The organism is Acutalibacter sp. LFL-21, assembly GCF_025630755.1.
Lineage (GTDB): Bacteria > Bacillota > Clostridia > Oscillospirales > Acutalibacteraceae > Acutalibacter > Acutalibacter stercoravium.
Genome location: NZ_JAOTNT010000003.1, coordinates 113,295 through 228,637 on the forward strand (window position 1 = coordinate 113,295; position 115,343 = coordinate 228,637).

The window sequence follows — 115,343 nt, forward strand, 5'->3', positions numbered from 1 at the left end:
CTCTTCATATCCATGGCGCAGATGGCCATGATGAAGTCGCCGTCCACAAAGTTGCCCTGCTCATCCACCATCAGGCAGCGGTCGGCGTCCCCATCGAAGGCCACGCCCGCGTCCACCTGGTGGGTCTTTACATAGTCGATCAAAGACTCCATGTGGGTGGAGCCGCAGTCCCGGTTCACGTTGACGCCGTCCGGCTTGTGGTGCAGCATGGTCACCTGGGCCCCCAGCTCGGTGAACAGGGTCTCCGCTGTGGCGGAGGCGGAGCCGTTGGCCGCGTCGATGGCGATTTTCAGCCCATCCAGAGAGAAGTGCACCGTGTTCTTCACATGGTCGATATAATCCCGCACCGCGTTGTCCGCGTGGCTGACTGTGCCAATGCCGTCCTCCGCGGGGAACTCCTGAGAGATGTCCTCTTTGCCCAGGATGATGTCCTCGATCTTCTCCTCCAAATCGTCGGGCAGCTTGTAGCCGTCCCCGGAGAAGATCTTGATGCCGTTGTACTCAAAGGAGTTGTGAGACGCGGAGATCATCACCCCGGCGTCCGCCTTGTACTTCTCCACCAGATAGGCCACCGCCGGGGTGGGCACCACGCCCAGGGTCACCACGCTGGCGCCAATGCTGCACAGCCCGGCGGCCATAGCGGTCTCCAGCATGTCGGAGGAGAGGCGGGTGTCCTTGCCGATGAGCACCCGGGGGTGCCGGTTGGACTTGTTGGTAAGCACCTTGGCCGCCGCCCGGCCCAGCTGGGTGGCCAGCTCGCAGGTCAAATCCTTGTTGGCAATGCCGCGAATGCCGTCTGTTCCAAACAATCTTCCCATAGTCGAACCATCCTTCTCTGTTCAATATTGTTTTCTGCACATTTCTATAAGGATACAGCCCTTCCTCAGCCCTCATCCAGGGTGAGCTGGCCGTCCTCCCGCAGCCTGCCGGGCACGGGATAGCCCAAATGCAGGTAGGCGGCCGCCGTGGCGCACCGTCCCCGGGGGGTGCGGGTGAGAAAGCCGATCTGCATGAGATAGGGCTCGTTCACGTCCTCAATGGTGACGGATTCCTCCCCAATGACAGCGGCCAGGGTCTCCAGCCCCACGGGCCCGCCGTTGTAGTTCTCGATGATGGCCTTGAGCATGTTCCTGTCGCTGGAGTCCAGCCCCAGCTCGTCGATCTCCATGCGGTCCAGGGCGATCTTGGCGGTGTTCAGGGTGATGACCCCGCCGCTCATCACCTCGGCAAAGTCCCGCACCCGCTTTAAGAGGCGGTTGGCAATGCGGGGCGTGCCCCGGGACCGGGAGGCGATCTCCAGGGCGGCGTCCGCCTCGATCTGGGCGTTTAAGATCCCGGCGCTGCGCATGACTATTTTGCCCAGCTCTGGGGGGGAATACAGCTCCAGCCGCAGCACCACGCCAAACCGGTCCCGCAGGGGGGCAGAGAGCTGCCCGGCCCGGGTGGTGGCCCCCACCAAGGTGAACCGGGGCAGGGGCAGGTGGTAAGAGGCCGCCATCTGCCCTTTGCCGGTGATGATATCCAGGGCAAAGTCCTCCATCGCCGGGTAGAGGATCTCCTCCACCGTGCGGGGCAGGCGGTGCACCTCGTCGATGAAGAGCACGTCCCCGGGGCTCAGGTTGGTCAGCAGGGCCGCCAGGTCCCCGGGCTTTTCAATGGCCGGGCCGCTGGTGATGCGCAGGTTGACCCCCAGCTCGCCCGCCACGATGCCGGCCAGGGTGGTCTTGCCCAGGCCCGGCGGGCCGTAGAGCAGCACATGGTCCAGAGATTCCTTCCGGCTCTTGGCCGCCTCGATGTAGATTTTCAGGTTCTCTTTGACCTTGTCCTGGCCAATGTATTGATCGAAGGTGCGGGGCCGCAGAGGATTTTCCACCGCCTGGTCCTCCGGGGTGTAGCCGGGCTCTACCATGCGGTTTTCGTAATCCCAGCCGCCCTCCAGGTCCATCTCCCCGCCATAGGGTTCCACTGGCATATTGGCTCCTCCTTTCACTTAGCTGATGGTCATTTCCCGCTGCCAAAGCTCTTCAGCGCCAGGCGGATCAATTCCTCCGGGGGCAGGGCGCTGTCCAACCGGCCCACGGCGGCGGCGGCCTCGCTGGCCGAATACCCCAAGGCCACCAGGGCCCCCACCGCCTGAGAGGCGTTCCCCGAGGCGGAGGGCCCGCCGGGCTCTGGCATTCCGGCCACAGGGGCGGCGCCGGAGAGGTCCTTCACCTTGTCTTTCAGTTCCAGCACAATGCGCTGGGCCAGCTTTTGTCCCACGCCGTTGGCCTTGGTAAAGCGCTTGGCATCCCCGGCGGCAGCGGCCAGAGCCACCTCCTCCGGAGTCAGCTGGGAGAGGATGGCCAGCCCCACCTTGGGCCCCACGCCGCTGATCCCCGTCAGCAGCCGGAAGCAGGAGAGCTCCCCCTTGGTGGCAAAGCCGAACAGGTCCAGGGCGTCCTCCCGCACGTTGAGATAGGTGTACAGCGTCACCTTCTCCGAGAGCCGGGGCAGGCTGCGCAGAGTGTTCATAGAGGTCATGCACCGGAAGGCCACGCCCCCCACATCCACCACGGCCGCTCCCGGCTCGGTGTGGACCAAATTGCCTGTTACGCTGTAGATCATGGTGTATCCTTTCTCCACCCAAAGCACTGGGGGCTTGGCGTGTTTTTTATTTTTCTCAAACAAGCGGCGCTGTGCGGGGGTACTTGAGATAAGAATTTGTCATGTTCACCCGAAAACCCAGTGTTTATGCGGGTTTGCGAACTTTCCAGCCTGTCACTTTCACAGGTACTGGAAGTTCACTTTAGCAAGTTAATTCAATAAATCAGCCCTTCTGAACATGACAACGTGGCAACTTCGCAAAGCCGCATGTTTCCTAGCTTTTTCCGTGAAAGTGACAAATCCATTTCTCCGGCCCCTACTTGAAATAAGAAAATGAGCAAGTTTCCAATTTTCTCAGGTTTTATGCGGGTTTGCGGCCTCGCTCACATGAACGAGGCTGTTTTTTAACTCGCTCATTTCCCCATCAGCCTCGCTCATCTGAACAAGTCTGCCAGGCCGCATAAACACTGACTTTTTTGCAGACTCGCTCATTTCCCTCTCTCAAGCCCTGGGGCAACGGCTTTTGTGCTGTCCCAAGAGGGGGACATCCGTCCCCCCTTTTTTTGAAGTAGGGGAAGGCAGGGGCTACGCCCCTTGCAACCCCGAGACCGTAGGGCTCCGCCCTACAACCCGCAGCTTTTGAAAAAGCTGGCAAAACTTTTACTTGTCTCGCCTAAACCCGAGCGCGGGCTTTCCAATTAGCGGCCCTCAGAAAACCCCGCCGCCCTAAAGCGGCGTGCGCGACTTGAGAGCCCAGGCACTGGGCGCGGGCCGCTTGCCAGCCGCCCCCCGCAAACCCCGGCGCCTTAAAGCGCCGTGCGCGGCTTGTCCTGTGCGGTCACGCACCGGCGTTCGCGACTTGAGAGCGCAGGCACTGCGCCTAAATCACTTGGTCGGGTTTGCGGTCCCGTTCCAGCAGCACCCGCCGCAGGGGACTGCCCGCTGCCTGGCCGTGGCAAATGGCCAAAGCCAGGGCGTCGGCGGTGTCGTCTGGCTTGGGAACCTTGGGCAGGTGGAGCAGCCGCCGGGTCATCTCCTGCACCTGGGGCTTTAAAGCCTTGCCGTAGCCGGTCACAGCCTGCTTCACCTGCATGGGGGTGTACTCGTACAGGGGCACCCCGTGCTGGGCCAGAGAGAGCAAAATGACCCCCCGGGCCTCTGCCACGCCAATGCCCGTGGTCTTGTTGTTGGAAAAGTACAGCTTCTCCACGGCGGCGGCCTCTGGGCAAAGGCGCCTCAGCAGCTCTTCCATGCCCTGGTAGATTTCCAGAAGCCGCTGGCCAAAGTCCGCCCCCGCGGGAGTGGTGATGGCCCCGTATTCCACCGGGCGGTAGCTGCCGCCCGCCGCCTGGATGACGCCGTAGCCCACAATGGCGTAGCCGGGGTCAATGCCCAAAATGCGCACCTGTCTGCCTCCTCTCCCGCAGATTCGTTCTATTATACCATAAAGACCGGGCGGGTTCAACCGCTGCCCTCACCCTGGGAGAAGGGCGCCGGTCCGCCTTTCCCTGTCTTTAAGATAGCTTCAGCTGCTCCCCGGCGGTCTCACCGGCTTCCGGCAGGGCCCCCAGGGCGGGCAGGCTCTTCTTGTACCGGTTGGGGTTTTGCAGCATGCCCTCTTCGTAGAGGCGGGCGCTCATCAGCCGCTGGCCCTTTTTCAGGTTCATGGCCTGGACGCCCTGGGTGTTCTTGGTGGTCTTGGGGGCGATGAGCCCCGTGTGAAACAGCAGCATCCGGCCGGAGGAGGCGGTCAGAAGCACCTCACAGTCCTCCTTCACATACAGGGCCGCCGCCAGGGGCGACTTGTCGCTGTAGGCGTTTAGCAGCTTCTTCCGGTTCTGCTTGGTCTGATAGGCGCTCATCTCCACCTTGGCCACCTTGCCGTTCTCAAAGAAGAACAGCATGAAGCCCTCATACTGGTGGGTGACGGCCATGTACACCGCGCTCTCCCCCTCGTCCATCTGGGCCCGGGCGGGGATGTACTCGCCCAGGACGCTGGCCTTGGTGTCGGCAAAGTCCGCGGCCTTCAGCTTGTAGACCTGGCTCCTGTCGGAGAAGAACAGCAGTTCTGCCGTGTTCTGCTCCTCCAGCTGCTGGGTGATCTCGTCCCCCTCTTTCAGCTTCTGCTCCCCGCTCATCCGCAGGGACTGGGGGGTGATCTTCTTAAAGTACCCCTCCTTGGTGAAGAACAGGTGCACGGGATAGTCGGGCACCTCTTCCACGATTTCCGCTTCCTCCACCTCGTCGGCGTAGAGAATCATGGAGCGCCGGGGCTGGCCGTACTTCTGGGCCACGGCCTCCAGCTCTCCCACGATGATGGACTTGACCTTGGCCTTAGAGGCCAAAATGCCCTCCAGCCGGGCAATGTCCTCCTCCAGCTGGGCAATCTCCTGGGTTCGCTTGAGGATGTACTCCCGGTTCAGGTGGCGCAGCTTGATCTCCGCCACATACTCGGCCTGGGTCTCGTCGATGCCGAAGCCGATCATCAGGTTGGGCACCACCTCGGCCTCCTCCTCCGTCTCCCGGACGATGCGGATGGCCTTGTCGATGTCCAGCAAAATCAGCTCCAGGCCCTGCAAGAGGTGGAGCTTCTCCCGCTTCTTCTGCAAATCGTAATAGGTGCGGCGGCGGACGCACTCCACCCGGAAGGCGGTCCACTCCTCCAAAAGCTCCCGCACCCCCAGCACCCGGGGCACGCCCCCAATGAGCACGTTGAAGTTGCAGGCAAAGCTGTCCTCCAGGGTGGTGAGCTTAAACAGCTTCTGCATCAGCTTGTCCGGGTCGGTGCCCCGCTTCAGGTCGATGGTGATTTTCAGGCCGTCCAAACCGGTCTCGTCCCGGATGTCGGCAATCTCCTTCACCTTGCCCTGCTTCACCAGGTCGATGACCCGCTCCACAATCACCTCGATGGTGGTGGTGGGCGGGATCTGGGTCACGTCGATGCAGTTCTGGCCCTTGTCATAGGAATAGCGGCTGCGCACCCGAAAGCTGCCCCGGCCGGTCTCGTAGACCTTCCCCATCTGTTCCCGGTCGAAGAGGATCTGGCCGCCGCCGGGGAAGTCCGGGGCCTGCATGGTGGCGAACAGGTCCGCCTGGGGGTCCCGGATCAGGGCGATGGTGGTGCGGCACACCTCCTGCAGGTTGAAGGGGCAGATGTTGCTGGCCATGCCCACGGCGATGCCCGTGTTGGCGTTGACCAGCACGCTGGGGAAGGTGGCGGGCAGCAGGGTGGGCTCCTTCATGGTGCTGTCGTAGTTGTCCACAAAGTCCACCGTGTCCTTGTCGATATCCTGGAACAGCTCCCGGCAGATGGGGTCCAGGCGGGCCTCTGTGTACCGGGAGGCCGCCCAGGCCATATCCCGGGAGTAAAACTTGCCGAAGTTGCCCTTGGAGTCCACATAGGGGTGCAAAAGGGCCTCGTACCCCCGGGAGAGGCGCACCATCGTGTCATAGATGGCGGCGTCCCCGTGGGGGTTCAGCTTCATGGTCTGGCCCACAATGTTGGCGCTCTTGGTCCGGGCAGAGCCCAAAAGCCCCATTTTATACATGGTGTAAAGCAGCTTGCGGTGGGAGGGCTTAAAGCCGTCGATCTCCGGGATGGCCCGGGACATGATGACGCTCATGGCATAGGGCATGAAGTTCTGCCGCAGGGTGTCGCTGATGTCCTGCTGGACGATCTCCCCCGCCCCGGCGATAAACCCCTGCATCTTGGCGGGCTTCTCCCGCTGGGGCTGCTGTTTTTTTCTTGGCATAACCGGTTCCCCTCCTTTCCTCAGGACACGTCCAAGTCATCCAAATACTCGCTGCCGTGCTGGGCGATGTAGTCCTTCCGGCCGGTGAGGTTGTCCCCCAGCAGCACGTCGAACATCTGGGCCGCCTGCTGGATGTCCCCGGGCTTTACCTGGATGAGCCGCCGGGTCTTGGGGTTCATGGTGGTCAGGTTCATCATGTCCGGGTCGTTCTCGCCCAGGCCCTTGCTGCGCTGGATGGTGTACTTCTGCCCCGCCAGCTCCCCTAAGAACTGGTCCTTTTCCCGCTCGTTGTAGGCAAAGTAGGTCCTGTCCTTGCTGGTGATCTCATACAGGGGAGACTCGGCGATGAACACCTTGTTGTTCTCGATGAGGTCCGGGGTCAGGCGGTAGAGCATGGTCAGCAGCATGGTGCGGATGTGGAAGCCGTCCACGTCCGCATCTGTGCAGAGGATGATCTTGCTCCAGCGCAGGGCGTTCATGTCAAAGGCGCCAATGGACTTGTTGGCCTTGCTCTTCACCTGCACCCCGCAGCCCAGCACCTTGATCAGGTCGGTGATGATCTCGCTTTTGAAAATCTTGTCGTAATCGGCTTTCAGGCAGTTCAAAATCTTGCCCCGAATGGGCATCACCGCCTGGTAGTTGGGGTCCCGGGCCTGCTTGACCGAGCCCAGGGCGGAGTCGCCCTCCACGATAAAGAGCTCCCGCTCCCCCACATCCTTGCTGCGGCAGTCCACAAACTTTGCCACCCGGCCGGTGATGTCCATTTTGGCGGTGAGCTTGCCCTTTAAATTCAGGCGGGTCTTTTCCGCGTCCTCCCGGCTGCGCTTGTTCACCAGCACCTGGCCGGCGATCTTCTCCGCGTCCAGGGGGTTCTCGATAAAGTAGACCTCCAGGTTGTGGCGGAGCATCTCCACCATAGCCTCCTGGATGCCCTTGTTGGTGATGGCCTTTTTCGTCTGGTTCTCATAAGAGGTTTGGTTGGAAAAGGAGGAAATGACAATCACCAGGCAGTCCTCCACGTCCTGAAAGGTGATCTTGCTCTCATTCTTGTTGTACTTGTTGTTCTGCTTCAGATAGGCGTCGATCTGGTAGACAAAGGCGTTGCGCACCGCCTTGTCCGGGGCGCCTCCGTGCTCCAGCCAGGAGGAGTTGTGGTAGTACTCCGTGCAGTGCACCCGGTTGGAGAAGGCTGCCGCCACGTTGATCTTCACGTTGTACAGGGCCATGTCCGCCCGGTCGCGCACCTTTTTCTCGCTCTGCCAGAACTGCACGGGGGTGAGGGCGTCCTCTCCGCAGAGCTCTTTGGCGTGGTCCAAAATCCCGTTCTCATAGTAAAAGTCCGTGGTCTCAAATTTGCCCGGGGCCACCTCGTTTTTCAGGTGGAAGGTGATGCCCGCGTTGACCACCGCCTGGCGCTTCAAAATGTCCTGGTAATACTCCAGGCTCACGTCGATATCGGTGAACACCTGCAGGTCCGGCTTCCACTTGATGAGGGACCCGGTGCCCTTTTTGGCGTAGGGCTCCTTGTGCAGGCCTCCCACGTTTTCCCCGTGCTCAAAGTGCAGGGTGTAGCGGCAGCCGTCCCGGCGGATATCCACGTCCATATACTCGGAGGCGTACTGGGTGGAGCACAGGCCCAGGCCGTTTAAGCCCAGGGAGTACTCGTAGCTTTCCCCGGCGTCGTTGTTGTACTTGCCGCCGGCGTACAGCTCGCAGAACACCAGCTCCCAGTTGAAGCGCTGCTCCTTCTGGTTGTAGTCCACCGGGATGCCCCGGCCGTGGTCCTCCACCTGGACAGAGTGGTCCAGAAACCGTGTAATGGTGATCTCCTTGCCATAGCCCTGGCGGGCCTCGTCGATGGAGTTGGAGAGGATTTCAAAGATGGAGTGCTGGCAGCCGTCGATGCCGTCTGAGCCAAAGATCACCGCGGGCCGCAGCCGCACGCGGTCCGCTCCCTTCAAGCTGGTGATGCTCTCATTGCCATAGGTTTGCTTTTTTGCCATAGGTCCTCCTAGTTCCCTGTCAAGCTCGTTCGCTTTGCTCGCTTACAAACAGCAACCAAGGGAAGAAGGGCCTTCCCTTGGTTGCATGATGCTTTCTAAAAATCAATCCTGCTCCGGCGCGCCGGCGTCCTCTTGGGGCTGGTCCGCGTCCCCGCCGTCCTGGGGCAGGGCGGCCTGGGGCTCTTGGCCCAGGGCCTGGGCGGCCATCCCGCTGGGCAGCAGGTTGCCGTCCATCACTTGCTGGAACTCCACACCGTCGATCTTTTCCTTTTCATAGAGCACCCCGGCCAGCCGGTGGAGCTCGTCGATGTGGTCCCGCAGGATCTGCTCGGTCTTCTGATAGGCAGTGGAGATGATGCTCTGGATCTCCTCGTCGATCTCAGAGGCGGTCTGCTCCGAGTAGTTGCTGATGTGGCCCATCTCCTTGCCCAGGAAGGGATTGGAGTCGTCGCTGCCATAGGTGATGGGGCCCAGCTTCTCGCTCATGCCGTACTTGGTGACCATGGCCCGGGCGATCTTGGTGGCCCGCTCGATGTCGTTGCTGGCGCCGGTGGAGATGTCATCCAGCACCAGGGCCTCGGCCACACGGCCGCCCAGCAGCACCACCAGCTCTTCCCGCATTTCATCCCGGCTCTTGTAGCTGCGGTCCTCGGTGGGCAGGTGCATGGTGTAGCCCCCTGCCATGCCCCGGGGGATGATGGAAATTTGGTGCACAGGGTCCTGGGTCTTGCAGTAATAGGTGGCAAGGGCGTGGCCCGCCTCGTGATAAGCGGTGAGCTTCTTCTCCTTCTCGCTCATAACGCGGCTCTTCTTCTCCGTGCCCACCACCACCTTGATGGTGGCCTCTTCGATCTCCTCCATGGTGATGGCCCGGTGGTTTTTCCGGGCGGCCAGCAGGGCGGCCTCGTTGAGGAGGTTCTCCAAATCCGCGCCGGTAAAGCCCGCGGTGGACTTGGCAATGGTGGAGAGCACCACGTCCGGGGCCAAGGGCTTGCCCTTGGCGTGGACCCGCAGAATTTCCTCACGGCCCTTGATGTCGGGATAGCCCACCATCACCTGGCGGTCAAACCGGCCGGGACGCATCAAAGCAGGGTCCAGGATGTCGGGGCGGTTGGTGGCGGCAATCATAATGACGCCCTCGTTGGCGCCAAAGCCGTCCATCTCCACCAGCAGCTGGTTCAGGGTCTGCTCCCGCTCGTCGTGCCCGCCGCCCAGGCCGGCGCCTCTCTGGCGGCCCACGGCGTCGATTTCGTCAATGAAGATGATGCAGGGGTGGTTCTTCTTGGCCTTGTCGAACAGGTCCCGCACGCGGGAGGCGCCCACGCCCACAAACATCTCCACAAAGTCAGAGCCGGAGATGGAGAAGAAGGGCACCCCGGCCTCGCCGGCCACGGCCCGGGCCAGCAGGGTTTTACCGGTGCCGGGAGGGCCCACCAGCAGCACGCCCTTGGGAATCCGGGCGCCCAGGGAGTTGTACTTCGAGGGGTTCTTCAAAAACTCTACAATCTCCCGCAGCTCTTCCTTTTCCTCATCGGCGCCGGCCACATCGGCAAAGGTGGTCTTGCGCTTCTCGTCGCTCATCTGCTTGATCTTGGCCTTGCCAAAATTCATCTGCTTGTCGCCGCCCATGCTGCTTCCCAGCCTTCGCATCATAACCACCCAGAAGATGATGAGCACCGCGAACATAATCAGTGTGGGCAGCAGGCTGATCAGCCAGCTGGTTTCCTGGGGGCGGATGATATCCTGCACCATTTTGCTGTCGGGGTGTTCCTCGTTATACTGCTGGATGGAATCCCGCACATCCATGTAGAACAGGTCCACGCTGGGCAGCTGATAGCCGATGGTCTCGCCGCTTTCCAGCTGGATTGCCATGTCTCCCGTACCCAGGTTCAGCCGGTAGCCGGTGACCTCTTGGCTTTGAAAGTAATCCAGAATGTCCGAATACTTATAGGCGGCCGTTTGGGGCACCCTGTTGTTAAACAGAAGGATGATGATGAACAGCACCACCACCGGGATGCCGATATACAGCAGCAGGTTTCGTAGCTTTCTTTGATTTCCGTCCAAAGATGTGTCCTCCTATTAGCTCTAAAAACTCTGATCCGCTTCCCGCCTTATGCTCCCTTATAGAATGCACAGGACAGGGCGCTTTTAAGCGCCTGCCGCGGCGGGGCAGCGGTTCTTGTCCATGGAAGGGCCGCTGGTCATTCGTAAACGCAGGGCTTAAGCACACCCACAAAGGGCAGGTTGCGGTATTTTTCGTCAAAATCCAGCCCATACCCCACAATGAAGGCGTCGGGGATTTGAGAGCCCACATAGGCGGCCTCCACCTCTACCTCCCGGCGCTCGGGCTTGTCAAACAGGGTGCACACCCGAATGCTCTTCGGCCCGCGGGACTGGAGCAGCTCTGTCAGGTAGCTCAAGGTTTTGCCGCTGTCCAGGATATCCTCCACCATGAGGATGTCATAGCCGGAAAGCTCCAGGTCCAAGTCCTTCAGGATCTTGACCACCCCAGAGGTCTTTACACCCGATCCATAGCTGGAGGTGGCCATAAAGTCAATGCGCGCGGGGATGGTGATGGCCCGCATCAGGTCGGCCATAAACACCACAGAGCCCTTCAGCACGCTGACCAGCAGAAGGTTTTTGTCCTTGTAGTCCCGGGAGATCTCTGCCCCCACGCGTTCCACCATTTTGGCAATCTGCTCTTCTGTAAACAGTACCTCCTGGATGTCCTGCAGCATATTCTCACTCATAATTTTCCCATTCCTTTCCCCAAATCCATTCCCTCAAAGCGCTGTGGGGCCTTCTTCCGCCTCCCGCAAGCGCACCACCAGGGCGCGCCGGGTGCGCTCTGTCACCTGAAAGCCCTCTGCGGGGCCCACCCCTTCGCAAAAGGCGAGCCGGCCGCCGCATTCCAGCAGCACCGCCCGCCCCCGCTGGGGCACTGGGACCCTGTTTTCCTGAAACAGCTGTTTCAGGCCCTTGGACACCCCCCGCCCAGCCGGGGAAAAACGGTCCCCCGCCCGCCGGGAGCGGGCTACCAAAGTGGTTGTAATTATAGCACAGTCCAAAGCGTTTTTGAACAACAAATTGTGAATTTTTGGCTTTCCCTCCTGGTTTTCCAGGATTTTTTCCTCAAGCAGCAGCACTTTCCCGCAGGGGAGGGACGTCTCCCCCAGCCCCACCGCCAGAGAGAAGCCTCTGGCGCTGGGGTTCCCGCGCTGGAGCGAGAGCACTCCCTGGGAGCAGCAGGCCCGGAATCCTCCGGGCAAATCCGCCTCTCCCCCCGCCCCCAGGCAATGGAGCAGGGCCTCCACATGGACCTTTTCCAGGGAGGTACAGCCCTGCCCCTCACACCACAGCCGCAGAGCCCGGCTGGAAAGGGCTGGATGGGCCTGGGCCAGGGGAGCGGCCTCTAGGCCCCAGGGGCCCCGGCAGCGCTCCAGCAGGGCGCGGGCCTCCCTTTCCAGATACTCGCAGTCCTGGGACAGGGTCTCCGTCATCCGGGAGACCGCCGCCAGGAAGGCGGGGTTCAGCTGGCGCAGCGCCGGGACCACCTGCAAACGCATCCGGTTCCGGGCGTACTCCAGGGAGAAGTTGCTCTCGTCCGTCACATAGGAGAGCCCCTGCTCCTGGCAATAGGCCTCGATCTCCTCCCGGGGCACCCGCAGCAGGGGCCGGAGAACCTTCCCCCGGGCGTAAGGAATGCCCAGCAGCCCCGGCAGGGAGGTCCCCCTGCACAGGTGCAGCAGCACGGTCTCCGCGTTGTCGCCGGCGTTGTGGGCGGTGAGGATGCGGTCCTCCTCCCCCGGCGCCAGGGACTGAAAAAAACGGTACCGCACCTGGCGGCCGCACTCCTCCACCCCCTGGCCCCGCTCTCTGGCCAGGGCGGCCACGTCCTCCTGATGGACCTGGAAGGCCAGCCCGAACCGCCGGGCAAACTGCCGGGCGGCCTCTTCGTCCCGCTGGGAGGCCTCTCCCCGCAGGCAGTGGTTTACATGGGCCAGCACCAGCCGGGAGGGCTCCACCTTTCCCAGAAGCCAGTGGGCCAGGGCGGTGGAGTCCGCCCCGCCGGAAAAGCCCACCACCACCCGCCCCCGGGGGGGCAGGCCGGAAAGGTCCGCCGCGGCGAGAGGCTTACTCATGGCGGATGTGCTCCAGGGAGGTGAAGCGCATGTACTCGCCCTGCCAGTGGACGTCGATGTCCTTCACCTCTCCGTGGCGGTTCTTGGCCACCATGATGGTGGCGGCGTTCCGGTCCACGTCCTCTGTAATCTCCCCGCCCTCGCTGGTGATGTTGTAGTAGGGCCGGTGGAGGAAGATGACGATATCCGCGTCCTGCTCGATAGAGCCGGAATCCCGCAGCTCCGAGAGGCCGGGGCGGCGGTCCTTGGTGCGGTCCGTGGCGCGGCGCAGCTGGGACAGGGCGATCACCGGCACGTTCAGCTCCTTGGCCATCACCTTCAGATTCCGGGTGATCTCCGAGATCTCGTTGACCCGGTTGTCGGTCTTCCGAGTGCCGGTCATCAGCTGTAAGTAGTCCACCACCACCAGGTCCACATAGTCCAGGCGGCGGAGCTTGCCCTTCATCTCCGGCACCGTCAGGCCGGGGGTGTCGTCAAAGTAGAGGTTGGCCCGGCGCAGGATGTCCCCGGCCTCCACCAGGCGGGACCACTCCCCATCGGTCAGGTCGCCGGAGCGGAGCTTAGTGCCCTCCACCAGGGCCTCGCTGGCCAGCAGGCGGGAGGCCAGCTGTTCCCGGCCCATCTCCAGGGAGAAGAAAGCCACCCGCCGGCCGGCGGTGACCGACACATGCCGGGCGATGTTCAGGCCAAAGCTGGTCTTGCCCACGCCGGGCCGGGCCGCCAGGACGATCAAGTCCGAACGATTCAGGCCGGTGATGGTGTTGTCCAGCTCCTTGATGCCCGTGGGCAGGCCCCGGTACTTTTCCTTGTCCACGGAGTTGAGCTTGTCCAGCCGGTCGAAGGTCTCCAGCAGGATCTCCCGCACGGACTGCAGGCCCTGGGTGCTCTTGCCCCGGCGGATATCGTAAATGCGCTGCTCGGCGGAATCCAGCAGCAGAGAGGCGTCCTGCTCCCCCGCGCTGGCGTCGCTGAGGATGTTCCGGGCGGCCTGCATCAGGGTGCGCAGGTCGTACTTGTCCCGGACGATCTTGGCATAGCTCTCCACATGGGAAATGGAGGGCACCAGCTGGGCCAGCTGGGTCAAGTACACCTTGCCGGTGGCCTCGTCGAAGTTCCTGTTCTCCTTAAGCTGCTCCAGCACGGTGACAAAGTCCACCGGCAGCCCCAGGGTGAACATGTCCAGCATAGCCCCGTAGATCATGCGGTTGTTCACCGCATAGAAATACTGGGGGCCGGGCAGCAGGTCCACCACTGTGGAAAGGCAGGAGGGCTCCAGCAGAATGGCCCCCAGCACAGACTGCTCCGCCTCTAGGCTGAAAGGCATCTCAGCTCCCGGCTGGGCCTGGGTGTCCAGCATCCCGTCCATCCCGTTATCCATGTTTCATCCACCGCCTTTCCAAACTTCCAGCCCTCCCGGCACCCGCCGGAAAAGGCCAAAGCCCCTCCCTGGGCGGGAAGGGCGCTGTGTCTCAGTCTTTCTCGCAGACAGCCACGCTCATGGTGGCGGTGATGCCCGCGTAGAACTTCACGTCGAAATTGTAAGTGCCAAAGGCCTTGATGTCCATAGGGAGGACCACCTTCCGCTTGTCCACCTCGATGCCAAACTGGCGCTTGATCTCCTCGGCCAGCTCCTTGGCTGTCACCGACCCGAAGATTTTCCCGCCCTGGCCGGGCTTGGCGTAGATCTTCAGCGTCTTGCCGGAGAGGGCTGAGGCGTTCTTCTGGGCGTTCTCCGTCTCGGTCTTAATTTTGTATTCCCGGGCTGCCTCGGCGTTTTTCAGCTCGTTCATGGCCTGGGCGTTGGCCTCCTTGGCCAGCTTTCGGGGCAGAAGGAAGTTGCGGGCATATCCGTCGGAGACGTTTACCAGCTCTCCCTTTTTCCCAATGGACTTCACATCTTGCAACAGCACCACTTTCATGGCTGATCCCTTCCTTTCAGCAAGCGGCTTTCCACCGCATGGATTCTTTCAATTGCGGCGCAGGCGGCGTTTCGCTCATCCCTGCACCGTGGTCTGGTCCAGCTTGTCATCCAGCTCTCGGATGAGGGCCCGGCGGGCGTCTCCCACAGTGATGTTTTTAATCTGGGCGCCAGCCATGGTGAAGTGGCCGCCGCCGCCGAACTCCTCTAGGATGACCTGCACATTCACGTCTCCCAGGCTGCGGGCGGAGATATTCACGTCCCCGCCGGAACGGTACAGCACAAAGGAGGCGTTCACCCCCATGATGGACAACAGCTCATCCGCTGCCTGGGCCGCCGCAATACGCTGGTCCCCATGATCCCAGCTGGAGGTGGCAATGGCACAGCCCTTGTAGATCTCCGCCCCGGAAACCAGCTGCGCCTTTTGCTTGTAGGTATCCAAAGAGTCGGAGAAGAGCTTCTTTACTGCCACGGTGTCCGCCCCCCGCCGCCGCAGGTAGGCGGAGGCCTCAAAAGTGCGCACACCGGTCTTCAGGACAAAATTCTTGGTATCCAGCATGATGCCCGCCAGAAGGGCCTGGGCATCCGCCGCGTCGATGGAGGACGCTTTGATGTACTGGGCCAGCTCTGTCACCATTTCCGAGGCGGAGCTGGCATAGGGCTCGTGGTAAAAGATCAGGGCATTTTTAATCAGAGAGACCATCAGCCGGTGGTGGTCAATCACCACCACCCGGGACATCCGGTCCAAAAGCTCCCGGCTCTCCACAAAGTTCACAGAGTGGGTGTCCACCACAATAAGCAGGGAGCGCTCAGTGGCAGACTGCAGGGCCTCCAGGGGGCTGATAAAGAGCCCCTCTCCCGGATAAGCCTTCTCCGTCATCTCTACCAAGGGCCCGGCCAATGTTTGGTTGCGGTTGATGACAATGTGCACCGGCTTTTCCAGCCCCTTGTGAATGGCGGCCCACATGCCCACGGCCGCGCCCACGCTGTCCAGGTCCGAGTTCTTGTGGCCCATGACAAACACCTGGTCGCTGGCCTTTACATGGTCGGTGAGGGTGGCGGCAATCACCCGGGTGCGGACCTTATCCCGCTTCTCCACGCCCTTGGAAAGGCCGCCGAAGAACTCATAGGCGTCCCCCTCCTGCTTGACAGCCACCTGGTCGCCGCCCCGCCCCAGGGCCATGTCCAAAGCCTGGCGGGCCCAGCGTTCGCTTTCGGCCACGTCCTTGGCCCCGCGGCCCACGCCGATGGAGATGGTGGCGCTCATATTGTTGCGGGCGCTGCGGATCTCGCGCACCTCGTCCAGCACATGGAAGCGCTTCTGCTTGGCCATCTCGATGTGGGCGTCGTCCACCACAAACAGGTACCGCTGGTTGTCCAGGCGGCGGATAAAGCCGCCCATCTCCTGGATGACCCACTGGCGCATAACCTGGTCCACTTCACCGGTGATGCGGGAATCGTCCCCGCCATAGCTGTCCCGCACCAGTTCCTCCCGGTTGTCGAAGGCGGCCAGGCACACCACCGGCCGCTTCTCCCGGTACTCCTTGCTGACAGCCTTAAAATAGGTGTCGTCCACAAAGTAGAGGAGGTAGCCCTCTTGGGCCCGGGAACCGTACACCGTGTACTCCCGGCCGTTATGGGACACCGGCGCGCCCCGCTCCCCCATCACCTGGCGGAAGGTCTTGGGGTAGATATATTTGAGGATGTTGTCCCCCAGGCAGCTTTTCCCGCTGCAAAGAGAACCGGTGAAGGCCTCGTTTACCCACACAATATCCCCCGCGGGGGCCACCACGGCCACCGGCAGGGCAAAGGCCTGAAAAGCGGCCTCTTCCTCTCCGGAAAGGACCCGCTTGGCGCTTTTCACCGTTGTGGAGATATTGCGGCGGTAGAGCAGGTCAGAGACCAGCACCGCCACCCCAGAAAGACCGGCGGCGGTCAGCTCCACCACACAGAGGATCTTGTCGTACCGGTACATGGCAAGGGCCATGAGGGCCATGGCCCCCACCATCAAATAAAACAGGGGCGAAACAACCCAAACCTTTTTCCGCCTCACTTTCGGCTCACTTCCTCACCTGGCATACTTTTCCGAGAGCGGCCCCCTTACACCTCCATGATAATGGGCAGGATCATGGGGTTGCGGCGGGTCTTTTGGTACAGGAAACGGGAGAGCTCGTCCTTAATGCTCTGCTTCATGCCGCTCCAATCCCGCACGCGGTTTCTGGCGCACTCCTCCAGAGTATTATACACCAAATCCCGGGCTTCGTCCATAAGGGCTTCGGACTCGCGGACGTAAACAAACCCGCGGGAAACGATATCCGGCCCGGAGACCACCTTGCCGCTCTGGGCGTCGATGGAGCACACCGCCACAATCAGGCCGTCCTCCGAGAGGTGCTTCCGGTCCCGCAGCACAATGCTTCCCACATCGCCCACGCCCAGGCCGTCCACCAGCACATCGCCGGCGGGCACGTCTCCCAGCTGCTTCATGTGGTCTTCGTGGAGCTCCAGCACGTTGCCAATGTTTCCAATGAAGATATTCTCCCGGGGCATGCCCATGGCCATGGCAAGGCCCGCGTGCTTTCGCAGGTGCTTCTGTTCGCCGTGAACCGGGATGAAGTACTTGGGCTTGGTCAGGGCCTGCATCATCTTCAGCTCTTCCTGGCAGGCGTGGCCAGAGACGTGGACCTCGTACATGCTCTCGTAGATAACGGTGCAGTCCTGCTTGAGCAGCTCATCCACCACGGCGCCCACCGTCTTTTCATTTCCGGGGATGGGCCGGGCGGAGATGATGATGAAGTCGTTGGGGTTGATGGCCACCTGCCGGTGGTCGGAGAAGGCCATACGGGTCAAGGCGGACATGGGCTCGCCCTGGCTGCCGGTGGTGATGAGCACCAGCTGGCCGGGCTCATAGCGGTTGATCATGTTCAAATCCACCAACACTCCGTCGGGCACATGGAGGTACCCCAGCTCTGTAGCGATGCCCATGACATTGACCATGCTCCGGCCGGAGAGGGCCACCTTGCGGCCGTACTTGACGGCGCAGTTAATGATCATCTGCACCCGGCTGATGGAAGAGGCAAAGGTGGCCACAATAATCCGCTTGCCCTCGGCCCGCATAAACAAAGAATCCAAAGAGTTGTTCACAGTCTGCTCGGTCTGGGTAAAGCCGGGGCGCTCCGCGTTGGTAGAGTCCGCCAGCAGGGCCAGCACCCCCTCCTTACCCAGCTCGGCAAAGCGGGCCAGGTCGATCATACCGCCCTCGGCGGGAGTCATGTCAATTTTAAAGTCGCCGGTGTGGATGATGGTCCCCGCCGGGCTGTGAATGGCCAGCGCCACCGCGTCCGCGATGGAGTGGTTCACATGGATGAGCTCCACATCCATGCAGCCCAGCTGGATGTGGGAACCCGCCGGGGTTACATGGAGCTTGGCGGAGCTGTTCAGATTGTGCTCCTTCAGCTTGCCCTCAATCAGGCCAATGGTCAAAGCCGTGCCGTACACAGGCACGTTCAGCTTCTTCAAAAGGTAGGGCACCGCGCCGATGTGGTCCTCATGGCCGTGGGTGATCACCACGCCCCGGATGCGGTCCCAATTCTTCTCCACAAAGGTGAAATCGGGGATCACGCTGTCCACGCCGGGCATATCCTCATCGGGGAAGGAGAGGCCGCAGTCCACGATGACCATGTCCCCCTGGCATTCATACACAGTAAAGTTTTTTCCGATCTCATTGAGCCCCCCCAGGAAGTACACCTTGACAGCCGGCTTCTGGGACTTCCGGGGCCTGCCCCGGCCGCGCTTGGCGGCCTGCTTTTCCTGGGCCGCCTGCTGGGCCCGCAGGGCCTCCACCTGGGCGGCGGTCTGGCTCAGCACGGGCTTCTGGGACCTTCTGCCTCCCCGGCTGGAGGGCTTGCGGGCACTTTCTGCCTTTTTTCTGCCAGCAGCCTTTTCCGCCGGCTTGCTCTCCTGCTTTTTCGCCTCTGCCCGTTTGGGCTCGCCCTTCTTTTCCGCTGCCTTGCCGCGGGTGCGCTGGCTGCTGCGCTCTGCCTTCTTGGGGCCTGCAATCTTTCCAATCTTGGGCGCCTCCTGCGCCCCGCTCAGGACCTGGTCCTGCTGGCGCGCCCCTTTCTCTGCCGCCGTGCCGCGGCGTGTGCGGTTATTCTTTCTTTCCTTTTCTGCCACCTGCTGTTCCTCCTTAAACGTGGTCTTTCTTCTCTTTTTCTCCTACATCTTCTTTTGCTTTCGTGAAAGGGGGCCGGCAGTCCCATCAAGCAGCCTTTTTGCAGCCTGTGGGGCGGGAAAAGATAACAGCCGTATAAGCGCCGGACAAAGCTGTCCTCCGGCGCTGGCCTTCCCGCTTTGCTATTTTCCCGGGCCGGGGAAGCCTTCCCGCTTCCCCTTCTTGGGCAGCCGCCTGCCGCGGCGCGCCCCTGCTGCTTGGGCCCGGCCCTTGTTTCCGCTCTATCAAAATACATGCGGCTTCTGCCGCAGCGATGCCAAAAGAAACGATTTCCCGCCCTGCGGGACATTGCGCACTGGGGAGCCTTCCCCAGCCTATTGGTTATTATTGTAGCGTTTTGCCCTCTCCCTGTCAAGCGGGGCGGAAGGGCGCGCCTTTTCTCCCCCTAGTTTCAGCCCAGGGGCTGCGGCCTATTCTGCCGGTGCCCCTGGGCTTTTGAAATTTTTTTCGCGGCCACCCCCGCAGGGTATTGAAATGTATACTAAAATGGTGTATATTTATCTCGTTCCACACAAACGCTAGGGGAAAGTCCACTTTCCCGTGACAGATAGAAAGGATGAACACACATGAGCAGAAAGGTTTACGCGGACAATGCCGCCACCACCGCTGTCGCTCCCCAGGTGCTAGAGGCCATGCTGCCCTTTTATAAGGAAGTGTATGGCAACCCCTCCAGCCTGTACTCCCTGGGCCAAGAGGCCAAAAAGCCCCTGGAAGAGGCCCGCGAGGCCGTGGCCCGCTGCCTGGGCGCCCAGCCCCGGGAAATCTACTTCACCAGCTGCGGCACCGAAAGCGACAACTGGGCCATTAAGGGCGCGGCCCACGCCATGAAGAAAAAGGGCAAGACCCATATCATCACTTCCGCTTTCGAGCACCACGCGGTGCTGCACACCTGCCAGGCATTGGAGAAGGAGGGCTTCACTGTCACCTACCTGCCTGTCCACGAAAACGGCATTGTCCGGCCCCAGGAGCTGGAGGCCGCCATCACGGAGGAGACCGGCCTGGTGACCATTATGTACGCCAACAATGAGATCGGCACCCTTCAGCCCATCCCGGAGATCGGCGCCATCTGCAAGAAGCACGGGGTGCTGTTCCACACCGACGCCGTGCAGGCTGTGGGCAACGTGCCCATTGACGTGAAGGAGCAGAACATCGACATGCTCTCCCTTTCCGGCCACAAGCTCCACGCCCCCAAGGGAGTGGGCGCTCTGTATATCCGCAGCGGGGTCTCCATCCAGAACTACATGGATGGCGGCGCCCAGGAGCGGGGCAAGCGGGGCGGCACGGAAAACGTGGCCTCCATTGTGGGCCTGGCCGCTGCCATGGAGCGGGCCTGCGCCACCATGGAGGAGCGCCGGGTGAAGCTGACCGCCATGCGGGACAAGCTCATCGACGGGCTGCTGAAGATCCCGCGGTGCCGCTTAAACGGCGACTGGGAGCGCCGGCTGCCAGGCAACGTGAGCTTCTGCTTCCAGGGAGTGGAAGGTGAAAGCCTGCTGCTGATGCTGGACCTGAAGGGCATCAGCGCCTCCTCAGGCTCCGCCTGCACCAGCGGCTCTCTGGACCCCAGCCATGTGCTGCTGGCCCTGGGCCTGCCCCACGAGGTGGCCCACGGCTCCCTGCGGCTCTCCTTCGGCGATTACAACTCCATGGAGGACATTGACTACATTCTGGAAGTGCTGCCCCCCATCATCGAGCGGCTGCGCTCCATGTCCCCCCTGTGGGACGCCATCCAGCAGGGCAAGGTCAATTACGACCCCTATATGTGACACCGCTTTGCCCCGGGCCAAATGAATCCCGGCGGCGCGGATGAAATAAGCTGAAACGAAAGGACTGACTTTTTTATGGCATACAGCGCAAAAGTGATGGACCATTTCGCCAATCCCCGCAATGTGGGTGAGATGAAGGACTACAGCGGCGTGGGCGAAGTAGGCAACCCCAAGTGCGGCGACATCATGCGGATGTACATTAAAGTTGAAAACAATATCATCACCGATGTCTCTTTTATGACTTTCGGCTGCGGGGCGGCCATTGCCACCAGCAGCATGGCCACGGAGATGATCAAGGGCAAATCCATTGACGAGGCCCTGAAGCTGACCAACAAGGCCGTGATGGAGGCCCTGGATGGGCTGCCGCCGGTGAAGGTCCACTGCTCCGTGCTGGCCGAGCAGGCCATCAAGGCCGCCGTGGCGGACTATTACAGGAATCAGGGCATAGACCCCACCCCCATTGTGGGCGAGCTGACCGAGTGTGAAGAGTGCGCCTGTGACGCCCACTGAGTTTACGTCTGTAGAAGGGAGAGCTTTTTGAAAGCTCTCCCTTTCTTTTTGGAAAAACACCCCTTCCCCTCTGGTCATCGGCGGACGCTTGTGCTACAATGGCCCTAAGCCCCCAGGGGGCAGTTTCGGAGAGGAGACAGGCACCATGATCCCAAAGATCCTTTTGCAAAAGGCGCAGGAGCTGGAGGAAAGGGCCCGTGGAGCATTCCCGGACCTGGCGCCCCTGGCCAAGCAGTGCTTTTTGAACACCATCGAGACCACCGTAACCCAGCTGGAGGACGGCAGCTATTTTGTCATCACCGGGGACATCCCCGCCATGTGGCTGCGGGACAGCGCCGCCCAGCTGCGGCCCTATGTGAAGTACGCCAAGGAGGACAAGGACTTACAGGCCATCCTGAAGAGCGTCCTCCAAAAGTATGCGTTTTATGTGAACTTAGACCCCTATTCCAACGCCTTCAACCGGGCGCCCCAGCAGGGGTTCAGCGAACACGACTTCAGCAATTTCCAAAGCGGTTGGATCTGGGAGCGGAAATATGAGGTGGACTCCCTCTGCGCGCCCCTGTACCTGGCCCATCAATACTATGAAGCCACTGGGGACGCCTCCATCTTCACCGAGGAGTTCCGGCTGCTGGTGCAGGCCATTGTGGACACCTTCACCACCGAGCAGCGCCACGACCGTTCGCCCTACTGGTTCATCCGGGAGAACTGCCCTAAAAGCGACACCTTGCCCATGGGCGGCCACGGGCGGCCGGTCAACACCACGGGCATGACCTGGTCCGGCTTCCGCCCCTCGGACGACGCCTGCAAGTTCGGGTATCTGATCCCCTCCAACATGATGGCGGTGGTGGCCCTGGGTTACGCCGTAGAGCTGCTCCAGGCCGGGTATGCGGACAAGGTGCTGGAGGAGCGCTGCCGCAGCCTGGCGGAGGAGATCCGGGACGGCATTGAAACCTACGGCGTCTACGACCACCCCAGGTACGGCAGGATCTACGCCTACGAGACCGACGGCTTTGGCAACTACAACCTGATGGACGACGCCAACTCCCCCAGCCTGCTGGCCATCCCCTATCTGGGCTACAAGCCCGCGGAGGACCCTATCTACCAGAACACCCGGCGGTTCGTCCTCTCAGAGGACAACCCCTATTACTTTGTGGGCAGGGCCGCCAAGGGCGTCGGCAGCCCCCACACGCCCCACCGGTACATTTGGCACATCGGGCTCATCATGCAGATTCTCACCAGCACCGACCCCGCTGAAAAGCGGGAGTGCCTGGAGACCCTGGCCCGCACCCACGCCGGGACCAGCTTTATGCACGAGGGCTTCGACGCCGATGACCCCACAAAATTCACCCGGCCCTGGTTCGCCTGGGCCAACACGCTGTTTGCCCAAATGCTGGAACAGGAGGTTTCCCTATGATGACCCCGGAAGAGCGCATGGAGAGCGGCAAGCTCTACGACTGCACCGATGAACGGCTCCAGGCCCAGCAGCGGGCCCTCAACGAGCTGGTGTACGACTACAATATGACCCGCCCCTCCCAACAGGAGCAGCGCCAGGAGCTGCTGCGGAAGATTTTTGCCGACATGGGCGAGGGCTGCTATATCGAGCCGCCCCTGCGGGCCAACTGGGGCAGCCACACCCACCTGGGGAACTTTGTCTACGCCAACTTCAACCTGACCCTGGTGGACGACACCCATGTGTACATCGGCGACCATGTGATGTTCGGCCCCAATGTGACCATCTCCGCGGCGGGGCACCCCATCGAGCCGGAACTGCGGGAGAAGGGCTTTCAGTACAATTTCCCCATCCGCATTGAGGACAACGTGTGGGTGGGCGCGGGAGCGGTCATCCTGCCGGGGGTGACCATTGGGAAGAACTCCGTCATCGGCGCGGGCAGCGTGGTGACCAAGGACATCCCCGCGGGCGTGGTGGCCCTGGGCGTGCCCTGCCGGGTGCTGCGGGAGATCGGCGGCCACGACCGGGAGTACTACTTCCGGGAGTGCCGCATTGAGGACGGGCTGAAATAACAGGAGGTACCAGCATGAAAGACCAGATCCTTTTGCCAGAGGCCGGCTATTACAAGGCCAACCTGCACTGCCACACCACCCTCTCCGACGGGGAGTTCACCCCGGAGCAGATCAAGGCGGCCTACCAGGAGCAGGGCTATTCCATCGTGGCCTTCACGGACCACCGGCGCTATGAAAACCACACCCAGCTCAATGACGAGAGCTTTCTGGCCCTGGCGGCCCTGGAGGTGGACTTGACAGAGGAGCCTGCGCCCGGCCGGGACTGGCCGGTACGCAAGTGCTACCATTTGAACCTGCTTGACACGGACCCCAGCCTCCACGCCGCCGAGAAGCAGGCCTCTCCCCTGCCCGCCTGCGCCTACGGGGACTTGGAGGGCCTCAACCGCTACATCCAGGAGATGAACGACCTGGGCTTTCTGGTGTGCTACAACCACCCCTACTGGTCCCTGCAGGACTGGCGGGATTACAGCGGCCTGAAGGGCCTGTTCGCCATGGAGATCTACAACCACGGCTGCGAGCACGACGGTCTGTACGGCTTCAATCCCCAGGTTTATGACGAGATGCTCCGCTGCGGCCAGCGGCTGTTTGCCCTGGCCACCGACGACAACCACGACCGCCTGCCCCTGGGCCATCCCCTCAACGACTCCTTCGGCGGGTTTGTGCAGATCGCCGCCCGGGAGCTCAGCTACCCCGCTGTGATCGAGGCCCTGCGGGCCGGCCGGTTCTACTGGTCCCAGGGGCCCCAGCTGAAGGGCCTCTCCATTGAGAACGGGATGCTGCAGGTAAAGACCTCCCCTGTGGAGAAAATCTTCGTCACCGTGGAGGGGCGGGACTCCTACAAGGCGGTGGTCTCCCCCGGAGAGACCCTGACCCAGGCCCAGTTCCCCCTTTCGGGGACAGAGGGCTGGTTCCGCGTTCAGGTGCGGGACAGCCGGGGCCTGTTCGCCGGGACCAACGCCTACTTTATGGACAGCCTGTGACCCCTTGCGACCGGCAGAGCGAGAGCCGCCCAGACATCTCTGGACGGCTCTCTTTTTATGCCTCTTGGCCGCAGAAAAGACGGATGGCCTCCCGGACGAAGGCGGCCGTGCCCGCCCCGCCTGCCCGGTCAATGTTTCTGGAAAACTCTTGGCTCTTCACACCCGGAGGACCCGCCCCTCCTTTCGGGGCTTGAGGGCGGGATGGGGGTCCCCTTCCCGGGGGTAGCCCAACAGCAGCTGCATCACCGCGTAGTAGTCCGGGCGGATGGCCCACTTCTGCAAGACCCGCTGCCCGGCGTCCCCCGCAAAGGCGGTCCACCCCTGGCCGATGTAGCAGGAGCCCACCCCCAGCGCGTCCGCGGCCAGCATCATGTTCTCCGCCGCCACGGCACAGTCCTCCGGGGTGAAGAGAAAGCCCCTGGGCCCAAACAGGGTGATGACTGTGGGCGCGCCGTAAAAGGCGTCGGTGAGGCGGGGGTCGTCGGCAATGCTGGGCTGCTCTTTGGAGACACACTGGCCGCCCTTGGCCATGCGGGGCTGGGAGTGGGCCCGCTTATTTTTCCCCAGCAGCAGATTCAGCTCCCGGTTCTGGCAGACCACGAACAACGGCCGCTGGCCGCCGCCCGCGCTGGGCGCGTAGAGCCCGGCTTCCAGAATCTGCGCCAGGACCCCCTCTTCCACCTGACGGGTGTCAAACCGGCGGATGGCCCGGCGGTGCAGGATCGCTTCCATCACGGTCCTCATATCAGACCACCTCCTTCCAGCACTGGGGATCGGCGGCGTAGAAATCGCCATCCTTGCCGCTGGCCACCGCTGGACAGCCCCGGCAGAAGGCCAGCAGCTCACATTTGGAACATTTTTCAAACTTCGAGTACTCCCGGTAGGCCTCCATCTGGCAGACCCACACGTCCGCCAGCCGGTCCTCCAGCGCGTTGCCCACCCTGCTGTTCTGCACCCGGCGGCAGGCGTAAATGTCGCCGGTGGGGAGAATGGTCAAGTGGCAGTTGCCGCAGTTGCAGCCGCTGTAGATCATCCCCTCTTCCACCGTTTCCGGGAGTTTGAACGCGCCGGTCTCGTATTCGTACAGCGTCCAGAGGTGATCTTTCTTGTTAAAGTAAGTCTGGCAGCCCGCCGCCTCATACGCCTTGAACTTTTTGTCGCAGTCCGCCAACAGCTGGCGGTAGCGCTGGGGCGCGATACCCACATCCTTCTCCTCGCTGGTGGGGCAGTAGCGGGCAAAGGCAAAGACATCGGCCCCGGCCTGCACCACCGCGTCGATGATCTCCGGCACCTGGCCGATGTTGGCGCCGGAGACGGTGGTCATCACCACGCTGCGGATGCCCGCCTGGTTGATGCAGCCAATCTTCTCCAGGGTGATATCAAAGCTGCCCGGCTTGCGGAACCAGTCGTGGGTCTGACGCATCCCGTCCAGGGAAAGCTGGTATTTTTCGCAGCCGTATTCCTTCAGCCTGCGGCAGACCTCGTCGTTCAGGTGGAAAGGGTTGCCCAGGATGGTGAAGGGAACGCCATGCTCTTTCATAAGGGCCAGCAGCTTCCAGAAATCCGGGTGCAGGATGGGGTCGCCGCCGGTGATATAGAAGTAGGGCAGCCGGTCATACACCCGGCAGAAATCCAGGCAGTTGAAAAAGGTGTCGCTCATCTGCTCCCAGGTCATGGAATCCAGATGTTTGCAGGTGTCTTCGGAGAAGATGTAGCAGTGCTTGCAGCGCTGGTCACATGCATCGGTGATGTGCCACTGAAAAGAGAAATACTGTTTCATCGTCTTTGACCTCGCTTTTATAGTAAATCGGATGGACCGAGTAAGATTTCGTGTGTCCCCGGCAGGCAGCTTCCCGCCGGGAACGGGTGTGATGGGGATAGAACAGATTACTTATCGCCAGCGCCGCAGGCAGAGCCGCAAGCGGTGGGCTTTTCCTCCGGCTTGTCCCCGGCCCCGCAGGCAGTGCCGCAAGCGGCAGGTTTCTCTTCCGGCTTGTCCCCAGCGCCGCAGGCGGTGCCGTAAGCGGCAGCGGGAGCTGTATCGTCCTTCTTGTTCCATCCGAAGAGATTTGACAGTGCCATGATGTTGACCTCCAGTTTTGGATTCAGAGGGCTGTTTCGCTCTCTGCGCTTTCATTATGGCAGGGATTCTGCCCCATCACAAGTACGCACCTTTTTATTACCGGGTCACCTTTTTGTAACCTCTTGCAAAGGGAAAATCCCCCCCTTTATAATAGGGGCAGTAGAAGGGAGTGGAATTCATGCTGACAAAAGAGGAAATGCCCGCCTGTCCCGTGGCCACCACCGTGCAGCTGATTGGAAGCAAGTGGAAGCTGCTGATCCTGCGCAACCTGCTGGCGCGCCCCTGGCGATTCAACGAGCTGCGCAAAAGCCTGGAGGGCATCAGCCAAAAGGTGCTCACCGACAGCCTGCGCTCCATGGAAGAGGACGGCCTGGTCACCCGCACAGTGTATCCCGAAGTGCCGCCCCGGGTAGAATACTCCCTGAGCCCGCTGGGGGAATCCATGCGGCCCATCATCCAAGCCATGGAACAGTGGGGTGCCCAATATAAAGCTGCCAAGGCCCGGGAACAGCAGGGCCTTTCAGCAGAAAAGGAGCCGCCGGCTTAAAACTGCCGGCGGCTCCCGCTTTTTACATTCTATCCTGTTCACACTCTTCAAAGGCGCTGGGATTCTCAATCCACCGGGGAAATCTCCCGCACGGATTCCCTCTCCACCAGCACAGGGGTAAACGCCATGTTCTTCTGGAAATTCCGCTTGTTGACAATGCGGTCCATCACGAAATTGGCTGCCTCTTGGCCCACCTGGCCCTGCAGCATGTCCACTGAAGTCATAGAGGGGGTGGTGCACAGGCAGTACTCTGTGTTGTCCAGGGCCACAATCGAGATATCCTCTGGAACTTTCAGGCCAAAGTCCACGCAGGCCCTCATACAGCCCACACCCATCAAATCGTTGCAGGCCACCACCGCGGTGCATTCCTCCCCCCGCTGCAGAAACTCAGTAAACGCCCGGTAAGCCCCCTCCCGGGTAAAGTCCGCATGGATAATCAAAGGCTTGGAAATGGGCACCTGCTCTTCCTCCAGGGCCCGTTTATAGCCCTCAAAGCGCTCCCGGGTGTTCTGTTCTTTGGCATTCCCTCCCAAAAACGCAATCTTTCTGTGCCCCTTTTCCAGGCAGTGGCGGGCCGCCATCCAGGCCGCGCGGGGCTGGTCAATATACACGCAGTCATAGTCGTTGAAGCCGCCCGGGCTTTGATAGTAGCTGGTAATCACCGTGGGGAGGCCCATGTCCTCAATAGCCTGAATCAGCCCCGGCGTATAGTCGAAGGAGCCAAAAATCACCCCGTCCACAAAATGCCCTTTTAGGGAGTCCAGAACCTCCAGCTCCTTTTCCGGGCTGTGCATGGTGTACTCCAGCAAAATGCTGTAGCCAAACCGCTCCAGCGCCACTGCCGCGCCGTGAATCATGGCAAAATAATAGGGATTCATAATGTCGGGAATGCACATCATGATCTTGTTGGTGATGTTATTTTTCAGGGTCTTGGCCGCCTGGTGCGGAACATAGGCCATCTCCTCCGCCGCCCGCAGGATGACCGCCTTGGCCCGCGGGCTGCAATAGCCCTTCCCGCTCAAGGCCCGGGCCACTGTGGACGCGGAATACCCTGTCTTACTGGCAATGTCATAGATCGTTGCCATCCATACTCCCCCACTTTCACAAGGCGGGAAAACCTCTTGCCGCTTTGCTTTTTCTCCATAAAATTGTAGCATGAGCCCTTGCCGCGTGTCAAATGGAAAAACAGAGCGCCCTTTCCCGGGAAAAAGAAAGAGACAGGACACAGACCGCTCTGCACCCTATCTCTTTCACTGGAAGCGGGAGGGTCCGCCCGCCGTTCTCCGCAGGCCCTCTCAAAGGGAGATCACCCCTTGATTGCGCCGACCATCACACCCTTGATGAAATACCGCTGTAAAAAGGGGTAGATGCACAAGATCGGCAACGTGGCAATCACCACAACAGAGTACTTCACCAGCACCTGGTACATGTCATTGGAATAGGTCCCCACGGTGTTCATGTTGGTCATGGAGGACATGTCGTTGGCAATGAGGATCTCCCGCATAATCAGCTGCAAAGGGAATTTCTCCCGGTCCTGAAGGAAGATCATGGCATTGAACCAGCTGTTCCAGTTGCCCACCCCGTAAAACAGGGTCATTGTGGCCAGCATGGGCTTGGAAAGGGGCAGGTAGATGCTGGTAAAGATGCGCAGGGGCGTGGCGCCGTCAATTTTAGCGGACTCCTCCAGGGAATCGGGCACCCCCAGAAAAGAGGTGCGCATGACGATCAGATTCCAGGTGTTCACCAGGCCCACCAGAATAATCGCCATTCTGGTGTTGTACAGGCCCAAGCTGTTCACCAGCAGGTACAAGGGGATCAGCCCGCCGGAAAAATACATGGTAAAAACCACCGCCAGCATAATGGGCCGGGCCAGCAGGGCATCCTTGCGGGAGGTGACAAAGGCCCCGGCCGCGGTGACGATCAGGCTTAGAACCGTACCCACCACCACATAGAAAATGGTGTTGGCATACCCTGTCAGGATATTGGGGTTTTTAAAGGCCAGGCCGTAACCCTCCAGCGTAAAACCCAGGGGCGCCACCAGCAGGCCGGTGTGCTTCATAATGGCCGCGGGCTCGCTGAGAGAGGCGAACACAATGTAGAGCATTGGATACAGGCAGAGAATACCGATCAGGCACAGGAAAATGCCGTTTATCAACGGGAAAACAGATCTCTTTTTACGCGTTTTCATTGCAGAGCCTCCTTACCACATGCTGGTCTCAAACAGGCGTTTGGACACCTTGTTGGCCACCACCAGCAACACCAGATTGATTACAGAGTTGAACAGGCCCACAGCAGAGCTATAGCTGTAATTCATCTGCATCAAGCCCATGCGGTAGATGTAGGTGGAGATCACGTCCGCCGTCTCATAGGTCATGCCGTTGTAGAGCAGGATAATCTTCTCAAAGCCCAGGCTCATCATCTGGCCGATCTTCATAATGTAGACAATGGCAATGGTCTCCCGAATGCCGGGAAGGGTGATGTGCCACATCTTCCGCCACCGGCCCGCGCCGTCAATGGTGGCGGCTTCATACAGGCCCTGGTCAATGTTGGTAATGGCGGCAATGTAGATGATGCTGCCCCAGCCCAGGCCCTGCCAAATATCCGTGATGGTGTAAATCGGCCAGAACCAGTCGGGGTCCAGCATAAAGGAAACCCGTTTCCCGCCAAACAGGGCGATGAGGTCGTTGACCACGCCGTCTTGCCGTGTAAACTCCAAAATCATGCCGCAGGCCACCACCAGCGAGATGAAATAGGGCAGGTAGGAAACTGTCTGGATCGTGCGCTTAAAAGCGGAATTTTTGACCTCGTTGAGCAAAAGGGCAAAAATGATGGGGGCGGGCAGGCCGAAAACCAAACCGTACAGGTTGATCATCAGCGTGTTGCGGATCAGTTCCCAGCAGGTGCGGCTGTTGAAAAAGTCCACGAAATGCTGGAACCCCACCCAGGGGCTTCCCCAGATGCCCAACCCGGGGGAAAAGTCTTTAAAGGCGATAATCTGCCCGTAGATGGGCCCGTAGCAGAAAATCAGGTAGAACAGCACCATGGGCAGCGCCAGCAGGTAAAGGCCCCAGTTCCGGCCCATGTCCCGCCGCAGCCGCGGCAGCAGCCTTGACTTCATTCTTTCATCTCCTCCAACCAAATCATACATGGAGAAGGGGCCGCCGCAAGGCGGCGGCCCCTCTCTACCATACACTTCAGTCTCACACTACACGTTACGATTCTTAGTGGCTGTTGTAAGTATCCAAGCCCTGCTGCTGGTACTCGATCGCAGTCTCGATGCCCAGGTCCTTCATTTCCTGCACAAAGGCATCAAAGTTATCCAGGGGCTCCATGCCCATGATAAAGCTGAGCACCATCTGGTCCAGATAGGTATTCACCTCGGTCATAATGCTGCTGTACTCATCCGCCACATCCGAGGGGACAGAGCTGGGGGGCATCTCCTCTGCGCGGTCGTTGTTGGAGAGCCAGGTGCTGATGGAAGCCCAGCTGGCCTCTACCTGGGGCTCGGGCATGGCAAAGGCGTTGTAGATGTAGGGCCCGCAGAACAGCTTGTACTTCCAAGAGGCCACGGCGTAATCCAGGCCATCGGGGTTGTCGGCAATCAGGTCGGTAAAGACGGGCTTTCCATCGACCATGTTGTAGCTGCGGCCCTCAATGCCATAGTTGAACAGCATGGTGGACTCTTCGGTATACCAGTTGTCGCGCCAGCGGCACACGGCCTCCAGCCGGTCTTCCGAGACCGCGGTGGTCAGGTAGTCGCGGCGGCCGTCGCCAGACTCCACGATGGGGGAGTTGGAACCCAGATGGATTTCGTCACCCTCGTTGAGCACAGGGTAGGGCACCGCCACAATCTCCCCCTCCCCTTCTGTGAACAGGGAGTTATACAGGGGCACGATGTCCTGATAGGTCTCTACAATAGAGCCCGCCCGGCCAGTGGTCAGGTATTCCGAATAGAAATTGGTGTCAGAAGAAGTGGCGGCAAAGTCGGGATCCAGCAGCCCTTCATTGTACCACTGGTTCATCAGGGTCAAATACTCCTTAAAGCCGGGCTCGATGGGGCCATACTTCACGGTGCCATCCACCTGGTAGAAGCCCGCGCCCACGCCAAAAGCGCTGACAAACATGGAATTCCCAGAGCGGCCGGTCTTGGGCAGGATCAAGGGCACGTCGGCGCCCATCTCATCCCGGAAGGCCACCAGCATGGTGTGCCAGTCGTCGATGGTTTCCGGCACATCCATACCCAGCTGTTCCAGCCAATCGGCCCGCACAGCGGGGCCAGCCCAGGGAGAGACAGAGTACTGGCCTTCATCGCCCTGGTTCTCCGGCAGGTTAAACTGCCCCCAGCCCCAGATATGGCCGTTGTTGGTGGTCATCTGCTTACGGATCTCGTCGTTGCTGTCGATGATGGCCTGCATATTGGGGCAGTATTCCATCAGGTCATCCAAGGGGCGGTAGATGTTCTCATCAATGGCACTGTCAGCGCCGGCAGGATAGTTGTAGCTGATGATGTCCGGCAAATTCCGGGAGGCCACCATCAGGTTGTACTGCTCCAGTTCCTGCCCCACAGGGGGATGGATGAAATCCACATGGACGCCCGTCTGGCGCTCCATCTCCTGGAACACCTCGTTGTCGTTCCAGGTGGTCAGCACCTGGGCCGCGTTGGAGTGGAGAGGGGTCCAATAACTGATGGTCTCTGTAACCTCTGTGGAGGTCTGGCCGCTTTCCGCCGCGCTGCTCTCCGTTTCAGAAGCGGCAGAGCTGGTTTCCGAACTGGTTTCTGAACTGGCGCTGCCAGCGGAAGAAGAGGACTCACTGGTAGACCCGCCGCAGGCTGTCAAGCTGAGCGCCATGGCAAGGGTCAACAGGATGGCGGTAATTCGTTTACGCATACTTCATTCGACTCCTTTTCTATAAAAATAGATGCTTGGCACAGGGCCTTCTATTCCTAACTGGGAACAGAAAAAGAGGTACCTCTTTTGGATTTTCACGTCACCTCCCCGCTCTTTTTTCAAAAGCTAGGCGCTTATTTTCATTTTTCATTTTCCCGCAGCTGGCCCAAGGTCCCGCCCGGATGCCACTTGACATATTGAACGGGATCCAGGTTTCGGTAAACCTGCAGCAGCAAGCTCAACCGCTGCAGCACCATATCCTCCGCCAAAATGGAAATGCGCGGCGCACGGTTCAGCGGGTCGCCCTCCTGGGCCACACCAGCGTACAGAGTGACCTCTGCCTGAGAGGCCAGCCAGGAGTTCATCCCGCCGGTAACCGCAATCACGGCACAGCCGTTGTTGCGAATGGCTGTCACTGTGGCCTTCAGCTCCGCGGTTTCTCCGCTGTTGGAAATGGCGATGACCACATCCCCCGGCACCAGCTGCCCGCAGGAACCGTGAACCGCCTCTGTCCCGTGGAGGAAATAGGTGGGGGTTCCCGTAGAGGACAGCAGTGAAGCGCCGTATTCCGAAACATGCCCCGGCTTTCCAATGCCGGTGATGTGAACACGGTTGCCCCGCTTCTGGGCCGCCACAATCAGTTCGGCCGCCCGGGCATAGGCCTGGTTATCAACCTCGCCGAGGAATTTCCCCAGCTCCTCCAGCGCTGTCCGGTCAAAAGCCTCCAGCGCCTGAAAATCCCAATGCTCCATGGGTCACTCCCCCTTCTCCTCTACACACTGCTTTACCTCTTCCACCAGGCGGCAAAGATCTTCTTCCCCCCGCTGGGAAATCAGCTGCCCCACCTGCTCCAAGGTGGGCAGGGACGTCTGCGCCCCCATGACGGACACGGTGAGCGAACCCACATAGTTGGCCATGCGGATGGCCGATGTATTGTCAATCCCCATAGAAACAAAGGTACAGAAGGCGCCGATAAAAGCATCTCCCGCGCCGGTGGGGTCCACCGAATGAATGTCCGTCAGGGTGGGAACCAGACAGAAACTCTCTTTGTTGCCAAAGGCGGCGCCATCGGTGCCCAGGGTGACCAGCACATTCTGGACCCCTTTCTCCAAAATCCTCGCAATCACCTGCCGCACATCCTCTTCGCAGACTCCCTCGGGCGTCTTGCGGATGGCGATTCCCGTCAGATCCAAGGCTTCGTGCTCATTGCAAGAGAGGTAGGTCAGCCGCGAGAGCAGCTTCTCCCCCACCTGGTCCGAGGGGGCCGTGTTCAGCATGACGGGCACGCCTTTGCGGCTGGCATACTCCGCCACCAGCTCGTTGATCTCCATGGGGATCTCCAGCTGAAGCAGCACCATGTCAAACTGCCCGATCTCCGTCTCCAGAAAGGCGATCTCCTCCGGCGTGATGGTCATATTGGCGCCGGGCACCACAATGATGCGGTTTTCAGTGGAGCCGTCCTCCCCCACCTGCAGCTGGACATTCCCCACAGAAGAGGGGTTCTCCGGGTCCACCATCACCCCGCTGCAGTCGATGCCGCTCTCCTCGCAGGCGCCCACCAGGTCCCTGCCGAAAGCGTCGTCTCCCACCTTGCCGACCATTGTGACCCGGGCGCCCACCCGGGCGGCCTCCACAGCCTGGTTGGCGCCTTTGCCGCCAGTGGCCATGCGGAACCCTGTTCCCAGCACGGTCTCACCCCGCTCTGAAAAGCGGGAAGCCGAAACGATCAGGTCCTTTACAAAGCTTCCCACCACTAAAATCCTTGGCCTTACCATATCTTTCTCAATCCCCTCAAATCACTTCCAAATAATCCTTGTCTCCCAAAACCGGGAACGGCGCTGTGGGCAGGGTCTGATACCAGAACGCCACCGAGGCGATGTCATCCTGCATGGGCAGATAACGCCCGCCTTCCCGCCATCCCAAAGCCTGGATGGTCACCCGCAGGTCCGAGTTGAAGCGGATGGGGTCGGCAATGTGGAACCGGTACAGGCCAAACCTCTTCTGGCACTTGTAGAGCCGGTCCTGGCCCACCGTGTAGATACCGCCGTAGGGCGTGGTGAAGTTCACATAATCCTGGTGGGTGTGGGGGTCCTCAAAGTTGTAGGAGCCGCAGAAGTAATCTTCCGTGCCAGTGCCGCAAATGGTGGGGTACTCCGTGTCACCGTCCATGTAGAACTTGATCTCACCTTCGCCCCACCAGTTGTTGTTCACGCCCCATGCCATGTAGGTGCCCACATACTGGCCTTTGCCCTGCACACCGTCCAGGATGGTGTAAACGTCCTTATAGGGCAGGGGGTTAACCCGGCGGAACTGGGCGTGGAAGTAGGCGGCGTCTTCGGGAACCTCTCCCAGGGTGTAGTCGATCTGGTAGTAGTAGACCACTTCTTCCTCCGCCCGGTTCTCCAGGGTGATGCGGCAGTGCTTGCGGAAAAGCATGGTCCAATAGCAGTTAAACGCGCTGCCAGGGTTAACGCACACCGCCAGGGTGGAGACCTGGAAGTACTCCTGCCAGCCACTGAGGAAGAAATCGCCCACGGGGCACTCCACAGAGGGGTTCTCCTGGCCGTCCCAATAGATGCGGATGATGGTGTTGCGCCACTTGCCCGTGGGAGTCATCCAAATGTGCTGGATGGCGCCGGGGCCCTCAATGCCGGCAATCTCCAAGGTCTCTCCAGCGGCAATGCGCACGAAAGGATTCACCTTCCAGCCCTTGCCCAGGTCCCGGGCGGCATACTTGGCAGAGCCGTCCTCCAGCTCGCACATGGCGCCCGCGCCCTTGGCCCCATTGAGGTTTTCCGGGCTGATGGACCGGGAAACCGCGTTTGACAGCAGGAACAGGTTGCTCATATTGTTCATAATGCCATTGTACATATTTCAGAAATCCCATTTCATTTATGATATCGGTTTTATATTTCTTGATCGCATTATAGTGGAAGAAATCTGCTTTATCAATATATTTTTGTAAATATTTTCTGTATTATCCCAATATCCCCTAAGAATATTCCAAATGTGATATTTCTCCCAAAGATTACTAATAATACCGATATTAGTTTTTTATTAAAAAAGAGAGCCGTTTCAAAAGGCCTGTTCAAGAGGCCTGCGGCTCCTTTCTCTGTTGTATTCGCGGTGGTTTTGATCATTTATTAGAATAGATTGTGGTGAGATGCCTGGACGAGATGTCATAGCAGATACAGTTGATGTCCTACACCTCATTGACGATGCGAGGGGAGAGCTTGTCCAGCACGTCACAGGGGACGCGTGCTCAGTGCGTGGCCGTGATCCCAGCTAGTAGTGCTCCAAAGAGCCGCCAAGCCCCGCTCAAGATCCTGCATCTCTGCTTCCAATTTCTCAGAAACAGGGAACAGACGGATTGCTCTAAAGATACAGTACATCATCACCGTAAGCAGATGATATGTGGAATCATAAAACGTGAAGGGATGCATTTTGGAGCGGATATCCTGCCCATGGACAAATGCGCAGGCCCATTAATACGTCTGATAGAGCTCCTTTTCCTGTAGGTATTCGCAAACTTGATAGAAGCTGATTCGGCCTTTGCTCGGGAGCACAGAAGCCAGCCACTCGTTTTCATTGCCCTTTTTGAACCGGCGAATCGTTTCCTCTGGATCGCGGTTCCAGTCGCTGCAAAGCTCATACACGATCTTGACTCCCGCCTGCCACAGCGCCCCATTCTCACCGCGGAGGCCGCGGATCATCCCACAAAGGAACCAGTCCTCCAAAAGGCGGGCACTCTTCTCCTGCTTTATCACCTTTCCATAGACACAGCACTCCATCAGAGTTCGTGTCATCGCCGCCGCGGAAAACAAATTTCCCCCTACAAACATATTGAAGAGCTCGTTGATCAACTCCCGCATGTGAAGACGCCACTGAAGCAGATAGTTCTGCGGGTCGTAGGGCTCCGGGGGCAGAAGCGTTACGTCCAGCTCATGGTAGCGCTTCAAAAAATCTGAGACCCACTTGAGATAGGCATATACGGATTCCTCGAGCTAGTATTCGGTGTGGCTGAAATTCTCCACATACAGATCATCCAGGCTGTGATTCTTCTCGTTCCTGGCACGGAAAATTTCTAACTGTTCGGGTACATCATTCCGCTGCGCGTTATTGTTCCTCATGGAAATCATCGGAAAATGGATTTCCGTAAGAAACGGAAGCAAAAAGTTCAATCCAAATTCCTTTTGAAGCTCCAACATATCCACATCAAACCCATTCTGCGCATTGCGGTGTCCGTCGATATCAAGATAAAGGATCCTCGGCTTTCCCGGGTCCTTCTTTTCCGCGGCGTATACCAAAGACACAAGATCCTTGGCCGCCTTCTCGAAATTCTCCCGCCGCAAAACACGGTGGTATAGCGCGACATCTGCCTTTTCCATATGGCTTCTCCTCTTCCGATTTGTTGATAATAGCAAGATCCAGGGCTCAAGAACAAGCCCTGGATCTTTGAAGCGGTTATTCCCACTCGCCAAGTTGAATCCGTTTCTAAACTTTTTTGTATAGCGGATTTGATTTGACGTGGTTTGATTTGATGCAGATTATCCTTATCCTAAGGTCTATTCGGACTTTTGCTATCAAAAATCTATCTGGGCCATCCTATCAGGCGTTTTGCTTGAGATAGGCGATTAGCTGGCTTAAGAGTATCATAACATAATTTTATCGGATTTTCTATAGAAACTTTATTTTGTCTGATTACTCGCTCATATAATCTAGCATCTGTTGATTCAGCGTTTCCTTCACTACTCGCCACTCCGGGAAAAAGTCATCCATATACTTTTGGAATTGCTCGTTGTGATTTCGCTCCAGCAGGTGTACCAACTCATGTGTCACAACATAAGCGAGACACTCCGGAGTTTTTTTTGCAAGTTGAAGGTTAATCCAAATTCTTTTACGATCTGTGTTGCAGGTTCCCCACTTGGTACGCATGTTTTTGACCTTCCACTCATATGCATGGACACCTACAACCTGTTCACATTTTTGAACTACTTCCGGCAACTTGCTTTTTAGTTGCTCGCGATACCAATCATTCAAAACACGCTCGCGCTGTTCCGGCGTACTTTCTGGTCGGACTTGTAAATTCAAACGCCCTCCTGTAAGAGATACCTCATTTCTAGCATTTGAGTATTGCACATCCAGGCGATAACGCCGCCCCCAGACATAGTAACTCTCTCCGGTCACATACTGTCGCTTTGTTTGTCGTGCCTGTGCTGCGAAGTTCGCACGCTGCTTTTTGATCCAAGAAATTCTGGATACCGCAAACATTCGGATCGCGTCATCCCCAGCAGAGTGCGGTGCAGTAATTTGGACTTTCCCATCGGGTGGCAGAACGCGAATGTACATATTTTTGATGTTCTTTTTTGTAACAACAATACTCACGTTGCCAATTTGCAGTTCATCCACTAAAATTCACTCTGCTCCTTTACCAATGCAAGCAACTGATCGGCTTCCTGGTCATCTTTTACGACAGCACGAATAGCACGCCAGATTTTACGCTCTTTGATTTTGCTTCCCCGAAAATTGTCCTGTTTGCTGGACATGACAGCGTTATATATCTGATTGGCCACAACCGTATCCCCGTTGAGATGGTCATAAAAGGCTCGCTTGGCGGCACTCTCCCGGATTTCCGGAGGATATTCTGTGCCACTTTCCGGCTTATGTACCTTCCTTGCCAGTTCCACAATCTGACGCAGATACTCCTCGTAGTTGATTACGTCATTTTTACGTTTTTCAATCAACTCACGAAGGAGCGCAGACATCTTCTCGTAGTATTTGGGGTTACTTTGGGTTCTTTCAACAATTTCCTTGCCAATATTGTTTTCAATAGTCTCTGCAACTGCTTCCTGCTCTTTGGGTGTAGAGGCAGGCATATCCTTTAGCGCGGAAATCCCATTGTCTACTAGCAGCTCGACCAGTGTTGCTCCTCCAAAGGAGGTTAACACACGACTGGGATCAGCCGACAAATAGGTATCGATTAAATGGCGCATGTCTGGATCATATTTCTTCAAATCCACATAGTCACCGCTGGCCAGACGCACATCGTCACGCACCTTAATGTAGTAGGTAACTTCTCTCTCCAGCGCCTTAATCTGTTCCACAGTATAGTGGTACTTTTCCGGCAATTCACCCGATACTTCACCAAAAGCGCGAAGAGCTGTCGCTGACAGATTGTAAAGCTGTTCCCGCTTGGGCATATTCTCTTCCAATTCATCCAAGTCAAAGGCTTCGGTGTTGGCACCGCAGAAATAATGGTAGTAGTCCACCATATCTTTAGGCGGAGCCACAGGTTCGCACAGTGCACGCAGAGCTTCCAGCGAATCCTCCAGCTGTTCCTTAGCCTTGTCCAAACGATCTGTCAGCAGGCCGGAGACATCTTCCTTATCGTAACAGTCAAACGCTTCGGAGGTATAGTCCGCAACCGCATTTTCCAAGGAGCGAAACAGGTCTTTGTAGTCAATAATATACCCAAATTCCTTATCTTCGCCATCCAGACGATTGACGCGGCAGATTGCTTGGAACAAGCCATGATCTCGCATAGACTTATCAATATACAGATAAGTAGCAGGCGGAGCATCAAAGCCTGTCAGCAACTTGTCCACCACGATCAGCAGTTTCATCTGTTCCGGCTGCTTGATAAACTTTTCCTTGACCTCTTTTTCGAATGCCTTCGGGTCTTTTCCGCCCAGCATCTTCATGTAGATCTCATATTGCTCTACAGCCTCTGTCTCACCATCATCACCTACGGTTTCGGTGCGAATATCACCTGCCGCCGGTTCATAAGAAGTCACGATGGCACATTTACCTTTCAGCTCGGTCTCCTGGAACAATTCATAGAATTTGCACGCCTGATAAATACTGCCAGCCACCAACATGGCATTACCTCGTCCATCGTGCAGACGCGGCTTTGTTTCCATATCAAAAACAATATCCGCTACAATCTGCCCCAGGCGAGCCTTGGAACTGAACATTTTCTGGAGATTGCCCCAGCGTTGCTTTAACTTTGCCTTTGCCACATTAGTTAGGCCTCTGGTTTTTGCCTCAAACCAGGCATCAATCCGATCCTGCTGGACAACATTCTGCTCCACCTCGCGGGCCTCATAGCGCAGATCTAGAACCACCTTGTCCCGTACCGCTTCATCGAACTTGTAGCGATGGATATAAGGGCCAAATACCTCCAGGCTAGTCTCTTTATCCTTTTTCATCAACGGAGTGCCAGTAAAACCAATGAAGGTAGCCTTCGGCAAAATGGTCTCCATAGCTTTGTGGAGCTTGCCGGACTGGGTACGGTGGCACTCATCCACAAAGACATAGAAATCGCCTTTGGGAGAAAAGTTTTCTGGCAGCGAGCGTTTCAATTCCTCGATATAACCCGTATAGTCGGTTTCACCGCTCTTGTTTCGGCTTTTCTTGCCAAATTTATGAATCAGCGAACACATCATGACAGGCGAGGTATCGTTGATCTTCTGAATCAATTCGCTTCCCCGGCGAATACGGACAATGCTCTCATTGACCCCGGCAAACACCTGCTCGATCTGCACATCCAACTCGTCCCGGTCGGTGATAATCAGGATACGGCTGTCAGAAATATTTTCCTTAATCCACTTGCTGAGCCACACCATGGTCAAGGATTTTCCGGAGCCTTGGGTATGCCAGATGATGCCGCCCTCATGCTGCCTTATAAAATCCCGCGCTGCCATATTTCCGAAGAACTGATTAGGCCGACAGGTCTTTTTCACTCCGCTGTCAAATACGATAAAATTGTGCAGCAACTCTACAAGCCGCTCTTTCCGGCACAGGGAAATCAGGTTCTTGTCCAGACGCAGGGGATATTTTCCGATTTGAGCGCGTACCGCTACGGAAACCTCATCTTTGGCATTGGAATCTTCTTTCCAGGAAAGATAATACTTTTCCGGTGTGCCGGTGGTGCCGTAGCGGAGCCCCTCCGAATCATTACCGGCCAAAACGAGCCCTATGGTGGCAAAGAACTGCATGATCATATCCGGACGCTGGTTGGTCAAGTTCTGGCGGATACCCTCCGACATGGAAACGGTGCTGCGCTTCAGTTCTATGACAGCAAAAGCGATACCGTTGATGTACAGCACAAGATCCGGACGTTTATGCTTGATAGTTACTTCCTCGGCGATGTAAAAGTCATTTTCCAGCGGATTTTCCCAATCCACAAACTGGACTGTGATTTTATGTTGGCCGACAGACTCGCTGACCTTGACTCCGTAGCGCAGCTTTTTATAGGTCTGCTCATTCAGGTCGTAAAGGTTCACCGACTGATCTCCGGCAGCATCTTGCAGCTCCTTCAAGGCGCGGTTGATATGTACCGGCGAATAGCCTTTGCGGGTCAGAAATTTCGTCAACAGTTCGGTTTCAATATTGGCGTTTTTTCGCTCAGTGAAATCGCCCAGATAGGTGTACCCAAGTTCCTGGACAAATAGTTTTATGACACGCTTTTGCGTGGCTTTTTCCCGTTGGCCAATACTCATAGCTGTCCCCCTTCGTTTGAATACAATTCATCGAAGCAAGCTGCATGCCGCGAAAAATCCAACTCCGCAATATTTTGAATAATTGCTTGGTTCCAATACTGGTATCTTGGATTAAAGAATAGATTCTTGCGCATTTCCTTTGGGTATTTGGAATCAAACATATCCATCACACAGAAGGCTAATGCCCAACTTTGGATTGGAACCGTAAACTTTATGTTTTGCGTTCCTATTTTTTGCAAGAATCGTGCTGATTGTGTTAATATCCATTCATTTTCAGGTGACCACTCTGTTTTTGTATCCCAGCATCGTACGATAGCATTTATTATTTTACAAAAAATGCTCGCGACATTATCTGCCAGTTGAATTAGCTCTTCCGCTTTACTATCTGCAAACTTAACAGTCACATCGAAATGTTTAAGTTCTTGCTTTAGCATTTCATCGATACCTGAAATATTATCATGAACAATATCAATTTTTCTGGTATCACAGTTTCGCTCAATTTCAATTACTTCCAACAACTCTGAGAGAGCATTAAGATTGATAAGATTAGCAAATTTCCGATTTGAATAACTTCCAAACTTTAGAAAGTCCTTTACAAACGTTTTTTCAATTCCTCGTTTCTGGATCTCTGAAACAGCCCAAACCAATCCATTTCCAGCCGGGGGAATATGTTGATATGAATAGGTCTTTAAGTATTCAAACAGTTCATGCACACTTGTCTCTGTAGCTCGCTTTGTTAGTCTGCAGAATGTTGCAAATAACTCATCTTTTTCTTGCGAAAGGTCACTCACTAGCGAGTAGTATTCTACCGGGTTTTCTTCTCTTGCTTGTTCTCCCAAAATGGCAAATAGCAAAAGCGATGCCAGATAAAATTTTTTATCGTACAAACATATAGAAAAATGAATGTTGTCTAGAATATTGTCCAAAAAATATTCTAAAGCATCGTTGTTTTCTTTTGCGAACAGGGAGTTTCCTTTCAGTTCTTTCTCAGTTGCAAATCGACTCTTAAATGCTGCATATTTCTGACGAAGCAGCTGTTCGCCTTGGCTATCATCAATAACAACAGTTGCCAAACAGAAATGGCGTTGTGTTCCATAATTGAGTTTTTCATTTTTATCAAGGATACCACCAGTGTTTCCCGCTTCATCTAGAAATAAACGCATTCAATATGTCACCTCCTGTGAATATTAGCTTTCAAAAAGATCTTGGCACTTTTTTATTGCTCGCTGAATATCCGAATCGCGGAAATAGGTCTTTTTCAATTTATCTCTCCATTCCTTATTAGAACGAATCAAGTCTTTAATCGAGGCTACGGAAATTCCCTTACCTTCCCGCCGCAAGTCGCAGATTGCCATATCTACCGTTGCCAAAAGCTCCAGCTCATTGACACTTGTGTACTGGAACTGCGACACCAGCCAATCCACATCTCCCTGCTTTCCCCAGTCTTGCAAATAGGTCAACGCCTGTTGCATTTGCATACCTTTTTCAAAACGGCTGCCCTTTTCATTCCTTTTGACCTGGATATACTTGTTTTTCTGAGCAATCGGCTCGCCGCCTTTATAGCGGACTTCATCAGCGTAGGGACCGGCCGCTTTTTTATGGAAGGCAGAAATATCCGCCTGCTCCTTGCGGCGAACCAGATAGAGCAGCTTTTGAACTTTTTTACGTCCTAGAGGGTACTTCTCGGAATAGAAAGCGTTCACAATTCCTGCAATCATGACAGCATCATCAAAATACTGGTTGTGTGCTGGTTGCCTTTCCTGAAGAATCTGTGTTTTCGGCTGTTCTTTTCTATCTGCATCCACCAGCCGAATCTGTCCGGTGAGCAATTCCTGCATCATGCCCTGCTTGATTTGTTGGTACTTCGCCAGTTTCTTTTCCAACTGTTCAATCTCAAAGTCCATATCAGAAAGTACTTGAGCGATGGCTTGTTGTTCTATAGCAGTTGGAAATTTATAGGTCATATTTAGAATGTCATTTGGCCTCAGGTTGTTAATACTTGATCCAGACAAAAGAAGAGAAATATTTTCCCAGTATGTAGTTGAATTCATAATCTGAAAGATATACTTCATACAGGTACTTGGGGTACGCGCACGAATACACCCCATAAAAGCACCAAAAGTATATACTCCATTTCGGACATTTAAGAAACAATTCTTGCCAACCAACGGTTTACTCCCGTTTGCCATGCATACTAAGATATCGTTTGAATGCAAAACTTGCTCTTCAGACACACACGATTTTTTTACAAACTGTACATCGTTTGGAACAAAGTTCCCATTTTGAATATTATTAGCTCGAAGAAGCCTAAAGCTATAGCTATTCTCATCAGGAAATAAATCAGTACCGCCATTATAGCTAACGCCCCGTATACACCGACAATAATCACCTATACAGCCCTCATTCCACTCCCCAGAAAATCCCGGAAGGCGTTTTTTGCCGGTAAGCAGTTCCTGCATGGCCCCCTGCTTGATGGCTTTCTTTTTCTCAATCAGCTTTTGCAGGGAGGAAATCAGACGGTCTATATCCGAAAAGGTCTCTGCAATGGCAGATTGCTCATCTATATCAACAGGAAGAAACAGCGGAATTGATGACAGAATTTTTTCATTTAGTCCTGCCATTGTAGTACCATAAGCATTTTGAATTAAAAAGCTTCGCACCGTATTACTTTGAATCGCATAAAACAGATACTGAGGCAATAGATTTTTAGTGATAACCCGAAGGCAAATCCCATCAGATCCCAAAAAATATTTAGTTTTTGTCAGTGGAATAAGTGCTGACCGTTCTACATTTCCTTTCCTTGCAAAGACCAAATCATTTGTTGCAAGGTTATATTTAGACAATCGATTATATGTTTCCATTGACACGCATGGGGTTTCATCAAAAATCTGAATATATCCCTCTCGTATCTCACGAACAGCTACCACGGGAATTCCATACTTAACAAATTCCTTCGCGCTTAAAACTGATCCAAAGGGGCCTGTTTGAATAACAATTTTTCCTTCATTAATAAGCGTTCCTAAAGTTTTGGACTCCCAACCGGATATTTTTACCATGCAAACCCCATCCTTTCCAGATGAGATTTGACCTTGGCCTCGTACTGGTCTACTTCATCCTCGCATTCCTTCAGGGTATACTCATACCGCTCTACCAGCTGGGTCACACGGGCAGAAAGATGATGGGACACCGCCTCGTGAATGGCATCAATCCCGCTGTAAATGGTGGCAAACCACTTTTCCTCCACCAGCAAATGGCGAATTTCCTCCAGCGTAAGCTGGGGGTATTTTTTCTCCAGTTTGGTGTCCAGGTCTGCCTCTGCCTGCTTAATTGCCTTTTTGTAATTGCTTTCGGCATCCAACAGGGACATATACTCCTTTAATGCAGCCAATTCTTCCTTGGCGGCGGGGTCTTTCTTGATTGCCTTGATCCGGGCACTGATAGTGGCCTTTTTCAGATCATCCAGCTGAGCAAACAGTCCGTCCTCACCGCCATTTTCTTCGGCCAGTTCTTCCAGCTTGGCAGACACCTCATCCTGTTGACCCCGAAGAGTATCCAGCGCCTTAACATCCCCCTCAAAAAAGTGTGCGGCAATCAAAGCCTTGGGGAGCAGCTTGCCCTCAAAGCCCTTGATCTTATCGGTCTTGACCTCGATGGTCTGGCCGTTTTCTTTTTTCTTCTTGGTCACATACTCATAGGCAATTTCTCGCCCGGCCTCATAGCCGTCATAACACACCGCATACACATCGTCCTGCATGGTCTCCGCCCAGTACTCCATCAGCACTTCATAAACATCGTTTTTATCGAGAAGCGCCACCTGGGCAAAATCATCCAGAAGCTGCTCGGAAATTTTGGCAATCAACTTTTTCGGCTGAATATCTTTGCCTAGCCCCATCAAATTGTCGGTGACAGTTTCTTTCCAGCGAGAATAAGCATTGTCTACCTGATCAGCGTGGCGGATAAATTCCGAATTGGAAGTGATTGTAGAGACAACTTCGTCCTTGTCCACTACCGGGCGCAGATACCCCGGACGCAATGGCTGGAACAGGATTTCTTTCAAGGAGGGAAATACTGCCCAATATTCCGCCATACTGTCCACATCGGATTCCGGAATACCACCGTTTAGGTGAGCATTGATGTCCTGTAAATCTTCCGGCTCACTGCTGTCAATATAGCGCGGAATATTCAGGTTGTACTCGTTGGTGATTTTGATTTCCTCGTTGGGAACGAACCGGGCATACTTGGGGTCCGATTCATCCATTGTAAGGAAGGTGGTCACAATCTTGTGAATATCCTGTTCCCGCAGGCGGTTCTTGTTGCCGTCTTTTACAAAGCCTTTGCTGGCATCAATCATAAAAATGCCGGTACGTTCCGCAGCATCCTCTTTATCAAGCACCAGAATACAAGCAGGAATTCCTGTGCCGTAGAACAAGTTTGCAGGTAAGCCAATAATTCCCTTGATATAGCCTCGATCAATAATCCGTTTGCGGATATCTGCTTCAGCATTCCCACGGAACAATACACCGTGAGGCAGAATAATGGCCGCTTTACCAGTAGATTTTAGGGACTTCAGAACATGCAGCAACCAAGCATAGTCACCATTTTTCTCTGGCGGTACGCCCAACACAGCCTCACTGTACCGGCCATAGGAATCGGGAATAGTAATACCGTCCATCCAAGATTTATCCGAAAATGGCGGATTGACCACAATGTAGTTAAAGGTTTTCAGCAGTTCAGGGTTATTCTCATCTTTATACTGGGGGGCCGACAATGTGCTTTTGTTGCCCTTGATGATACCTGCACCTTTATTGTGGAGCACAAGATTCATACGCGCCAAACCGGCAGTGGAGTTGTCCTTTTCCTGACCATAGATTGTAATATCACATGGCGCTTCGTCGGCCGCACGAATCAGCAAAGAGCCGGAACCACAGGCTGGGTCATAGACCGTCATGCTGGGATCGGTAGCCTTATCGATACCGATCACCTTTGCCATGATACGGGAAACTTCACCCGGTGTGTAGAACTGGCCTTTGCTCTTGCCAGAATCCTGGGCAAATTTCCGCATCAAAAACTCATAGGCATCGCCCAGAATGTCGTCGCCACCAGCACGGTTATTGGTGAAATCCAGCTCCGGTTTCCGGAAAATTTCCACAAGACCAGAAAGTTTATCTACCGCTTCCTTATCTGTGCCTAGTTCCTCGCTGTTAAAGTCAGCAATGTCGATGATGCCCTTCAAGTCGTTAGCTTCTGCCAGCTTACCAATGATGACATTGATGCCTTCGCCAATATTTTTCTTATATTTTAGGGCAACAATATCGTCAAAGCTGCCTCCGTCTGGAACCTCAATATCCCAATTATCACTGCTCTTAAAGCGGTCGGACACATACTTTACAAATAGAAGTGTCAGGATGTAATCCTTATAACGAGCAGGTTCTACACCGCCTCGCAATTTATCGCACGCAGCCCAGATCTGACTATAAATTTCACTCTTTTTAATTGCCATTGATATCTTTCCATTTCATATTTATTATCTTCCTAAGTTCCCTCTTACTCTTCAGCCGGAACAGGAATGTACACCATTTTTAGGGGGATCATTTTTCGATACTTTACACTGAGCTGATCGTAATATTTCAAGACTAGGTCCACAAGTTCTGTGCCATTGATTCCCCGAATGATAGGGGTATTTTCCAGATATCTCTGCGCGTTTTTGGTATAGTTGGACAAGGTCACAAACAGACCATAATCACCCTCACGCATGGCACCTTTCAGGGACTGTATCATGTTTTCGCGGATGTCTCCGTCCTGGCTCTTTACCTGGACAACAATACGAGGTGGAAGTTCATCTTTATATGCAGTAATGTCAATTCCGCTGTCTCCGCCATGCGGTGACAGAATGGTACGGTAGCCCATAGCCTGCAACAGATTGGCAACAAACGGTTCCAGATCATATCCTTTCAAATTCTTACTCAGTTCCTTCAGGACAAAGTCACGCGTCGACTCAATAATTTCATCAGCCGTTTGTGCTACGGTCTCATCCGCATCTGCCTCGACTATACTTCCCTTAAAGTCTTCGTCTAACGCTTTCAAATACTCATCGGCATAATTCTTTATCTGGAAAAAAGTTAGAGCTGCCCCACTTCGTGCAAAGCCCCTTGCGAAAAGGCAGTACGAGGCAAAGATTTTAGCCATTTTACTCTGCGGCGATTGGGATACATTGCCGCAGTTGCATCATAAAAATAGGCGCTTACGATATATCCTATATTGATTTTGCGATCCACTTTTGAAGGAAACACAACATAGTCGCCTTCCCGCGCCTCATGCACAAAGCGATAGAGCATCCCTGAACATGTAGCGATAGAACCTTTCTTAGCGTTTGGATATACTTCCATATACTTTTCTTTGTAGACATCACGAGATGCTCCGATAACAGAAAGATCTCCCATTGCATCCCAACCAACCGCAATAAGATCTTGGCTCAGGAAGAGAGAATCGTTCATTGTATGAATTCCCCAAACAGTCGTGCTCGCCGCTTCCATTCCATTCACACTCCATTTCTAATCTAAAGCTATTTTGGTTAGTTTTCGTTTTCGAGAACTCAAATCCAACTTTCCTTTATAATCTCAAAAAGTAGCTCTTTTACTGTTCGTCCGGAACGAACTCAAGGATATCATCCACACCACAATTTAGCACACGGCAGATGCGTTCAATGCTCTCGATGGAGACATACTCATTTCGCTTTAAGCGTGTAATGATATTGGCGCTGAAGCCAGCTTTTTCCTTCAGTTGGGTATTGTTGATTTTTTTATCAATCATCAAATGAAAAAGGCGATCGTAACAAATTGCCATTTTTTCTTCCTCTCGACACAATAAGCCATAAATGATTAATCACATTTTATCACGTTTCCGTGAAATTCTCAACTCTGCATTTGGCAAGCACCCACACTCTAAAAAAGCGGTCAAAATCCAAGGCTATAAAAAAGTTGTATAGCTGTTTCGGAATCTGGCAAGCAATGCTTGTGGCTATCCATCGCCACAAACTGCTTGTTGAGGGCTATGCCCCCAAGCCCCCTTTGAACACAGAATGTATTCTGTGGCTGCGCGTTCTACGAACGCTTTTTTATAGTCTTTGTATGGTTTCCCGATAGAAATTGAAGAGGGTGGACTGATATGGCCCACCCTCTTTATTTATGCTATTTTGTGCTTCCGCGACGGTGGCAACGGTCGCAACGGTGATTTGAGGAGTCCTCACAGTATCGTTGCGACCGTCGCGACCGTTGCGCCTTACTCGATTACTGCCACTGCTGGCAGTTCTACCACCATGTAAGTCAGACGGATACGCCGTCCGGCATGCTTGGTTTTGTTCTCGTATCTTATATGATGTTCCTCCAGCAGACGGCCAGCATTGACATTCAGATGCTTGGTAAGTCGGTTGACCGCCATGTCTGTCTGCAGGAGTTGTGCCAGCTCGGTGGGGCTTCCCTCCCATTCCCGCTTCTCCGCCGAAACGATCTTTGCCACGGACTCCAGCACCGGGTCAGCGGGTTGTTTCCAAAGTTCATTCTCCATACGTTCCAAAGCCCAGACAAGATGTTCCTGATCTTTGCTCAGATACAGCCTCTGATCCGGCTGATCTCGGCCCACCACATCCAGTGTTGCCTTGCCATCGGTCCGCTTTTCTTTCTGCATAAGCAGTGCGCCATCCGCGCAACCCAGCAGGCCGGTCGTGCCAGAAATCATTTCAAAGGTATCCCCTGCCGGCTGCTTTCTGGTATGGTGAACGAGCAAAATGCAGACGCCGTGTTTGTCGGCAAATTGTTTCAGTTTACCGATCACTTCGTAGTCGCTGGAGTAGCTATAATTGTCGCCTGCCGTTTCCCGAACCTTTTGCAGCGTGTCCACTATGATAAGCCTGGTGTCGGGATGTTCCCGTACAAAGCCTTCCAACTGCCCATCCAGCCCGTTTCCGATCATCTTGGCGGTCGTTGCAAAATAGAGAGACTTGGTTCCTTCAACGCCAAACATACGATACATACGCTGCTGCAAACGGCTCTCGTCATCCTCCAGCGCCAGATAGAGGACACTTCCCTGCCGAACCCGGTATCCCCAAAGTTCTTTGCCGGTACTTACATGGTACGCCATCTGTGCCACCAGAAACGATTTGCCGATTTTAGGCGCCCCGGCAAGGATGTAAGCGCCCGGATAGAGCAGGTTTTCAATGATCGCCGCCTTCTTTTGGAAAACGCAATCCATCAGATCTTCCATCGTTACGGTGTGAAGATAGGACGGGTCCTGCATACGGTTCAGCTGGCGGAAAAATTCCTCATAGTCCTCTTCTTCGGGATTGTTTTTTGTTTGAGGTTCTGGTATAGTTGTATTGGTACTTTTATTGTGTGACTGCCCACCGTCTGCGCCAACAGATGATGTTTGGGCGGTCACTTTCTTTTGCTCATTTACCATAGGCAAAGTCCTCCTGCATTCCGTTCATGATGGTTGCGATCATCCGAATGGTGTCCAACAGTTCATCGTCCACATTCTTCCCTGCTTCAATCCTGCGCAGCTCGTTCAGTACGGCAGCCAGCTGGTCCCGCAGGGCTTTGTAGACCCTGGGGTTGCCCTGGACCACTACATCCCGGCAAAGCAGCCGACGGATGATATAGTCCTGCTTGGTCAGGCCGGTCAACTTGACAAGAGCTTCCAGGTGAAGATCTTCCTCTGCTGAAACCCGAAAGGCCACCGTCTTATTTCTCCAGCGGTTGTGGTTGTCATAGTTTTTCTTGGACATCTTCTTACTCTCCCTTCTCATTTTTCAGTGAATCCAGTTTATCGGCCATTTCCACCTGGCGAGTCGGAAACAGATGTGCATACCGATAGGTGATGTCGATACTTTCGTGCCCTACTCGTTCTGCGATGGCCAGGGCTGTAAATCCCATATCGATCAGCAGGCTGATATGGCTGTGCCCTTACGGTATAATAAAGACAAACGGAAAAACCCAGTGTTTTCAAGGGTTTCAGCGTTTGTCGTTGCCTATTCAATTCCTTTTCCAACCTTGATAGTCAACGAAAAATCTGTCGAATGATGGGAGGTGTTACCTAAAAGACAAAATTGAATATTACAGCAGCGGTGCGGTGTTTTACCGGACCGCTGTTTGTCAGGGCGTTTCATCTAATCTGATGGGCGCCCTTTTTTTGCGCCCATTTTCAGAAGGAGGAAATTCACATGGAACTTAACGAAGAAGAAAAAAGGCAGTTGTTTCAGGTTGACGGCGACTGCCAGGCCAAAGTGCTGGATGAACTGTATATGACAGCCCGTTTTACCCGTAACCCGGAGCAGCGTGATATGGTGCGGGGCCTCATGGCAAAGCTGCGGGTTCTGTCGGATGAACAGTGCATGGATCTGGTGAAGGACATCCAGAAGAACTACCACCTGCCTTACCCTCGCACTATGGGCGAGCGAATTGCATTGGCCCGGCAGCAATCCGGCGCTGAAAAACTGAAAGGCCATGACATTATGGCCCTGGAGCGGTTTGACCCGCAGGTACGCCACATGGTTGTCTTTGATGTGCTTTCTTTTGAATCCCCTGTCGGCTATAAAGGCGATAAGATGCGCCTGTTTCTTACGGATGAAGGGTATCAGAAAGCGTTGGAGAATCAGGAACGCGGCTTTATCAAGCTAAAGAATCATGCCAAGGTACACAATGGCTATTTGAATTACGACCATAAAGACAGAGATTTGTAGTTGCTGCTCAGTATAAAGACTTGCCAGGAAGGAGGATGTCAAATGGCAGTGTTCAGAGTTGAAAAGACAAAAGATTTTACGGTCATGTCCAATCACCATCTTCGGAATGTGTCGCTGTCTTTGAAGGCAAAGGGGCTGCTGTCGTTGATGTTGTCCTTGCCTGATAATTGGGACTATACGACTAAGGGGCTGGCCCATATCTGTAAAGATGGGGTGGATTCTATCAGCAGTGCGATCAAGGAGCTGGAAAAGCAAGGGTATCTTACCCGGCAGCGGCTCCGTGACGCGCATGGCAGACTGGGCGATATTGAGTATGTCATCCATGAGAAACCTGTGCTTCCTGATGAGCAGGACGCTATTCTGCCACCTAAACGGGAAAATCCAAGACAGGTAAATCCAAGACAGGTAAATCCTGTTTTGGGAAAACCTGAACAGGAAAAACCCGCCCAATTAAATATACAAGAATCAATTACTGAAAAATCAATTACGGATATATCAAATATCCATCCATCAATCTATCCGGCCTCTGGAGGAACGCCTGATGGTAACGCGGAGATGGATAGGGATAGGATTGATAGGATAGATACCTACCGGGAGATTATCAAAGAAAATATTGAATTTGAGGCTCTTGTCCAGCGGTATGGGTATGAGCGTGTGGACGAGCTGGTTGAGCTGATGCTGCAGACGGTCCTCTCGCAGCGGCCATATATCCGCATTGCCGGGGATGACTACCCCCGCGAGGTGGTAAAAAGCCGCTTCCTGAAAGTGAACTTCTCTCATGTGGAGTATGTGTTCGACTGCCTGGATAATAACACGACCAAGGTTCGGAATATCAAGTCCTATCTGCTGGCGGCTCTCTATAACGCCCCGGCTACCATGGACAGCTATTACCGGGCCGAAGTCAATCACGATCTTTACGGCTAAAGGGGGATGCATCTATGGGCAAAAGAAACGGACGCCCGGTATATGCTTCCAGGCGGGAGGAAAAGCGTCCTCAAACCGAAAAAATGTATTGCACGATGAAACCGGATTGTGCAGGCTGCCCTTTTCCTTCACATGGTTTTGTGTGCTGGAGTACGGACGGGAGCTGCCTGCGTACTCACATGAAAAAATTACAGAAAGGAGGCCGAGCGCCATGAAAATCCATGAAACGCTGAAATTATGCCGAAGTTAAGCCAGGAACAGATCGACCAGGCACGGGAAGTTGATCTGCTGGCTTATCTACTTTCTCACGAAAGCGGTGTGCTGAAACAGGAAGGCGCCAATTATCGTCATAATGAACATGACAGCCTGGTTTATGTGGCGAGTAAAAATTACTGGTACTGGAACAGCCGTGGACGAAAGATCAATGCCGTGGATTACCTCATGGAAATCCGCGGGTACAGCTTTGTGGAGGCTGTGGAACGGCTGATAGGCAGCGGAACCCCTGCTGTTTCTCATTATACAGCTTCCGGCAGCCGGGAACAGCGGAAACCGGTGGAGAAAAAGCCCTTCCGCCTCCCCAGGGGGAAACGCTGTGCCACCTTTGCTGTTTCTTATCTCCAACGCCGGGGAGTCCATTCGGACATCATCAGACGGTGTATGCAGTTGGGCCTATTCTATGAGTCCCGCTATAACAACGAGGCGGTTTGCGTTTTTGTTGGCCGGGATGATACCGGTACGGGCCGGTTTGCCTGCGTCCGCGGAATTGCAGGTGACTTGAAAAAGGACATCAGCGGCAGCAATAAGCAGTTTAGCTTCTGCTACCCGCCGGATCAGCCGGGCAGCCGCCATCTGGCGGTTTTTGAGGCTCCGATTGACGCCCTCTCCCATGCTACGCTTCAAAAGCTGGAGGGTTGGCAATGGAATGGCTACCGGCTTTCCCTGGGTGGGACCTCCCCTGTGGCCCTGGTCGCTTTCCTGGAGTGCCACCCGGAGATCACCCGTGTTGCCCTCTATTTGGATAATGACCTTGCGGGCCGGGTCAACGCCCGGAAAATCAAGACACTGCTGAAATCAGACCAGAGGTTTTCAAAAATCCGGGTGTCTGTCAATCCTCCCCGCAGCGGGAAAGACTACAATGAGAAATTACAGCGCACGCTTCAAGCGATCCGCGAAGAAAAACACGCCAGCCGCCAGAAACAGGCGGCTGTTTCAATTTAGGAGGAAACCCAATGAATAACGACAAATCCGCGATTCAGGTAATCGCCGGGGCTGCCCGCTGCCCGGAGTACAGCCCATCCATGGTTAAGGCTTTGATGAAAAAGCTGGAAACTAATGAAAAAGCTTTTGCTCTGCTGATGAATGTCACCCCTTCCACGGTGCGCCTCTGGACAACGGGCGCGGCCCGTCCCTGCAGCATGGCCCGGAGGCTGATGCAGATTTATGAATCCGGGCCGGAAATCGTAAGTAAGATTGCCGGGGAAAGCTGCCCGGAGAAAGGAGGACGCCAGACGAGTGAAGCGAAGGAACAAACAGCTTCTTGTGGAAAATGAGTATGTGAAGGAATTGCTGGCCGTCCTGAAAGAGAACCCTTCCCCAAGCGGCAAGGATTTTGCTGAAATGGTTGCCCATGTTGGCGAACTGGAAAGCCGGTTGGCCGAGGCCGTAGAGGAATTGAAAACTATGCGCCAGGAGCTCCAACAGGTGCAGAACCGCTCTCTGAAAGCAGTGCTTCAAAAGAGCTGTAAATCGCTGGAGGATAATATCTCCAATATGCGCCAAAAGCTGGCGGAGCTGAAAGATCACATTATCGAAGGCTGCCAGAAAGCTCTTTCGGCTTTCAAAGAGCGCGGCACTTCTGCCCTGGATGGCCTTTCCCGGTTTTTCCATGTCAAACCCATGCTGGAAGGGATCAGGAAAGCGATTGATAACAGTATTCGTATTGACGATAACGCTGTTTCCAAGATCCAGACCCTTTCCGCTGAATACCATCAGGCGGGCAGGCATTTGAAAAACATGGGCCGCGCCCTGGTGGGCAAAGAACCGGTGGCCGAGGTCAAAAGCCCCGGCAGGCTTTCTAAGGTGATTGCGGCTCCCTATAAAGCGGATCGTGCCTGCATGACCGCCGCCCAAAGGAGTATCGAAAAAGCCATTGACAGTGTAACCCGTTTGCAGGAATCCGCTGAACGCAGGCCCTCCGTTTTAAGGGCTATGCAGGAAAATGGCGAGAAGGTGCAGCCGCCAGCGAAAAAAGCTGTGCCTGCTGTAAGCAAAGCGGAACGGTAGGTATCATGGCAATGGGATTGCTTGACACCCTTGCTGACCGGCTGGATGTGTTCATTTCGGATCTGCGGCTTTGGTGTACGCTCCCCGCTTTCGGGATCGTGCTTGAAATGGATAACCATTTATATCCTATATCTGAATGGAACCGGGCGCTGGCCTATCTGTCTGGAAGGCCATGCGCTTTTTCTAATGTGCCGGAAGCAAAAAAATATATACTCTCGCTGATAAAGGAGGTGGAGTTAGATGGCGAAAGAAATCGTACATGAAGATTTCGGTGAAAAGATCGGCGGCGCCAAAAAGGACCTTTGGGCAGCCCGCGGCCTGTATGTGGATGACCTGTTGGGGATGAACGAGCGCGAGGCCGATAAGTATGTAAAAAAAGATAATGTCTGGAAAAAGCCGGATTATAATGCCTTAATCCAATCCGGCGTCCCGGTGGATATTCTGTACTTTCGGAAAGTTGTGCGTGACAGCCTGAACGCCTCCCCGCGTTATCTGCGTTCTGATGATACACCGGAGAAGCGCCTGGCGCGGCAGAAAGAGTACATTGCAACCGTCCGTCAGGTGCAGGAAGCTGTTGAAAAGGTTCAGACGGTCCAGGAGGCTATGGGCGTCTTTGAGTCTCTTATCATCGGCGGCGGGTACTGTGAGCGTATTTCTCACGGGATCGGCGGCGGGTATATCCGGGCCACCCCAAAGGGGCGGGATAATCCTGTAATCACCGATAAGCTGGTAAATGCCCTATATTTCCGTGGGACGCAGGACTTTGACCGGAAAATCGTTCGGGAGGCTGTAAAAAAGCAGTTTGGCGTTCCTGCCGAGCAAAAGATCCCCCGCGGGTACGATATTCGATTCAATGATGGCAAAAGGACCTACTCGAAAAATAATGACTGGCTTCCCGATACCTACTATGTCACGAAGGGCTATACGATCCTGAAAACGAATTTTGCCACCCGTGAGGAAGCTCTGAAATGGGTACAGGATCTTGCCAGGCAGCGCGGAGGCAGCGGAAAACAGCGATTTGTACCGCAGCAGCTTTCCCGCGTCCGGCGTACTGGCCCGGATTACCGCGGAAAGCGTGATGTGATCGGGCAGGATTATCTTGACGCCTTTGCTTTCCGGGGCGGCGAGTTTGGAAACTGGATGACGCAGAATGACCGGCGCGCTTCTCTGAATATGGGGTTTGACGCTCTTAAAGACCTGGCGGCTGTCCTGCAGATCAGTGAAAAGGATATTTCCTACCAGGGAACGCTCTCGATTGCCTTTGGTGCCCGCGGCAGCGGAAATGCCGCCGCCCACTATGAACCGCTGCGGAAGGTCATCAATCTTACCAAAATGCACGGAGCCGGTTCACTGGCCCATGAGTGGTGGCATGGTCTTGATGATTACCTGGGCGTGAAAATGGGAGCAAAGGGATTTCTTTCTGAACATTCTCACCTGTATGAGCCATTCAAAAAGCTGATTGAAACCATGAAATATAAGCCGGAAACACCGGAGCAGGCCGTGGCCCGGACAGAGGCGCAGGTGGAGCGTACCCGGAAAAATGCGGCAAGCTGGCTGGATTCGGCGGTACTCACCCCGCTTAAACGGGTGGCAAATGACGAGATGCACATGGAGGCTTATGCGGTCCTTCGGGAAGAATTTCTTTTAGGAGTCCCCGGCTCTGTGGAACAGTTAAACGGTTTCAAGAAATCTGTTACCGGGCGGGTGATCCCTAAGAGTGAGCGTGACAGACTGGAGATTTTCGAGCGTATGCTGTCCGGGATGCAGACACAGGAACCTCCGCAGATTGGCCGTGTAGAAACGGATTTCTATAAAAACTCTATCCGTATGGGTAAAGAGTGCGAAAAGGACGGCGGCTATTGGGAAAGCAATACGGAGATGACCGCCAGGGCTTTTGCCTGCTATATCAAAGATAAGCTGGCGCCTGAAATTTCGGATTACCTGGCGGGCCACGCCGACAGCGCCGCTACTTTTGCTACCGGCAAGGATGGAGAAATAGAAATTCTGAAAGCCTTCCCGGAGGGTGAGGAACGAAAAGCTATCAATGCGGTTTTTGATGAAGTTTTCGCGGACCTAAAGCGGGAGCATTTTCTCACCCATTCCGATCACCCGCAGACATTGGAGGAAACTCGGCCAGTGGCCGAACCTACGCCTTCTCGTATGGATTCCATGCCGGTTATCACGGATGTAGAACAGCTTTCCCTCTTTGGCGGGGAGAAGCCTTCTATTTTAGGACAGCTTGCCGCTACTAAAGAGCAGAGCAAAACGCCAGCAGCACCAAAACAAAATAAGACCCATGAGCCGGAACTTTGATGGAGGTGAAAGATTGGAAGAAAATAAGGATTACCGTGTTTATCGTTATGGGGATGACTTAAAACCCGGATATGAATTAAAAGTGGAACATAGTGTTTCTTGCGAAAATGTAGATATTTCTGCTTTGATCGCCATGGGCACGGAAAGTTTGGAAGCCATGCGCCAGGGAAGCATTGATGGTGAGCAAAAAGCCTATGAGATCGTTTTGGCCGCGGCAAAGCAATGGGAACAGCAGGCGGTGGCGACACAGACCATCAACCGGGCGCTGGAATATCTGCGGACCCCGGAGGTTGCTCATACCTCTAATCAGTGGCAATCAAAGGATAACTGGCGGGATAAAGAAGAAATCAGCAACCGTGTTTATAAGATGACTTGCAGCGTTTGGGAAGATACGAAATATGATCGGGAAACGAAACAGAGTGTGCCGGTTGCTTGGTATGTCACCTGGGATGTTTATGTAAATTCCCCTAAGAAGGGGTATGGAGAAAGAATTGCCGGGCAGAGTCAGAAACGCTATACAGATAAAAATGCTGCCATGAAGTATTTGGATGGCCGGAAGAAAGCCTATTCTCATTTGTTCACAGAGATTTCCCCTCCGATTCCAGATCAATACAAGCAGCATTTTACTGTACATGGCTCACTTTTGCCAGGATATACCGTGGAAGGACAGATGCCGGAAAAATCTGTAACTGCGCCCGGGCGTAATTCAGGTAAGCCAGAACGGGCTTCGGTTTTGGAAAAGCTCTCGGATGCAAAGAAACAGGAAAAAGCAGCGCCGCCAAAGGCGCAAGATAAGAAAAAGGAGGATATTCACAGATGAAGGTTTTAATGGTTGAACCGGGGGAGATCTTCCATGGAGTAGGCATTGGGCCAGGACTTCAGGAAGGAGGTCAAAGATGCTGACAGCGACACGCGGCCCGTATTTGCTGGTGGTCCAGCAGGACGATTCCCCATTCAATCCCCGTGAGGATGACAATTTTGGGAAAATGGTCTGCTTTCACCGGCAGTATAGTTTGGGCGACCATCATAATTACATAGATAAAGATGATTTTCTCCGGGATCTATATCTGAAAACCGTGGGTGATGATGAACGGGGCGCCCACCGCTATGAACGGGCGCTGGACCTGATGAATTACAAAATCAAAGCGCCTTTTGGTTCTCCCGACTATGAGCGTCAGGTGGATGAACGGCTAATGAAGGTGATCTCACAGAAGTATCTTATGCTGCCGCTGTATCTTTACGACCACAGCGGCATTACGATGAATACCACGGGCTTCTCCTGCCCCTGGGACAGCGGGCAGGTTGGATGGATCTATGCCTCCAAAGAAGATGCCCTCCGGGAGTTTGGCGGCAAATCCTTTACTGCTGCCACCCGGAAGAAAGCCGAGGATTGTATGCGCGGAGAGGTGGAATGTTACGATTCCTACCTTCGTGGTGAGGCTTACGGTTTTGAACTGTATAAAGACGGCGAGCTGGAGGATAGCTGCTGGGGTTTTATCGGCAGTAACGAGGAAGCCTTAAAAGGCATTGAGGATTACCTGCCTGACGAGTGCAGCGGCATGACCGGTGAGCTGGTGGAACGGGATTCTCCCCGTTCCATGTTAAAAATGTTTCTCGACCATGCCCGTGTGCAGGTAGCGCAGGCGGCCAAAGACTTTGAAAAAGCGCCCCGGCAGCAAGCCCTCCAAACGGAGGCCAGATGATTTTCTACCCATTATAAATGCGAAAGGAGGATGTGATTGCAGGAAGAACTTGAACGGAAATCCATATCCGTAACTGTCCAGGCCACAAAGCTGACGGGCCGTGTGATGAAGGCTGCTATTGCCGCTGCCTTGCGAAAAATTGAAAAAGAGCGCAATACCCCAAAAGTGGGCCGGAACAGTATGCGCCGCCTTACGGCACAGACGCCGGACGCCCATAAGATCGAGGTTGAGGAACGGATTCGCTCTTTTGAGCGGTATGCAAAGAAATATAAGGTCCGTTACCATGTGGAGAAGGATGTCAGTGTTTCCCCTCCTAAATGGACCGTGTACTTTAAGGCCAATCAAGCCGATGCTATCGAAGCCGCCTTCAAGAAATATACGCAAAAGACGGTAAAACGTGAAAACAGGCCGTCCCTTCTCTCCCAGTTATCGAAATTCAAAGAGATGGCAAGGAAGATGGCCCGCGATCCTGTAAAGAACAAGGAGCATGGAGGGCCGGAGCGATGAAGATGACGGATATTCTGAAAAAGTATGTGCTTCCGAACCTTCCTTATCTTATATTCCTTTGGTTCTTTGCCAAGGTTGGCGAAGCGGTGCGGCTGGCTCCCGGTGTTGACGCTTCCACAAAGCTGCTGGGGCTGGCGGATGGTTTTACTCTGGCCTTTCAGACTTCTATGCCCGGCGCGGCGGTTGACTGGCTGATCGGGCTGATTGGCGCCGCAGTGGTTCGCCTGGTGGTCTATGTGAAAGGTAAAAATGCCAAAAAGTACAGGAAGGATGTGGAATACGGGAGCGCCCGCTGGGGCACGAAAGCGGATATTGCTCCCTTTATGGACCCCAAGCCGGAAAATAACATCATTCTGACCCAGACGGAGGGGCTGATGATGTCCGGCAGGCCCAAAAATCCGGCTTATGCCCGGAATAAAAATGTCCTTGTCGTTGGAGGAAGCGGCAGTGGTGGACTGACAGGCAATGCTTGAAATGCGCGAATGGGCGTTGCTTTCGCCGCCTCGATCAATACCGGCTGCAGGTCGAGGGTATCAGTGCGGAAGAAACCTGGGAGGGTGTCGCGCCCTAATCAGAGTGGAAGGCTTGCCTGTAAAAAGGAAGTCACACGCAACGCATAGAGCCTGACCCTGTTTCGGCAGAATATAACGGCTCCACGAGTCCGCGCCGCCTGCCGGTCTTTGCTGGGCGAAAAGGTATGCTATGCCGGGCATGGACGCCATGCCGATGGAAATGGGCGAAAGCCCCGGAGGGATAGATAAAAAGCTATCCGGTAATCACGATCAGAAAACCCGCTTCTTCATCAAACCGAACTTGATGCAGCTCCATTCCTCCTATGTAGTGACAGACCCGAAGGGCACTGTCCTGGTGGAGTGCGGAAAGCTGCTGTCCCGCGGCGCTCCCAAGCTGGGCAAGGACGGCAAGCCCTTACGCAATAAGAAAGGCAAGATCGTTTATGAGCCGTATCAGATCAAGGTATTCAATACCATTAACTTTAAGAAAAGTATGCACTATAACCCTTTTGCGTATCTACATTCGGAGAAGGATATATTAAAATTGGTGACAGTTCTGATTGCCAATACGAAAGGGGAAGGAAAATCCGGGGATGATTTTTGGGTGAAGGCCGAGACGTTACTTTACACGGCTTTGATCGGCTACATCTATTATGAGGCTCCCAAGAATGAGCAGAACTTCTCCACTCTGATAGAAATGATAAATGCCATGGAGGTCCGGGAGGATGATGAATCGTTCAAAAATGCGGTTGACCTTCTCTTTGACGCTTTGGAGCAGAAAGACCCGGACCACTTCGCCCTCAGGCAATACAAGAAGTATAAACTGGCGGCAGGAAAAACCGCAAAATCTATTCTTATCTCCTGCGGTGCCAGGCTTGCGCCTTTTGATATTGCGGAAGTCCGGGAGATCACCATGTATGACGAACTGGAGCTGGATTTGGTCGGGGACCGGAAAACAGCCCTGTTTTTTATCATTTCCGATACGGATGCCACATTCAACTTCCTTGTCAGCATGGCTTATACCCAGCTTTTTAACTTGCTTTGTGAAAGGGCGGATGATAAATACGGAGGCCGGCTGCCGGTGCATGTGCGCTGTTTGATCGACGAGGCAGCGAACATTGGGCAGATCCCAAACCTCGAAAAACTCATGGCAACGATTCGGTCAAGAGAGATTTCAGCCTGCCTGGTGCTGCAGGCGCAGAGCCAGTTGAAAGCACTGTATAAGGATAACATGGACACCATCATCGGCAACTGTGATTCCAGCTTGTTCCTGGGCGGAAAGGAGGAAACTACCCTGAAAAGCTGGAGCGCCCTGCTGGGGAAAGAAACGATTGATATGTATAACACCAGCGTCACAAAGGGTACGCAGGAGTCCCACGGGCAGAATTTCCAAAAGCTGGGCAAAGATCTGATGTCCATGGATGAGCTTGCCGTGATGGACGGCGGGAAGTGTCTGCTGCAGGTGCGCGGCGTCCGGCCCTTCCTGTCCAGAAAGTACGATATTACAAAACATCCTAATTATAAGTACCTTTCGGATTTCAACCCGAAAAACACTTTCGATATAGAGAAATACCTGTCTACCCGCTTGCGGGTGAGGCCGGACGATCTGTTCCTCAACTATGAGATCAGCCCGTCCGAGCTTGCGGAAGAATCCGCAGACGATACCGAATAGGCCCGCCGATTTGCAAAATCCTTTTTCTTTTCGGCGGGCCTTGTTTTTTTATGCCCATTTCAAGGAGGTGCCTATTGGTAAGGAGCCGTGATTCTCCTAAATTTACTCACAATCCGCAGGATGTACGCCTGCGCTCGCCGCCCGCTGTTTGTTTTTTCTTCAAGCAGCGGGCGGCTTTTTTTGCGTTTCAGGCCAAAAACGGCCACAACACTATCATTTTTCATTTGATAAGGAGGTAATTACCCAATATGAGTTTTTTCACTTCTGCTATTGATACCCTGCAGATCTTGGTTGTTGCGCTGGGCGCCGGTTTGGGCGCGTGGGGCGTCATCAATCTTTTGGAAGGATATGGAAATGACAATCCCGGAGCTAAAAGCCAGGGTATGAAACAGCTCATGGCTGGCGGCGGTATCGCAGTGGTAGGGATGACACTGATTCCGCTTCTGTCGGGCTTGTTCTAATCGTCCATGGACTGGTTATTTGGCTGGATAACAGACTGGATAAAACAGGGCTTAATCGACGCCATCACAGGACAATTTACGGGAATCTTTGAATCGGTCAACAACCAAGTAACCGATGTGGCCGCACAGGTAGGCCAGACCCCCCAGGGCTGGAACAGCGGTGTTTTCAATATGATCCAGACGCTATCGGAAACGGTGGTGCTGCCCATTGCTGGCATAATCCTTACCTTTGTGCTGGTATATGAGTTGATCCAGATGATTCTTGAGAAAAACAACATGCACGAATTCGACACCTTCAACATTTTTAAGTGGGTGTTCAAGACCTTCGTTGCCACCTATCTGCTCACCAACTGCTTTACGATTGTGATGGCCGTATTCGATGTGGCGCAGACGGTGGTGGCGAACAGTGCGGGGATCATCAACGGAAATCTGGATGTGGCCGCGTCCATGGCCGACCTGGAAACACAGCTTCAAGCTATGGGGATCTGGGAGCTGGTCGGCCTTTGGCTGGAAACTAACATCATCAACCTGTGCATGTGGATTTTGTCTATCGTGATTTTCGTGATCGTTTACGGCAGGATGATAGAAATTTATTTGACCGTGAGCATTGCGCCGATTCCTTTTTCCACACTTGCCAACCGCGAATGGGGAGCGATGGGGACGAATTACCTGCGCTCCCTGTTCGCCCTTGGCTTCCAGGGATTCCTGATCCTGATCTGTGTTGCAATCTATGCGGTGCTGGTACAATCCATCCCATCTTCCAGCAGCGTACATGCCGCAATCTGGGGTACAGCAGGCTATACGGTGCTGCTGGCCTTTGCCCTGTTTAAGACAGGCTCATTATCAAAATCAATATTCAACGCACATTGATTGTGCTTATATCATTCAAATTTAAGGAGGATTTTCCATGAGCAATACGAATACTACTGCTTCCAATGCCGCACCGGAGAAAAACGATGCCATGCCTTTGAAGCTGGACGTCCGGGTGCGCCCGATCACCCCCAAAGAAAACCTGGTAGGCTTTGCGGCCATTACCATCAACGATTGCTTTGTGGTGGAAGGCTTGAAGGTCTGCGCCAGTGAGAAAGGGCTGTATGTCAACATGCCTTCCCAGCAGGACGGAAACGGGAACTGGAGGGACATCTGCAAGCCGATCACGGCAGATTTCCGAAAGCAGCTTAATGAGGCTGTTGCGGAGGGGTATGGCGCTGCCATTGAAAAAATGCAGGCCACTTTGGAAGCTGCCAGGGGGATGAATGACCGTCCTTCCCTCTCCGGGGCTTTGAAAGAGAACGCCGGTAAGGTGAAAAGCCAGCCGGTGAAGGCAGCCGCCTCTAAAGACGGCCCCTCCCGCTGATGCCGGAGGATAAAAAATACGGGATCATCTATGCGGACCCGCCGTGGCGGTACGATATGAAGCGGGGCCATGGAGTTGCGGAAAACCATTATCCCACGATGAGCATTGAGGAAATCTGTGCGCTTCCGGTTGCGGACCTTGCGGCCAAGGACAGCGCACTTTTTCTTTGGGGTACGTTTCCCCAGCTTAAAGAAGCGTTCCGCGTCATTGACGCCTGGGGATTTCAGTATAAAACGCTGGCCTTCCTGTGGCTGAAACAAAACCGCAAAGCTGATACCTGGTTTTATGGCATGGGGTTCTGGACACGCTCTAACGCGGAGGTGTGCCTTCTGGCTACCCGCGGCCATCCCAAACGGCAGAGCGCCGGAATCCACCAATTTGTCATTTCCCATATCGAGCAGCACAGCAAAAAGCCGGATATTGTGCGGGATAAGATCGTCAAGCTGATGGGCGACCAGCCCAGGATAGAGCTTTTTGCCCGCCAGAAAACGCCGGGTTGGGATGTATGGGGCAACGAAGTCGATTGCACGATCACCCTCCCGGCGGGAAAGGAGGAAATTTGAGTTTGGAACAGGAAGCGAAACGGATGCTGATGGAGCGTTTGGATGACTGCCTGAAAGTCCATGCGGATATGCTGGACAGCACGAATATCGGCAGTATCTATGAATTGCAGGATTTGGCGGCTCTGCACTACTATCTGAAAGTCGAGCATGAATTTACGCCTGCGGAGGTAGAGGCTCTGCTGTCGTTTCAGGACCCGTTGGAAGTTGCCCGCTGGTGCAAAGAGGAAAACACCCATGCCCACAGCTTTCCAATCTGCGAATTGCTGAATGAAATACGGGCTTATGAGCGGTTTGAACCGGCTCCAAAGCAGGATGAGTCCAGCCAGACCTTTGCCCGTTTCCGTGAGGCGTTGGCATCGGACTATTTCGGCTTTCGGGAACAGGCATTATCCTGGAGCCGGGAAAGGCTGTTCGATGCCGCGGGTGAGATTGCCGCACTGTCCGATACTTTCGGCGCCTTGCTTTCCAAGTACACGCCGGTCAAGGAAGAAATGGATTTCTTTTTGCAATTCACCCACCCGCTGCAAATCATCAGCCGGTATGGGCCATTTGAGGACATCGGGCAGGCTATGAAAACACTGTATGCGGAACGGGAAAATCTGATTGATGAAGCCTTTGAGCCTCCGGCTGAAAGATCTTCGCTGCGGGAGCGCCTACAGGCAGCTATCCGTGAGAGTTCCCGCATGGGTGTTCCTGATCCTGATAAAAAGCCGCCCCACGAGAAAGAGCGGTAAAGCAAAAAACAAGGATTGTTCCTGCCCTGTTTTTACGGCGGCAGGCGTTTGAAGGAAAGAAGGTGATTTTTTGCCCTATGTACCGGTTCCAAAAGATTTAACGAAGGTTAAGACCAAAGTTGCTTTTAATCTGACCAAAAGACAACTCATTTTTTTCAGCATTGCCGGGGCGGTTGGCCTGCCGGTGTATTTTCTCACCCGCACGGTGATCGGAAATACCGCTTCGGTGCTTTTGATGATCGGGCTGATGATGCCCTTTTTCTTTATGGCAATGTATGAGCGCGACGGCCAGCCAGCGGAGAAGATCTTGAAAAATATGATCCGGCACCGGCTGTGGCCGGAGACGCGCCCATATAAGACCCGGAACTTTTATAAAATCATGTCGAAGAAGGAGGAAATAAGTATTGCCAAAAACCAAACAGCAGGAAGCGCAGGAAAAGCGCCTGCAGGCAAACATCCAGCAGGCGCGAAAAAACCGGTCCGCAGTAAAAAAGGCCGGTAAGAAATCTGGGCCTCATGCGAAGCCGCCTGGCAAGGGCGGCTTTTTCAGTGGAGTAAAACGGGACGCGCCACAGACGGCCCAGCAGACGATCCCCTACCGGGAGATCTACAAGGACGGTATCTGCCGCGTCAATGATAAGCTATATACCAAGACCATTCAGTTTTTCGATATTAACTACCAGCTTGCCCAGGCGGATGACAAGGCGCAGATTTTCGAGAATTACTGTGATTTTCTCAATTACTTTGATTCCACCATCAGTGTTCAGCTCACCTTTATCAACCAGCGGGCCAATATGCAGGACTTTTCCAAGAGCATTGCCATCCCGCCTCAGGGGGACGAGTACGATGACATCCGGCGTGAGTATGCGGAAATGCTCAAAAATCAGCTTGAAAAAGGCAATAACGGCCTTGCCAAACGGAAGTATATCACTTTTGGCATTGAGGCGGACGACCTGCGTACCGCAAAAATGCGCCTGGAGCGTGTGGAAGCGGATGTGCTGAACAACTTTAAGACCCTGGGCGTCCAGGCGGCTTCTTTGAATGGGCTGGAACGGCTGGAGCTTCTGCACAGCCAGCTTCACCCCAGCGGGCAGGAGAAATTAAAGTTTTCCTGGAGCGACCTTGCCAAAACCGGCCTCTCTACAAAGGATTTTATCGCACCCACCAGCTTCACCTTCTCCAAAGACGGCAAGACTTTCCGCATTGGGGAGTATTCCGGCGCTGTCTCCTTCCTGCAGATTTTGGCGCCGGAGCTGACGGACCGGATGCTGGCAGAGTTTTTGGATCTGGACGATGCGGTGACGATCAACCTGCATATCCAGTCTATCGACCAGGCCCAGGCGATCCGCAATATCAAACGGAAAATGAGCGACTTGCAGAAAATGAAGATCGAGGAGCAGAAAAAGGCGGTGCGGGCCGGATATGATATGGACATCATTCCCACGGACCTTGCCACCTATGGGGAGGAAGCCCAAAATCTGCTTCAAGATCTGCAGTCCCGGAATGAGCGTATGTTTTTGGTAACGGTGCTGGTACAGAACATTGCCCCGAAAAGGCAAAAGCTGTTCAGCGACATTATGGCTGCCTCCGGCATTGCCCAGAAGTACAACTGCGCGCTGAAACGCCTGGACTACCAGCAGGAACAGGGCCTTATGTCCTCTCTGGCGCTGGGCCAGAACCAGATCGAGATCCAGCGGGGGCTCACCACCAGCAGCACCGCCATTTTCGTACCCTTTACCACCTGCGAATTGTTCCAGGATGGGCAGGCATTGTATTACGGTCTCAACGCCATTTCCTCAAACCTGATTATGGCGAACCGCAAGCTGCTGAAAAACCCCAACGGATTGTTTCTTGGTACGCCCGGATGCTTTGCCGGTGATACCCGGATTCTCCTGGCAGACGGCAGCGCCGCCTCCTTTGAGGAACTGCTGGCCCGCGGCGTGGAAGAAATCGAGGTCAAGACCTTTGATGACGAAACCGGCCAGGTTATCACTGCCATGGCGCGGGATATTCGTATTGAGAAATATGCGGATGTCTTAAAGCAGATCACATTGGAGGACGGCACCACTTTCCGCTGTACGGAAAGCCATCTCATTATGGATAACGCCGGGGAGTATATGCAGACGGTGGATGTGAAGGAAGGCCAGAAATTGAGCGGCGGCCATACCGCGGTGCGGGTATCGGTGCTGAAACTGCCGAAAAAAGTGCCGGTGTATGACCTTACCGTCCCCCGCTATATGAATTTCCTGCTGGAAAACGGGCTGGTCGTCCACAACAGCGGAAAATCATTCAGCGCGAAGCGTGAGATCGTCAACGTGTTCCTGTTGACGGATGATTCTATCATCATCGCAGACCCGGAAAATGAATATGGCCCGCTGGTAAAACGCTTTGGGAAACAGGGGCAGGTCATTGACCTTTCGCCCACTTCCTCCAACTATATCAATCCGCTGGACATCAACCTGGATTACAGCGATGACGAGAACCCCATTACATTAAAGAGCGATTTTGTCCTTTCTTTGTGTGATCTGATTATCGGCGGCAAGGATGGGCTTACCCCTATCGAGAAAACCATCATTGACCGCTGCACCCGCCTGGTCTACCGGGATTACCTGCAGGACCCCCGCCCGGAGAATATGCCAATCCTGGGCGACCTGTATGAATTGCTTCGCAAGCAGAGCGAGCCTGAGGCCCAGAATATCGCCACCGCCCTTGAAATCTATGTCAACGGCAGCTTAAATGTGTTTAATCATAGGAGCAACATCGACATGGACAGTCACCGTGTCTTGTGCTTCCAGCTTAAATCCTTGGGCAAAGCCCTGAAAGAGATCGGGCTTCTTATCATGCAGGACGCTGTGTGGAACCGCGTCACCGCCAACCGGGAGAAGCATAAAACGACCTGGTTCTATATTGATGAATTCCATCTCCTGCTCAAAGGCCAGACAGGTGCTTTTTCCGTTGAAATTTGGAAGCGTTTTAGAAAATGGGGCGGGATTCCGAGCGGCCTGACGCAAAATGTGAAGGACCTGCTGGCCTCTCGTGAAATCGAGAACATTTTTGAAAACTCGGATTTCATCTACATGCTGAACCAGGCCCAGGGCGACAGGCAGATTCTGGCGAAACAGCTTGGGATCAGCCCGACGCAGCTTTCCTATGTAACCCACAGCGGCCCCGGCGAGGGCCTTTTGTTTTTCGGAAACGTGATTATCCCCTTTGTCGATCACTTCCCGAAGGACACCAGCCTGTATCAGATCATGACAACCCGCCCGGAGGAAGTCGCGGAGGCTGGAACGTGATAATCTTCTTCACCGCCTGGCGTATGGGAGGTGATGCAGTTGCCAAGGGATGAAGAATTTAGAGCAAAGGAAAAGAAATTTCACAAGATGACCCGTGACGGGCTGGTGGAACGGGGCGCGGCCTCCGGCGAGGAAACCCGTATCAGTGGCCGGGAACAGGATTTTGATTTGCGGCAGGCAAGGGATTCTCCTGATTCTTTGGAGGACCTTTCGGCCAAAGCCCGCCATACCCGGCAGCAAAGGCCGAAAGACGGTGACGCCTCGCAGGCGGAGCCAGTGGAGGACGCGGATGCTTCCCCTCTGGAGGATTTGCAGCCGGAAACCCATGAGGACGCCCCACGAGAGGAACCGCGGGAGAAGTCCGGCAAACGGCATACCCGCTATCAGCAGAAGTTTTCCGAGTCCAGCAGCGCCAGTGAAGCGGCTACCGAGCAGCCCCGTACCTCGAAACTGCAATTTGCCGAGGATGAGCTGCCGCCGGATGCCCCCGGCAAAAAGCTGGTGAAGGCCCAGCAGAAGGCGGAACGGACTGCCCGGAAGCTGGAACAGGCCGAAGGCAATCTTCCGGCCAGGCGGAAGCTGCGGCTGGAGGTGGAGCCGGACGCTGCCACCGGCAACGCCAAACGGCGCTTAAAATTTGAAAAAGAGGTAATCTCCCAACAGGAACACATAAAAGGCGCCAAACCTCTGCGCCCGGTGAAAAAAGGCGCAAACGCGGCCATCGGATATGCCCACAAGAAGATCTATGAGAATGAGCATGAAAATGTGGGCATTGAGGCGGCCCACCGCACAGAGCTGGTGGCCGAGGGCGGGCTTCGCGCCCTGAACCACCGCCGGAAAACCGCGCCTTACCGCAAGGTGTCCCGGCTGCAGAAAAAGACGGTGAAAACCCGCGCAAGGGCGGCTTACCAGCAGGCCCTCCATGATAACCCGCAGTTACGGAGCAATGTGTTTTCCCGCATGTGGCAGAAATACCGCTTAAAAAGGGAATATGCCAAAGCTGCCCGGACCGCCCGGCGCACCGGGCAGGCTGCCGGGCAAACTGCCGCTGTCACGAAAAAAGCCGGTGGCGCTGTTGGTCGTTTTGCCAGCCGCCACCCGGCCCTCTGCCTGATGGCGGCGCTGTTGTTTCTGATCGTCGTTCTGATTTTTTCGCTCTTTTCTTCCTGTTCCAGTATGGGGACGGGCGGGATCGGCGCGATTGCGGCGTCCAGCTATACCGCGGAAGATCAGGACATCAACAATGCCGAGCTGGTTTATACGGAGTGGGAAACTGACCTGCAGATGCAGATTGACAATGCCGAAGCAGACCACCCCGGCTATGATGAATACCGCTACCATGTGGGCAATATCGGGCACAACCCCTTTGAGCTGATGGGATTCCTCACCGCGTCCTATCAAGCCTTTCAGTATGCGGATGTGGAGGCCGTGCTGCAGGAACTTTTTGCCGAGCAGTATTCCCTCGAATTTGTAGAGGAAGTGGAAACCCGCACCCGCACGGAAACCCGAACAGACCCCAGCACCGGCGAGACCTATGAGGTGGAAGTGACTTATGAATGGCGGATTCTCAATGTCAACCTGACGGCCAAGTCCTTTACCGATGTGATCGCCGCCCGCATGAACGCGGAACAGGCCCAGCTTTTTAACGTCCTGATGATGACGAAGGGCAACCGCCAGTATGTCTCCAACGTGTTTGGCGATACCAACTGGCTTCCGTATGTCACAAGCTACTATGGCTACCGCGTCCACCCCATCAGCGGAGAAAAGAACTATCATAAGGCGGTGGATATTGGGATGCCCCAGGGCACAGAGATTTTAGCCGGGCATGACGGCGTGGTAACGCAGGCCGGGGAAGCAGGCAGCTACGGGCTGATCGTGGTGCTGGAGGGCACCATGGAGGACGGCAAGACCCTAACCACAAAATACGCCCACTGCTCCGAACTGCTGGTATCTGCCGGGCAGGAAGTCAAACAGGGGGATGTCATTGCCAAAGTGGGCAGCACCGGTGATTCCACCGGCCCGCACCTTCACCTGGAGGTGTTGGTGGATGGGCAGTACCTTAATCCCCTGTATTTTGCCGATACCGGCGACCATACCGGGACAAACCTGATCCCCGGCAGCGCGGGCGGACCGGAGATCCCCGCATATCCCGGCGCTCCTATGGGCGATGGCGATTACGCGGCGCTGATTACGGAGGCGCAGAAACATCTCGGAAAGCCTTATGTGTTCGGCGCTTCGGGGCCAAACAGCTTTGATTGCAGCGGCTTTGTTTCCTATGTCCTCAATCAGAGCGGTGTTGCCAGTGTGGGACGCTCCACAGCCCAGGGGCTTTTTAACATGAGTACCCCTGTTTCCAGAGAAAACGCCCAGCCGGGAGATCTGATCTTCTTCACCGGCACCTACTCGGCGGGCACGCCTGTAACCCATGTAGGTATCTATATCGGCAACGGGCAGATGATCCATGCCGGGGACCCGGTACAGTATGCCAATATCAATACGTCCTACTGGACCGAACATTTTTACGCATTTGGGCGTATCTCAACCAATTAAAGATCGGAGGTAATAAATTGAATCCCAAAATTGACAAACTCGCAAGGGATATAGAAAAAACGGAAAAGAAAATCGCAGACCTGCAAAAAAAGCTGGAGCTTTTCAAAGAGGAAAAGACCCGGCTGGAGAACGAGGATTACGGCGATATTGGCCGTGATTTCCACCTCACCCCGAAGGAGCTGGCAGAATTTTTGAAAGCGCACAGGGCGGGCACCCTCACGATCCCGGAGGCTGCCCCGCCTGCGGGAGAACAGGAGGCCGGCCATGAAGAATAAAGTGAGGAATGTTTTGGCGGCGCTTGTGCTTTGCATGAGCGCCATTGCTTTGCCCGTCACCGCTTACGCTTCCACGGGCAGCGATACCACGCCGCCCACTCTTTCCGCTACATTAAATAACGACAAACTGGCGGTGGAGGCCAGCGATGATATGTCCGGCGTGGAGGCGGTGTATGTGGATGACACCCGTATCAACAGCCTTGTCAACGGCAAGGGGACCGTGGCCTTGAAGGATTACGCCGGGGACGGCAAGGAAGTGACGGTTTACGCGGTGGACTATTCCGGCAACCGCTCCAAAGAGGTAAAGCTGGATAACCCTTATTATGAGGAACCGGCGCAGACCCAGGCGGCTTCTTCTGCTACGCCCCAATCTTCCAGTGGGGCAACACAGGCTGCGCCGTCCCAAACGCCCGCGCTTTCTCCTTCATCAAACAATGCTTCTGGCAATTCGGAAAGCAGCCAGGCCGCCCAGACCCCTTCGGCCTCCCAGGAAGAAACAGAGGCTTCTTCTGAAAGCTCTGCTACGGAGGACGAAACGGAATCGGCTGTGCCGGAAGGGGCATTTACCCCGGAAGGCACCGGCACGGTCCTGGACTCAGCCACCGAGCAGGAAGATGATAAGCAGTTTTATACCATCACCACCGCGGACGGAAATGTGTTTTACCTTATCATTGACGGGAAGCGGGATTCGGAAAACGTCTACTTCCTGAATGGTGTTACGGAGGAAGATCTGCTGTCCCTGGCCCAGCAGGATAACGGCAGCGAAAGCGCCATTGAGGTTGTCACCTGTAACTGTACGGAAAAATGCGAGGCGGGCGCGGTGAATACCGATTGCCCGGTCTGCAAAAATGACCTGAACGGCTGCCTGGGGAAAGTGACGGAAGAACCGGCGCCGGAGGAAACCGAGCAGCCTCAAGCCGAGACGGAGAAATCCGGCAACAATACCGGCATGATTATCTTCCTGGTGATCGCTCTTGTAGCTGCTGGCGGGCTGGGTTATTACTTCAAGATCGTGCGTCCGAAACAGCAGGCGGCTATGGACGAGGACGAGTTCGAGGATGACGGTTACGGGGAAGATTATGAGCAGGATTTGGCGTACAGCGATGAGTCCTCTTATGACGAGGACGAAGAACCCACAAAGGACGGCAGATAACGCCGTCCTTTCCGTTTCCCAAACAAATTTTATGAAAGTGAGGATTATAGCTTGAATACAAAATCTATGCGCGGCCATGGCCTTTCCCGGCTTCTGGCCGGTTTTCTTTGTCTGCTGCTTTTGGTAGGGATCTTGCCTGTCAGCGCGTTTGCGGCTTCGGAAGGCCAGCAGGCCAGCTCCGCTTATGGCGATACGGTCATCAGCTCTGACGGCCAGCCCTATTATTCCCCTTCGGGTTATTACACGATGACCTACCATGATGACGGTTCCACTTCCTATTCGTATCACGGCGGGAATGTGGCCTACCGCCATTATGTGCTGAACACGGATGGCGGCGGCTTCCGCTGGGTGTACTGCATTGAGAGCGGCATCCGGTTCGGTGATTCGGACGATGGCTATTATTCCGAGCAGACGGATAACAGCCAGTATTTCAACCAGTTGCCGGAGGCTTCCCGGCGCGGGATCATGCTGGCCTCCCTGTATGGCTGGCAGCCTGGGGCTTCGCTCCCCATGGCCGGTATCAATGCCGACGACTGGTATATGGCGGCGCAGTGTATCATTTGGGAATACCAGCAGCAGCTCCGCAGCGACGCCACCAGCCGCCACGACAATGGAAGTGTCGCGGAAAACACCTTCTTCCGCATTGTGCAGGGACGGCCTGCCGAACAGGTCTATTACTGGATTCTGAACCAGATCGCTTCCCATTCCACCATTCCTTCTTTTGCCGGTGCTACTGCGGAAAGCGCCCCGGTGCATGAACTGAAATGGGATTCCAACGCAAAGGTTTATACCCTGACGCTGACCGATGCCAACAACTTAAATATCGACCTGGAGGCCCTTACTGCAAGCGGGATCTCCGTGACCCGCAGCGGCAACAGCTACACCTTTACCAGCAAGGAAATGCTGGAATCCCCGGTGGCGCTCCAATTCCGCAAAAATGTGCCTATCGGTGAGGCCATGCTGATCTGGGGGCGCGAGGGCTGGCAGACCATGATGACGGGCGCCAAAGACCCTGTTTCCTTCTATATGCAGATCAAGACGGAAACCTATGGCAAGGCAAAGATCGTAAAGACCAGCGAGGACGGCATTGTTGAGGGGATTCCCTTTACCATCAGCGGCAACGGTGTGGAGGAATCGGTTGTCACCGGCGCGGACGGCATGGTGTCCCTGGACCTTCTGCCCGGCACCTATCTTGTGACCGAGCAGCCCATTGACCGCTATGTAACGCCTGCTTCGCAGTATATCACCATTGAGAGCGGCCAGACCGCCAGCGTCCAGTTTTCCAACATTTTGAAGAAGTTCCGTGTGGAAGGCCACAAAGTGGATGCGGAAACCGGCGAGGCCCAGGGGGACGCTTCCCTTGCGGGGGCCGTCTATGGCCTGTATAAAGGCGGGGAGCTGGTAGATACCTTCACCACCGGGCCGGACGGCAGCTTTGTCACCGGTTACTATCCTTGCGGGGATGACTGGACCTTGCAGGAGATTTCCCCAAGCCCCGGCTACCTGCTGGATGAAACGGTGCATGAGGTGGGCGCTTCTCCTTCCCTTTATGAAATCGAGCTGAATACCACAGAAAATACGCTACCGGAAACGGTGATCCGCGGCAATATCCAGCTTGTGAAGCATACCGATGACCCGGACCCGGATGTATCGGACGAGGAACACAATGACGACGCCAATGCCGGTATGGTGGAAAAGCCGGAGGAAGGCGCTGTTTTTGAAGTTTATCTGACAAGCGCGGGCAGCTATGAAAATGCCACAGAAAGCGAGCGGGACATCCTGACAACGGATGCGGACGGCTTTGCCGCCTCCAAGGATATGCCCTATGGCCGCTATACCGTCCACCAGACCGCTGGCGAGGACGATAAAGCCTTTGTACCGGATTTCACAGTATTTATCAGCGAGAACGGAAAGACCTACTCCTATATCCTGAACAATGACGCCATTACTGCCAGGGTGCGTGTGGAAAAACGGGACGCGGAAACCGGGGAGATCATTCCTATGGCCGGTACGGGCTTCTGTATTAAGGACCTTACCACCGGCGAATTTATCAGCCAGGAAATCTACTATCCCAACCCTGAAACCATTGACGTATTTTACACTTCGGATGAAGGCTGGCTGATGCTGCCGGAGCCGCTGCCCGCCCATGCGTTTGAGCTTTATGAGGTGACAGCCCCGGAAGGGTACGTCCTTTCTGATGAGCCGGTGCCTTTCACAGTAGATGGTTCCGAGGCGGTTGTTACCGTCGTACAGTACAATCAGCCGCAGAAAGCCCAGCTCACCATCAGCAAATCCGGCGAGGTTTTTGCCAGCGTGCAGGAAAATGATGGCTTCTATCAGCCCGTTTATGAAGTGGTTGGTCTGCCCGGCGCCGTGTATGACCTGATTGCCGATGAAGATATTTATACCGGTGACGGCACGCTGCGGGTGGCAAAAGATACGGTAGTCGCTACCCTTACCACCGGGGAGGATGGGACGGCGGTCAGCGAACCGCAATACCTGGGCCGCTACCGTCTGGAGGAACGCCAGGCGCCGGAGGGCATGGTGCTGGATCCCACGCCGATTTATACCGAGCTTACCTATGCCGGTCAGGAAGTAGAGATTACCCAGACAGCCATCGGTCTTTATGATGAACGCCAGAAGGTAGAGATCGACCTTCTGAAATCCCTGGAAACAGACGAAACCTTTGACATTGGGCTTGGCGAGGAATACAAGGATATTTCCTTTGGCCTGTACGCTTCTGAGGATCTGACTGCCCTGGATGGCAGCGTGATTCCCGCAGGCGGGCTTCTGGAAGTCGTGGCGGTTGCGCCGGTAGAGGACGCGCCCGGCCAGTATTCGGCGGCCTTTGCCTCCGACCTGCCTTTTGGCAGCTTCTATGTCCAGGAGCGCACCACCAATGAGGCATTTTTGCTTTCCGATCAGCAGTACCCGGTAGTCTTTGCGTATGCCGGGCAGGAAACCGGCCTGGTTACGATTGCGGTCAATGACGGCGAGGCCATTTCCAACGAGATGATCCGCGGGCGTATTGACGGTGTGAAATACGGCGAGGACCCCGAAGGCGGTGAGGACCTTACCCTGGAGGGCGCGCTGATCGGCCTGTTCGCTCCCGGCACGGAAGAATTTACAGAAGAAAATGCCCTTCTTGTGACAACTTCCGGGGAAAACGGCGCCTTCTCCTTTGAGGATGTGCCTTTCGGCCATTGGATCATCAAGGAGATTGCCAGCCCTTCGGTCCTGTACTCCATCAGCCCGGAACAGCACCATATCTATATCGGCACCGATGGGCAGACCATTGAAATTGAGATCGACAATACCCTGATCCACGGTACGGTGCAGGTTATCAAGACCGAGGCTGTGGACGAATTGAAGTCTATCCAGGAGGACGGGGAAAACATTTCTGAAAATGAGGCTGGCGAGGCGGAAGAAAGCGCCGCTGATGATACCGGCGAGGACACTGCGGACAATCCATTCCTCCACCGGCTGCCCGGCGCTGTCTTTGAGCTTTATGAGGACACCAACGGCGATAAGGCGTTTGATGAAGGCGATGCCCTGATCGGGGAGCTGACGGAAACCGATGAGGGGTTCCATGAAATGAGCGGCCTCTTGGCAAAGGGCTATTTTGTCAAAGAGAAAACTGCCCCGGAAGGCCACAAGCTGGACCCCAATGCTTATTACTTTGAGATCACCACGGACGGGCAGGTTGTCGTTGTGGAAAATGGTGAGGCTGGCCGCGGATTTGTGAATGAGGCTTACCGCGGCAACCTGAAAATCACAAAAGATTCCAGCGATGGCCGCAAGGACGGCTTTGCCTTTGAGGTGAAAAGTGAGGATGGCACCTACTGCGAGACTTTCACAAGCCCGGAGGACGGTATCATCCTGATCGAAGGGCTGCGCGTGGGCAAATACACTGTGACCGAGGTTAAGAATAAGGCCAGCGAGGACTATATCATCCCGGATGGCGCCACGGTGGAGATCAAGGCCGATGAAACCGCCGAGGTGAGCTTCTTCAATGAAAAGCCGGAGGAAGAAACCCCGGAAACGCCTGATACGCCAGATACCCCGGATAACCCGACAACGCCTTCCAATCCTTCTAAGCCGGTCCCGCAGACAGGCGATGATTATAACCTGTATATTTGGATCGGCGTGCTGGGCGCGGCGGTGATCGGCAGCGGCGTTGCCCTTTTCCTGTGCGCTTACAAGAAAAAGGGCCAGAAGGCCAGCCCCGGACGCCGCAAAGCGGCAACGGGTGTGCTTCTGATCTGCATTGCCATGGCAGTGGGCAGCGGCTTTATGCTGGCGCGGGAGATCGGCCAGTACAAGGAAAGCGCCGATACCTATGCCGGGCTTTCGGAATATGTCACCCCGGCTGAAACAGACGGGGAAAATGGAACTGTGGAGGCGCCGGAGGAAACCGGCGCTTCCTCCATTTCTCTGCCCACGGTGGACTTTGAAAGCCTGCTGGCCCAGGGGCCGGATGTCAAGGCATGGCTGGAGCTTCCCGGCACGGTCATTCAGTACCCGGTGGCCCAGTGCGAGGATAACAGTTACTACCTGAAACACCTGTATGACGGTACGGCAAACAAGGTGGGCTGTCTGTTCATCGACTATGAAAACGCGGAGGATTTTTCCGACAACAACACGATCATCTATGGGCACAACATGCGGGACGGCTCCATGTTCTCCACGCTGGTGGAATACAAAGCGCAGGCTTACTATGACGAACACCCGGAAATGTACCTGGTAACGCCGGAGGGCGGCTATGTGGTCGAGGTGTTTTCCGCATTTGTGGCAAGCCCGGAGGAATCCGGCAGCGAAACTTCTCCCTGGGCGCTGGAATGGAAAGACAGCGGCGCTTATACGACCTGGCTTTCCGCAATGCAGGAGCGTTCTGTGATCGAAACGGGCGTTTCCGTCACTTCCAGCGACAAGGTGCTGACCCTTTCCACCTGTACCAATGGCGGCGCTGACCGCTTTATCGTCATGGGCAGGCTGGTAGCTGTAACTGAATAACAGATTTTAAGAAGATGGCGCGGGATGCCGGCTGCTCCCGCGCCCATCTCTATATATGGAGGATTTGCAATGGTAAATAACATTGTTCCCATTCCCGGATATGTCCATCTCTACCGCTCCATGCTGCGGTTTTACGATATGCCCAGCGCGGAGCTGAAAGAAATGCTCTACCTTCTGAATACCGCCAACCTGGACAGCTACGGCTTCCACCACCCGGAGGCGCATGTGGTCGAGAGCGGCCCGGTGGCCTTCTGCGGCTGGCTGGATCAACGGTATGCCCGCCCTTACCGGACGGAGGTGCAGCTTTATAAATCCCTGCTGGCCCTGAAACGGAGCATTGACCGGGATTGTATTGTCACTTCCCAGCGGGAGGCCCTTCAAATGCTCCGGTGCGTGATCTCCAACCTGGAATACCGGTTCTATAAAGCCTACAACATGGAATTTGAGGATAAGCGAACGGTGTATTCCGAGTGCGCCTTCCGGCTGATCCCGCGGGAGGACGAACCCAGCGTGTGCCTGATGCACGATTGGGTGTACCTGCCTACGGCGTAAAATATGTGATCTGCTTCTTTTTTCTAACCATCAATCTAACCACCCGTTAACAATGATGGTTAGATTGGTTAGAATAGCCACTTGAATTGTGGCAAATATTCCGGCTAAACCAAAATCACAATTTAGTTTAGCCAGAGATACCATTGGCAATGAGGAAAAGCGCACGGTTTATTCTAAGTGCGCCTTCTGACTGACCCGTGGGAGGACAAAACCAGTGTGCGCCTGATGTACGATTAGATTTATCTGCCGAGCGCATAAAACACAACGAATACCGTATTGAATCCGTTGAATGATATTTGTGATTTGTCCCGAATGTTATTTATTATTCGGGACAAATCAACAGCACGCAATTTCGATATGGTTCTTATGGTGTTATTTATCGGTTCAATCGTGTCACTGCCTGGTTAGAAAACTGAATAGAAACGATTGGATATGACAATATTATAAGCGAAAAGGCACATTTTCTGTGTTAAAAGGCTGCTACAATGCACCCGTTTTCGTGAATCCCATAAAAGTATCGGTTCATAATCGGTTCACAATCGGTTCAGTCTCATTGACACGATTGAACCGATTTGCTATAATAGGAGCGGTAATAAGAATGAAGGAGATGGCAGTATGCTTTTTCGGGAAAGTGAGACCATAGAACTGAAAGAAGTTGTTGTGGACGAAATCAAAAAAGAAATCATTGCTTTTGCTAACTGTGACGGCGGAAAACTGTATATTGGCGTCCAGGATGACGGCACGGTAGTCGGAGTGGATGACCCGGACAGTGTATCTTTGCAAATCAGCAATATGGTACGGGATGCCATCAAGCCGGATGTAACAATGTTCGTGCATTACAAGACTATTGAAGAAAATGGAAAAGAAATTGTTGCTGTGGATATTCAGCGAGGAACAGACCGGCCTTATTATCTTGCAAAAAAGGGGATGCGTCCAGAAGGCGTATATGTCAGGCAGGGTTATTCCTCGGTTCCGGCCACCGATACGGCAATCCGCCGTATGATTAAAGAAACGGATGGGGACCGCTTTGAAGCCATGCGCTCTCTGAACCAGGAACTCACATTTGAAGCTGCAAAAAAAGAATTTGATCTTCGGAATGTAGAATTTGGCCCGCAGCAAATGCGTACTTTGAAGCTGGTCGATCAGGATAACCTTTATAGCAATTTAGGGCTGCTTCTGTCCGACCAATGCGTCCATACGATTAAGGTTGCCGTTTTCCAGGGGACAGACCAAACGGTATTTAAGGACCGCCGGGAATTTAGCGGGTCGCTGCTGCACCAGATGAACGAAGTGTATGATTTTATTGACTTCCGCAATCAGACCCGTGCAACCATAGAGAAACTGCTAAGGATTGATGTCCGGGATTACCCTGAAATCGCTGTCAGGGAAGCATTGCTGAATCTGCTGGTCCACCGGGATTATTCCTTTAGTGCCAGCGCACTTATCAGTATTTACGCGGACAGGATTGAATTTGTGTCCATTGGCGGATTGATGCCGGGAATTGACCTGGAAGATATTATGGTAGGTATTTCCGTATGCCGAAACCAGGATCTTGCGAATGTGTTTTATCGTTTACATTTGATTGAGGCTTATGGTACCGGAATGGGAAAAATTATGAAAGCATACGAAGGCATGGCGGAAAAGCCCGTGATTGAAACCACAAAAAATGCCTTTAAGATCATACTGCCGAATATTAACGCCAAATATGAAAAAGGCACTGAATCTGTGCTTCCAGCAGAGCCACCCGCGAATACTCCTGTTGTCGCACCATTAAGTGACGGAGAAGAAAAAGTGTTGGAATATGCCCGGACACATGGTGCTGTTACAAGAAATGAAGTCATGGGATTGCTCGAAGTGAGTATCTCCACCGCTGCCAGAGTCCTGAAAAAGCTGGTAAAAAGCAATCTGCTAAAGCAGAATGGAAAAGGCAGAAGCACCAACTATACCATTATAAATAAATAAACGATATGCCTCACAGCCGATTGGAAAAATCCAGTCGGCTGTTTTCAGTTAGGAGGGATGCTATATTACCCAAACGGAAGTTAACGCCGTATTTGACGAGCAGGTGAAGCTCTGTGCCGACACGCTGCAGAAGAAAACCAAGGAATATACTGGAGATGATACGGACCGGCTGGGAGCATTTAAGTCGGCTGCGGCTTTGCAGCACGCAACGCCCCAGCGGGCACTCGCCGGTATGATGGCAAAGCACATCATCTCCATTTATGATATGTGCTTTACGGACCGAAAAACTTTTGAGCTGGCTGTCTGGGAGGAAAAGATCACCGACAGCCTTAACTATCTGTTTTTACTAAAAGCTGTGATAAAGGAGGAATTGGAACATCAATCAGATTGAAACTAAAATTTTGAACTGCACCGCAGTACAGGAAGCCGAAAAAAACATGGTGTTTGCGGCAAGACTTACCCAGCGGGGTCATGCGATTCATTCCATGGATGATCTTCTGGCCCTTTATGAGAAAGCCTATACTGCCGATACGGTCAAACGAATCGCCTCTCTGCCGCACCCTGCCGTACAGAAGTTTTCGGTTATCACGGTGGCGGTTGTGGGAGCCAGCAGGCGTTTCCTGGCACAGATCACCCGGCACCAAAATGAGGTCAAGTTTATCAGCGCCTCTTTGCAGTACAGCAATTATGCGGGGCAGGCCGATTTTGTGGTGCCTTATGAGATCCTGACGGCAAGCCAGTGGGTGCATGACTTCTACCTGAAAAAGTGCCGGGCTGCCATGGAGCATTATGCGGATATAGGCGCCTGCGGGATTTCCAGGGATACCGCAGGGTATCTTGCCCCGCAGAGCCTTCGCAATGTGCTGGTTATCAGCGCCACGCCTTATCAGTGGAAGCACATGATCGGCCAGCGGACTTGCCGCCGCAATACGGATGAAACACGCTTTGTCCTGCTGAAAATATGGGTGGAACTGTATGCGCTGGACCCGGAACTGTTCAGCCCGGAGCTTACCGGCCCCTTCTGCCAGCGGGAGGGCTGCCGGGAAAAAGATATGTCCTGCGGCTGCCCGTGCGAAAAAGGGGCGTTGCCTCTTGCCCTGCTGCGCCAGGACTATCCCGCAGCATTGGAAGGAGGCGGCCAGTGAAAATCAAGATCATTGATTTTGGGCTGCCGGAGAACCACCGTCCCCTCCGTTCCCACGCCAATGACGCCGGGGCGGATGTCTATATGCCCTTTGACTGTACTCTGGAGCCTGGCGGGATTGCTAAAATTCCGCTGGGCTTTGGCCTGGAGGTGCCGGACGGTTATGCCGCCTATGTGTTTCCCAGGAGCAGCCTGGCTGCAAAAGGGGTGGTCTGCGAGCTGCCCCCTGTGGATTCCGGCTACCGGGGCGAGATCCACGCCATTGTCAGCAATGTGGGAAATGAGGCCCGGACGCTTCCGAAAGATTCCAGGATCGGGCAGCTTATCATCATGCCTGTGGTGATTGCGGATTTCGTGAATGACCTGGGCGGAAAACGCGGCGCGGGCGCTTTTGGCAGCACGGGAAAATAACTTTTTGGCTTAATGTAAACATTTTTGGTGAGTAACTTAAAGACAAAGCGTAGATACTATACAGATGTAACTAATCTTATATAATATTGGTTATATCCGGGAGCAAAATACGATTTCAAGTTGTTTTATACCTTGTAATCTTGAAGCCTAAAATAGAAAGTGGCCAGCCTCCCTTATATGTGACTGACCACTTCTATTTTTTGCTATTCAGTTCTTTCATAATACCGAGGATGTAGGACATCGCTTTGGAATCCAGCTTCTTTGCCTCTGCGATAAATTCGTTTAAGGCGGTAGGATTCGGATTGCCTTCATCGAAGAATTCCTGCGGTGTCACGCCCAGGTATTCGCAGATATAAAAGAAGGACTGCATAGAAGGAAGCGTTTTCTTATTCTCCACGTTGTTGATATAATTGTTGGCCTGCCCAAGCGACAGCGACATATCCCGTGCGGAAACACCCTTCTGCATCCTCAATTTTGCCAGCCTTTCCGGGACAAAATCTTCGTACACCATAGTCACCTCCCATTCTATAATAGATTGTACCTTACAGGCTGGCTCTATTCGCTAAATGAAAAGGGGTATTTGAGTTGACACGCTAAATATAACCTATTAAAATAAGAGGTATGGTAGTTTTCAACTATCATCTGAAAGGGAGGATGCAACATGAAAGAAAAAGTATGCGGAGTAACCGGACACCGGGAAATTCCCGCTGAATATATGGAGCAGGCAGAGCAAGGTCTGCGGCGCGAAATCGAAAAAGCTATTGCGGACGGCTATACCTATTTCATTTCCGGCTTTGCTGACGGTGCAGATCAGCTATTTGCCGGGATTGTTCTGGAAAAGGCCAAAGAAAATCCGGCGCTGCGCCTGGAGGCGGCGATTCCGTACCGCAACCGCTATAAGCGGCTGATGGAGGACGAGCGGACCAGGGCAATGCTTGAGGCATGTGCAAAGGTGGAAATTGTAAGCGAGGAATGGGCTTCCAATGTCTACATGAAGCGCAACCGCTATATGGTAGACCAGGCGGACCGGGTGATCGCTGTCTATGATGGACGGGAAAACGGTGGCACGGTGTCCACAATCCGCATGGTCCATGCCCAGAAAAAAGAAATGCGGGAGGTCCCTGTGGGGCCGTATCTTCCTGAAAGCATGATAAATCTTGGATATTTCAGGAACGCCTCGGGTAGATAAGAATTTGCCAGTGTGGTAAAATAAGAAATATAAGTGGACAAATTGGAATTTTTGTAGGAGGTGTCGTAATGAAAATAGAGATTGGGAAAGATTTTCCGCAGTATTTCAAACCCTCATATCCAGAAGAATTTGAATTGTTTTCACATTTTGAAGTAACCGCAGGAATACCAACGGTTTTATTTGCAATTACCACATGGAAAGAAAACGGGAAACCGAATATCTGTTTTCATTCGTGGAGTTGTTTTCATGGAGATAAAACTGCTTTCTTTGCTGTGATGGGAAATCTATATCAGCACACTCATACTTATGCCAACATTAAAAGGGAAAAATGCTTTTGTATTAACTTTTTGCCAATAAGCTATTATGATAACTTGGTAGACACAATCAATCACAATGATATTGAAACGGATGAGTTTGAAGTAGGACATTTTAATCTTTCCAATGCTAAGACAATTCATGCACCAGTTATCCAAGAGGCTTTTATTAACATGGAATGTACTTTAAAAACGGCACAGGATTTAAGCGGAGCCGGAATTACGGCTATGGTTATCGGACAAGTGCAACATATTTCTGTTGATAAGAAATACGCACAAGGCTATGAAAGACGGTATGGAAAAGACGGTTTTATGATGTTAGTACCTGCACCGCAAGACCTTGTTACTGGTGAACCAAATCAATCTGCGATTGCTACTATAAATATCGAAAAATATGATTGATAAATCCTAATTTGTCAACCAAAACTAAATACTATGAATTTACGCCGCAGATCCTTTCTGCGGCGTTTTGCTATATAACCCTGGCGCAAAGGTGTTCTTATCCCTTTGCGCTTTTTTCATATTCAGAATTCAAAGGAGGTGCGGCACATGTGGGGCGCAGTATCACATTTTCTGTCTTTCACGCTTGGCACAATCGCAGGCGTAACTTTGATGTGTCTGCTGCAGGCCGGAAGGCAGGCAGACGAGCAGTTTACAAAATTCTTTGATAAAGAGGGAGGTTCGGACGAATGAAACTTGTGGTAGCCGAAAAGCCCAGCGTGGCCCAATCTTTGGCCGCGGTGCTGGGAGCAAAGGAGAAAAAGGACGGGTATCTGGAAGGCGGCGGCTGGCTGGTGTCCTGGTGCGTGGGCCATCTGGTGGAGCTGGCCCAGCCGGAAGCCTATGGGGAGCAGTACGCCAAATGGCGGTATGCGGATCTGCCTATCCTTCCCGCCCATTGGAAATATGATGTGGCAAGGGATAAGAAAAAGCAGCTTGGCGTCCTGCGCCGTTTGATGGAGGATAAACGTGTGGACGCCGTGGTGTGCGCTACCGATGCCGGCCGGGAAGGGGAACTGATCTTCCGGCTGGTCTATCAGCAGGCCGGGTGCAGTAAACCCATCCTCCGGCTTTGGATCAGCTCTATGGAGGACGCCGCTATCCGTGATGGATTTGAACACCTGCGGCCCGGCGCCGATTATGACCTGCTTTACCAGGCGGCGCTCTGCCGGGCAGGTGCGGACTGGCTTGTGGGAATTAACGCCACCCGCCTTTTCTCTGTCCTGTATGGCGATACCTTGAATGTGGGCCGTGTAATGACGCCGACACTGGCGCTGATCGTCCAGCGGGAAGATGCGATCCGCTCTTTCCAAAGCAAACCTTTCTATGTGCCGGAACTCACCTGCGGAGGGTTTACCGCTGCCGGGGAGAAGCTGGAGGACAAAGCGGCTGCGGAGGCAATACAGACAGTTTGTGATGGAAAGCCTGCCGTTGTCTGCAAAGTGGAGCGGCAGAAAAAGACTGTCCAGCCGCCCCGCCTTTACGATTTGACTACCTTGCAACGGGCGTGCAACCGCTTGTATGGCTTTACTGCCCAACAGACCCTTGATTATTTACAAAGCCTGTATGAGAAAAAGTTGGCGACCTATCCGAGAACAGACAGCCAGTATATCACAGCGGATATGCAGGCAACGGTTGGCTCTCTGGCTCTGTGGCTTTGGCAGAATATGCCTTTTGGCAAGGACAGCACCACGGCGCCGGAGCTGGAAGGGATCATTGATGACAGCAAGGTAACGGACCACCACGCCATTCTCCCCACAGTGGAGATGGCCCGCACTGATTTGTCCTCTTTGCCTGCCGGTGAGCGGGATGTCCTGCTGCTCCTTGCCTGCCGCCTTCTCTGCGCTACCGCACAGCCCCACCGCTTTGAGGCAGTGCTGGCAGTTTTGGAGTCCGAGGGCCATACATTTACCGCCAAAGGGAAAACGATTCTGCATGAGGGATGGAAAGGCATTGAACATGCTTTCCGTGCCAGCCTGAAACAAAAACAGCCGGAGGACGGCGACGAAAATACGTCCCGTCTGCCGGAGCTGAAAGAAGGACAGAGATTTGAAAAGGCTGCCGCCACGATTCGGGAAGGCAAAACCAACCCGCCCAAGCACTACACCGAAGATTCTTTGCTTGCGGCTATGGAGACAGCCGGTACGGAGGATATGCCGGAGGACGCCGAGCGGAAAGGACTGGGCACTTCGGCCACCCGTGCCGCCACACTGGAAAAGCTGGTGTCCACGGGATTTGTCCAGCGGAAAAAGAAACAGCTTTTGCCTACGGATAAGGGCGTCAACCTGATTGCTGTCCTGCCCGATGTGATAAAATTCCCGGCGCTCACGGCAGAATGGGAGTCCATGCTGAAACAGGTGGAACGCGGAGAAATGACGGCTGACGCTTTTATGGAAGGGATTGCCGGTTTGATCCGTGACCTAATCCGACAAAACACCGCCCCTGATCCTGCCTATTCCTCTTTGTTCGGAAGCAAAAATGCAGCCAATCGGGAAGCTGTCGGCACCTGTCCCCGGTGCGGCGGCGCTGTCTATGAGGGGAAGAAAGGCTTCTTCTGTGAAAATGGAGCCTGCGCCTTTGCTCTCTGGAAAGAAAACCGGTTCTTTTCCAGTAAAAAGAAAACCTTAACAAAAACCGTTGCCGCGGCGCTCTTAAAGGAGGGCCGCGTTTCCATGTCCGGACTTTTCAGTGAGAAAACCGGCAAAACCTATGACGCCGTGGTGGTGCTGGATGATACAGGCGAAAAGTATGTGAATTATAAGCTGGAATTTCCGCAGCAGCGGGGACGGAAGAAATGACCGGCCCGCCGCGGGAGCTGACCCGCTCCGAGCGTGCAGCGATCCGAAGGCTGGTAACAGGCTTATGCGCCAACTATGACGAGCGGGAAAAGCTCTGCCTTCCCCTGGACTGCTCTTGCTATATGCTTCATAAATGGTGGACCGGCTGCCTTTGCCGGTATTTTGAGCGGTCTGTGCTGCCGGTTGAACCGGCGCTGGAAGCAGTTCTGACGGGAAACGATACTTCCCAACGCCAGAAAAAATGCCCGGTATGCGGGAAGCTGTATCTTCCCACCACCAGCCAGGCATATTGCTCTGATGCCTGCCGGATCTGGGCCAGACGGGACGCGGATAAAAAGCGCAAGCGCCGGATTCGCCAGCACAAGGGATGATATGTCTGCAACTTAGCCTTTTGGGGGCTTGATTTATAAGGCTTTCCGGCCATGCTTTTATAGGCGGCAAGAGATTTATACTCTGCCCCTCAATAGGAAGGTTAAGTTGCGGACAAAAGGTAAATGCAACTGGCCGAAAATCAACTTTTAGGAGGGATGTGTATTTGAAGATTGCGCGTGTATTTCCACGCCGTACAAAAGCAACGCCGGATGATCCTCTGGCATTTACCGGACCGCCGCCAAAGGGCGGCCTGCCGGATATGGAAGAAGTGCATGTTTCTGTGGCCTTTACCTATGACATGGAGAAGGCGTGCCAGCTTGCCGAACAGTGGATGAAGCTGGGAGTTCCTGTCCACATGGGCGGCCCCGCCTTCAATATGCCTGGCGATGACTTCGTGCCGGGGATGTATCTGAAAAAGGGCTATGTTATCACTTCAAGGGGCTGTCCCAACCGCTGCTGGTTCTGTTCCGTCCCCCGGCGGGAAGGCGGAAGGCTTCGGGAGCTGCCGATCACCGAAGGAAATATTGTGCTGGATGATAACCTTCTGGCCTGCTCCCGGCAACATATTGAAGCGGTATTTGAAATGCTGGGCAGACAGAAAGATCGTCCAATCTTTACGGGCGGGCTGGAGGCCCGCCTTCTTCGTCCCTGGCATGTGGATCTCCTGCGGGAATCCAGGACACAGCGCATGTATTTTGCCTATGATACCCCGGATGACTATGAGCCGCTTGTGGAGGCCGGACGACTTTTGCAGGCTGGAGGGTTTGAGAGAAAATCGCATAAAGCCTGCTGTTATGTCCTGATCGGCTATCGGGGCGATACCATGGAGGCGGCAGAAAAGCGCCTGCGGGATGCCTGGAAAGCCGGGTTTATTCCCTATGCCATGCTCTACCGGGATGAAAAAGGCATTGTAGACAGTGAATGGAGAAAATTTCAGCGGCTTTGGGTCCGTCCAGCCATTGTAATGAGCCAACTGAAAGAAACTGACGGGAGGTGATGATACGGAGAAGCAGAAACTTGAAGTCGTGCCGATAGTCCCCGCAATGATGAAGCTGGATGTGACGGTGCAGGCTTTTGATATGCAGGATATTTCAAACCGGCGATTTATGTATAATCCCAAGACCGGTATTCTGGTTTTGGGCCAGCAGTACGGGAAAACAAGAGGGTTGCCCGGCAGCCATGCCGATGATCTGGCCCAAGCCGGAATCAGAAGTGGCTTTGATGATTTTGTGCGCGGTTGGGTGGGTACTGGAAAGAGCTACCCCGCGGGAGTCATTCATTTTGCCCCGAATGTGGACGCCCAAAACATTTTTCTGTTCAATCGGGCGTTTGACACATTAGAAATGTTTCAGCGCAACGGCGCGCTTCCCGATACAGTGGTCCGGGGATTTGGCAGACAGTGGGAACAGGCGCTTTACGAAGCCCTTTCCCTGACGCATAACAAGACGATTTCAAATCAGGAGGAATCTATGGAAATTCAGAATATCACGGTGGAAGATCTTCGCCGTATGGAGGATAAAGAAGGGCTTATCCTGCAGGGATGCGGCGGTGAGCCTGGCGAGTGGGTCAAAGGGATCAATGACCTGCTGACACAGGATGGGATTCTTTTAGAGGGAACCACTTTTACCCATGTGAGCGTTTTCCAAAATGAGGGCCTTACCTGTCTGCTGTTCCCTTTTGAGGATGTCAAGCTGGATATAGGGAAACTTGCTATGTGGCGTCTGCAAACCCATGATACCTTCGGCGGCACCTGGCTGTCCGATTATATCGACAACCGCCTGGGCCATGAACCGGCGCAGGAAGTGCCAGAAAAGCCGGATTGCCCGCTGATCGGCCAGGACGGGAATATTTTCAACCTGGTAGGTATTGCTTCCCGCACTCTGAAATCCCATGGGATGCCCGACCAGGCGAAGGAAATGGCAGACCGGGTATTTTCCTGTGACAGCTATCATAAAGCACTTTGCATTATAGGGGAATACGTCAACATCACTTCGGCTGACCGGGAGGTCGAGCGGCCTCATTCTATCCGGCAGCAGCTTAAAAATGGTAAAGCCACGGAAACGGCTGCCCCTAAAAAGGCGGCAAAGGAGCCGGAACGATAAGGAGGATGCGAAATGGAACATGTATATGGAGTTTGGGCGGTAAGAAGTGCCGCTTCTATGTTCGGCCATGCGGAAGCATGGTGCAAAGAAGATGGCCGCCCTCTGGAATTTGAATCCCTGGAGGCGGCCCAGGCTTATGCCCTGGAATTGAACCGTAAGGCAACGGTCAATGTCCGTTACTTTGTCAAAGAGAAAGAACCGGAACCAAATGCTGTAAGGGTTCCGCCCTCTCAGCCGGATATGGAAGCTGTCGGTCCGGTGGACCGTGTGCCGAGAAATGAGGTGGCAGAAAAACATAATGAGATCCCCGGCAGGCAGATGGCGCCAGAGGCGGACCCGGTTGTGGAGATCCGTTCTGCGGTACACAGCAACTATGCCAATATGGTCGCCATGCTTGCCGCTGACAATAAGGTATATCTTGGCCGGGAGGAACGCTATTCCTTTACCCCAGGCCAGCCGGGAAGCTATGATAACCGGGACGGCTCTTTATGCTTTGTGAGCGATATGCCGGAAATGTATTATTTCCTCTATGGGGAAGGCTGGTCGCACTCACAGGAAGAAATGCTGGACCGGGGGCTGACGATGGATCAGTATATGGAATTTGCCCGCCTGCGGGAAGGTGTTCTGCAGCAATTCACCCCGCGCCGGGAAATCCTGTTTGCGGGACAGCCCTTTCAGGCGCCGGAAAACTATCTTCGCAATGCGGAGCTGGACCTGGAGGGCGAAAAGGGCAACTACAACATGATTGACGGCATTGTGAATAACGACCCGCCAATTCGGGCCGACCTTACCGATGGGCAGACCCATGAAGAAGTCAAGGAGCTGGCTCCGGAAACGCTGCCGAATGAGAAGCCTTCGATCATGGAAAAGCTGCGGGCAGACCGTGTGGAGCACGAGGCCCATGGTTTTCAGCCTTCCCCGCCGGAAAGGGGGCTTTAATGCTTGAAGCTGAAATTTGAAAATGTGGATGTGGAACAATGCCTGCGCTCTGTGATGGAGCGGAACACAAAGCATTATCAATCCGATTTTGAATTTGATGTGGGCAGCATGGAGCGTATCGCTCAAACAAAGCACCCGGAGCGCACCCCTCTGTACTGGATGTCCCGCCCTTCCGGTACATGGTGCTTTCGGGAGCGGGATGTTTTTATCCGGGATTCCGATGCGTTTTACACCTGGCAATTTTACAAAGATACCCGTGATACGATCCTTGCGTACACGGTGGAGATCACCGGCATGGAAGGCGCTGCAATCAAGGGAAATCTCTATACGCAGGATTACAGGGCTATGGCGGAGCATATTGAACGGACCGCCCTTCCCGCTGCGTCCGTGACCGTCCAGTTTGAAGGCCAGAGCGAGCCAATGGAATTTCGCTATGCGTATTACCATGAGCATAAGCTGTCCCTTCACGCCCAATTTGGCAAAGCCGAGAAATTCCGGCTGGAGCCGGCTGTTCCGGGCCTGCTGCGCGGGATTCTGGCAAGCGAACAGGAATACCGGCATAACTTTATACCCGGCGTGTTTGAAAATCACCTGGATCAAATGATTGCGGCAGAAAAGCGTTCTGTCACCCACTTTCTGAAAGAGGCCGCCGCAAATGCTCCGCGCCCGGCTCATAACAAAAAGACAAAGGAACAGCCCCAGCGATGAAGGCCCCAAAAGAAAAACGCAGCGCCCAGATTCACATTTTGATTTCCGAAAAGGAAATGGATAAGATCAGGGAACGCATGGCGCAGACCGGTATCACGAATACTTCTGCCTTTATCCGTAAAATGGCGATTGACGGATATGTGATTAACCTGGATCTGTCCGAAGTCCGGGAGCTGACCCGGCTGCTGCGTATCTGCTCCAACAATCTGAACCAGTACGCACGGAAGGCCCATGAAACCGGAAGTATCTATGGGGCGGATATTGCAGATCTGCAATCCCGCATGGATGGGCTATGGGAAATTGTAAAAAAGCTGCTGACGGAATTTACAAACATTCCATGAACATTCAAAAAAGCGGTTGCTTTCCTGTACCCCGGAGCGGTAGAATTTTCATAGAAGGAGAAACCTGTTTTTGAGAAGGGAGGCTATCGTATGGGCGCTGCTTTACTGGCCGTTGGCATAGAATTGTTGATCGGTATTGGAATTGGACTGATTGTGACGGTGATTGGGCTGTTTTTTGGAAACATCATTGTTTTTGACAGCATTGCGCTGGCAATCCTGGCGGGATTTCTTTCCCACGGGCTTTTAGGCGTTCATCCTGCACTGGCGGTTGTGGTTGGCATTGCTGTCCTGCTGGGGCTTCTCCTGCTTCACCGCACCCGCCCCGGCTTCTGGCTGATCGGTGGAGCTCTGTCCGTTGTATGGGGATTTATTTTTGCTACCATGGCCTATGAGTTTTCCGGCAAGGATATGGTGTGGACCTATGTGGTATGGGCGCTGGGGGCGGTAATGGTCTTTGCCCTTCACCTGCGGGCACGGTATAAAATTGCATAAGGTAAGGATTTGGCCCGCCGATCAACCGGCGGGCCGCTTTTTTTACGCCTAAATGTAAGGAGCCAATGCACAGGTTATCCACGGCACAAAAAATGATGTGGTTATGCAGGTGGCCCTTGTCTATGTGGGTAGTCAGCACATAGGGGTACTTCCCTTGCAGCACTTCGTCGGCAAGCTGCCGCCCGATCTCATGGGCCTGCTCCGGCGTAGTTTCGCCCGGTTCAAACGCTTGTATCAAATGGTGGGCCAGATTGTTGCCTTTCTTGAACGCCTGATCTAACAGCATTTGAAATTCAATATCCGCCGTTTCATAGGAACAGCCAAAGGACGATACCAGCATTTTATCGTCCGTCTTGTCCGGGTTTTCGATGTAGTCAAGGGCCGCTTTCAAGTTTACCTTGATAGGATGGATCTTTGTAACTGCCATATCTGTGCAAGCGCCCCCTTGATGTCCTCAACGTCCTGCGCGTACACAGCCCCGGTACTGTTGATACGCCGCGCAATCTGATTGACGTTGACGCCGATTTTTTGCAGCTCCGCAGTCTGCGCCCGGATGTCGCTGGTGTCCATGTGGATGATATACCCGTCAATCAGCATTTTCCGGGCATAGGCCGAGAAATTCTTTGTGCCGAGCTGGGCCATTTTCTGCTGGATCAAGGCCCGTTCTTCCGGCGTTACCGGGACGCGCAGCACGATTTGACGCTTTCGGTTTGCCATTGCGTTTCACGCTCCTTTCCGGCAAAGGGGTTTGGGGATTTCCCCAACAAGCAAAACGGACGGCCCGCAGGGGCGGGACGGTGCGTTTTTCGGAAGTGTGGCTACACTTCCTATGCTTGCTGTTTTTGTTCTTCTCCGCTATAAGTACATTCGGAAAGCTCCAAACTACCCGCAAAACAGGGACTTCCCCGGAAAAAAGTGCAAAAAAATAAAGGACGCTTCCGCGTCCCCGCAAACAGAAGAAAACAGAGGATGGTTTTCAGGCATCCCCCGTTTCTTTCTTCTTTGGCTGTTCAATTTTAATAGCCCCGTCAATCGCGCCCTCGATGATCGGCAGGTATTCTTCGGGACACAGTTTCAGCTTGTGACCGACCCGCTGGCGCTGCTCACTTTCCGAACGCAGCACTTCGGGATTGAAATACCGTTCCACAGGAAGCCCGCAGGTCTTGATAAGCTGGATCACGACCGGGAGGCTGGGGATCGTCCCTTTATTCTCAATGTTGGCGAGATACCGCCACTCAATACCTACCATTTCCGCCAGCGCCTTACGCGCCAGACGCCGGGCTTTCGGCGCAGCTTTTACATCTGCGCCGAAAGTTTCAAAGCCGGGGCAATCTTCTACTTTCGCCATATAACATCACCCATTTACATTGTATAATTCATATTTGTCCAATGTAATGTTGCTATATGCAGGTGGATTAAACTTTATAATTCATGTTCCTCTTGAAAAGAAAAAAATAATACGCTATCGTTAGTTTACCAAAGTGAGCAGAAACGGCGAGGAATATAATTTTTCTTTGCTGTATGCTATATGCAAGGAGGTCAAGAAATGGAATGGTTAAACAATCTAAGTAAGGCCATTGAATACATTGAAAATCACTTAGATCAGGAAATATCGTTTGACGAGGTTGCCCGGATTGCGTGTTGCTCAACATATTACTTTCAGCGGATTTTCTCTTATGTTGCCGGTATATCGTTGGCAGAATATATCCGCAGGCGCAGAATGACACAAGCGGCCTTTGAATTACAAGGGACAGATAAAAGGGTGCTGGATATTGCTTTGAAATATGGGTATGCTTCACCGACTTCTTTTAATAGAGCGTTTCAATCTGTACATGGGATTTCTCCAATCGCAGCCAAGGAGAAAGGGGCAATTCTAAACGCTTACCCGCCAATTCGATTTTCCGTAAAAGTTTCAGGAGGGAGTGCTATGTCCTATCACATAATAGAGAAGCCTGCTTTTCGCATTGTCGGCATCCGCATGAAATTAGTTGACGATATGGAAGAAAACCAGAAAAATGTACCTCTTTTCTGGGAACACACCTTGAATGATAGCAGTTTTTCCGATTTGTGTACACTAAACAATGCTGTGCCAAATGGGATTTTAGGTATCAGCGTATATGAAAACCCCCAAAATATCTTTTACTATATCGCAGCATCCAGCAGCAGTAAGGCGCCTGATGGAATGTGCGAATATGAAATCCCTGCATCAACATGGGTGGTCTTTGAAAACGACGGATATTTCAAAGAAAATGTCCAATCAGTATTCAAAAGATTTTATACGGAATGGCTGCCTTTTTCGGGATATGAGTATGCGGGCTTGCCGGACATCGAAGTATATCCAATCCAAAACAAAACAATCCAGTGCGGTCATTCCGAAGTGTGGATCGCTGTGAAAAAAGAAAAGGAGAATTAACATGGAATACCAAATTGAGATCAGAGAAATAGAGCCTGTGCGTGTGGCTTATATCAAGTACAAGGGTTTTGCCCCCGAAGCAAACAAAGTGTTTCCCAATGTGTTCAAGTCGATCCGCGGGCAAACAAACGGAGCGCCGTTTTTCAGCTATTTGTCAATGAACCCTGAAACAAAGATAGGCGATATGGAACTCTGTGTGCCGACGGAGGCCACCCCTGCGGGAAATGGCATTGAAGTAAAAGAGCTGCCCCGGATAAAGGCTGTGTGTGTCACACACATTGGCTCCTATGAAACGCTGACATCCGCTTATGCTGCGATTGACGGTTATGCGGAGGAAAACAAGTTGAAGCTGTGTCCGCCTTTCCGGGAAGTTTTCATTAAAGGCCCCGGAATGTTTTTGAAAGGAAATCCAGACAAGTATATCACGGAAATTCAATTTCCCATTCAGGAGAACTAAGTACCATGTACGCTATTGAAGTAAGCAAAGCGGTAAAAAAATATAAGAATGGTGTGCAGGCGTTAGATCAGCTCAGTCTATCAGTCAAGGAAGGACAGATTTTTTCATTGCTGGGGCAGAACGGAGCAGGCAAATCAACACTCATTTGCATACTGACAACATATCTGCGGCCCACGGCTGGCGAGATCACCATGCTCGGAAAGGATGTTTATACCGAAGCGGCGGCAATCCGTTCTGAAATCGCCTGTGTATCACAGCATATTTCCATTGATACCTACCTTTCTTTAGAGGAAAACATGATGTTTCAGAGCCGCTTATATAAAATCCCGAAAATAGATGCACAGAAGCGCATGGAAAAGCTGATTGCAGATTTTGATTTGGGTAAATACCGAAAATATCCTGTATCTTCTTATTCTGGCGGTGTAAAGCGCCGTTTGGATATAGCGCTAAACATGATGTCCAATCCGCGTATCTTATTTTTGGATGAACCTACTGTCGGCATGGATATTCAGTCACGCATGGCAATGTGGGATATGATGAAAAAAATTCGGAGCGATTTTGGAACAACAATCTTTCTAACAACGCATTATTTGGAGGAAGCAGATCAGCTAAGTGATGCTATCTGCATTATGAAAGACGGGAAAGAAGTCATACAGGGCAGCCCGGACACCTTAAAATCGGTGCTTCGGCAAAATGTTATTCAAGTAAAATTTGCGACCAACGAGGACGCCCAAAAATACCTTCCCCTTTTACAGCAGCGGCAATCTTCTCAAACATTCTCTGTGCGAAACGCCTCTGTCCTATGTAACTCAAATGATGATCGTTCCGATATGCTGGATTTAATGACTTTCCTTTTGGAGCATCACATTCCGCTGATTGGAGTTGAAATTGTGCAGCCCACATTGGAAGATGTGTTTATTCGGCTGACACAGGATGGACGGGAGGGTTGTGCATGAGTGTTTTTACAATTTTACAGCGAAATGTCAAATGGCGGTTTCATAATTCTTTTACTATTGTTGTGACGATTTTGCAGCCGATCCTTTGGCTGGTTCTTTATAGTGCGGTTGCCTCTCAAACCATGCAGGGAACAGAGATTAGCAATTATACAGGCTTTATTTTACCCGGCCTTATTGTATTGGTGAGTTTTTCCGCTTGTAGCAGCGGTGGAATAATGAACTACATGATGAAAGCGGACGGCAGCTTTTACCGTATTTTGATTGCCCCTGTCCGTCGATCTTCCATTGTTTTGGGACAGCTTTTAGAAGCAGTGCTATGTACATTCATTGAAGTTTTCATTATGGGAGCTATCAGCCTTTTATTTTCCGTAGAATTTTCTGCTGGTATTTGGACATTTCTACTGGCTATCTTGCTGGTGTTTTTGGCAGCATTCTTTATATCAGGAATGGCGTATGGAATTAGCCTCATTCTCCCTAACGAAGTTGTTTACGAAACGGTGATGAACGCAATCGTGCTGCCTCTATTCTTTCTTAGTACGGCACTATTTCCGGCAAAGGGTATTGATGGAATTTTGAGGGTGATCGTTAATCTCAATCCTTTTACCCACATTATCAATGCGCTGCGTTCTCTATTGCTGGATGGAACTATTGTAGCCAGTGAAATGCTTTTCGTAATTATCCTGTTTGTAGCAATGGGAAGTATCAGCTTCGGCTGGGCTATACATCGCTTAAATCGTGAAACAGCCTTATAAATGATTGGAATAGGTTCGTGCTGCCGGACGACGGCAAAAGAAAAAAAGCCGTCGTGCAGCAGCCATTTTCCCATGCCTGATTACATTACGGCGGCTTTGATAAAATCAAGGCCGCCGTTCTCTTTGCCCCTCATATTGACGACGCCCTGACGCTGGCGGGATCGGCGGCCCACGGAGGGAGCCGCCATGAAGCAAAGAGCGTTTCGACAAATTAAGACAGGCTATGTACTGTCAAAAAAAGCCCGTCCCCGGCAGCGGGAACAAGCGGCCATGAGTATGTACTATACCGTGTAAATCAACTGCATATCGCTTCTGCTTTCGCCCGGTGGGTCTGCGACCTGCCGGGCGAGATTTGTTGTTTCCTGCGGTTCCCCAGTGCGGGCCGGGGCCGCCACATTGCTGCCGGTGAAAGGAGTGGTTTAAGCAGCTTTATCTTCTCATTCTCCCGCAGATCGGGGGTGAGAAGATGAACGAATACACCTTTGACTATGTGGAACGGAACCGGCTGGACGCTTTCTGCAAAACTGTTCTTCGCAACGAGGCCATCAACTACCTGTCGGAACTGGCCCGCCGCCGTGACCGGGAAAAGCCGCTGGACACCTTGCCGCAGGCGGAAATGGACAAGCTCTATGCGTTGGACGAGTACCCCAGCGACAGCTTTGTGTTCTCGGCCTTTGGTTATGCCCTACATATCCGGGACGAGCTGGTGGCCGGGGCCTTTGCCAGCCTGCCGGAGCAGGAGCAGCAGATTTTAATTCTGCGCTTCGTTGCGGCTATGGCGGACGGCGAGATCGGCGGCCTTGTGGGGATGTCCCGCAGCGCCGTCCAGCGCCACCGCACAAAGACTTTGAACGAACTGCGGCAAAGGTTGGAGAATAACGGAGGGAGGAACGCGAAATGAAGCAGCCCACATTCCACGGCAGGGTGCTTCTGCCCCTGTCTGTATTTGCTGACGCACGCGCCGGTGATCCGCTGGCAATGGAGCGCATCTTGCGGTACTATGACGGCTACATGAATAAGCTGTGTATCTTCACGCTTCGTCACCTCTTTTCCGGCCTGTATTTTGCGTACTTCTGCAACGGCCTTGCGTGCATTATACGGAATTGTTCTTGAAATTTGTAGGACGCTCATTAACCAAACCGGCACAGATCGTTGACATATTTTTATCTGCATGGAATTTCATGCGTGTTTATTCCCTGCCACTAAAGATAGGTATTTTGCTGCTGCCGCTTGGTATTTTTTCAGCATGTAAGAATTTCTAAAGAAAAAATCTATTAAAGCATTTGCTTAAACGAATTTTTCAAAGGAGGTGGGTAATGGCTACCACAAGGCTGATGCCCTTGCATATCGGAGAGGGCCGCTCCTTCTCTACCGCAATCGAGGACATCATTGATTATGTAGAAAATCCAGAGAAAACCGACTATGGGAAACTGATTTATGGATTTGAGTGTGATACCCGCACAGCGGATGCGGAATTTACCTTAGCCAAGCGGCAATATATCAACCAGACTGGCAGAGTCCGGGGCGCAGATGATGTGATTGCCTATCACTTCCGGCAGGCGTTTAAGCCAGGTGAAGTGACGCCAGAGGAAGCCAATCAGATCGGCCAGGATCTTGCTATGAGGCTGACGAAGGGAAACAACGCTTTTATCGTCTGCACACACATAGACAAGCACCATGTCCATAATCACATCATCGTGAGTGCGGTAAATCTGGAATGTAACAGGAAATTCCGTAACTTCTGGGGTTCTTCCTGGGCTTTGCGCCGGATCAACGATAAGCTGTGTCTGGAGCATGGTCTTTCTATTGTGGAAGATCCGAAGCCCAGCCGCGGCCATTATGGGAAATGGCTGGGTGATGGAAACAAACCTCTTTCCTTTCAGAATCAAATCCGACAGGCCATTGACGCCGCCCTAGAGCAGCACCCCTCTACCTTTGATGATTTCCTGAAAATTCTGGAAGCGTCCGGTATAGAAGTCACCCGGCGTGGGAAATCTGTCAACTTTCGTGTTCCAGGGCAAAAGAGCCGAACCCGCTGCAATACGCTAAAAGGAGATTATACTGAACAGGCAATACGGGAAAGGATTGCCGGAACCTATATTCCCTCTGTTCAGCCCAAACGGTCCAGTTCTTCGGTGAGGATGCTGATTGATATTGACGCCGCAATGCGGGCCGGTAAAGGCGCAGGGTATGAGCGTTGGGCCAAAGTGTTCAATGTGAAGCAGCTTGCGAAAGCTGTGGCTTACTTGAAGGAGCATGGGGATATGAGCTATGAGGACCTTCAAGCAAAGTCCCAGGCCATGACTTCCCGGTTTAATGAGCTTTCCACGCAGATCAAGGATATGGAGAGCCGTTTATCTCAAAATGGAGAATTGCAGAAACAGATCGTCAACTACTCTAAGACGAGAACTGTCTACATTGAGTATCGAAAAGCCGGTTACAGCAAAAAGTTCCGGGCCGAGCATGAGGCCGACATCCTGATCCACCAGGCAGCAAAGAAATACTTTGACAGCCTGGGTGTGGGGAAGCTGCCTACCATAAAAGCTCTGCGGGAAGAATATGCCGAAGTGCTGGAGGCCAAGAAAAAAGCCTATGCGGAATATAAGCAGGTACGGGAAGAAATGCGGGAGCTGCAGAATGTGAAGGCCAATATTGACTATCTGCTGGGGCCATCTGCGGAAAGAGCGCAGGAAAAGCAATCCAGATGATTTTGGGGCATACTTCTATTCTCCATAGCTTGTATTCTTCGAGAAAGCGAAGTATAATAAATGCTGGAGGTATGTACTATGGATTATATGACTTTAAGGGAAGCTGGCGAAAAATGGGGGATCTCTCCCCGGCAGATCAATAGCTATTGTTCTGATGGCCGTATTCCCGGAGCTGAAAAATTGGGACGGGTTTGGTTAATCCCGAAAGATGCAAAAAAGCCGATTGATGGCAGAACCAAACTTGGAAAGGAGCGCAAAGGGAATGGCGAATAATATTCTGCTGTTAGAAGATGACATGAGTTTAATAGATGGACTGCAATATTCTCTGAAAAAGAACGGTTATGCTGTTGAGGTTGCCCGTACTGTGTCAGAAGCAAAAAGATTGCTGCAGAACATCGACCAATATGATTTGCTGATTTTAGATGTTACCCTGCCGGATGGCACAGGTTTTGAAATATGCGAGATGGTCCGCAATAGGAACGAACAAATTCCGATCATTTTTCTTACTGCTTCCGATGAAGAAGTAAATGTCATTCGGGGCTTGGATTCCGGCGGGGATGACTATATTACGAAGCCTTTCAAACTTGGAGAATTGTGTTCCCGTATTCGGGCCTTACTGCGCCGCGCCGGAATTTCTAAGAGAGAAAAAAGATCGGAGATTGAATGTGGCGATATTTCCATAGATTTTTTGAGCAATCGAGTTCTGCTGAATGGGCAGCTACTTGATCTAACCAATGTAGAATACCGGCTGCTCTGTCTTTTGGTGCGGAACGCAAATCAAATTGTCACAAGAGAAATGATCCTGAATGAGCTGTGGGATGATAACGGTAACTTCGTGGATGATAATACCTTATCTGTATATATCCGGCGGCTCCGTGAGAAGGTTGAAACAGATCCCTCCCACCCCGAACATTTAATGACCGCCCGCGGGTTCGGGTATCAATGGAAAGAGGTGTCTGTATGAGTTTCCTTCAAGATAAACAGATACGCAGATATGTCATTTTTCTGGCGATCTTTGCGCTTGTGACTTTATGTGCGGGCGGTCTGTTTGTCATAGATCAGAGTGATGCTGTCAGAAGCAACTATCTTGCACATGATGAAGCTATTGCTTCTTCGCTTTTGGAACAAGGTGTTCCAAAAGACGCAATCGCCAATGCCCTGACAAGTACCGAAACAAGTCAAGGCGGAATCGAATTGCTTACGGAATTGGGAATTGAAAGCCAAGCGGCAGCTAATTCTCTGCCTTATCTTTCCCACTTTCAAAGGGACACGCTGATAACGGTATTGATTGGTTTGGCTGTTTTGCTTACTTTTCTTTTCGCCGGAACGCTTGTTTTCTTCCTGAGAAGGAAAAAGCTGTATCAGCAGGCCGCGAAAGTAATAGAGAACTATATCAATGGCGATTTTTCCTTTCATCTTCCACAAAACAGCGAGGGAGCAATTTTTTATATTTTTGCTTCTGTTGAGCAGCTTGCCACAATGCTTCAAGCCAAAAGTGATACAGACCATAAAGCAAAGGAATTTTTGAAAAGTACGATTTCTGATATATCCCATCAACTAAAAACACCATTGGCTGCCATTACAATGTATCAGGAGATTATTGCGGATGAACCGGAAAACCCGGAAACCGTAAAAGAGTTTTCAGAAAAGATCGGGGTATCTCTAAAGCGAATGGAAGAATTGATTCAATCCATGCTGAAAATTACCCGGCTGGACACAGGGAATATTGTTTTTGAAAAAAGAAATTGCCCTGTGACAGAATTGATCTCCCGTTCCATCAGTGAATTGACAGACCGGGCCAAAACGGAGAATAAGCAAATCATCCTGAAAGGCAATTCAGAGCAGACGGTCTTTTGTGATCTGGAATGGACGAGCGAAGCCATTGGAAACATTGTGAAAAACGCCTTAGATCACACAAAGCCGGGAGATACGATTCATATTTCATGGGAACGTACACCGGCGATACTTCGTATTTTTATCACTGACAGCGGCAGCGGGATTGCACCAGAAGATATACACCATATATTCAAACGCTTCTATCGGAGTAAACATTCCCTTGAAACACCGGGGATTGGCCTGGGGCTTCCGTTGGCAAAGTCGATTATCACCGGTCAAAACGGCCTGCTTTCCGTTCAGAGTGAGTTGAACGAAGGCACAACCTTCACAGTTTCCTTCCTTACTGAATCGTAAGATTAAATTCACCTGATTGTAAGCTGGCTTTGTTATCCTTTAGGAAAGGAGGCTGATGATATGGAAATCTTGAAAGTACAAAATTTATGTAAGACCTATGGTAAGGGCGAAGCAAAAGTTGACGCCTTAAAAAATGTTTCATTTTCTCTGGAAAAGGGAGAATTTGCTGCCGTTGTTGGTGAATCCGGTTCTGGAAAAAGCACCTTGCTAAACTGTATAGGAGCTTTGGACCTTCCTACTTCCGGCACGGTATTGATGGATGGTCAAAATCTTTTCTCTATGAAGGAGGAAGAACGCACCATTTTCAGACGGCGGAATATCGGATTCATTTTTCAATCCTTCCAGCTTGTTTCCGAGCTGAATGTGGAGCAGAATATCATGTTTCCGCTGCTTCTGGATTATCGCAAACCTGATCCGGCGGCAGTTAAGGAAATCCTGGCGCTGCTTGGTCTAACGGAGCGCCGCCACCATCTGCCAAACCAGCTTTCCGGCGGGCAGCAGCAAAGGGTTGCGATTGGCCGCGCTTTGATTACAAAGCCAAAGCTGATCTTGGCGGATGAACCTACCGGAAATTTGGACAGTAAAAACAGCCAGGATGTGATTGATCTGCTCACACAGGCTTCCAGACGCTTTCAGCAGACGATCTTAATGATTACCCACAATAAAAATCTGACCGCTTCGGTGGATCGGGTGTTCCGGGTAACAGATGGCGTGCTTACAGATTTAGGAGGGAATACGGATGAAGCATTATCTTGACCTTGTTCCTATTTCTGCAAAAGTCCATCGCAAGCAAAGCCGGATGTCCATTTTCTGTATTGTGCTGGCGGTGTTTCTGGTGACGACCATTTTCGGCATGGCAGATATGTTTGTCCGCAGCCAGATCATTAAAACACAGGCGGAAACGGGAAATTGGCATATCGCACTACGCAATATTTCGGATGAAGATGCGGCAGTTATCGCTGCGCGCTCTGACATAGAGGCGGTTGTTGCTTATGATGTCTTAAATTTTCGCGGCGATCAGGGATATACCCTGAATGGAACAGAAACACTTATTTGCGGAAGCGATGAAGGGCTGTTCACCCAAATTCTCTCTGATATAATCGCAGAGGGCAATTTCCCGCAGAACGATAACGAGGCTATGGTATCGGTAAACGCAAAAGAAATGATTGGCTTGTCGATTGGAGATCAGATTGCCGTCAACCTGCCTGACGGGACCGAACTTGCATTTACCATATCCGGTTTTGTTGAGAATACTGCAAATCTTATGAGCAGTGATTCTTATGGCGTGTTTATCACAACAGAAAAATACCGCACGATCACTTCCACTGCTGCGGATGGCGAGCCATCTGAAAATAGTACATTCTTTTATGTCCAGTTTTCTAATACGGGGAATATCCAAAATAGGATCTCTGAACTGAAATCTCAATTTGGATTAAGCGATGAACAGGTTTCAGAAAACACCAAACTTCTCGGATTGCTTGGACAGAGCAGCGATTCCTTTATGGTGCAGGTCTATATTTCTGCTGCCGTTCTGTTTGTGCTGGTTTTGTTTGCAGGCACTACGATGATCGCAAGCAGCCTGAACAGCAATGTTGCCCAGCGTACAGAGTTTTTCGGATTGATGCGCTGTATCGGGGCGACACCTAAACAGGTCATGCGGTTGGTACGGAAAGAAGCTCTCAGTTGGTGCCGCTTTGCAATTCCTGTGGGCGTTTTAAGCGGTATGGTCGTCATATGGATCTTATGCTTTATCCTTCGGCTCCTTAGCCCTGAATTTTTCGGAGAGATGCCTGCGTTTAGTATCAGTGTGCCAAGTATTGTGGCGGGAATTATTGTAGGATTGCTGACGGTGCTTTTGGCCGCCCGCTCTCCCGCAAAGAGGGCTTCAAGGGTTTCCCCGCTGGCGGCAGTTTCCGGCAACGCGAATGACTTGCAGCCAATCCGCAAAGCGGCAAATACAAAGCGCCTCAAAGTAGACACTGCGCTCGGTATTCACCACGCAAAGGCAAGCCGCAAGAATTTTGTGCTGACAGTGTGTTCCTTTGCCTTGAGTATCGTCCTTTTCCTCGCTTTTTCTGTAACGATAACATTTATGAACCATACTCTGACCCCGTTGTATCCGTGGGCACCGGATCTTTCCATTGTAAGCTCGGACAATTCCTGCTCCGTTGACAGGGCATTTATTGACGAACTGAAAGAAAATCCTGCTGTGGATGCGGTTTATGGACGGATGTTTGCGTATGATGTGCCTGTTACGGTGAATGGGGCAGAAAAGACCGCCATCTTAGTTTCGTATGAGCAGCAGCAATTTGAATGGGCCTCTGACTATTTGCAGTCCGGCTCATTGGAAACGGTACAAAGTGAATTGAATACCGGGCTGACCGTATATGATACACAAAACAGTATGCAGGTTGGCGACACGGCAACAATGCAAATTGGCGGCCAGCCTGTGGAGATACAAATTACAGGGCTTCTCTCAACCAGCCCGTTCAATAATACCGGTGATTCCGGCATTATCATTGTTTCCGAAGATACATTCCGTCAGATCACCGGGGAAGAAAACTATACCATCATTGATATGCAGTTATCTTCCGATGCGACAGACGAAGATGTGAATGCGATTCATCGCACCTACGGAGCCGGATTTGATTTCGTAGACAAACGGATGGATAATAGCAGCACATTGGGCGTTTATTACTGTGTATGGCTGTTCCTCTATGGCTTCTTGGCGCTGATTGCTTTAATTACCGTATTCAATGTGATCAACAGCATTGCGTTGAGTGTTTCAGCCAGAACAAAGCAGTATGGCGCTTTCCGGGCGATTGGGTTAAGTACCCGCCAGCTTTCCAGAATGGTAATCTCCGAAGCATCCACCTATGCGATAACCGGCTGTGTGGTTGGCACTGTGCTGGGATTGATCTGCAATAGAGCCCTCTTTGCCCTGCTGATAAATTCTAAGTGGGGAGATCCTTGGACTATCCCTTGGGTGGAGCTTGGAATTATCGTATTGATTATGGTACTTTCTGTGGTTTTGGCAGTGCGTGGGCCGATTAAGAAGATGCAGAAGATGTCCATTGTAGATACAATCAGCGCACAGTAATAACAGTATGTATAGGAAGCAGGCGGGGGTAAAACCCGCCTGCTTCTTCTTCCTTACTAAACTGTAAGCTAAAATTCACCTGAATGTAAGCTGCTTTCTGTAAAATTGCAAATAGATAGTGTCGGTAAGGAGGAAATAAGGGTGAGAAAAATACTTGTTGTAGATGATAATTTAGATTATCTGGAATTGCTGGCCTCTGTTCTGGGAAAGTATTTTGAGGTTCACGAGGCAACAGGGGTAAAAGACGCCCTGCGGGTGTTGGGCGACAAAGAAAAAGAAATTGAGGCGATCTGCTCTGATTACAATATGAGGGATGGCACAGGATTAGATTTGCTTGAAAAAGTCCGTCAAGAGGGCATAACCATTCCATTTCTGCTTATGTCTGGTGATGACGACCATGTACTCAAACAAAAGGCAAGGCTTTATGGCGGAGATTTCTGCTGTAAAACAGATTGTGATTTCATCGAAAAAATAAAGGTATTATGCTCGAACAGCTCTGGATCATGTCAGTTAATAAAATAGCATATTTTTCAGCAAATTTGCTGTGGTTCTGGTGTACTTGGTTTGTTTCATGCTGATCACAACCGCATCCATCCTGACCAGTTATATTGCTGCATAGGGCATATAGAGCGTTGCTTCTGTCCTTCTCACCGGAGCCACTTTGTGAAGAAAAAGTGAGGAACATTAAAATGAAGATTATACTTTGAGCTAAGCGCCGGAAACTCCGTTGCTTAGAAATATTGTGGATTGCCGGGTTTGCAACGGTCATAGTGGGATATAAAAAACACAGTAAGGAGCAGATAAAAAGCAAAATGAGAAAATTACTTGTCATAGACGATAATATGGAATTTAAAGTCTATCCGTTTAATACTCTTAATGGCTATTTTTCCGCTGATATTATTGCAATGCATAAAGGAAAGTGGGTGTTCTGCAAACATAAACATCGAACAACATGGGAACACCCCAGCGGTTGGATCGAATCAGGTGAAACTCCCTTGGAGGCTGCAAAAAGAGAGCTGTTTGAAGAAACTGGAAGTATTAAATTTGATATAGAGCCATTATGTGATTACTACATTGATATGGAATTAAACGGTTTTCACTATAAAGGGAATGGTCAAGTCTACTTTGCCACGATATATTCTTTTGGTGAAATCCCACCTTATAGTGAAATGGGAGAAATTGGTTTTTTTGATGCGTTGCCGGACAACTTAACATATCCTATCTTAAAAGATTATTTCTCTATTGCAGAGAAGAAATTACAAGAAAAGCAGGAAAATCAATCGTTTAATAAATAGAGGATGCTAAATAAGTATGGTTCATATCTCTCACAGGCTCCGTCAGTATAGAAGCCTGCTTGCGTAATTATCTCAATTTTTCAATGCGTTCCAGTAATCTGTGTCAAACATCCGATTTTTTGGGGGTATAAGACGGGAATTTACCGCCTATCACAAATTCACTACCACCTATATGCGAAATGTGGATTTAGCCACTTCGAATAGGTATACTCTTTATGGAGGTGATAATTTGCAAGTTGATGTTAAGATCAACCCATGTGTTGAGGATGTAGAAGTTCTCATTACTGCCGAAAAGAAAACCCAGTTTGTAAACAACTTGGTTGAGGTTATTTGGGATTTTGATAAGCACACTGTCACTACTCTTACCGGATACATTGACAACCGGGCTTATATAATTAAAGTCGCAGATATTTTAAGGATATTCGCCTTAAATCAGAAAGTTTATATTCAAACAGCTAACGGGGAGTTCCTTATTAAATATCGCTTATATGAAATAGAGGATGTATTAAGAAAGCAGAAATTTCTGAGGATCTCTAACTCTGAGATTGTCAATATTAAGAAAATCGCAGACATTGACCTGAGTATTATAGGCAGGGTCTGCATCCGACTTTCAGGTGATATTTGTGTCTATGTATCAAGGAGATATATTCCAAAAATCAAAAAATCTTTAGGAATCTGAGGTGACAATTATAATGAGCAAAGCTATAAAATATGGTCTTTTGGGGTTGCTGTGTGGGAGCCTCGCTTATCTCGTGTTTTCAATTTTGCTTTCTTGGAAACTGGGAACAGGTGAATTTTACTTTACTATTCCTGCGTTGGTAAATGAATATGGAAATGAGTTGCTTTCAGCGAGTTTGCAAATTTCTACATTTTTATGGTTAGGGATGGCAAGTGGAGTTGCCTTTTCCATGATTGAAAACATGGATTGGTCGCCACAAAAACAATCAGCCGGATATTTACTTACTTTGACAATCGGCTTGATACCAACAGCCTTTGTGGGGCGTTGGTTTGAGCATCTGTTTATAGGTTTTTTCAGCTATTTAATAATTCTTACAGGCATCTCAGTGGTTCTTTTTATCATTGGCTGGATAAAACTTAAACGCGATGTTATACAGATCAAGCAAGCCATTGCGTTAGAAAAGGAGGATATTCATGAGTAAAGAGAAGCTATCAGCCAAAAGGATAACTATCTGGATTTGTGCCAATTATGGCATATTCATACTTGGCTTTTTTATTTTGGGCAGTATGGGAACAGATAAGTACATTGTATGGAGCAATTTCATCTTAGATGTTTTCCTTGTAGCGGTTTCGCTGGTTTTAAATATTCTGTTATTTAAGAGAAAGTATCAAACACCGCTGTTAGGAAAAATTGCTCTTTTATTAACCACATTATGTTTTGGGGTGTTTACCTATTTTGCGTTTTTAATGCCTGAAAACGGGTTACCCGCAGTATTATTTTACTAATGCAGTACATCATGGGACACGCCAACATCGTTATGTACTACTTTATCTTAGCTGTTATTCAAAAGAGAAAACAAGGAAGTAACTTATGAAGGAGGTGGTGACAGCATGGGAAATTAGCCGTACTGGATTTGGGAGAGTCCGGCAGGCAAATTGGTGAAAAACTATTTGCTTTACTCTCTCCACACCAAAAGAAAGAGCTGGCTCGATTTGTTCGTGATTATGAGGCTGGTGATATTTCAGCTAATGCCCCATGTACCACAATCTTTCGAGAACAGTGTTCTATTTCTCAGCAGGCAGATCAACCATTGACAGAGATCCAGGAAGATGATTTGTATTTCTGTTTAGAACAGCGCCTTGTCATTGTGCGGGGCCAGGTGATTCCGCTGACAGTCAAGGAGTTTGAGATTTTTGCTTTGCTTATACTGAATCCAAAGCGAGTGTTCACCTATGAAATGCTGCTGGATCTGGTATGGCATGAGGACTACACCTACTATTCCCGAAAGGCAATCAACAACCATGTAAGCAATCTGCGAAAGAAGATTAAGATTGCCCCGGATCTGCCAGACTATGTAAAAAGCGTGTACGGTGTAGGATATAAATTCGATATATGAAAAAGGAAGCTGCAGAGCAATTACCAACTCTGCAGCTTTCCTTTTGAAGATTATTTTAGCGTCCGCAGGACGCGTGGCCGTCACTGAAGGTGGCGATCTTGGGGGCTTGGGGGTTATCCCTCAACAAGCATTTTGGCCGGAGCAATCCAGCCAAAATCGCAAAACATGTATATGTTTGCATTGCTTGCAAGTTTCTCAAACATTCATATTTAGAAAAATATCAAAATGAGTGTTGACTTTCTCCATTGCAATGATACAATAGAAGTATCATTTAGAAGGTTTTCAAAATAATGGGAGGCAAAGGTGAAAGCACTGTGAGTTTACCTAATATTTTCAAGGCATTAAGCGATCCTGTTCGACGGGAGATATTGCTAAAACTAAAGCAGAAACGGAAGATGTCAGCCGGTGAAATTGCTGCGGAATTTGATTTGACAAATGCCACCATTTCATATCATCTTTCCACTCTAAAAAAGGCTGATTTAGTTTTTGAAACACGCTACCAGAAATACATCTACTATGAAATCAATACATCAGTATTTGAAAGTGTTGTTATGTGGCTTATGCAATTTCAGGAGGATAAAGATGAACCAAAAAAATAAACGCACCTTGTTTCTTACAAGTGCAATTTGCATTGTTTTGTCTATTGTGACATTTATTCTGTCCCAAATGGGTGGGGCCAGTGCCGAGAATTACATTTTACTTTATGTGATTGCGCTATTGATGAATATTGTTCTGAACCTTGCTCTTAGTATTAAAATTGCCTCTACAAATGGAGCCAAAGCGTTGGTGTCATTGGGCAAATGGATTATGCCGATTGCAGGAGTTATTTATTTGCTCCCACAGGTGTATTCTGTACTATTTCCAGATAAGGTTATGGTAGATTCCTATGTATATGTTTTTATTGGTGTCTTGCTTGTTATCAGCGGCAACTATTTCCCCAAAAACCATATCAACCCTTATGTTGGGTTAAAGTTTCCGTGGCTATTTGATGATGAAGAAGGCTGGTACAAAACACATCGTTTGGGGAGCTATACATGGATATTGGCTGGGATCATCTGCCTTATCCACCCGTTGCACAATTTAATGTATGTAACCGTTCCGCTAATCATTTTTCTGGTTGGCATTATTCCATTGGTCTATTCGCTTGTACTCTATTTTAAGAGGAAAAAGCAAGGCAATTAAAGGAGGTACTACTTATGAAATCCGCAAAGAAGCATATTATTATCAGCACTGTTCTGTGTGCATTGACACTGGCAGTTTTTCTCGCTTTTTACAGCCGTCTGCCAGAGTCTATTCCCGTCCACTTCGATTCTTCCGGGGTAGCAAATTCTTTCTGGCCCCGTAATATTGTGGTGTTTGGCGTCCCGGTGGCCTGTGTCCTGCTTAACCTCATTGCTGGTTTTACCCTGAGCAAGAAAGAAAATACTAAGCCGTATATGTATTACATCATGGCTATTATCGCATTTGTTGTTACTGGGGTTATGATCTTTATGGGCTTAAAGTGAAATGCCCCTGAACAGAAATATGTTAGCGGAACGGTTATTTTTTTGATTTTCATTTTGAAAAATTTCTAAATATAGGCGAGAAATGCTATGCTACAAATTAAAAATTTATCAAAAAACTACGGTACAAAAAAGGCCGTATGCAATCTTAGTTTAGTCGTGGAAGATGGCGACATAATGGGCTTCATTGGGAAGAATGGAGCTGGAAAAACAACAACATTGAAAGCCTGTTTGGGCATTATCGGCATAAACGATGGGGAAATCCTTTTGGATGGAATTTCTGTACTCAAAGAGCCAATGGCTTGTAAGCGGAAAATGGCGTATGTACCAGACAATCCACAACTTGACGAGTATATGACAGGCTTGCAATATCTTAACTTCATTTGCGACATTTACGAAGTGACATCCAAAAATCGTAAACAAAATTTCGAGAGATTGGCTTCTGCTTTCCAGATGGAGCCATATTTGAATAATTTGATTTCCTCTTATTCACATGGTATGAAGCAAAAACTTGCACTGATTGCTGCTTTTTCGCACACACCCAAACTTCTGATTTTGGATGAACCTTTTGTTGGCTTAGACCCAGAGGCATTTGTGATCCTAAAAGAGCAGATGAAAGAATTGTGTACAAGTGGAAATTCTGTTTTGTTTTCAAGCCATATTCTCGATGTGGTAGAAAAAGTGTGTAATAAAATATCTGTCATTAAGCAAGGGCACCTATTGTATTCCGGCATGACGACAGAAATCGTTGGAACAAAGGGGTTGGAAGAAGTATTTATGGAGATGAATGACGATGAAATTTCTGCTACTCCTACTAAGGAATAATCTTTTGCAGCTATCTCATGCCAATCAGCTTCGCTATGCAGATACAAAGAACCGTAAAAAGGCAATCACTCTGTATATACTTGTAGCTGTGATCCTAATGGGATTGCTTGCATATCTGATTTACTCCTTGAAAATCATTTATTCTATTACATGGCTGCGGGAAGAAATAGTTACCGAGCTTGTTGTCCCGATGGCGCTAATTTGTATGATACTCAATGTTGCGATTAGCATTTTTTGGGGGAATGGTCTGCTGCTTAGCGACACAAATATTGACAGTGTGCTTGCACTTCCTATTCCGTTGCTCACATTGATAATCTCAAAATTGAGTGTTTTGTTTATGGTAGAAGTCTCCCTTACTACGGCTCTGCTGTTTCCTATGATGGTGCTGTTTGGCCTAAACGCAGGCATGGGATTTCTTTTTTACCTAATGGTGGTTGGAATAACGCTTCTCTTTCCAATTATTCCCGGCCTTTTGGGAACAATGATAGGGACACAGATTTACCGTGTCTTGAAAAGTTCCTCTGCTCGTACTGCTCGGATAAAGGCAGCCGGAGCAATTCTGATTTTATTTGCATTTATGCTATTTATGTTTTGTAAGTTTCCAGATATAGCTGCCGGAAATTTGGGGGATAGCTTTTCTACATCAGCTTTTACAATTTACGCAGGCAAGTACATTCAGCGGCTACTTTATGGGGACTATCTATTGATAGGGATATACTTCGGTACAGTTTTCCTTATCGGCGGCTTTCTGATCTATGGTTTAACCAAGATATATCAGAGTTGGTATAGCAATGATACAACGCAAAGCTCAAAATACCACACTGTCGATTGGAGTAAGCAAACAGTGAAGCGGCATAACACATTGTCTGCCCTTTTGGTAAGAGAGCGCATACGTTATTTTTCGCTTCCTGTGTATCTGACGAATACAGCTTGTGGATTGCTTTTTGCTGCGGTATTTGTTTTGTTAGTTGTTTTGATACCTGATAGGATTAATCCATATATTTACCAGTTAGCTGAATATTTTCAGGTTTCCCCCTCTGATTATGATGTGCTGTTCATATATGCGTTCTCTATTTTGACGACAATATCCTGCACAACCTATGCCAGTATTTCTATTGAGGGAAAACAGATAGAGGCACTTAAATCCTTACCTATTGCGGCAAAGAGCATTTTCCAAGCAAAGGTACTGCATCACCTTTCGTTGTTCGTACCGACAATTTTTGCTTTGAACACTATCATGGCAGTGTATTTACAATGGTCTTTTCCGAAAGTTATGTTGGGGTATGCCTTGCCTTTACTGTGTTCAGTGTTTATCGGTATGGTGGGTTATATCTTAAATCTGATTTTTCCTAATTTTGAGTGGGAAAACGTCACGCATATTATTAAGCAAAGTCTGCCAGCAATTTTAACATCCCTGATTGGAGTTGTAGTTACCTGTGGAGCCGCATATCTGCTGTTGAAATTTTCCCCAAACTCATTGTATATGGGGAGTTGGATTGTCTGCGGAATTATTTTGTTTCTGATTTTGACAATGGGGCTTTGGGTAGGGAAAAAAGGATCGCATTTGTATCAAGAATTATAGAACGATGTTTTATGAAATAATTTTTATCATTTACAATACATCTTTCTGTTGCATAAAACCAGTTTGACATCAAAAGATTATGTGATATTGAAGAATGTGGAAGGTGGTGATGACATGGGAAATTAGCCGTATTGGATTTAAGAGATTCTGGCAGACAGATAGGTGAAAAACTGTTTGCCCTGCTTTCTCCCAACCAAAAGAAGGATCTGACTCAGTTTGTTCGTGACTATGAGGCTGGCAATATTCCGGCTGATGTCCCATGCACAACACTCTTTCGAGGCCAGTATTTTATCCCTCCGCAGGCAGATCAACCATTGACGGAAATCCGGGAAGGTGCTTTATATTTCTGCTTAGAGCAGCGCCTTGTCACCGTGCGGGGCCAGGTAATTCCTCTGACGGTTAAGGAATTTGAGATTATTGCTTTGCTCATACTGAATCCGAAACGGGTATTTACTTATGAAATGCTCTTGGAGCTGGTATGGCATGAGGACTATACCTACTATTCCCGGAAAGCAATCAACAACCACATAAGCAACTTGCGAAAGAAGCTCCGGGTTGTCCCTGGCTTGCCGGATTATGTGAAAAGCGTCTATGGCGTGGGATATAAATTTGAAGTATAGATAGGGTGCGGTATTCTCTGCCGCACCCTTAAATTTTCGCTTTTTCTGATGTGTGGATAATGCCTGATTTTGTCATATATTGTTGATTAAATTCAGTAAAACCATGACACTTCTGGAAGAATTATAGCATTTATCCCTATATAATGCCCCAAAATGAGGGAGGTGGACATAATAAGTAATTCTGCTCTCCTTCACTAAAGGAGGGCATGGAAAATGCTGCCGAGGTCAGAATACCGGCCTCGACATAGCCGGTCATATAAAAGAGATTCAAACCCCGTAATCCTGCGATGGATTGCGGGGTTTTTCCATTCGACAGGATTTTGCATTTTCCATCCTGCTCCGTCAGATAGTGACGGAACACGACAGGCACAGCTTACCGCTGCACGGTGGGCGCTCTTTTTTATAGATGAGGCGCAGGACAAGCCTGCCGCCGGACCCGTGCGGTGTAGATCACCGCCCCTCTGATTTCGATTTGCTCGTCAACCCACTCAAAAATCGAAATTGGAGGATTACCATGAAAGAAATCAATCTGCGGGAATATTACCCGTTTTATACACAGGACGTTATTGTTGAGGTGCCGGACGAAGTGGCTGATCTTCTCCGGGAACTTAAGCTGGCTGATGCAGCTTCTTTTCTGCGTACATACCGGCATAAAGCATACTTTTCTCTGGATTACGATGTCAATGTGGAGCGCGACGCCCTGGTGGTTGTTCTGACACCGGCTGATATTTTGGAGCAGAAAGAAGAAAATGATCGGCTATACCAGGCGATTGCTTCCTTGCCTGAAAAACAGCGGAACCGGATCACTTCTCATTTTCTTCTCGGCATGAGTATATCGGAAATTGCAAAAAGTGAAGGTTCCGGCGTCAGCTCTGTGCATGAAGGAATCCAGAGAGGGCTTCGGCGTCTGAAAAAAATTTTGAAAAAAATGGAGTCAGACCCCGAAAAAAACGCCTAAAAATGAAATGAATAATAGAGGGACATATTCGGCGGGACAAGCCTAATGGGTGTGGCCGGTAACACACGTTCTGGCCCGCCCAACTGAAATACTGTCATAACTGCCACATCCCTCGCTTGTTCTTTGACAACTGAATATACGGTGCCATAGGTACTTTCCCTGTATTCCGAGCGGCAAATGGAGCGGCGCGATGACAGACGGCTTTAAGGAGGTGGTGAAGCCCAGCCGTCCGAGCGATCTACGCAATCCATTGACCTAGCTGTGGCAGGCCAGGCGCGATGACCGATACAGGGCACAATGATACTTTCTCACGACCCGTCAAAGACTTGGGGGGAGTCCCTTCTGTGTTCGTTAGCTCTGGCGAAGCGACGGCATAAGCAGGGCTATGATGCGGTAAAGCTGACCGCAGCCTGTGGCATCCCCGGCCCGAAAACGGGCCTGCCGGGGGGCGTGGCAAATACGGCAGTAACCTAAGAACATCCATGCCGTTGTTTTGATTTTTGAGCAGCGGCATGGATTTCTATAAAATCGAAATCAGATACCATGAGGCCGGGCCGCTCTTTCAGTGTGTCCGGCCTTATTCATGTGATTTTGATGATTCAGTATGAAAGGAAAGGAGCTGCTGTTATGAGTCACACACCGGCATATACGGTCATTCAAACACCGGAGGCAGATAAACTTGCCGACATCCGGGATGTATCTGTTAATAAGGATTTGCCGCGAGAAGAAAGGATTGCCGAGTTTATTCGGCAGATCCGGGACCCGTATCATTTCAAATGCGGCGGATTTGTTGTCAGGGCAAGTTTTTCCCAGGGAGGCGCTACCCTGGAAGAATGCCTCCGCGGAATCCTACGCTGAAAATTATTGATATTTTTTATTTTGGGGGCTGATTTTTCCCGCATGGAGCGTTATAATAAACATGGAAAAGGAATTGAATACCGATACGCAGACTGCACTCCTTGAATTGCGGGGATTTTTCCGTGATGAAAGGAGTGTTTTTCTATGCAGGTTTATAAAGCTGCCAAATACATCCGCTTATCTTACACGGATGACAAATCAAACGAAAGCAATAGTGTCGGCAATCAACGAAAGCTGATCGAAGATTTCGTGAGCCGTCACCCGGAGATCGAGCTGGTTTCCGAAAAGGTAGACGATGGGTACAGCGGGGTTATCTTTGACCGTCCGGCTTTTAAGGAAATGATGGATGACATCATGGAGGGAAAGATCAACTGTGTCATCGTCAAAGACCTTTCCCGTCTTGGCCGTGAGTATATTGAGACTGGCCGCTATATGCGCCGTGTCTTTCCGGCCTATGGCGTGAGGTTTATTGCCATCAATGACAATATTGATACTCTCAATGAGAGCGCAGGCGATGACCTGACTGTATCAGTAAAGAACATTATGAATGAAGCCTACGCACGGGATATTTCCATCAAAACGAGAAGTTCCCTGGAAACTAAGCGTAAGAATGGGGATTTCGTTGGAGCTTTCCCGGTTTACGGCTATCGTAAATCCGAAGATAACCATAATCTTCTTGTGGTAGACGAATATGCTGCCCAGGTGGTGCGGAGCATTTTCAGGATGCGACTGGAAGGATTCAGCCCCTACGCCATCGCTAATGAGCTGAACCGGCTGGGTACACTCTCTCCCCTGGCATATAAAAAGTATTATGGTCTTCCCCATGCCAAGAAAGGCTATACAGACCGGAAGGATTGCCGGTGGTCGGCAAATACCGTCACCCGGATTTTGCAGGATGAAACCTATACCGGCACACTGGTCCAGGGTCGAAAAGGTTCTCAGCACTTTAAGCTGAAAGAGATGGAGAGCCGCCCTTCCTCCGAGTGGATTCGCGTGGAAAATGCTCACGAAGCCATTATTGATCGGAATGATTTTGACCTGGTGCAAAGGATTCGCAACCTGGACACCCGTACATCTCCCCAAAAAGATAAAGTCTATCTGTTTTCCGGCATACTGGTCTGCGGTTGCTGCGGCAGCCGGATGGTACGCAAAACCAACCGCTACAAAGACAAAGAGTATCACTATTACTATTGTCCTACCGGAAAGAAGAACGGCTGCGCCCATCCGGTCATGGTAAAGGAACATGAGCTGATGGAGTGCGTGCGGGACAGTCTGAAAGGGTTTATTGCCAATGTAGTCTCTCTGGATGAAATCTTATCCGACATAGACCAGAGCCGTATCAACCGTGAGCTTATCAAAGAATATTCGCGGCAGATCGCCCAGAATGAGCAGCAGTTGGAGCAGATCCGTCAATATAAGATGAAACTGTATGAGAGCATGGTAAACGGCTTTCTGGACAAGTCGGAGTTCCTTTATAACAAAAGCAGTTACAGCGCCCGTATCACCCAACTGGAACAGGCGGTTGCCGCCCTTAAAGAAAAACGGACCGATGTAATGGAAAACCGGAGTGAGCGGAATCGTTGGATTGAGAATTTCAGGCGTTTTTCCGATCTGGAAGAACTGGACCGCAAGGCGGTGATCCAGCTTGTGCAGGTGATTACAGTGCTTGGAAAAGACGAATTGCAGATTCAATTTAATTATCAGGACGAATATGAAAAAGCCCTCGCCCTGATTACGCCGGTACAGGAAAGGATGGTGGTCTGAAATGGCGAGAAAGAGCAGAAAACATACTATGGCGCAGGCTGCCATGCCTGCTTCCCCGTTTATCAGCACGGCGCTGTATATCCGGCTGTCTGTGGAGGATAACAATAAACGTGGAAATTCTATCGAAACTCAAAAGCTGGTTCTTGAAAAATTTTTATTTGGGAAACCAGAACTGCGACTTTACGACATCTATATCGACAATGGAGCAACAGGCACGAATTTTAACCGCGACGGCTTCCAGCGGATGCTTTCGGATATTGAATCCGGCAAAGTGGGCTGTGTGATCGTCAAGGACCTGTCGCGCCTGGGACGCAATGCCATTGACACGGGATATTACATTGAGCGGTATTTTCCTTCCCATAATGTCCGGTTCATCAGCGTTACGGATCAATTTGACTCTGAAAACCCTGATAATCTCCACGGTGGTATTATTCTTCCGCTGAAAAATATGATTAACGAAGCCTATGCGCTGGACATAGGACGCAAGATAAAAGCTCAGGCCCGTCAAGATATGAAAGAGGGCAAGTATGTGGGTGGCAGGGCGCCATTTGGATATATGAAAGACCCTGATGACTGCCACAAATTGATTATTGATCCTGTGGCGGCTCCTGTGGTACGCCAGATTTTCCAGTGGGCTTATGAAAAAGTCCCCCTCAATCGGATTGTATTGCTGCTTAATGAGGGTGGCTATCCCTCCCCAGGAAAGTATAAAATGCAGACCGGAGAGATCACCCATCAGGCATTGGCTGGTCGTGGTTACTGGCAGACCTGGACGGTTTCTAAAATTTTGCAGGAAGATAAGTATACTGGTGACATGGTGCAGGGGCGGACCAAAACAGTTCTTCACCGGCAGGTGCCCGCAGGCGAGGAAAACCTGATTGTGGTTACTGGCACCCATGAGCCTATTGTTTCCAGAGAGATTTTTGATGCTGTCCAGAAGTACCGGGCAGAAGTGGCCGAGGAAAGCAAGAAGCACCCGGTTATTCCATATACGCCCAATATTTTCAAGGGGCGGATTTTCTGTGGAGACTGCGGGAGAAGCCTGCACCGGCAACGCCAACAATGCAATGGTTCATATCGCTTCCACTGCCTGACCCCTACCAGGGTACATAAAGATAAATGCGCTGGTGTTTCCATCAGCGAAACCGAGCTGATCGCAACGGTGCTGGACATTCTTAAAAGGGAATTAGCCGCCGTTCTGGGGGATTATGCGCTGCTTCTGAACGACAACATTCAAAAACAGGAAAAAGAGGCTGCCACCCGTGAGAAAATCAACCGGGCAAAGTTACAGCTTAACCAAAGTCGTGAGTTTTTGCAAACTCTTTATGAAAGTCTGATGAACGGAGCGATTGACAGCGAAGAATATTTCGTTTTGAAAGCGACTTACGAAGAACAGATGCAGGCGGCCCAAAAAGAGCTTTCCTTTTATGAAAACCAGTCTGCCGTCCGTCAGGAACAGACCGAAAAGTGCAAGGACCTGGAAAAAGACGAGCAGGAACTTTTGGCCGGAGGCTCCCTGACTGCCGCTCTCATTGAGCGTTTGATTGAGCGGATCACGGTCTACCCGAATAAACAGGTAGATGTAAAATTTACATTCCGTACGGAATTTGAGGCGTTTAAGGAGGCGGCGGCAGAATGAAAAAGTATATAATTGCTCTTTATATCCGTCTTTCTTTAGAGGACGCCAAAACAGATAGTATGAGTATTTCCAGCCAGCGAAGCATCCTTCGGGAATATGCCTCTGAACTGCCTGAATATGCCAATGCGGAACTTATGGAGTTTGTAGATAACGGGTACAGCGGGGCAAACTTCGAGCGCCCTGCGGTGCAGGAATTACTTGACCTGGTACGGGCCAATCGGATTGACTGTATCATGGTAAAAGATTTTTCCCGGTTTGGTCGCAACAGTTTGGAAACCGGCTACTTTATCGAGCGGGTATTTCCGCTGTTTCATACCCGCTTTATCTCTGTCAATGATGATTTTGACACCCAAAAGTTAAAAGGTGATACCGGAGGTATGGAAGTCGCCTTCAAGTATTTAATCAGTGAGTATTACAGCCGTGATATGTCGGTAAAGACCAAAACGGCCAAATACCTGAAATTCCAGCGTGGCGAATACCAAAGTAAAATCTGCCCTTACGGTTATCGCAAAGGGGAAAACGGACGGATGGTGCCGGACCAGGAGACTTCCGAAGTAGTCCAGAAAATTTTTGAATATGCCGTAAATGGCATGAACGCAGCCGATATTGCACGGGAGCTTTCCCGTCAGCAGATTCCCACGCCCGGAGAACATAAGGCCCGAAAAGGAATTAAGACACACGATGTTTCAAGAACTCACGGAATGTGGTGTAATTCTACGGTGCTTCGGATTCTTGCTGACGAACGATATATGGGCACTTATGTGATTGGCAAAAGAGAGGTTACGGAAATTGGCGGCCACAAGATGCGGAGCAAAGCGGAAAGCGACTGGATCAAAATACCGAACCATCATATACCGCTGGTGAATGAGGAAATCTTTTCAAAGGCCAATGCCTCTATTCAGCGTTTTAAGATTCCAAACAGGAAAAAGCACAACTATCTCCTGCGTGGGAAGGTTATCTGTGGATGCTGTAAACATGCCCTGCACCTGGCAAACGGGACATCTTACCGGTGCCGCTTTTCCAGCACGATTCCTTCACTGGACTGCTATAATATTCATATCCGAGAAAAAGAACTGAACCAGCTTGTTTATGAATTACTGTGCAAACAGTTCCAGGTAGCATTTGGCGTTGACAGCTTAGCGGATCTCTGTAAGGTAGATACCGTTGCTTTACGTCAAGCTGACTTTGACCGGCAGATTTTTGAACTGCAGGAAGAAAAGCGGAAGCTGTATGAATCGCTTGTTTCCGGGGGGATTCCGCTCCCGAAATATAAGGAGCAAAAAGAGCAGATCAGTGAAAGGCTGTTGGAAGTGCAGAATACCAAAGCGGTTGTCATGGCCCGTCTTGAA

Annotated in this window: 110 protein-coding genes and 6 pseudogenes (2 of these 116 cut by a window edge); 76 read left to right on the forward strand and 40 right to left on the reverse strand. The window is 52.2% G+C overall.

What is annotated here, in order from left to right; translation table 11 throughout:
• The 13 genes from glmM to ODJ80_RS04565 form a co-directional block, all read right to left on the reverse strand.
• Positions 1-818: the 5' portion of a phosphoglucosamine mutase gene (gene glmM, locus ODJ80_RS04505; RefSeq protein ID WP_263041097.1), read on the reverse strand. Its footprint begins 535 nt before the window's first position; 818 of the gene's 1,353 nt are visible here — the first part of the coding sequence; the start codon lies at positions 816-818; its stop codon lies beyond the left edge, outside the window.
• Between the two features lie 65 nt (positions 819-883).
• Positions 884-1,945, reverse strand: coding sequence for a Holliday junction branch migration DNA helicase RuvB (gene ruvB, locus ODJ80_RS04510; RefSeq protein ID WP_263041263.1), 1,062 nt, complete (start codon positions 1,943-1,945; stop codon positions 884-886).
• A gap of 56 nt (positions 1,946-2,001) precedes the next feature.
• Positions 2,002-2,607: a Holliday junction branch migration protein RuvA gene (gene ruvA / locus ODJ80_RS04515; RefSeq protein WP_263041098.1), complete on the reverse strand. Its 606-nt coding sequence runs from the start codon at positions 2,605-2,607 to the stop codon at positions 2,002-2,004.
• An 859-nt stretch (positions 2,608-3,466) separates the two neighbouring features.
• On the reverse strand, positions 3,467-3,991 hold the full coding sequence (gene ruvC, locus ODJ80_RS04520) for a crossover junction endodeoxyribonuclease RuvC (RefSeq protein WP_263041099.1): 525 nt from the start codon (positions 3,989-3,991) through the stop codon (positions 3,467-3,469).
• Between the two features lie 109 nt (positions 3,992-4,100).
• Positions 4,101-6,338: a DNA gyrase/topoisomerase IV subunit A gene (locus ODJ80_RS04525; RefSeq protein ID WP_263041100.1), complete on the reverse strand. Its 2,238-nt coding sequence runs from the start codon at positions 6,336-6,338 to the stop codon at positions 4,101-4,103.
• A 20-nt stretch (positions 6,339-6,358) separates the two neighbouring features.
• The gene (locus tag ODJ80_RS04530) at positions 6,359-8,341 is read right to left on the reverse strand and encodes a DNA gyrase/topoisomerase IV subunit B (protein WP_178862741.1); all 1,983 of its coding nucleotides are present in this window, start codon (positions 8,339-8,341) and stop codon (positions 6,359-6,361) included.
• A gap of 102 nt (positions 8,342-8,443) precedes the next feature.
• Positions 8,444-10,405 (reverse strand): ATP-dependent zinc metalloprotease FtsH, encoded by a 1,962-nt coding sequence (gene ftsH / locus ODJ80_RS04535; protein WP_263041101.1) that lies wholly within the window; start codon positions 10,403-10,405, stop codon positions 8,444-8,446.
• A 137-nt stretch (positions 10,406-10,542) separates the two neighbouring features.
• On the reverse strand, positions 10,543-11,091 hold the full coding sequence (gene hpt / locus ODJ80_RS04540) for a hypoxanthine phosphoribosyltransferase (RefSeq protein WP_263041102.1): 549 nt from the start codon (positions 11,089-11,091) through the stop codon (positions 10,543-10,545).
• Between the two features lie 33 nt (positions 11,092-11,124).
• Positions 11,125-12,483, reverse strand: coding sequence for a tRNA lysidine(34) synthetase TilS (gene tilS, locus ODJ80_RS04545; RefSeq protein WP_263041103.1), 1,359 nt, complete (start codon positions 12,481-12,483; stop codon positions 11,125-11,127).
• Entirely contained in the window at positions 12,476-13,861 is a 1,386-nt protein-coding gene (dnaB, locus tag ODJ80_RS04550) for a replicative DNA helicase (protein ID WP_263041104.1), read from the reverse strand. Before dnaB ends, tilS begins: the two co-directional genes overlap by 8 nt.
• Positions 13,862-13,952: 91 nt before the next feature.
• Positions 13,953-14,402 (reverse strand): 50S ribosomal protein L9, encoded by a 450-nt coding sequence (gene rplI / locus ODJ80_RS04555; RefSeq protein WP_178862736.1) that lies wholly within the window; start codon positions 14,400-14,402, stop codon positions 13,953-13,955.
• Positions 14,403-14,477: 75 nt separating this feature from the next.
• Positions 14,478-16,454: a DHH family phosphoesterase gene (locus tag ODJ80_RS04560; protein WP_263041105.1), complete on the reverse strand. Its 1,977-nt coding sequence runs from the start codon at positions 16,452-16,454 to the stop codon at positions 14,478-14,480.
• Between the two features lie 47 nt (positions 16,455-16,501).
• Entirely contained in the window at positions 16,502-18,574 is a 2,073-nt protein-coding gene (locus ODJ80_RS04565) for a ribonuclease J (protein ID WP_263041106.1), read from the reverse strand.
• Between the two features lie 624 nt (positions 18,575-19,198).
• Here ODJ80_RS04565 and nifS point away from each other — a divergent pair.
• The 5 genes from nifS to ODJ80_RS04590 all read left to right on the forward strand — a co-directional run bounded on the left by nifS (position 19,199) and on the right by ODJ80_RS04590 (position 23,910).
• Positions 19,199-20,398, forward strand: a complete 1,200-nt coding sequence (nifS, locus tag ODJ80_RS04570; RefSeq protein ID WP_263041107.1) for a cysteine desulfurase NifS — start codon at positions 19,199-19,201, stop codon at positions 20,396-20,398.
• Positions 20,399-20,473: 75 nt separating this feature from the next.
• Entirely contained in the window at positions 20,474-20,908 is a 435-nt protein-coding gene (gene nifU, locus ODJ80_RS04575) for a Fe-S cluster assembly scaffold protein NifU (RefSeq protein WP_178862733.1), read from the forward strand.
• A gap of 145 nt (positions 20,909-21,053) precedes the next feature.
• A complete protein-coding gene (locus ODJ80_RS04580) occupies positions 21,054-22,322 on the forward strand; it encodes a glycoside hydrolase family 125 protein (protein ID WP_263041108.1) in 1,269 nt (422 codons plus the stop codon).
• Positions 22,322-22,930 (forward strand): sugar O-acetyltransferase, encoded by a 609-nt coding sequence (locus ODJ80_RS04585; protein ID WP_263041264.1) that lies wholly within the window; start codon positions 22,322-22,324, stop codon positions 22,928-22,930. The genes ODJ80_RS04580 and ODJ80_RS04585 overlap by 1 nt, the downstream gene beginning before the upstream one ends.
• A 14-nt stretch (positions 22,931-22,944) precedes the next feature.
• On the forward strand, positions 22,945-23,910 hold the full coding sequence (locus ODJ80_RS04590; RefSeq protein ID WP_263041109.1) for a CehA/McbA family metallohydrolase: 966 nt from the start codon (positions 22,945-22,947) through the stop codon (positions 23,908-23,910).
• A gap of 156 nt (positions 23,911-24,066) precedes the next feature.
• On the opposite strand, the gene ODJ80_RS04595 is transcribed toward ODJ80_RS04590, so the two are convergent.
• From ODJ80_RS04595 to acgA, 3 genes are all read right to left on the reverse strand, one after another.
• Complete coding sequence (locus ODJ80_RS04595; RefSeq protein WP_263041110.1) at positions 24,067-24,654, reverse strand: nitroreductase family protein; 588 nt, start codon at positions 24,652-24,654, stop codon at positions 24,067-24,069.
• A 1-nt stretch (position 24,655) separates the two neighbouring features.
• Positions 24,656-25,690 carry a radical SAM/SPASM domain protein, ACGX system gene (gene acgM, locus ODJ80_RS04600; protein WP_263041111.1) on the reverse strand — a complete coding sequence of 345 codons (1,035 nt, stop codon included), beginning with the start codon at positions 25,688-25,690 and terminating at the stop codon, positions 24,656-24,658.
• A gap of 107 nt (positions 25,691-25,797) precedes the next feature.
• Complete coding sequence (gene acgA / locus ODJ80_RS04605; RefSeq protein ID WP_263041112.1) at positions 25,798-25,992, reverse strand: ACGX-repeat peptide; 195 nt, start codon at positions 25,990-25,992, stop codon at positions 25,798-25,800.
• A 179-nt stretch (positions 25,993-26,171) separates the two neighbouring features.
• Between acgA and ODJ80_RS04610 the strand changes: the two genes are divergently transcribed.
• The gene (locus tag ODJ80_RS04610; protein WP_263041113.1) at positions 26,172-26,540 is read left to right on the forward strand and encodes a winged helix-turn-helix transcriptional regulator; all 369 of its coding nucleotides are present in this window, start codon (positions 26,172-26,174) and stop codon (positions 26,538-26,540) included.
• A gap of 65 nt (positions 26,541-26,605) precedes the next feature.
• Here ODJ80_RS04610 and ODJ80_RS04615 read toward each other — a convergent pair whose 3' ends face one another.
• The 20 genes and pseudogenes from ODJ80_RS04615 to ODJ80_RS04710 form a co-directional block, all read right to left on the reverse strand.
• Positions 26,606-27,625: a LacI family DNA-binding transcriptional regulator gene (locus tag ODJ80_RS04615; RefSeq protein ID WP_263041114.1), complete on the reverse strand. Its 1,020-nt coding sequence runs from the start codon at positions 27,623-27,625 to the stop codon at positions 26,606-26,608.
• 221 nt (positions 27,626-27,846) lie between these two features.
• Complete coding sequence (locus ODJ80_RS04620) at positions 27,847-28,728, reverse strand: carbohydrate ABC transporter permease (protein ID WP_263041115.1); 882 nt, start codon at positions 28,726-28,728, stop codon at positions 27,847-27,849.
• A gap of 12 nt (positions 28,729-28,740) precedes the next feature.
• Entirely contained in the window at positions 28,741-29,658 is a 918-nt protein-coding gene (locus ODJ80_RS04625; protein WP_263041116.1) for an ABC transporter permease, read from the reverse strand.
• A 103-nt stretch (positions 29,659-29,761) separates the two neighbouring features.
• Positions 29,762-31,429 (reverse strand): hypothetical protein, encoded by a 1,668-nt coding sequence (locus tag ODJ80_RS04630; protein WP_263041117.1) that lies wholly within the window; start codon positions 31,427-31,429, stop codon positions 29,762-29,764.
• Between the two features lie 140 nt (positions 31,430-31,569).
• The gene (locus tag ODJ80_RS04635; protein ID WP_263041118.1) at positions 31,570-32,181 is read right to left on the reverse strand and encodes an SIS domain-containing protein; all 612 of its coding nucleotides are present in this window, start codon (positions 32,179-32,181) and stop codon (positions 31,570-31,572) included.
• A gap of 3 nt (positions 32,182-32,184) precedes the next feature.
• A complete protein-coding gene (locus ODJ80_RS04640; protein ID WP_263041119.1) occupies positions 32,185-33,204 on the reverse strand; it encodes a ribokinase in 1,020 nt (339 codons plus the stop codon).
• A gap of 16 nt (positions 33,205-33,220) precedes the next feature.
• Positions 33,221-34,300 carry a glycoside hydrolase family 172 protein gene (locus ODJ80_RS04645; protein ID WP_263041120.1) on the reverse strand — a complete coding sequence of 360 codons (1,080 nt, stop codon included), beginning with the start codon at positions 34,298-34,300 and terminating at the stop codon, positions 33,221-33,223.
• A gap of 614 nt (positions 34,301-34,914) precedes the next feature.
• A complete protein-coding gene (locus ODJ80_RS04650; protein WP_263041121.1) occupies positions 34,915-35,388 on the reverse strand; it encodes a DUF5677 domain-containing protein in 474 nt (157 codons plus the stop codon).
• Positions 35,389-35,433: 45 nt separating this feature from the next.
• On the reverse strand, positions 35,434-35,817 hold the full coding sequence (locus ODJ80_RS04655) for a hypothetical protein (protein ID WP_263041122.1): 384 nt from the start codon (positions 35,815-35,817) through the stop codon (positions 35,434-35,436).
• Between the two features lie 313 nt (positions 35,818-36,130).
• Positions 36,131-36,838, reverse strand: a complete 708-nt coding sequence (locus ODJ80_RS04660; RefSeq protein ID WP_263041123.1) for a M48 family metallopeptidase — start codon at positions 36,836-36,838, stop codon at positions 36,131-36,133.
• Positions 36,838-39,930, reverse strand: coding sequence for a type I restriction endonuclease subunit R (locus ODJ80_RS04665; protein ID WP_263041124.1), 3,093 nt, complete (start codon positions 39,928-39,930; stop codon positions 36,838-36,840). Before ODJ80_RS04665 ends, ODJ80_RS04660 begins: the two co-directional genes overlap by 1 nt.
• Positions 39,927-41,093, reverse strand: coding sequence for a DUF3800 domain-containing protein (locus ODJ80_RS04670; RefSeq protein WP_263041125.1), 1,167 nt, complete (start codon positions 41,091-41,093; stop codon positions 39,927-39,929). The genes ODJ80_RS04665 and ODJ80_RS04670 overlap by 4 nt, the downstream gene beginning before the upstream one ends.
• A 24-nt stretch (positions 41,094-41,117) precedes the next feature.
• The gene (locus ODJ80_RS04675) at positions 41,118-42,986 is read right to left on the reverse strand and encodes a restriction endonuclease subunit S (RefSeq protein ID WP_263041126.1); all 1,869 of its coding nucleotides are present in this window, start codon (positions 42,984-42,986) and stop codon (positions 41,118-41,120) included.
• Positions 42,980-45,430 carry a type I restriction-modification system subunit M gene (locus tag ODJ80_RS04680; protein WP_263041127.1) on the reverse strand — a complete coding sequence of 817 codons (2,451 nt, stop codon included), beginning with the start codon at positions 45,428-45,430 and terminating at the stop codon, positions 42,980-42,982. Before ODJ80_RS04680 ends, ODJ80_RS04675 begins: the two co-directional genes overlap by 7 nt.
• 44 nt (positions 45,431-45,474) lie before the next feature.
• Positions 45,475-46,014, reverse strand: coding sequence for a restriction endonuclease (locus ODJ80_RS04685; protein WP_263041128.1), 540 nt, complete (start codon positions 46,012-46,014; stop codon positions 45,475-45,477).
• 35 nt (positions 46,015-46,049) lie between these two features.
• Positions 46,050-46,463, reverse strand: a complete 414-nt coding sequence (locus ODJ80_RS04690) for a restriction endonuclease (RefSeq protein WP_263041129.1) — start codon at positions 46,461-46,463, stop codon at positions 46,050-46,052.
• A gap of 100 nt (positions 46,464-46,563) precedes the next feature.
• The gene (locus ODJ80_RS04695) at positions 46,564-46,773 is read right to left on the reverse strand and encodes a helix-turn-helix domain-containing protein (RefSeq protein WP_263041130.1); all 210 of its coding nucleotides are present in this window, start codon (positions 46,771-46,773) and stop codon (positions 46,564-46,566) included.
• 435 nt (positions 46,774-47,208) lie between these two features.
• Positions 47,209-48,384, reverse strand: coding sequence for an AAA family ATPase (locus ODJ80_RS04700; protein ID WP_263041131.1), 1,176 nt, complete (start codon positions 48,382-48,384; stop codon positions 47,209-47,211).
• The gene (locus tag ODJ80_RS04705; protein WP_263041132.1) at positions 48,374-48,709 is read right to left on the reverse strand and encodes a plasmid mobilization protein; all 336 of its coding nucleotides are present in this window, start codon (positions 48,707-48,709) and stop codon (positions 48,374-48,376) included. Before ODJ80_RS04705 ends, ODJ80_RS04700 begins: the two co-directional genes overlap by 11 nt.
• A 4-nt stretch (positions 48,710-48,713) precedes the next feature.
• Positions 48,714-48,884 (reverse strand): annotated as a pseudogene (locus ODJ80_RS04710) (site-specific integrase); the annotation flags it as partial.
• Positions 48,885-49,144: 260 nt separating this feature from the next.
• On the opposite strand from ODJ80_RS04710, the gene ODJ80_RS04715 reads away from it, so the two are divergent.
• From ODJ80_RS04715 to ODJ80_RS04850, 30 genes and pseudogenes are all read left to right on the forward strand, one after another.
• Positions 49,145-49,663 (forward strand): DUF5720 family protein, encoded by a 519-nt coding sequence (locus tag ODJ80_RS04715; protein ID WP_087182604.1) that lies wholly within the window; start codon positions 49,145-49,147, stop codon positions 49,661-49,663.
• 42 nt (positions 49,664-49,705) lie between these two features.
• Positions 49,706-50,587: a helix-turn-helix domain-containing protein gene (locus ODJ80_RS04720; protein ID WP_263041133.1), complete on the forward strand. Its 882-nt coding sequence runs from the start codon at positions 49,706-49,708 to the stop codon at positions 50,585-50,587.
• Positions 50,588-50,824: 237 nt separating this feature from the next.
• The gene (locus ODJ80_RS04725) at positions 50,825-51,805 is read left to right on the forward strand and encodes a toprim domain-containing protein (RefSeq protein WP_263041134.1); all 981 of its coding nucleotides are present in this window, start codon (positions 50,825-50,827) and stop codon (positions 51,803-51,805) included.
• Positions 51,806-51,816: 11 nt separating this feature from the next.
• Entirely contained in the window at positions 51,817-52,137 is a 321-nt protein-coding gene (locus tag ODJ80_RS04730) for a helix-turn-helix domain-containing protein (protein WP_087182600.1), read from the forward strand.
• On the forward strand, positions 52,100-52,870 hold the full coding sequence (locus ODJ80_RS04735; protein WP_263041135.1) for a DUF6674 family protein: 771 nt from the start codon (positions 52,100-52,102) through the stop codon (positions 52,868-52,870). Before ODJ80_RS04730 ends, ODJ80_RS04735 begins: the two co-directional genes overlap by 38 nt.
• Before the next feature lie 5 nt (positions 52,871-52,875).
• The gene (locus tag ODJ80_RS04740) at positions 52,876-53,133 is read left to right on the forward strand and encodes a hypothetical protein (RefSeq protein WP_263041136.1); all 258 of its coding nucleotides are present in this window, start codon (positions 52,876-52,878) and stop codon (positions 53,131-53,133) included.
• Complete coding sequence (locus ODJ80_RS04745; RefSeq protein ID WP_263041137.1) at positions 53,111-55,183, forward strand: LPD1 domain-containing protein; 2,073 nt, start codon at positions 53,111-53,113, stop codon at positions 55,181-55,183. Before ODJ80_RS04740 ends, ODJ80_RS04745 begins: the two co-directional genes overlap by 23 nt.
• Before the next feature lie 13 nt (positions 55,184-55,196).
• Positions 55,197-56,003 (forward strand): hypothetical protein, encoded by an 807-nt coding sequence (locus tag ODJ80_RS04750; protein WP_263041138.1) that lies wholly within the window; start codon positions 55,197-55,199, stop codon positions 56,001-56,003.
• A 76-nt stretch (positions 56,004-56,079) separates the two neighbouring features.
• Positions 56,080-56,886, forward strand: a complete 807-nt coding sequence (locus ODJ80_RS04755; RefSeq protein WP_087242584.1) for a hypothetical protein — start codon at positions 56,080-56,082, stop codon at positions 56,884-56,886.
• 105 nt (positions 56,887-56,991) lie between these two features.
• Positions 56,992-57,393, forward strand: coding sequence for a PcfB family protein (locus ODJ80_RS04760; protein WP_263041139.1), 402 nt, complete (start codon positions 56,992-56,994; stop codon positions 57,391-57,393).
• Positions 57,390-57,845: pseudogene (locus tag ODJ80_RS04765) on the forward strand (VirD4-like conjugal transfer protein, CD1115 family); the annotation flags it as partial. The gene ODJ80_RS04760 and the pseudogene ODJ80_RS04765, both read left to right, overlap by 4 nt.
• A 328-nt stretch (positions 57,846-58,173) precedes the next feature.
• Positions 58,174-59,577, forward strand: a pseudogene (locus ODJ80_RS04770) (VirD4-like conjugal transfer protein, CD1115 family); the annotation flags it as partial.
• A 248-nt stretch (positions 59,578-59,825) separates the two neighbouring features.
• Positions 59,826-60,038 (forward strand): Maff2 family mobile element protein, encoded by a 213-nt coding sequence (locus ODJ80_RS04775; RefSeq protein WP_117493307.1) that lies wholly within the window; start codon positions 59,826-59,828, stop codon positions 60,036-60,038.
• 6 nt (positions 60,039-60,044) lie between these two features.
• Positions 60,045-60,908 (forward strand): VirB6/TrbL-like conjugal transfer protein, CD1112 family, encoded by an 864-nt coding sequence (locus ODJ80_RS04780; protein ID WP_263041140.1) that lies wholly within the window; start codon positions 60,045-60,047, stop codon positions 60,906-60,908.
• Between the two features lie 37 nt (positions 60,909-60,945).
• Complete coding sequence (locus ODJ80_RS04785) at positions 60,946-61,395, forward strand: SpoVG family protein (RefSeq protein ID WP_263041141.1); 450 nt, start codon at positions 60,946-60,948, stop codon at positions 61,393-61,395.
• On the forward strand, positions 61,395-61,958 hold the full coding sequence (locus ODJ80_RS04790) for an MT-A70 family methyltransferase (RefSeq protein ID WP_263041142.1): 564 nt from the start codon (positions 61,395-61,397) through the stop codon (positions 61,956-61,958). The genes ODJ80_RS04785 and ODJ80_RS04790 overlap by 1 nt, the downstream gene beginning before the upstream one ends.
• Before the next feature lie 23 nt (positions 61,959-61,981).
• Positions 61,982-62,692 carry a hypothetical protein gene (locus ODJ80_RS04795; protein WP_263041143.1) on the forward strand — a complete coding sequence of 237 codons (711 nt, stop codon included), beginning with the start codon at positions 61,982-61,984 and terminating at the stop codon, positions 62,690-62,692.
• Between the two features lie 70 nt (positions 62,693-62,762).
• Positions 62,763-63,194 carry a PrgI family protein gene (locus ODJ80_RS04800; protein ID WP_263041144.1) on the forward strand — a complete coding sequence of 144 codons (432 nt, stop codon included), beginning with the start codon at positions 62,763-62,765 and terminating at the stop codon, positions 63,192-63,194.
• Positions 63,148-64,557 (forward strand): annotated as a pseudogene (locus tag ODJ80_RS14175) (VirB4-like conjugal transfer ATPase, CD1110 family); the annotation flags it as partial. The gene ODJ80_RS04800 and the pseudogene ODJ80_RS14175, both read left to right, overlap by 47 nt.
• Positions 64,537-64,779, forward strand: a pseudogene (locus tag ODJ80_RS14180) (Hint domain-containing protein); the annotation flags it as partial. The pseudogenes ODJ80_RS14175 and ODJ80_RS14180, both read left to right, overlap by 21 nt.
• A gap of 30 nt (positions 64,780-64,809) precedes the next feature.
• Positions 64,810-65,985, forward strand: coding sequence for a VirB4-like conjugal transfer ATPase, CD1110 family (locus tag ODJ80_RS14185; protein ID WP_442863897.1), 1,176 nt, complete (start codon positions 64,810-64,812; stop codon positions 65,983-65,985).
• 33 nt (positions 65,986-66,018) lie between these two features.
• Complete coding sequence (locus ODJ80_RS04810) at positions 66,019-68,535, forward strand: CD1108 family mobile element protein (protein ID WP_263041146.1); 2,517 nt, start codon at positions 66,019-66,021, stop codon at positions 68,533-68,535.
• 17 nt (positions 68,536-68,552) lie between these two features.
• Positions 68,553-68,810 (forward strand): DUF4315 family protein, encoded by a 258-nt coding sequence (locus ODJ80_RS04815; RefSeq protein ID WP_087180100.1) that lies wholly within the window; start codon positions 68,553-68,555, stop codon positions 68,808-68,810.
• Positions 68,800-69,963 carry a CD1107 family mobile element protein gene (locus tag ODJ80_RS04820; protein ID WP_263041147.1) on the forward strand — a complete coding sequence of 388 codons (1,164 nt, stop codon included), beginning with the start codon at positions 68,800-68,802 and terminating at the stop codon, positions 69,961-69,963. The genes ODJ80_RS04815 and ODJ80_RS04820 overlap by 11 nt, the downstream gene beginning before the upstream one ends.
• Positions 69,964-70,014: 51 nt before the next feature.
• Positions 70,015-74,976, forward strand: a complete 4,962-nt coding sequence (gene srtB, locus ODJ80_RS04825) for a class B sortase (protein WP_442863891.1) — start codon at positions 70,015-70,017, stop codon at positions 74,974-74,976.
• A gap of 69 nt (positions 74,977-75,045) precedes the next feature.
• The gene (locus ODJ80_RS04830; RefSeq protein ID WP_087180097.1) at positions 75,046-75,528 is read left to right on the forward strand and encodes a hypothetical protein; all 483 of its coding nucleotides are present in this window, start codon (positions 75,046-75,048) and stop codon (positions 75,526-75,528) included.
• A gap of 615 nt (positions 75,529-76,143) precedes the next feature.
• Positions 76,144-77,490 carry an RNA-binding domain-containing protein gene (locus ODJ80_RS04835; RefSeq protein ID WP_263041148.1) on the forward strand — a complete coding sequence of 449 codons (1,347 nt, stop codon included), beginning with the start codon at positions 76,144-76,146 and terminating at the stop codon, positions 77,488-77,490.
• Positions 77,491-77,593: 103 nt separating this feature from the next.
• Positions 77,594-77,881 (forward strand): hypothetical protein, encoded by a 288-nt coding sequence (locus ODJ80_RS04840; protein ID WP_263041149.1) that lies wholly within the window; start codon positions 77,594-77,596, stop codon positions 77,879-77,881.
• A 10-nt stretch (positions 77,882-77,891) separates the two neighbouring features.
• On the forward strand, positions 77,892-78,635 hold the full coding sequence (locus ODJ80_RS04845) for an FAD-dependent thymidylate synthase (protein ID WP_442863892.1): 744 nt from the start codon (positions 77,892-77,894) through the stop codon (positions 78,633-78,635).
• Positions 78,632-79,045: a dUTP diphosphatase gene (locus ODJ80_RS04850; protein WP_263041150.1), complete on the forward strand. Its 414-nt coding sequence runs from the start codon at positions 78,632-78,634 to the stop codon at positions 79,043-79,045. The genes ODJ80_RS04845 and ODJ80_RS04850 overlap by 4 nt, the downstream gene beginning before the upstream one ends.
• A 193-nt stretch (positions 79,046-79,238) precedes the next feature.
• On the opposite strand, the gene ODJ80_RS04855 is transcribed toward ODJ80_RS04850, so the two are convergent.
• A complete protein-coding gene (locus ODJ80_RS04855) occupies positions 79,239-79,553 on the reverse strand; it encodes a helix-turn-helix domain-containing protein (RefSeq protein WP_087180141.1) in 315 nt (104 codons plus the stop codon).
• Between the two features lie 153 nt (positions 79,554-79,706).
• Here ODJ80_RS04855 and ODJ80_RS04860 point away from each other — a divergent pair, with 153 nt between their 5' ends.
• The 11 genes from ODJ80_RS04860 to ODJ80_RS04910 all read left to right on the forward strand — a co-directional run bounded on the left by ODJ80_RS04860 (position 79,707) and on the right by ODJ80_RS04910 (position 88,300).
• Positions 79,707-80,234 carry a DUF1273 domain-containing protein gene (locus tag ODJ80_RS04860; protein ID WP_263041151.1) on the forward strand — a complete coding sequence of 176 codons (528 nt, stop codon included), beginning with the start codon at positions 79,707-79,709 and terminating at the stop codon, positions 80,232-80,234.
• Positions 80,235-80,302: 68 nt separating this feature from the next.
• Positions 80,303-80,950, forward strand: coding sequence for a flavin reductase family protein (locus tag ODJ80_RS04865; RefSeq protein ID WP_106788233.1), 648 nt, complete (start codon positions 80,303-80,305; stop codon positions 80,948-80,950).
• Between the two features lie 147 nt (positions 80,951-81,097).
• Positions 81,098-81,241 carry a DUF3789 domain-containing protein gene (locus ODJ80_RS04870; protein WP_087242977.1) on the forward strand — a complete coding sequence of 48 codons (144 nt, stop codon included), beginning with the start codon at positions 81,098-81,100 and terminating at the stop codon, positions 81,239-81,241.
• Entirely contained in the window at positions 81,238-83,346 is a 2,109-nt protein-coding gene (locus ODJ80_RS04875; protein ID WP_263041152.1) for a type IA DNA topoisomerase, read from the forward strand. Before ODJ80_RS04870 ends, ODJ80_RS04875 begins: the two co-directional genes overlap by 4 nt.
• A complete protein-coding gene (locus ODJ80_RS04880; RefSeq protein WP_087225168.1) occupies positions 83,343-83,717 on the forward strand; it encodes a cysteine-rich VLP protein in 375 nt (124 codons plus the stop codon). Before ODJ80_RS04875 ends, ODJ80_RS04880 begins: the two co-directional genes overlap by 4 nt.
• A 260-nt stretch (positions 83,718-83,977) precedes the next feature.
• A complete protein-coding gene (locus ODJ80_RS04885) occupies positions 83,978-84,715 on the forward strand; it encodes a hypothetical protein (protein WP_263041153.1) in 738 nt (245 codons plus the stop codon).
• A 472-nt stretch (positions 84,716-85,187) separates the two neighbouring features.
• The gene (locus ODJ80_RS04890; RefSeq protein WP_263041268.1) at positions 85,188-85,820 is read left to right on the forward strand and encodes a hypothetical protein; all 633 of its coding nucleotides are present in this window, start codon (positions 85,188-85,190) and stop codon (positions 85,818-85,820) included.
• A 12-nt stretch (positions 85,821-85,832) separates the two neighbouring features.
• Entirely contained in the window at positions 85,833-86,759 is a 927-nt protein-coding gene (locus ODJ80_RS04895) for a DUF4316 domain-containing protein (RefSeq protein WP_263041154.1), read from the forward strand.
• 3 nt (positions 86,760-86,762) lie between these two features.
• The gene (locus ODJ80_RS04900) at positions 86,763-87,467 is read left to right on the forward strand and encodes a hypothetical protein (RefSeq protein WP_263041155.1); all 705 of its coding nucleotides are present in this window, start codon (positions 86,763-86,765) and stop codon (positions 87,465-87,467) included.
• Positions 87,464-87,808, forward strand: coding sequence for a MobC family plasmid mobilization relaxosome protein (locus ODJ80_RS04905; RefSeq protein WP_263041156.1), 345 nt, complete (start codon positions 87,464-87,466; stop codon positions 87,806-87,808). Before ODJ80_RS04900 ends, ODJ80_RS04905 begins: the two co-directional genes overlap by 4 nt.
• 90 nt (positions 87,809-87,898) lie before the next feature.
• Positions 87,899-88,300, forward strand: coding sequence for a hypothetical protein (locus ODJ80_RS04910; protein WP_263041157.1), 402 nt, complete (start codon positions 87,899-87,901; stop codon positions 88,298-88,300).
• A gap of 76 nt (positions 88,301-88,376) precedes the next feature.
• Here ODJ80_RS04910 and ODJ80_RS04915 read toward each other — a convergent pair.
• The 3 genes and pseudogenes from ODJ80_RS04915 to ODJ80_RS04925 form a co-directional block, all read right to left on the reverse strand.
• Positions 88,377-88,727 (reverse strand): annotated as a pseudogene (locus ODJ80_RS04915) (relaxase/mobilization nuclease domain-containing protein); the annotation flags it as partial.
• The gene (locus ODJ80_RS04920) at positions 88,694-89,017 is read right to left on the reverse strand and encodes a plasmid mobilization protein (RefSeq protein ID WP_263041158.1); all 324 of its coding nucleotides are present in this window, start codon (positions 89,015-89,017) and stop codon (positions 88,694-88,696) included. The gene ODJ80_RS04920 and the pseudogene ODJ80_RS04915, both read right to left, overlap by 34 nt.
• Before the next feature lie 259 nt (positions 89,018-89,276).
• Positions 89,277-89,648, reverse strand: a complete 372-nt coding sequence (locus ODJ80_RS04925; protein ID WP_263041159.1) for a helix-turn-helix transcriptional regulator — start codon at positions 89,646-89,648, stop codon at positions 89,277-89,279.
• A gap of 198 nt (positions 89,649-89,846) precedes the next feature.
• On the opposite strand from ODJ80_RS04925, the gene ODJ80_RS04930 reads away from it, so the two are divergent.
• The 29 genes from ODJ80_RS04930 to ODJ80_RS05070 all read left to right on the forward strand — a co-directional run.
• Positions 89,847-90,713, forward strand: coding sequence for an AraC family transcriptional regulator (locus ODJ80_RS04930; protein ID WP_263041160.1), 867 nt, complete (start codon positions 89,847-89,849; stop codon positions 90,711-90,713).
• Position 90,714: 1 nt separating this feature from the next.
• Positions 90,715-91,170 carry a GyrI-like domain-containing protein gene (locus ODJ80_RS04935; RefSeq protein WP_263041161.1) on the forward strand — a complete coding sequence of 152 codons (456 nt, stop codon included), beginning with the start codon at positions 90,715-90,717 and terminating at the stop codon, positions 91,168-91,170.
• A gap of 5 nt (positions 91,171-91,175) precedes the next feature.
• Positions 91,176-92,126 (forward strand): ABC transporter ATP-binding protein, encoded by a 951-nt coding sequence (locus ODJ80_RS04940; protein ID WP_263041162.1) that lies wholly within the window; start codon positions 91,176-91,178, stop codon positions 92,124-92,126.
• Positions 92,123-92,878, forward strand: a complete 756-nt coding sequence (locus ODJ80_RS04945; protein WP_263041163.1) for an ABC transporter permease — start codon at positions 92,123-92,125, stop codon at positions 92,876-92,878. The genes ODJ80_RS04940 and ODJ80_RS04945 overlap by 4 nt, the downstream gene beginning before the upstream one ends.
• A 466-nt stretch (positions 92,879-93,344) precedes the next feature.
• Entirely contained in the window at positions 93,345-93,779 is a 435-nt protein-coding gene (locus ODJ80_RS04950) for an RNA polymerase sigma factor (RefSeq protein ID WP_263041164.1), read from the forward strand.
• Entirely contained in the window at positions 93,776-93,991 is a 216-nt protein-coding gene (locus tag ODJ80_RS04955; protein ID WP_263041165.1) for a helix-turn-helix domain-containing protein, read from the forward strand. The genes ODJ80_RS04950 and ODJ80_RS04955 overlap by 4 nt, the downstream gene beginning before the upstream one ends.
• Positions 93,992-94,194: 203 nt before the next feature.
• Complete coding sequence (locus ODJ80_RS04960; protein WP_263041166.1) at positions 94,195-95,586, forward strand: relaxase/mobilization nuclease domain-containing protein; 1,392 nt, start codon at positions 94,195-94,197, stop codon at positions 95,584-95,586.
• A 78-nt stretch (positions 95,587-95,664) separates the two neighbouring features.
• The gene (locus ODJ80_RS04965) at positions 95,665-95,859 is read left to right on the forward strand and encodes a helix-turn-helix domain-containing protein (RefSeq protein WP_263041167.1); all 195 of its coding nucleotides are present in this window, start codon (positions 95,665-95,667) and stop codon (positions 95,857-95,859) included.
• Positions 95,849-96,550, forward strand: a complete 702-nt coding sequence (locus tag ODJ80_RS04970) for a response regulator transcription factor (protein ID WP_263041168.1) — start codon at positions 95,849-95,851, stop codon at positions 96,548-96,550. The genes ODJ80_RS04965 and ODJ80_RS04970 overlap by 11 nt, the downstream gene beginning before the upstream one ends.
• Positions 96,547-97,776, forward strand: coding sequence for a sensor histidine kinase (locus ODJ80_RS04975; RefSeq protein WP_263041169.1), 1,230 nt, complete (start codon positions 96,547-96,549; stop codon positions 97,774-97,776). Before ODJ80_RS04970 ends, ODJ80_RS04975 begins: the two co-directional genes overlap by 4 nt.
• Positions 97,777-97,836: 60 nt before the next feature.
• A complete protein-coding gene (locus tag ODJ80_RS04980) occupies positions 97,837-98,532 on the forward strand; it encodes an ABC transporter ATP-binding protein (protein WP_263041170.1) in 696 nt (231 codons plus the stop codon).
• Positions 98,516-100,876, forward strand: a complete 2,361-nt coding sequence (locus ODJ80_RS04985; RefSeq protein WP_263041171.1) for an FtsX-like permease family protein — start codon at positions 98,516-98,518, stop codon at positions 100,874-100,876. Before ODJ80_RS04980 ends, ODJ80_RS04985 begins: the two co-directional genes overlap by 17 nt.
• Before the next feature lie 141 nt (positions 100,877-101,017).
• Positions 101,018-101,398 carry a response regulator gene (locus ODJ80_RS04990; protein WP_263041172.1) on the forward strand — a complete coding sequence of 127 codons (381 nt, stop codon included), beginning with the start codon at positions 101,018-101,020 and terminating at the stop codon, positions 101,396-101,398.
• A gap of 290 nt (positions 101,399-101,688) precedes the next feature.
• A complete protein-coding gene (locus ODJ80_RS04995; RefSeq protein ID WP_263041173.1) occupies positions 101,689-102,171 on the forward strand; it encodes an NUDIX hydrolase in 483 nt (160 codons plus the stop codon).
• A gap of 229 nt (positions 102,172-102,400) precedes the next feature.
• Complete coding sequence (locus ODJ80_RS05000; protein ID WP_263041174.1) at positions 102,401-102,850, forward strand: LytTR family DNA-binding domain-containing protein; 450 nt, start codon at positions 102,401-102,403, stop codon at positions 102,848-102,850.
• Positions 102,851-102,863: 13 nt separating this feature from the next.
• Positions 102,864-103,331, forward strand: coding sequence for a DUF3021 domain-containing protein (locus tag ODJ80_RS05005; protein WP_263041175.1), 468 nt, complete (start codon positions 102,864-102,866; stop codon positions 103,329-103,331).
• Positions 103,324-103,635, forward strand: coding sequence for a hypothetical protein (locus ODJ80_RS05010; RefSeq protein ID WP_263041176.1), 312 nt, complete (start codon positions 103,324-103,326; stop codon positions 103,633-103,635). The genes ODJ80_RS05005 and ODJ80_RS05010 overlap by 8 nt, the downstream gene beginning before the upstream one ends.
• Positions 103,636-103,940: 305 nt before the next feature.
• A complete protein-coding gene (locus ODJ80_RS05015) occupies positions 103,941-104,246 on the forward strand; it encodes a winged helix-turn-helix domain-containing protein (protein ID WP_442863893.1) in 306 nt (101 codons plus the stop codon).
• A gap of 314 nt (positions 104,247-104,560) precedes the next feature.
• On the forward strand, positions 104,561-104,845 hold the full coding sequence (locus ODJ80_RS05020; RefSeq protein WP_442863898.1) for an autorepressor SdpR family transcription factor: 285 nt from the start codon (positions 104,561-104,563) through the stop codon (positions 104,843-104,845).
• Entirely contained in the window at positions 104,829-105,428 is a 600-nt protein-coding gene (locus tag ODJ80_RS05025) for an SdpI family protein (protein ID WP_263041178.1), read from the forward strand. Before ODJ80_RS05020 ends, ODJ80_RS05025 begins: the two co-directional genes overlap by 17 nt.
• A 14-nt stretch (positions 105,429-105,442) precedes the next feature.
• Positions 105,443-105,751, forward strand: a complete 309-nt coding sequence (locus ODJ80_RS05030) for a DUF1648 domain-containing protein (protein WP_263041179.1) — start codon at positions 105,443-105,445, stop codon at positions 105,749-105,751.
• Between the two features lie 87 nt (positions 105,752-105,838).
• Positions 105,839-106,573 carry an ABC transporter ATP-binding protein gene (locus ODJ80_RS05035; protein ID WP_263041180.1) on the forward strand — a complete coding sequence of 245 codons (735 nt, stop codon included), beginning with the start codon at positions 105,839-105,841 and terminating at the stop codon, positions 106,571-106,573.
• On the forward strand, positions 106,542-108,155 hold the full coding sequence (locus ODJ80_RS05040; RefSeq protein WP_263041181.1) for a hypothetical protein: 1,614 nt from the start codon (positions 106,542-106,544) through the stop codon (positions 108,153-108,155). Before ODJ80_RS05035 ends, ODJ80_RS05040 begins: the two co-directional genes overlap by 32 nt.
• Before the next feature lie 131 nt (positions 108,156-108,286).
• On the forward strand, positions 108,287-108,775 hold the full coding sequence (locus ODJ80_RS05045; RefSeq protein ID WP_263041182.1) for a winged helix-turn-helix domain-containing protein: 489 nt from the start codon (positions 108,287-108,289) through the stop codon (positions 108,773-108,775).
• A 514-nt stretch (positions 108,776-109,289) separates the two neighbouring features.
• Positions 109,290-109,733, forward strand: coding sequence for a sigma-70 family RNA polymerase sigma factor (locus ODJ80_RS05050; RefSeq protein ID WP_263041183.1), 444 nt, complete (start codon positions 109,290-109,292; stop codon positions 109,731-109,733).
• A gap of 627 nt (positions 109,734-110,360) precedes the next feature.
• A complete protein-coding gene (locus ODJ80_RS05055) occupies positions 110,361-110,591 on the forward strand; it encodes a DUF6870 family protein (protein WP_263041184.1) in 231 nt (76 codons plus the stop codon).
• Between the two features lie 144 nt (positions 110,592-110,735).
• Positions 110,736-112,355 (forward strand): recombinase family protein, encoded by a 1,620-nt coding sequence (locus tag ODJ80_RS05060; RefSeq protein ID WP_263041185.1) that lies wholly within the window; start codon positions 110,736-110,738, stop codon positions 112,353-112,355.
• A gap of 1 nt (position 112,356) precedes the next feature.
• Entirely contained in the window at positions 112,357-113,994 is a 1,638-nt protein-coding gene (locus tag ODJ80_RS05065; RefSeq protein ID WP_263041186.1) for a recombinase family protein, read from the forward strand.
• A protein-coding gene (locus ODJ80_RS05070; protein WP_263041187.1) for a recombinase family protein crosses the window boundary here: on the forward strand, positions 113,991-115,343 show its 5' portion. Its footprint extends 180 nt past the window's final position; 1,353 of the gene's 1,533 nt are visible here — the first part of the coding sequence; the start codon lies at positions 113,991-113,993; its stop codon lies beyond the right edge, outside the window. The genes ODJ80_RS05065 and ODJ80_RS05070 overlap by 4 nt, the downstream gene beginning before the upstream one ends.

Bases quoted from the DNA above. Each gene is read 5' to 3' on its own strand.
- ODJ80_RS04865 (WP_106788233.1), top strand. From the start codon at position 80,303: ATGAAAATAGAGATTGGGAAAGATTTTCCGCAGTATTTCAAACCCTCA.
- ODJ80_RS04615 (WP_263041114.1), bottom strand. From the start codon at position 27,625: ATGGCAACGATCTATGACATTGCCAGTAAGACAGGGTATTCCGCGTCC.
- ODJ80_RS05025 (WP_263041178.1), top strand. From the start codon at position 104,829: ATGAACCAAAAAAATAAACGCACCTTGTTTCTTACAAGTGCAATTTGC.
- ODJ80_RS04705 (WP_263041132.1), bottom strand. From the start codon at position 48,709: ATGTCCAAGAAAAACTATGACAACCACAACCGCTGGAGAAATAAGACG.
- ODJ80_RS04655 (WP_263041122.1), bottom strand. From the start codon at position 35,817: ATGGAAAAGGCAGATGTCGCGCTATACCACCGTGTTTTGCGGCGGGAG.
- tilS (WP_263041103.1), bottom strand. From the start codon at position 12,483: ATGAGTAAGCCTCTCGCCGCGGCGGACCTTTCCGGCCTGCCCCCCCGG.
- ODJ80_RS04785 (WP_263041141.1), top strand. From the start codon at position 60,946: ATGAGCAATACGAATACTACTGCTTCCAATGCCGCACCGGAGAAAAAC.
- ODJ80_RS04945 (WP_263041163.1), top strand. From the start codon at position 92,123: ATGAGTGTTTTTACAATTTTACAGCGAAATGTCAAATGGCGGTTTCAT.
- ODJ80_RS04630 (WP_263041117.1), bottom strand. From the start codon at position 31,429: ATGCGTAAACGAATTACCGCCATCCTGTTGACCCTTGCCATGGCGCTC.
- ODJ80_RS04820 (WP_263041147.1), top strand. From the start codon at position 68,800: ATGAAGAATAAAGTGAGGAATGTTTTGGCGGCGCTTGTGCTTTGCATG.
- rplI (WP_178862736.1), bottom strand. From the start codon at position 14,402: ATGAAAGTGGTGCTGTTGCAAGATGTGAAGTCCATTGGGAAAAAGGGA.
- ODJ80_RS04625 (WP_263041116.1), bottom strand. From the start codon at position 29,658: ATGAAGTCAAGGCTGCTGCCGCGGCTGCGGCGGGACATGGGCCGGAAC.
- ODJ80_RS04775 (WP_117493307.1), top strand. From the start codon at position 59,826: ATGAGTTTTTTCACTTCTGCTATTGATACCCTGCAGATCTTGGTTGTT.
- ODJ80_RS04810 (WP_263041146.1), top strand. From the start codon at position 66,019: ATGCAGTTGCCAAGGGATGAAGAATTTAGAGCAAAGGAAAAGAAATTT.
- ODJ80_RS05060 (WP_263041185.1), top strand. From the start codon at position 110,736: ATGCAGGTTTATAAAGCTGCCAAATACATCCGCTTATCTTACACGGAT.
- ODJ80_RS04890 (WP_263041268.1), top strand. From the start codon at position 85,188: ATGGAAATTCAGAATATCACGGTGGAAGATCTTCGCCGTATGGAGGAT.
- ODJ80_RS04680 (WP_263041127.1), bottom strand. From the start codon at position 45,430: ATGGCAATTAAAAAGAGTGAAATTTATAGTCAGATCTGGGCTGCGTGC.
- ODJ80_RS05055 (WP_263041184.1), top strand. From the start codon at position 110,361: ATGAGTCACACACCGGCATATACGGTCATTCAAACACCGGAGGCAGAT.
- hpt (WP_263041102.1), bottom strand. From the start codon at position 11,091: ATGAGTGAGAATATGCTGCAGGACATCCAGGAGGTACTGTTTACAGAA.
- ODJ80_RS04595 (WP_263041110.1), bottom strand. From the start codon at position 24,654: ATGAGGACCGTGATGGAAGCGATCCTGCACCGCCGGGCCATCCGCCGG.
- dnaB (WP_263041104.1), bottom strand. From the start codon at position 13,861: ATGGATAACGGGATGGACGGGATGCTGGACACCCAGGCCCAGCCGGGA.
- ODJ80_RS04965 (WP_263041167.1), top strand. From the start codon at position 95,665: ATGGATTATATGACTTTAAGGGAAGCTGGCGAAAAATGGGGGATCTCT.
- ODJ80_RS04870 (WP_087242977.1), top strand. From the start codon at position 81,098: ATGTGGGGCGCAGTATCACATTTTCTGTCTTTCACGCTTGGCACAATC.
- ODJ80_RS04635 (WP_263041118.1), bottom strand. From the start codon at position 32,181: ATGGAGCATTGGGATTTTCAGGCGCTGGAGGCTTTTGACCGGACAGCG.
- ODJ80_RS04905 (WP_263041156.1), top strand. From the start codon at position 87,464: ATGAAGGCCCCAAAAGAAAAACGCAGCGCCCAGATTCACATTTTGATT.
- ODJ80_RS04740 (WP_263041136.1), top strand. From the start codon at position 52,876: ATGGCAATGGGATTGCTTGACACCCTTGCTGACCGGCTGGATGTGTTC.
- ODJ80_RS04995 (WP_263041173.1), top strand. From the start codon at position 101,689: ATGAGAAAATTACTTGTCATAGACGATAATATGGAATTTAAAGTCTAT.
- ODJ80_RS04980 (WP_263041170.1), top strand. From the start codon at position 97,837: ATGGAAATCTTGAAAGTACAAAATTTATGTAAGACCTATGGTAAGGGC.
- ODJ80_RS04920 (WP_263041158.1), bottom strand. From the start codon at position 89,017: ATGGCAAACCGAAAGCGTCAAATCGTGCTGCGCGTCCCGGTAACGCCG.
- ODJ80_RS04580 (WP_263041108.1), top strand. From the start codon at position 21,054: ATGATCCCAAAGATCCTTTTGCAAAAGGCGCAGGAGCTGGAGGAAAGG.
- ruvB (WP_263041263.1), bottom strand. From the start codon at position 1,945: ATGGACCTGGAGGGCGGCTGGGATTACGAAAACCGCATGGTAGAGCCC.
- ODJ80_RS05005 (WP_263041175.1), top strand. From the start codon at position 102,864: ATGAGCAAAGCTATAAAATATGGTCTTTTGGGGTTGCTGTGTGGGAGC.
- ODJ80_RS04690 (WP_263041129.1), bottom strand. From the start codon at position 46,463: ATGGAAGCGGCGAGCACGACTGTTTGGGGAATTCATACAATGAACGAT.
- ODJ80_RS04590 (WP_263041109.1), top strand. From the start codon at position 22,945: ATGAAAGACCAGATCCTTTTGCCAGAGGCCGGCTATTACAAGGCCAAC.
- ODJ80_RS04875 (WP_263041152.1), top strand. From the start codon at position 81,238: ATGAAACTTGTGGTAGCCGAAAAGCCCAGCGTGGCCCAATCTTTGGCC.
- ODJ80_RS04790 (WP_263041142.1), top strand. From the start codon at position 61,395: ATGCCGGAGGATAAAAAATACGGGATCATCTATGCGGACCCGCCGTGG.
- acgM (WP_263041111.1), bottom strand. From the start codon at position 25,690: ATGAAACAGTATTTCTCTTTTCAGTGGCACATCACCGATGCATGTGAC.
- ODJ80_RS05035 (WP_263041180.1), top strand. From the start codon at position 105,839: ATGCTACAAATTAAAAATTTATCAAAAAACTACGGTACAAAAAAGGCC.
- ODJ80_RS04935 (WP_263041161.1), top strand. From the start codon at position 90,715: ATGGAATACCAAATTGAGATCAGAGAAATAGAGCCTGTGCGTGTGGCT.
- ODJ80_RS04975 (WP_263041169.1), top strand. From the start codon at position 96,547: ATGAGTTTCCTTCAAGATAAACAGATACGCAGATATGTCATTTTTCTG.
- ruvA (WP_263041098.1), bottom strand. From the start codon at position 2,607: ATGATCTACAGCGTAACAGGCAATTTGGTCCACACCGAGCCGGGAGCG.
- ODJ80_RS04715 (WP_087182604.1), top strand. From the start codon at position 49,145: ATGGAACTTAACGAAGAAGAAAAAAGGCAGTTGTTTCAGGTTGACGGC.
- ODJ80_RS04670 (WP_263041125.1), bottom strand. From the start codon at position 41,093: ATGCGTTTATTTCTAGATGAAGCGGGAAACACTGGTGGTATCCTTGAT.
- ODJ80_RS04955 (WP_263041165.1), top strand. From the start codon at position 93,776: ATGAAGCAGCCCACATTCCACGGCAGGGTGCTTCTGCCCCTGTCTGTA.
- nifS (WP_263041107.1), top strand. From the start codon at position 19,199: ATGAGCAGAAAGGTTTACGCGGACAATGCCGCCACCACCGCTGTCGCT.
- ODJ80_RS04780 (WP_263041140.1), top strand. From the start codon at position 60,045: ATGGACTGGTTATTTGGCTGGATAACAGACTGGATAAAACAGGGCTTA.
- ODJ80_RS04530 (WP_178862741.1), bottom strand. From the start codon at position 8,341: ATGGCAAAAAAGCAAACCTATGGCAATGAGAGCATCACCAGCTTGAAG.
- ODJ80_RS04585 (WP_263041264.1), top strand. From the start codon at position 22,322: ATGACCCCGGAAGAGCGCATGGAGAGCGGCAAGCTCTACGACTGCACC.
- ODJ80_RS04730 (WP_087182600.1), top strand. From the start codon at position 51,817: ATGAATAACGACAAATCCGCGATTCAGGTAATCGCCGGGGCTGCCCGC.
- ODJ80_RS04725 (WP_263041134.1), top strand. From the start codon at position 50,825: ATGCCGAAGTTAAGCCAGGAACAGATCGACCAGGCACGGGAAGTTGAT.
- ODJ80_RS05050 (WP_263041183.1), top strand. From the start codon at position 109,290: ATGAAAGAAATCAATCTGCGGGAATATTACCCGTTTTATACACAGGAC.
- ODJ80_RS04860 (WP_263041151.1), top strand. From the start codon at position 79,707: ATGAAAGAAAAAGTATGCGGAGTAACCGGACACCGGGAAATTCCCGCT.
- ODJ80_RS05040 (WP_263041181.1), top strand. From the start codon at position 106,542: ATGAAATTTCTGCTACTCCTACTAAGGAATAATCTTTTGCAGCTATCT.
- ODJ80_RS04675 (WP_263041126.1), bottom strand. From the start codon at position 42,986: ATGGTAAAAATATCCGGTTGGGAGTCCAAAACTTTAGGAACGCTTATT.
- ODJ80_RS04930 (WP_263041160.1), top strand. From the start codon at position 89,847: ATGGAATGGTTAAACAATCTAAGTAAGGCCATTGAATACATTGAAAAT.
- nifU (WP_178862733.1), top strand. From the start codon at position 20,474: ATGGCATACAGCGCAAAAGTGATGGACCATTTCGCCAATCCCCGCAAT.
- ODJ80_RS04895 (WP_263041154.1), top strand. From the start codon at position 85,833: ATGGAACATGTATATGGAGTTTGGGCGGTAAGAAGTGCCGCTTCTATG.
- ODJ80_RS04760 (WP_263041139.1), top strand. From the start codon at position 56,992: ATGAAGGCTGCTATTGCCGCTGCCTTGCGAAAAATTGAAAAAGAGCGC.
- ODJ80_RS04610 (WP_263041113.1), top strand. From the start codon at position 26,172: ATGCTGACAAAAGAGGAAATGCCCGCCTGTCCCGTGGCCACCACCGTG.
- ODJ80_RS14185 (WP_442863897.1), top strand. From the start codon at position 64,810: ATGCAGACGGTGGATGTGAAGGAAGGCCAGAAATTGAGCGGCGGCCAT.
- ODJ80_RS04640 (WP_263041119.1), bottom strand. From the start codon at position 33,204: ATGGTAAGGCCAAGGATTTTAGTGGTGGGAAGCTTTGTAAAGGACCTG.
- ODJ80_RS04700 (WP_263041131.1), bottom strand. From the start codon at position 48,384: ATGGTAAATGAGCAAAAGAAAGTGACCGCCCAAACATCATCTGTTGGC.
- ODJ80_RS05065 (WP_263041186.1), top strand. From the start codon at position 112,357: ATGGCGAGAAAGAGCAGAAAACATACTATGGCGCAGGCTGCCATGCCT.
- ODJ80_RS04665 (WP_263041124.1), bottom strand. From the start codon at position 39,930: ATGAGTATTGGCCAACGGGAAAAAGCCACGCAAAAGCGTGTCATAAAA.
- ODJ80_RS04745 (WP_263041137.1), top strand. From the start codon at position 53,111: ATGGCGAAAGAAATCGTACATGAAGATTTCGGTGAAAAGATCGGCGGC.
- ODJ80_RS04525 (WP_263041100.1), bottom strand. From the start codon at position 6,338: ATGCCAAGAAAAAAACAGCAGCCCCAGCGGGAGAAGCCCGCCAAGATG.
- ODJ80_RS04970 (WP_263041168.1), top strand. From the start codon at position 95,849: ATGGCGAATAATATTCTGCTGTTAGAAGATGACATGAGTTTAATAGAT.
- ODJ80_RS04985 (WP_263041171.1), top strand. From the start codon at position 98,516: ATGAAGCATTATCTTGACCTTGTTCCTATTTCTGCAAAAGTCCATCGC.
- ODJ80_RS04835 (WP_263041148.1), top strand. From the start codon at position 76,144: ATGCTTTTTCGGGAAAGTGAGACCATAGAACTGAAAGAAGTTGTTGTG.
- acgA (WP_263041112.1), bottom strand. From the start codon at position 25,992: ATGGCACTGTCAAATCTCTTCGGATGGAACAAGAAGGACGATACAGCT.
- ODJ80_RS04755 (WP_087242584.1), top strand. From the start codon at position 56,080: ATGCTGACAGCGACACGCGGCCCGTATTTGCTGGTGGTCCAGCAGGAC.
- ODJ80_RS04910 (WP_263041157.1), top strand. From the start codon at position 87,899: ATGGGCGCTGCTTTACTGGCCGTTGGCATAGAATTGTTGATCGGTATT.
- ODJ80_RS04950 (WP_263041164.1), top strand. From the start codon at position 93,345: ATGAACGAATACACCTTTGACTATGTGGAACGGAACCGGCTGGACGCT.
- ODJ80_RS04885 (WP_263041153.1), top strand. From the start codon at position 83,978: ATGGAAGAAGTGCATGTTTCTGTGGCCTTTACCTATGACATGGAGAAG.
- ODJ80_RS04925 (WP_263041159.1), bottom strand. From the start codon at position 89,648: ATGGCGAAAGTAGAAGATTGCCCCGGCTTTGAAACTTTCGGCGCAGAT.
- ODJ80_RS05030 (WP_263041179.1), top strand. From the start codon at position 105,443: ATGAAATCCGCAAAGAAGCATATTATTATCAGCACTGTTCTGTGTGCA.
- ODJ80_RS04620 (WP_263041115.1), bottom strand. From the start codon at position 28,728: ATGAAAACGCGTAAAAAGAGATCTGTTTTCCCGTTGATAAACGGCATT.
- ODJ80_RS04960 (WP_263041166.1), top strand. From the start codon at position 94,195: ATGGCTACCACAAGGCTGATGCCCTTGCATATCGGAGAGGGCCGCTCC.
- ODJ80_RS04830 (WP_087180097.1), top strand. From the start codon at position 75,046: ATGGTAAATAACATTGTTCCCATTCCCGGATATGTCCATCTCTACCGC.
- ODJ80_RS04880 (WP_087225168.1), top strand. From the start codon at position 83,343: ATGACCGGCCCGCCGCGGGAGCTGACCCGCTCCGAGCGTGCAGCGATC.
- ODJ80_RS04795 (WP_263041143.1), top strand. From the start codon at position 61,982: ATGCTGATGGAGCGTTTGGATGACTGCCTGAAAGTCCATGCGGATATG.
- ODJ80_RS04645 (WP_263041120.1), bottom strand. From the start codon at position 34,300: ATGTACAATGGCATTATGAACAATATGAGCAACCTGTTCCTGCTGTCA.
- ODJ80_RS05010 (WP_263041176.1), top strand. From the start codon at position 103,324: ATGAGTAAAGAGAAGCTATCAGCCAAAAGGATAACTATCTGGATTTGT.
- ODJ80_RS04695 (WP_263041130.1), bottom strand. From the start codon at position 46,773: ATGGCAATTTGTTACGATCGCCTTTTTCATTTGATGATTGATAAAAAA.
- ODJ80_RS04940 (WP_263041162.1), top strand. From the start codon at position 91,176: ATGTACGCTATTGAAGTAAGCAAAGCGGTAAAAAAATATAAGAATGGT.
- ODJ80_RS04720 (WP_263041133.1), top strand. From the start codon at position 49,706: ATGGCAGTGTTCAGAGTTGAAAAGACAAAAGATTTTACGGTCATGTCC.